Genomic DNA, 115,343 nt, shown 5'->3' with positions numbered 1-115,343 from the left:
ACATCGCATCCGCGCCGCTGAACGCGCCAAAGAGAAACGGGCCGCCGGATTTCTGCAGAAGGTCTTGCCAGATCGCCTCGATACGGCTGACATCGGCCTCGACGCCATCAGGCAATGCGATAGCGCCCTTCGGCCGGCGAATATTCATCGGGCAGGCATTGCGCAGGGCTCGGAAACCCGAAAGCATTTCCATCGAAACAGAGCGGGCGAGCGCCCGTTCGGCACGGTCGCGCGGCCAAAAGCCGGCGTCCGGATAAAGCTCGGCGGCATATTCGATGATCGCCAGCGATTCCCAGATCTTCAAACCACCATGCTGCAGGACCGGCACCCGGCCGCTCGGCGATATCGCCTTGATATTGGGATTGCCGGCCGCGTCGTCGAAGGGGATCAGGATTTCTTCGAAATCGACGCCGGCGCCCGTCAGCGCTATCCACGGCCGGAAAGACCAGGAAGAATAATTCTTGTTGGCGATGTAGAGCGTCAGTCTGTCCATAGGCCTCTCCCGTTCAGGCATCGAAATCGAAGATCAGCAGTTCGTGGAAATGGTTCATGTCCTCGAACACACAGAATGCCGGCGGCGCAAGCTCGAAAACGGGGGCCTTGCGGCGGATATCCTCGGCCACTTCGTCGAGCATTGCCTGCCATCGCGGCAAGGCTTCATCCTCCAGCCGCTCGATCACATAGGCGAAGGTGATGTGGAACTTGTAATCCATATGGTTGGGCTGGCGATAGCCGAGAAGATCGGCAAGCGCATCGCGCCAGGCCCGCATGACTTTGCGGTCCTTTTCCGTCGCTCCGTCGACGAGCAGGCCCGACGGCCGGGCTTCGACGACGGCGACCTTGAAGGGCTCGGCCATCGAAAAGCCTTCGAGCCGCGCCGCCATGAGTTCGGTCATATCCTCGATCGGCGTCTCGAGAGGGAGGTCTACAGGCCAGCAGTCCTGCCGGCGCCTCGTCTCGATGACGCCTTCGAAAAGCGTCATGTGAAGGCTCGAGATCGGCGTGAAGAGAAATTGCGGCGCCTCGGGCATCGCCAGATATGTCTCGCGCGCCTCTATCAGCACCGCCTGGGTCCTCGAACCCTTCTCGATGTGGCAGACGATGGTGTTGCCGGCTTCCGGCAGGAAACCGCCGATCTTGCCATAGCGGCTGCCGAGATGGGCGGGCGGATTTTGATTATGCGTCTTCGAATAGAGGAGAAGTTCGGGAGAAAACGTGGTCGTGGTCATGGGCGACTCGGGGGCTCTGGTTGGACTGCATTCGCCCATATGGCAGAACCAAGAATGTCAGATGACGCTCGCAGTCACCAACGACAACTTATGATCTCATTCATAGATGCACTTGATGTAATCGCCCGAACCCTGCGCACGCCTCTCGATGACGCCGGCAAGCCGGCGAAGGCCTCGTCCCGGTTTCCCGGCATTGCGGTCGATCGGGTTCGGCAGCGAAACGGCAAGCAGCGATGCCTGGCGTCGTGTCAGCTTCGAGGCCGGCACCTTGAAATGATGCTGGGCCGCCGCCTCGATGCCGTAAATGCCGGGACCCCATTCTGCGATATTGAGATAGATTTCCATCAGCCGCCGTTTCGACAGGACGAAATCCGTGGTGACGGCGAGCGGAAGCTCCATCGCCTTGCGCACGAAGGAGCGGCTGTTCCAGAGGAAGAGGTTCTTCGCCGTCTGCATCGGGATCGTGCTGCCGCCGCGCGTCGCCTGACCTTTCAGCGTATCTTCGACCAGCATGCGCATTTCGGCCCAGTCGACGCCGCCGTGGAAGCAATATTGACCGTCTTCGGACATCATCACCGATTGCACCAGGACCGGGGCGACCTCGTCCAGCGATACCCATCTGCGGTCATAGCCGCGCAGCAGCACGAGATCGCGCAGCATCAGCGTCGAAACGGGATGGATGAAGGGCAGCAGGTAAAGGAAGATCAGCACGTAGGGAAGGATCAGAACGGCCAGCAAGCCAAGAACGATACGCTTCAGCACAGGCCGATTTTCGAACCATCGCCGACGGGCCGGCATGTCGGCGATATCCTCTCTCTCCGGCGCTATATCCAATGTCCCAAGCCCATTTCGCTCCCTGTCGTTCTCATAGCGCCTGTGAGGCGCTTATGCCAGAGCACAAGGGAAATCTTGCTGCAGTCATCGACAATTCCGTTGCAAGCCCCGGTGCCCCATGCCAAACAGCGCCCATGGACGCGAACCGGGACACTTTCGAGACGAGGCTTAGGAACAACGCCCGCGAAATCGAGGCGCTGCTCGACACGCTGCTTTCACCGAGTCCTCTTTCCGATGAAATCGCCAGGCCCGAGACCTTGCGCAGCGCCATGCATTATGCCGTTCTGAACGGCGGCAAGCGGCTGCGCCCATTCCTCGTTTCCGAAAGCGCCGCCCTTCTCGGCGGCGATGAGCAGGCAGCACTTCGGGTCGGCGCCGCACTCGAATGCGTTCACTGCTATTCCCTCGTGCATGACGATCTGCCGGCCATGGACGATGACGACCTGCGCCGCGGCAAGCCGACGGTCCACGTCAAGTTCGACGAAGCCACCGCGATCCTCGCCGGCGACAGCCTGCTGACCTACGCCTTCGACATCGTCGCCGCGCCGGAGACCGCCCTTCCCGATACGAGCAAAGCAGCGCTGGTGCTGGCGCTTGCCCGCGCAGCCGGTCTCGGCGGCATGGCCGGCGGCCAGGCGCTCGATCTCGCCGCCGAAAGACAGGCCCCCGACGAGGCCGGCATCATCCGCCTGCAGGCGATGAAAACCGGCGCGCTGATCCGCTTCGCCTGCGAGGCCGGCGCCATTATCGCCGGTAGCCCGCCCGAAGATCGCCGCCGCCTGCGCGCCTTCGGCGAAAAGATCGGTCTTGCCTTCCAGCTCGCCGACGACATTCTCGACCTGACCTCGGATGCGGCGACCATGGGCAAGGCGACCGGCAAGGATGCGGCCCGTGGCAAGGGAACGCTGGTGGCGCTCCACGGCATGGAATGGGCTGAAACCGAACTGCGCCAGCACGTCCGCGATGCCGAAGATCTGCTCGCCCCCTACGGCGCCCGCGCCTCGATCCTCACGGCCGCAGCGCATTTCATTGCCGACCGGAAGAGCTGAGCCTGCGGATCAAGTCGCCAGTATTTCCTTGAGAGCGGCGACCAGCCGCGCGCATTCCTCGTCCGTCCCTATGCTGATGCGCAGGAACTCCGAAATGCGCGGCTCGGCGAAACGCCGGACGAGAACCCCACGCTCCCGCAGCCCGGCCAGAAGGGCTGCGCCCGGCCGGTTTTCATGCCTTGCGAAAACGAAATTCGCCTGCGAAGGCAGCACCTCGAAATCCAGCGCCTCAAGCTCCCGCACGAGACTTTCCCGAGTGGCGATGACTTTCCGCCGGCATGTCTCGAACCATGCCTCGTCCTTGATCGCCGCCGTTGCCGCGACCTGGGCCAAGCGGTCGAGCGGATAGGAATTGAAGCTGTCCTTGACGCGCACCAGCGCCTCGATCAGGTCCCGGTGCCCCAGCGCGAAGCCGACGCGCAGACCTGCGAACGAACGGGATTTCGACAAGGTCTGGATGACCAGAAGGTTGGGATATCGAGAAATGAGCGGCACGGCGCTTTCGCCGCCGAAATCGACATAGGCCTCGTCTATCACGACGACCGCATCCGGATGGGCAGCAACAAGCGCCTCGATCCCGGCCAGCGGCAGGCCGACACCCGTCGGCGCATTCGGATTGGGGATGATGATCGCGCCGCACGGCCTGTCGTAATCCGCAAGCCGAATCCGGAACTGATCGTCGAGCGGTATCTCGATCGCCTCGACACCATATAGCAGGCTATATGTCGGATAGAAGCTGTAGGTCACATCGGGATGGAGAAGCGGCAGATCGTGTTTCAGCAGCGCCTGGAAGGTGTGAGCGAGAACCTCGTCGGAACCGTTGCCGACGAAAACTTCTTCCGCCGTCAGGTCGAAACGAGATGCGATCGCCTCCCGCAATTCCGTGGCGGCGGGATCGGGATAGAGCCGCAGACGATCGTCCGTCACTTGCCTGATCGCCTCGATCGCCCTTGGGGACGGCCCGTAGGGATTCTCATTGGTATTGAGCTTGACCAGGCCGGGAATACGCGGCTGCTCGCCCGCGACATAAGGCCGAAGCTTGCTGACGATATCAGACCAGTACCGGCTCATTCGAACGCCCGGGCCTTCATTCCGCTGCCGTTCGCTGGCCGAAACGCTTCTCGATATAATCGATGACAAGCGCCTCGAAATCGGCGGCGATATTGGGGCCGCGCAGCGTCAGCGCTTTCTTGCCGTCGATGAAGACCGGCGCGGCCGGCGTCTCGCCGGTGCCGGGAAGCGAAATGCCGATATCGGCATGCTTGCTTTCGCCCGGCCCGTTGACGATGCAGCCCATGACGGCGACGTTCAGCGCCTCGACGCCGGGATATTTCTCGCGCCAGACCGGCATGTTCTTGCGGATGTCGTTCTGGATGTTCTGGGCCAGCTCCTGGAACACGGTCGAGGTCGTGCGCCCGCAGCCCGGACAGGCGGCGACGACGGGCACGAACTGCCGGAAGCCCATGACCTGCAGGATTTCCTGCGCCACCTGGACTTCGCGCGTGCGGTCGCCGTTCGGCTCGGGCGTCAGCGACACGCGGATCGTATCGCCGATGCCGTGCTGCAGCACGAAGCCCATCGCCGCCGACGAAGCGACGATGCCCTTGCTGCCCATGCCGGCTTCGGTGAGGCCGAGATGCAGCGCGTGATTGGAGCGCTCGGCGAGCATGGAATTGACGGCGATCAGATCCTGCACCTGGCTGACCTTGGCCGAAAGGATGATGCGGTTGCGCGGCAGGCCGATTTCCTCGGCAAGGGCTGCCGACAGCAGCGCCGACTGCACGATCGCCTCGCGCGTCACCTGTCTTGCCGAAAGCGGCGAACCGGCTTCGGCATTCTGGTCCATCAGCGCCGTCAGCAGATCCTGATCGAGCGAGCCCCAGTTGACGCCGATGCGCACCGGCTTGTCGTAGCGGATCGCCATCTCGATGATCTCGGCGAACTGCTTGTCCTTCTTGTCCTTGAAACCGACATTGCCGGGATTGATGCGGTATTTCGCCAGCGCCTCGGCGCAGGCGGGATGATCGGCAAGCAGCTTGTGGCCGATATAGTGGAAGTCGCCGATCAGCGGCACGTCCATGCCGAGCCGCAGCAGCCGCTCGCGGATCTTCGGCACGGCGGCGGCACTCTCGTCGCGATCGACGGTGATGCGCACCAGCTCCGAACCCGCCCGGTGAAGGGCGGCGACCTGCGCGACGGTCGAATCGATATCGGCCGTATCCGTATTCGTCATGGATTGCACGACGATCGGCGCGCCTCCGCCGACGATGACGCCGCCGACATCGACGGCGACGGAAGCACGGCGCGGTTTTGGATCAAAATCGGCGGCTGAAGACATGAAGAGTTCTTGCACCCCTAAAAACAGTGCCTTTCAGGTGGATCATGACCGCTTTCTTGTCAACCGCCCACTATATCACTTTTGTTTGGAGGCGGCTCAGTGGCCGCCTCCGGAGACACCATCGGCATAATGGGCCAGCTTGGAGAACAGGAGAACGAAGAGCAGCAGCACCGGCAGCGCCATGAAGACGACGGCAAAGCCGATATGCTCGGCGACGAAGCCGATGACGGACGGCGCGACCAGCATACCGGAATAACCCATGGTCGTGACGACCGAGATGCCGATGCCGGGCTTCAGGCCGGGAATATTGCCCGCCGCCGAGAAGGCGATAGGCACCATATTGGAAATGCCGATGCCGCAAAGGGCAAAGCCCAGGATGGCAATCTCCGCATCCGGCGCGAGGCTCGCCAGCAGCATGCCGGCAACGGCAAACAGCGTGCAGATGCGCAGCGTCTTGACGCCGCCGAGACGGTCGCGCACCAGGTCGCCGGCAAAGCGCATGATCGCCATGGTCGCCGAAAAGGCTGCGAAACCGAGACCGGAAAGCGCGATCGACGCATCCATTTCCTGCCGGAGATAAAGCGCGCCCCAATCCAGGACGGCACCTTCCGGCACCATGGAGAACAGCGCCATCAATCCGAGCAGCCACGGCAGCGGCACCATCGGCAGCTTCGTCTTTTCCTTCTTGGCATCGGGATGCGGCGGATCCGCAAGGATCATCGGCCATGCCACGGCAAGGAAGATTGCCGCCAGCACCGTCGCAAGCTGCGCATGGCCCGTAATGCCGAGCTTGGCGATCACGATGCCGCCAAGACCCGAGCCGATCAGGCCGCCAAGGCTCCAGAAAGCATGGCAGGAGGACATGATGGCGCGGCGCATGGATTTTTCGACGGACACCGCATTGGCGTTCATCGCCACATCCATCGCGCCGATGAAACCGCCGAACAGGAAGAGAGCGATTGCCCCGGTGATCACGTTCGGCGCGAGCGTCAATGCCAGAAGCAGCGGCAGCACGCCGACCGCCGTCGCCCGGACGACGACACGCGAGCCGTGTCTGGCGATCTGAGCGCCGGCAATCGGCATCATGACCAGCGAGCCGAGGCCGAAGACCAGGATCATCAGCCCGAGTTCGAATTTGGTCAGACCGAGACGCTCGGCAAAATCCGGGATCTTCGGCGCCCAGCAACCGACGACGAAGCCGTTCATGAGAAAGAGCAGGGAAACCGCCGCCCTGCTTCTGGTAATGAAACCGCTGCGGACTCCGGGCGGCGCATTCACATGACTGTCCATTTTCGGTCTTTCCTCGTTTTCGGGCTTGGGAGCACCCGTTTTTCTTAACTCTGCAACGGCGGCTCAGTTCGTTTTTTCGGCGATGACGGTTCTGCATCCACGCTCGCGATACCCCGCAAGAATGGCGGGATCGGCATCGTGCTCGACGACGAGGCACTCGCAATGGGCAACCGGCAGGATGCTGTGGGGAGCAGCGGTGCTGAATTTCTCCGAGGTTACGGCCGCCAGCACCTTCTTGCTTCTCGATGCCGCAAACCGCTTGAACTCCGCGTCCTCGAAGCCGAACACCGTAATGCCGGCTTCGAGATCGATGCCGCAGGCGCCGAGGATGCAGAGATCCGGCGAAATCTGCTCCATATCCCGCAAAGCCTTGGCGCCGAGCGCACCGCCGGTCTGCCGGTCCACCATGCCGCCGATCAGGATGACGTTGACGGCAGGCTTGTCGATGAGCGCTGCGGCAATCACCGGCGCATTCGTCGCGGCCGTCAGTTCGAGTTCGGCGGGCAAGGCATTGGCGATCGCCAGATTGGTGCTGCCGGCATCGAAAAACACGCACGAACCGGCAGCGATCTGCTTCGCCGCAGCCTGCGCCAAGGCCTGCTTGCGGTCGGCCGCAAACCCCATGCGCTGCGTCAGGCTTCCGTGTGCCGGCGAAACCGGCAATGCGCCGCCGTAAACTCTCTCGCAAAGGCCCGCCGCCGCCATTTCACGCAGGTCGCGCCGCACCGTATCCTCGGAGATGCCGAATTCGAGCGCAAGTTCCGCCGCCAGCACACGGCCTTTCAACCGCAGCCGCTCGGAAATCACGCCTTGACGCTCTCGCAACAGAAAATCCTGCATGTGCCTGCCGGGTTAATGTCTGAAATACTGAAAACATGCATAAAAACTTACAATCGTGCAGGCAACATGCACGTTCGCACGTTTTCTGACGCGGTGAAACAAAGCTCCACCATTTGGCGAAACTGACTATTGACCGTCCGTCCCCGTGAAAAACTCCATCAACCTGGGCATTCTGCTCACGACCGTCGCCTATATGGCGTTCACTTTCCATGACGCGATCATCAAGATCCTCGTGGTCAGCATCCCGGTCTGGCAGATCCTGTTTTTCCGCAGCCTGACGATCCTGCTCGGTTGCCTCGCCTATGGTCGCGACAAGCTCGTCCATCAGACGATGACGTCGCCGATTATCGCCCGCCGCATACTGCTTCTCTCCGCCTGGCTTTCCTATTATTCCGCCGCAAGCCGCCTGCAGCTTGCCGAAATGACCACGCTTTATTACGCCGCGCCCGTCGTCGGCACCCTGCTTGCATGGCTCATCCTGAAGGAGGAGGTCACGCTAGCGCGCTGGCTGGCAGTCGGCGTCGGTTTCGTCGGCGTGCTCATCGCCTGCAATCCGATCGGCCCTACCATTTCCTGGCCGGTCTATCTGGCGCTGCAGGCGGCCGTCCTCTGGGCCGCGGCCATGGTGCTGCTGCGCAAGACCTCGCTGCACGAGAAAACCATCGTCCAGCTGGCCGTTTCCAACGTCTTTTTCCTTGTTATGACGGGCGTTGCCGTTCTCTATACCTGGCGGACCCCTGATATGACGCAGCTGATGCTTCCCGTCGCCACCGGCGTCGTTGCCGGCGCGGCGCAGTTAGCCCTCTTCGAAGGCATGCGTCGGGCGCCCGTCTCCGTGCTTGCGCCATTCGAATATACCTCTCTCGTCTGGGCCTTCCTTCTCGGCTATCTGATCTGGGCCGATATCCCCATGCCGAATGTCATCGCAGGCGCATGCATGATCCTCGGCGCCGGGCTGATCATCATCGTCAGCGAAAGGCTGCGCCGCCGCCTCGCGGTATGATGCGCATTTTCCACGGCTTTCGGGATTGAGGCGACTGCTTGAGAAAAATATTTGCAGTTGCTGCTTTTATTCGCAGTTTTCTACGCTTCCGGCGCCCTAGTTTTCTGCAAAGTATCCCTCATCCGATCACAACCTCCCAAGGATGGATAGAACAATGAACTGGTTGAAAACCGTTGCCGCCGCTGCCCTCATTCAGGCTGCCGCCCTCCTGCCCGCCCATGCCGGCGAAAACCTCACCGCCATCAAATCGGCCGGCGTCTTCAAGATCGGCACCGAAGGCACCTATGCGCCCTTCACCTATCATGACGAAAGCGGCAAGCTCGTCGGCTTCGATGTCGAGATCGGCGAAGCCATCGCCGCCAAGCTCGGCGTCAAGGCCGAGTTCGTCGAAGGCAAGTGGGACGGACTGATCGCCGGCCTCGACGCCAAGCGTTACGACACCGTCATCAATCAGGTCGGTATCACCGAGGCCCGCAAGCAGAAATACGACTTTTCCGAGCCCTACATTGCCTCCAAGGCTGTGCTGATCGTCCGCGAAGGCGATGACAGCATCAAGACTTTCGCCGACCTCAAGGGCAAGAAATCGGCCCAGTCGCTGACCAGCAACTTCGGCAAGATCGCCACCGAATCCGGCGCCGAGCTCGTCGGCACCGATGGTTTCGATCAGTCGATCCAGCTCGTCCTGACCAAGCGCGCCGATGCGACGGTCAACGACAGCCTGTCCTTCCTCGATTTTAAGAAGCACAAGCCGGATGCGCCGGTAAAGATCGCCGCCGAGCAAGAGAATGCCGATTATTCGGGCATCATCATCCGTAAGAACGAGCCGGAGCTTCTCGCCGAAATCAACAAGGCGCTTGCCGACATCAAGGCCGACGGCACGTACAAGAAGATCGCCGACAAGTATTTCGGCCAGGACGTCTCGAAGTAAGCTCTGCTCAAGAAGTCCCCACCCCAACCTCTCCCCACAAGGGGAGGGGCTTTGGTGGCGCAGCGCCTCATCTCAAAATAAACGTCTCGACTCGCAGCTCGGTCGCTATTTCGTAAGGGCGGGAGCTAGATTAAGCCCCTCCCCCTTGTGGGGAGGGGTTGGGGAGGGGTATTCCGAGAGATATCACCACCAATCCATGAGAGGGAACATCCCTTGCCGCACTGGCTCCAATTGATGGCGGAATCGCTTCCCTCGCTTCTCTGGGCGGGGCTGATCTTCACCATCCCCCTCACGCTGCTGTCCTTCGCCTTCGGCCTGATCCTCGGCCTGGTCACCGCGATCGCCCGCCTTTTCGGCCCGGCGCCGGTCGCAGTGATCGCTCGCTTCTATGTCTGGGTCATTCGCGGCACGCCGCTGCTCGTCCAGCTCTTCGTGATCTTTTACGGCCTGCCGAGCATCGGCATCCTGCTCGACGCCTTTCCCGCCGCTCTCATCGGCTTTACCCTGAATATCGGCGCCTACAGCTCCGAAATCATTCGCGCCGTCATCTCCTCGGTGCCCAAAGGCCAATGGGAAGCCGCCTATTCGATCGGCATGAGCTGGCGCCAGGCGATGAGCCGGACGATCCTGCCGCAAGCCGCCCGCGTCGCCGTCCCGCCTCTGTCGAACACCTTCATCTCGCTGGTCAAGGATACCTCGCTCGCAGCCGCCATCACCGTGCCGGAGCTCTTCCAGGCCGCGCAGCGCATCGTCGCCACCACCTATGAGCCGCTGATCCTCTATATCGAGGCAGCGCTGATCTATCTCGTCCTGAGCTCCGTCCTGTCGCAGCTGCAGGTGCGGCTGGAGCGCCGTTTCGCGCGTTACGGCGGCATGCTGGAGGCAAATGCATGATCGAGCTTTCCAACATCGAAAAGCGCTTCGGCGATGCCGTCATCCTGAAGGACATCAGCATCCGCATTCCCGAAGGCAGCGTCACCGCCCTCGTCGGCCCCTCCGGCGGCGGCAAGAGCACGCTGCTGCGCTGCATCAACCTGCTCGAGATCCCGACGTCAGGCGCGATCCGCCTCGGAGAGGAAACGCTCTCCTTCGCGCCGGGCAAGAGAACGAGCTGGCAGGCGATCCAGAAAATCCGCCGTCAGACCGGCATGGTCTTCCAGAATTTCCAGCTCTTTCCGCATCAGACCACGATCGAAAATGTCATGGAAGGTCTGGTCACTGTGCTGAAATGGCCGAAGGAGAAAGCGCGCGAACGCGCCATGGAACTGCTGACTAAGGTCGGCATGGCGCACAAGACCGATGCCTGGCCTTCGACCTTATCGGGCGGTCAGCAGCAGCGTGTGGCGATCGCCCGGGCGCTGGCGCCTTCGCCGCGTGTGCTTCTCTGCGACGAGCCGACCTCGGCGCTCGATCCGGAACTCTCGGCGGAAGTGGTCGACGTGCTGGGTCAGCTTGCCCGCGAAGGCACGACGATGGTCATGGCGACCCACGATCTCCGGCTCGCCTCGAAAATCGCCAATGACGTCGTCTTCCTGGAAGCCGGGAGCGTGGTGGAAACGGGCAGCGCGAAAGCCATTTTCACTGCGCCCGAGCGCGAACGCACCAAGCGCTTCATCTCGACGATCAACGCCGCCCATACCTATGATATCTAATTGTCTCACGTGAATCGTGATTCACGTGAGACGCTTTGCTTCTAAGCGATCTGCCTCAGGCCGCGGTGACGACCGAGCGCGCTGCCTTCAGCGCATTGCCCCACCAGATGAGCTGGTCGAGCTGGTTCTTGGCCGCCTCGTTGAGGTGCGGGTAGTCGCTGAGGCTCTTGCCTTCCTTGAGCACGCTCAGATATTCGCTGAAGGCGATGTGGACGCCCGTTTTCACGGAAGCGGCAGCCATTTCCACGAAAATCAACCTCAGATGCTCGACGGCGCGCGCACCGCCGACGCCGCCGTAACCGACGAAGGCGACCGGCTTGTGGATGAATTCACCGAGATCGATGGCATTCTTCAGGACAGCGGTCGGTGCGTGGTTATATTCGGCGGCGGTGAGGATGTAGCCGTCGAATTCGCGCAGTTTCTTTTTCCAGCGCTCGGCCGTCTCATTCTCCGCTTCCGTCGCGCGCGCTTCGCCGAAGAACGGCAACGGATAATCGCGAAGATCCAGCACCTCGACGGCAAGCTCGGACCGCTCTCCGGCAAGGCCGGCGATCCATTGGGCGGGATGATCGGCAAAGCGGCCGATACGCGTGCTTCCGACGATGACGGCGATTTTCAACTGGCTCATGGGGTTCTTTCCTGTTGAATGGCGAGGTCGCTGGAGCGCCGCGTCCGACAGGGCACGCCATGGACGCTCCTTGAACAGCGTATAATCCTTTGGAGTTAGACGCCGGAGTTGTTTTTAGGAAAGAAGCGCCGTGCCCGGCAAGCCGGAAATACCGCGGAAAGCTTGAAAGTCCCTCATTCCGATCGGCCGATTGCACACAATCGAGTGATCGCGCCAAAAGAGGGTGAGCTGCCGGAGCGTGATTTCCGCTCCGGCAGCCAAGCTGTTTACCCGCCGTAGACGACGAGCAGATCCTTGGCGTCGATCTGGTCACCGGCTTTCACCAGCACTTCGGCAATGGTTCCGTCCTTTTCCGCATGGATCGCGGTCTCCATCTTCATCGCCTCGATGGAGACGAGCACGTCACCGGCACTGACGGCCTGGCCTGAAGAGACGAAGACACGGCTGATGACGCCGGGCATCGGCGCGCCGACATGGGCGGCATTGCCGGGTTCGGCCTTACGGCGCACGGCCGCACCCGTCGCCCCATGCGCCCGGTCCGGCACCTTGATGCGGCGCGGCTGGCCGTTGAGCTCGAAGAAGACGGTGACCATGCCTTGGCTGTCGGTAGCGCTCATCGCCTGGTTGACGATGACGAGCGTCTTGCCCTTCTCGATATCGGCGAACAGCTCCTCGCCGTCCGCCAGCCCATAGAAATAGGCGGGCGTCGGCAGCACCGAGACCGGGCCGTAAGTATCGGAGGCAAGCGCGAAGTCGGTGAAGACCTTCGGATACATCAGGTAGGAGGCGAATTCGAAGTCGCTGACCTCGCGCTCCAACTTGGTCTCGATCACCTTGCGCTCGGCATCGAGATCGGCTTCCTTCAACAGCGAGCCCGGACGCACCGTATAGGGCTTGTCGCCCTTCAGCGCCTTCTTCTGCAGCGCTTCCGGCCATCCCGACGGCGGCTGGCCGAGATCGCCCTTCAGCATCGAGACCACCGATTCCGGGAAGGAGACTTCGCGGTCCGGGCTGACCACGTCGGCGACAGTGAGATCCTGGGAGACCATCATCAGCGCCATGTCGCCGACCACCTTGGAGGACGGCGTCACCTTGACGATGTCGCCGAACATCTGGTTGGCGTCGGCATAGGCCTGCGCCACCTGATGCCAGCGGGTCTCCAAACCCAGCGAACGGGCCTGCTCCTTGAGGTTGGTGAACTGGCCACCCGGCATTTCGTGGAGATAGACTTCCGAGGCCGGACCCTTGAGGTCGCTTTCGAAGGCGGCATACTGGTTGCGCGCCGCTTCCCAATAGAAGGAGATGCGGCGGATCCATTCCGGATCGAGGCCCGGATCACGCTCGGAACCGGAGAGCGCCTCGACGATCGAGCCGAGACAGGGCTGCGAGGTATTGCCGGAGAGCGCATCCATCGCCGCATCGACGGCATCCACACCGGCTTCGACCGCGGCAAGAACGGTCGCCGCCGCAATGCCTGAAGTATCATGCGTGTGGAAATGGATCGGCAGGCCCGTCGCCTCGCGCAGCGCCTTGAACAGCACCTTCGCTGCCGCAGGCTTGAGCAGACCCGCCATGTCTTTCACAGCGATGATATGGGCACCGGCCTTTTCCAGTTCGACGGCAAGGTCGGTGTAGTATTTGAGATCGTATTTCGGGCGAGCCGAATTGAGGATATCGCCGGTATAGCAGATCGCCGCCTCGCAGAGCTTGTTCTCCTCGGCGATGGCATCCATCGACACCCGCATGTTCTCGACCCAGTTCAGGCAGTCGAAGACGCGGAAGAGATCGATGCCGCCACGGGCCGCCTGGCGGACGAAGTATTTGACGACATTATCGGGATAGTTGGTGTAGCCGACACCGTTGGCGCCGCGCAGCAGCATCTGCAGCAGCAGGTTCGGCGCGCTTTCGCGAATCAGCGCCAGCCGTTCCCACGGATCTTCCGTCAGGAAGCGCATCGAAACGTCGAAGGTGGCGCCGCCCCAGCATTCGAGCGACAAGAGGTTCGGCAGCGCATGCGCATAGGTGCCGGCGATGCGGGCGATGTCATAGGTGCGCATGCGGGTGGCGAGCAGCGACTGGTGGCCGTCGCGCATCGTCGTGTCGGTCAGGAGCACGCGCTTCTCGTTGCGCATCCACTCGCCGAACTTCTGCGGGCCGAGCGTGTCGAGCAGCTGCTTGGTGCCGTCCTTGACGCCATTGCCGTTGCTGTAGGGCACCACCGGCTTGGCGGCATTCTCCAGCGGCTTCGGCCTGTCCTTGGCCTCGGGATGGCCGTTGACGGTGACGTCGGCGAGATAGGTGAGCAGCTTCGTCGCGCGGTCCTGACGCTTGACCTGCTGGAAGAGCTCCGGCGTCGTGTCGATGAAGCGGGTCGTGTAGCTGTTGTCACGGAACTTCTGGTGGCCGATGATCGCTTCGAGGAAGGTTAGGTTGGTGGCCACACCGCGGATGCGGAATTCGCGCAGCGCCCGGTCCATACGGCTGATGGCCTCGGACGGGTTAGGCGCCCAGGCCGTCACCTTGACCAGCAGCGGATCGTAATAGCGGGTGATGATGGCGCCGGAATAGGACGTGCCGCCGTCCAGACGGATGCCGAAACCGGAAGCCGAGCGGTAGGCGGTGATGCGGCCGTAATCCGGAATGAAGTTGTGTTCCGGATCTTCGGTGGTGATACGGCACTGCAGCGCATGGCCGTTGAGGCGGATGTCGGCCTGGGCCGGAACGCCCGATTCCGGCGTGCCGATCGCATAGCCGTCGAGGATATGGATCTGCGCCTTGACGATATCGATGCCGGTGACGACTTCTGTCACCGTATGCTCGACCTGGATGCGCGGATTGACTTCGATGAAGTAGAATTTGCCGGTATCGGCATCCATCAGATATTCGACGGTGCCGGCGCCGATATAGTTCGTCGCCTGCGCGATCTTCAGCGAATAGCCGGCAAGCTCCTGGCGCTGCGCTTCCGTCAGATAAGGAGCCGGCGCGCGCTCGACGACCTTCTGGTTGCGGCGCTGGATGGAGCAGTCGCGCTCGAAGAGATGCACGACGTTGCCGTGCGTGTCGCCGAGGATCTGGCTTTCGACATGGCGGGCGCGCTCGACGAGCTTTTCCAGATAGACCTCGTCCTTGCCGAAGGCGGCCATCGCCTCGCGCTTGGCCTCGGTCACCTCACGGGCGAGATCCTTCGGGTCGCGGATGGCGCGCATGCCGCGGCCGCCGCCACCCCAGGAGGCCTTCAGCATGACGGGATAACCGATCTCTTCGGCCATCTTAGCCACCGCGGCCATATCGTCCGGCAGCGGCTCGGTCGCCGGCACCACAGGCACGCCGACCGAGATCGCCAGGTTGCGCGCGGCCACCTTGTTGCCGAGCTGGCGCATCGTATCGCCCTTCGGGCCGATGAAGATGATGCCGGCCTTGTTGCAGGCATCGACGAATTCGGGGCTTTCCGACAAGAGGCCGTAGCCCGGATGGATGGCATCGGCGCCGGAAAGCTTGGCGACGCGGATCACTTCGTCGATCGACAGATAGCTTTCGATCGGCCCGAGATCGCGCGCAAGATGCGGGCCGCGGCCGACCTGATAGCTCTCGTCCGCCTTGAAGCGGTGCAGCGCCAGCTTGTCTTCCTCCGCCCAGATCGCCACCGTTTTTATTCCAAGCTCGTTGGCCGCGCGAAACACGCGGATGGCAATTTCAGAGCGGTTGGCAACGAGTATCTTGGATATGGGCAAAACGGTTCCTCCACGTTCAGACGCGGGCATGCTGCACCCGCGAAGAAAATTCTTAACTTCTTGTCACGGGAAGTTCAATTTCTCTTGCGACTGCGAAATGCACTTTCTCGCCATGCCAATATACGCCGCATTGAGAATACATAGCAGCGTCGGTGCGACACAGACCTGGAAAGCTAGCTTATCAGGCCATGGCGGAAGGCGAGCGCCACCGCCTGCTGCCTGTTTTTCGCTTTCAGCTTATCCTGCAGGCCGTTCATGTACCAGTCGACGGTATGGTTCGAGATCTTCAGCAATTTGCTGATCTCCATCGAGGTCATGCCTTCGGCGAGATAACGCAGGATTTCCATCTCGCGTCGCGTCAGCGGCGTCTCGGCCGGCAGCATCGTTTCCAGCGCCTGCGCCTCGCCCTTCAATTCGAGCAGCCGCCAGAACGTCTTGCGCGCCACCGCCTCGAACAGCGAGAGCTCCACGGGTGACAGCTCGACCGGCTTGCCGCTGATGTTGAGGCTGCCCAAAATGCCGTTGCGCCCGTGAACCGGAAAGATATAGCCGTCCTCCAGCCCGTGGCCGAAGGCGTCGACCATCATCTGCTCCATGCGGCGCTCATGCGCATCCTTGCGAAACGCAGCCATGCTCTGCCGCCAGCGGAAGGGCCGCTGGGCATGAGTGAGGTAGCGCACCAGCGGGTCGATCAGCACATATTTTTTCGCGGCGTAGATCTGGGGCCAGTGCTCGGGCCAGGAGCCGGCGAGCGCCGCGGTCCAGGGCTCGGGCTTCTGCTGGGAATGGCGCGCCAGGCTGTAATATTCAAAGCCGCAGCCGCGGATCACCTGCTCCAGTTCACTGACGAGGGCCGCGGGATTCGAGCATTCCTCCAGGATGACAAGCAATTGAATCAACGAATTAATATTCACACAAATGCCCCTTGCGAGGCCGTCGGCGGCTTTCGGATTGTCGCGAAACGGTCTTCTTCAAAAAATGCAGTCTCTAATTTAATGCTGCGCTAAATGTTTATTAAAATGCAAGCGCAAATTGTCGCTGCATATACCGCAGCGGTAATTTTCGCGCCACAGCCATCTCGTCGCATCCTGCGATAGTACGAAAGTGTTAATCCCCTGTGGGCTGAACCCTGAATGCTCCGTTAATCGCCGGTTCAGGTAACCTTTTGTAGCATCGCACCATCCCCGTTCTTCGCAGATGCACAAGAGGTTAGACGTGTCGCTTTTCAAGGTCTATGCAAGGGCTCTGCGCTATCTTGGCGCCTATAAGTTCCGCGTATCCCTGGTCGTTCTCGCAAACATCGTTTTGGCGACCATTACGATTGCAGAGCCGATCCTGTTCGGTCGCATCATCGATGCGATTTCGGGCAAGGGTGAGGTCAAGCCCATCCTCTTCATGTGGGCAGGCTTTGCCGTGTTCAACACCATTGCCTTCGTGCTGGTGGCCCGCGAGGCCGACAGGCTCGCCCACGGGCGGCGTGCGACGCTGCTGACGGAAGCCTTCGGCCGCATTATTTCCATGCCGCTTGCCTGGCACCATCAGCGCGGCACGTCCAACGCGCTGCACACGCTGCTGCGCGCCTGCGAGACGCTGTTCGGCCTCTGGCTTGAATTCATGCGCAACCACCTCTCGACGGTCATCGCGCTTGCGCTTCTGGTGCCGACCGCGATGTCGATGGACCTGCGGCTTTCCGCCGTGCTCATGGTGCTCGGCATTGCCTACTGGCTGATCGGCCGCGTCGTCATGAGCCGCACCAAGGATGGTCAGGCATCGGTCGAGAACCACTACCATACCGTCTTTTCGCATGTCAGCGACTCGATCAGCAACGTGTCCGTCCTGCACAGCTACAACCGCATCGAGGCTGAAACCAGGGCGCTGAAATCCTTCGCCGACCGCCTGCTCGAAGCCCAGTATCCGGTGCTCGACTGGTGGGCGATCGCCAGTGCGCTGAACCGCATGGCCTCGACCATCGCCATGATGGTGGTCCTGATCATCGGCACGATGCTCGTTCAGGCCGGCCAATTGCGCGTCGGTGACGTCATTGCCTTCATCGGCTTCGCCAACCTGCTGATCGGCCGCCTCGACCTGATGCGCCAGTTCGCCACGCAGATTTTCGAAGCCCGCTCCAAGCTCGTCGATTTCTATGCGCTGGAAGACTCGGTGCGTGACCGCGAAGAGCCGGCCGGCAACGGCGAGATCAAGGACGTCAAGGGTGCGGTCGAGTTCCGCGACGTATCCTTCGGCTTCGGCAACAGCTCGCAGGGCCTGCACAACGTCTCCTTCTCGGTCAAGGCAGGCCAGACGGTCGCGATCGTCGGCCCGACCGGCGCCGGCAAGACGACGCTCGTCAACCTGCTGCAGCGCGTTTACGACCCGCAGGGCGGCCATATCTTCGTCGACGGCACCGACATCACCAAGGTGACCCGCAAGTCGTTGCGCCGCCACATCGCCACCGTCTTCCAGGATGCAGGCCTGCTGAACCGCTCGATCAGCGACAATATCCGCCTCGGCCGCGAGGGCGCCAGCGAAGAGGAAATGCGCCGTGCGGCCGAAGCCGCAGCCGCAGCCGACTTCATCGAGACCCGCGAGGACCGCTACGATACCCATGTCGGCGAACGCGGCAACAAACTCTCCGGCGGCGAGCGCCAGCGCATCGCGATCGCCCGCGCCATCCTCAAGGACGCGCCGATCCTGGTGCTCGACGAGGCGACTTCGGCGCTCGACGTCGAGACCGAAGCCCGCGTCAAGGCCGCAATCGACAACCTGCGCCAGAACCGCACCACCTTCATCATCGCCCACCGCCTGTCGACGGTCCGCGAAGCCGATATGGTGCTCTTCCTGGACAACGGCCGCGTCGCCGAACAGGGCAGCTTCGACGAACTCAGCCACAGCAACGGCCGCTTCGCCGCCCTGCTGCGCGCCAGCGGCATCCTAACGGACGAAGAGGTCCGCAAGGCCCACACGACCGAAGCCGCCTGATAAGTTCGGGTTTTACGACAAAGGCCGGAAGGAGCGATCCTTCCGGCCTTTTTGTTTGGCGACGTTCATGCGCCGTGGTTTAGGACTTTGCTTCCTCTCAAAACCGCTGCGGCCGATATTCATTGGCCATACGGCAGCTGCAAGCCATGGCTGATTGATCCGACCGCCGTTCTTCCCTAACCTCCTGCTGTGCCCAAACATAGGGGAAAAACCCATGAAGGTCCTGCGCATCATCGCCAACATCGAGGCGCCCGACATCACGCCGGCCCGGCGCTTCTATCAGGATATTCTCGGTCTCCAGGTGATGATGGATCACGGCTGGATTACGACGTTCGGCGCCGACAGGCCGATGACCGTCCAGGTGAGCGTCGCCAGTCAAGGCGGTTCCGGAACCTCGGTGCCCGACCTCTCTATCGAGGTCGATGACCTCGACGCCGCTTTCGAGGCGTTTACCGCCGCCGGCTTTCCGATCGAATACGGACCGGCCGACGAACCCTGGGGCGTCAGGCGTTTCTATGTGCGCGATCCGTTCGGCAAGCTGGTGAATATTCTCGCGCATACATAAAGAGCCGGCGGCCATCGGCCATCGGCTCGGTTTGTTGACAAGGTCTCCTTAGTCATGCTCGGCCTTGTGCCGAGCATCTGACCACTGCAATTGCTTGACAGGAAAACATTGGCACAAGGCCAAGGATGACGTCGCGGGTTTTGCGGCGGTTTGTCAGCAGCAAGGAACCAACCCGATCCCTATTTCCGATCGGTGCGGCGATAGACATTTGCCGTTCCGCCGACGCGGACGGGAACGGGTATCGTGGCCGGCTCCGTGACGAGTTTGCCTTTGACCTTGCCCTGCTGCCGCTTGTGCTCGAGATAATAGGCATAGGCGAATTGCGTGCCGATCCCTGCTACGACGAAGAGCGGGCCGACCAGCGGGTCCTTGTTGGTGATGTAGAGCACCACCTGGCCGATCATGGCGAGGATCGTGCCGGCGACGAAGATGTTCAGCGAATGGCGGCCGAGGATCGTCAGCGGATGGTCCGCGGGACGGCGCAGGATGCGCGAAAGCGCCGGAATGCTGATGACGAGATAGGTCAGCGCCAGCACGTGCAGCAGCCGCGGCAGGGACAGGAAGGTCTTGTCGAAGCCGGTGATGACAGTCGGCAGGCCGAGAGCCGCCAGCGAATTGCCGAAAACCCAGAGATGGCCCGTCACCCAGACGAAGGACAGCACGACGTAGCCGCTAGCGGCCGCAAACAGCAGCGGATGGCGTGGAATCGTGCCGCCGCGCTTGATATGCAGGATCGCGACCATGCCGATCGTGAACAGGAACTGCCAGGAGAGCGGATTGAGGAACCAGTAGCCCTCGATCAGCATGTTATGCGGCGCCACCTCATAGATGCCGGCGAGCAGCCAGACCGTGCCCGAGACGGCGAGCGCCAGCAGCGGGCTGCGCGCATTGAAGAGCAGGATGATCGGCACCATCAGCAGCAATGCGCCGTACATCGGCAGGATATTGTTGTAGCCGATCTGGTGGCCGAGCAGCAGCAGCGCCGGAATGCCGTCCTTCAGGTTCATCAGAACCGCCAGGATATTGATTTCGACGAGCAGCCCCGGCCGATGGAACAGCCAGGCGCCTGAGATGAAGAGCGCCAACGTCATGAAGGTCGTGATCATATGGGCGAGGTAGAGCGTGAAGGCGCGCCTCACCGCCTTGATCGCCATCTTGAGTCGATTGCCAGGTTCGAAGCGGGAGCCATAGGCGAGGCCGACGGCGATGCCTGAGATCAGCACGAAGGCTTCGGCGGCATCCGAGAAACCGAAATTCTTCGTCGTCACATATTCGAAAATCTGCCCGGGAACATGATTGATGAAGATCATGATCAAGGCCAGTCCGCGCAGCACATCAAGCCGTGTATCGCGCCCTGGCGCAGCGGCGGATAGGGAACTGCGCTCGGCGCCGAGAGCTTCGGTCAGCGTGCTTGCCATAAGGTCGCTCCTGTTGTCCGATTGCAAACGCGACAACGGCCAAAAGGGTTCCCTTTTGGCCGCTCGCGAATCGCCGTTTTTTTCAGCGTTGAGAAACGCTTATCCGAGCGGATATCCCTCTTCGGGATTGGCGACTTCGCTGCCGTTGATCGACAGAGTGTAGCCGCTCGCATTGGACGCTTTTGAGACCGAAATGCGGTATTTGCCGCCGCCCTGCTCAACCTCTGCCGCAAATCCGTCCCATTCCGAAGGGAGTGACGGCCTCACGTAAAGCCGGCCTCCCTTCAGGCGGATACCGAGAATGCCTTCGACGGCGGCGCGGTAGAGCCAGCCGGCAGAGCCGGTATACCAGGTCCAGCCGCCCCGCGACGTGTAGGGATCATGCCCGTAGACGTCGGCCGCCACGACATAAGGTTCGACGCGGTACTGTTCCGCCGAGGCCTTGTCGAGTGCATGGGTGATCGGGTTGAGGATCTGGAAGCAGCGGAACGCGTCGTCACCGCGCTTCAGTTCCGCCAGCGCCATCACCACCCAGGTCGCAGCATGGGTATATTGCCCGCCATTCTCACGCACGCCGGGCGGATAGGCTTTGATATAGCCGGGATCCCGCGCGGAATTGACGAAAGGCGGCGTGAACAGCCGGATGATGCGGGCTTCCTCGTCGACCAGTTGGTCGAGCACGGCGTCCATCGCCTTGACCGCGCGGGCCGGATCGCCCTCACCTGACAATACGCTCCAGGACTGCGCGATCGAGTCGATCCGGCATTCCGGGCTTTCCCTGGAACCAAGAAGCGCGCCGTCGTCGAACGTGCCGCGGCGATAGTAGCCGCCGTCCCACGCCGCAGTTTCGAGCGCCTTCTTCAATCCGGTCAGATGTTCAGACCAGCGCTCGACGCGGGCCTTGTCGCCGCGTTCTTCGGCATAGGGAATGAAGGAGCGCAGGGCGCCGGCCAGGAACCAGCCGAGCCAGACACTGGTGCCGCGCCCGCCGATGCCGACGCGGTTCATGCCGTCGTTCCAGTCACCGCCGAGGAACAGCGGCAGGCCGTTCGCACCCTTGCGGGCGATGGCGAGATCGAGTGCCAGCGCCGCGTGTTCGTAAACGCTCGCCTTGTCCTCGGAAATCTCCGGCTTGTAGAAGGAGTCATGCTGGCCTTCGAGCAGGGTGGGACCTTCCAGGAAGGCAAGCTCCTCGTCGAGCACGCTCTTGTCGCCGGTGACGCTGCAATAGTGATGGATCGCGTAGCTCAGCCAGACGACGTCGTCGGAGATCAGGGTGCGAACCCCGGCGCCGGTTCCAGGCAGCCACCAATGCTGCACGTCGCCCTCGCGGAATTGGCGCGAGGCGGCATTCAGGATCTGCCGGCGAGCGATCGAAGGCTCGTGCAGCAGGAAGGCCAGCGTGTCCTGCAGCTGGTCGCGGAAGCCGAAGGCACCGCTTGCCTGATAGAAGGCGGTGCGGGCCATGATGCGGCAGCCGAGGCTCTGATAGGGCAGCCAGGTGTTGACGAGATTGTTCATCCCGCGATCCGGCGTCGAGATCTGCAGCTTTCCGGTGAAATCCCGCCAGAAGGTGCGGTTCGCCTCGACGGCATCGTCGAACGAAGCCTTGCGAATATTGGCGATGACGCCGCGCGCTTCGTCTTCGGTCTTGGTATCGCCGAGGAAGAAGGCGAAGTCGCGCTCCTCGCCGGCGGCAAGCTCGATGTCGATCGCCAGAGCCGCAGCCGGATCGCCGTCGAGATCGGTCGAGCCGGAAAGGGCGGCGGTAGACGTGACGGCCTGCGGCGCCTGGATCGTTCCCGCCTTGCCGATGAATTCCCGCCGGCTTGCCGAGAAGCTCGAAAGCGTCTCGCTCGCCGCGAAGAAAGCGGTGCGGTTGGAATGATCGATGCTGTAGGGATTGGTGGCAAACAGCGCACCCGTTTCCTCGTCATATCTAGACAGGATGAAGGGCGCCGTGCGGCCCGGATTATTGCCGAGGATCCATTCGACATAGCCGTAAAGACGCAGCCTGCGGCCGGTCGAACCGGTGTTGCGCAGGCGCAGGCGCTGCAGCTTCACCGGCTTGTCGCGGGCGATCGTCTGCGTCAGTTCCAGCGCGATATCGTGCTGGATGCTGGAGAAGACGGAGTAACCGAGCCCGTGGCGGGCTTCGAAACGGATGTCCGGCCGGCGGGAGAGCGCCGCGAATGGCGTCATGACCGCACCGCTGTCGAGATCGGCGAGGTAGAAGGCCTCGCCCGAACGGTTGACCACCGCATCGTTCGACCAGGAGGTCAGCTGGTAGTCGCGCGAGTTGACGCTCCAGGTGAAGCCTGCGCCTTCCGCCGAAACATGGAAGCCGAAGCTGTCGTTGGAGATGACGTTGATCCAGGGCTGCGGCGTCGCATGGCCGCCGGCGAGACGAACGACATATTCACGCCCGTCGCGGGCAAAACCGCCGATACCGTTCCAGAAGTCGAGATCGCCTTCCTCTTCGATGACGACGGCGGGCACGGCAGGCGGCGGCACCGGGGCGACGCGCTTGACGGGAACCTTGTTTCGCTCGGCCCGTTCCATCTCCTGCAGTTCCTCCTTGGAGGGAGCAAACAGCGCAACGGCGCGGTTGATCTGGTCGACCACCTTACCGTTCTTCGCATGCAGGGTGACGCGGGAAGCCGCGATCAGCGCGTGGTAGGTGTTCTCCTCCATCAGGTCCTTGCGGACGGCGAAGATATGCTGGCGCAAGCCGTCGGCCTGGCCCATGCGGCGCACGTTTTCGCACATGGCGTCGAGCGCGTGCTGCATGTCCTGAGCGTAGGAGGAGGCGCGTTCGTTCATGATGACGAGATCGGCGGTGACGCCGCGCGAACGCAGATATTCCTGCGCCAACAGCGCCTCGCGGGCGATGTCGAGATCCATGTCGTCGTTGACGCGCAGCGTGAAGATCGGGAAGTCGCCGGAGATCGCCAGCGGCCAGAGGGCCGATTGCGACTGCAGGCCGGCTTCGACCGTTGCTTCATCCTTGCGCAGCTGCATGTCGGGATAGACGAGATAGCGCCCGAGATGCTGGAAGGCGGCCGCCTGCTGCGAGGTGACGCCGACATGGCGCATCTGCACCTGCGTGCGGGTCCAGGCCTGGACGAGCTCGTGGTTGAAGGCGTCGGGGTGACGATAGCGGTTGACCGCCATGTCGACCTCGTCACGGGTCGGCGCCGCGATCGTCCAGAAGAACACGCTGACCTTCTTGCCGGCCGGCACGCGCACCGTGCGGCGCAGCGACATGACGGGATCGAGCATGAAGCCGTCGCTGCCGGAAAGGCTCGCACCCGGATCGAAGGCGGCCGCGTCGGCAAGGCTGCGGCCCCGGCCGATAAACTTGCGCCGGTCGGTCTCGAATTCGGTATGGCGTGTGTCGCCGGCATTATCGACGATCAGATGCGCGATGCTGATGTTCGGCTCGTTCGGATCACGCTTGTTGCGTTCGGCGCGAATGACGTCGCCGCGCTTGCCGATCTCTGTCTTGACGAACATCCGTGCAAATGCCGGATGCGCGTTGTCGGTATCGTCGTAAGTGATGACGGGTTCGAGGTACGACGTGACCTCGATGAAGCGGTCTTCCCCACCCATGTTGAGCAGGGTAACGCGGCGGGCTTCGGCATCATGCTCGGTCGCGATGATGCACTCGACCTCGCTCGTCAGGTCGCCGACCGTCTTGGTGAACTGCGCCTTCTCGTCGGCGAATTCGACCTTGATCTTCTCGCCCTCGACGCCCTTCGGCACTGCGGTCGCCGACCACCATTCGTTGGTGGCGGTATCGCGCAGGAAGATGAAGGTGCCCCAGCGGTCTTCGGTCGGATCGGCCTTCCAGCGGGAAACGGAAAGGCCGTTCCAGCGGGAATAACCGGCGCCCGTCGCCGTCAGCATCAGCGAATAATGGCCGTTCGACAGGAAGACGAGTTCGCGGTCGCGCGAAGCCGGGTCGCTGATCTTCCGGATCTCGGGCCGCAGCAGATCGTCCTGAATGCTGGCCGGCGTATCGGATTCGTGCTTGCCGCTCATGACCGGGATGTCGCGCGGCGCCTTTTCCTGCAGCAGCAGTTCGGCCGCCTCGATCACGGGATCGGAGTGGAAGAGCTCGCGCAGGTGGCCGTTGAAGGCGACGTTGGCGACAGCTGCGATCGACATGCCGTGATGGTGGGCATAATAATTGTAGACCACCGCGCATTTCTTGCCTTCCGGCACGCGCGTCGGCGTGAAGTCGACGGCGTCGTGGAAGCCGAACTTGCCGAGCGCGCCGAGCTTGCGCAGCTTCTGCAGGTTTTCGAGCGCGCCCGGCGGGTCGTACTGGCTGGCCAGCAGCGAGGCGTAAGGCGCGATGACGGCATTGTGGCCGAGGCCGCGTTTCAGACCGAGCGTCGGAACGCCGAAATTCGTGTACTGATAGTTGAGGTTATGGTCGCGGGCATTGAAGGCTGCTTCCGAAATGCCCCACGGAATGCCGAGCTTGCGGGCATAATTCATCTGCTCGACCACGACCAGATTGTTGGTCTGGTTGAGAATGCCTCCACCGCGCTCCTGCATGACGAGCGGCGGCATCAGATATTCGAACATCGAGCCGGACCAGGAGACCAGCGCGCCGCGCGACCCCACAGGCACGACCTGGCGGCCGAGCCGGTACCAGTGTTCCGTCGGCAGATCGCCCTTGGCGATGCCGAAGAGGCTGGTCAGGCGGCATTCCGAGGCGAGAAGATCGTAGCAGGCCTGATCGAGCTCGCCGCTTTCGACGCGGTAGCCGATCGACAGCAGGCGACGCTCCGGCCGGAACAGGAAGCCGAAATCCATCGAGAAGGCGAGATCGCGCGCCTTGTCGCGCAGCGCCACCAGGCGCGGCCTCAGGTCATCGACCTTGGAAAGGTCGAAGGTGCTGTCTGATATATGCGCCTCGCAGACCTTCACGAGGGAGGCGGCCCATTGGGTGACCTCTTCGCTCTGCTTCGACTTGACCTCATGGTCGAGATTGGCCGCGAGCTTTTCGATGTCGCGCGCAAGAACGGCGAGGTTGATGATGCGGATCGAGGCGAATTCATGCTCGCGCTTGACCGCGGCAAGCGCGTTCTGGAAGCCGACGATGCGCTCCTCCAGGCGCCGGCGCAGCGGGCGCACGGTCTTGCGGTCGTCGGGCAGATCAGCCAGCACTTCGCCGAGAATGCCGGCCGTGTCGCCGACACCGTCGAGATTGCCCTGCATGTGGGCCGATGGCGCCTCGGCCCAGTTGCGGCAGGCCGACGAAATGGCGATCAGATGGCCTGCGAGATTGCCGCTGTCGACGGCGGAGACGTAGCGCGGTCCGAGCGTCTGCAGCGTATCGGTGTGATACCAGTTGAACAGATGGCCGCGGAATTTCTCCATCTTGTCGATCGTCGCGATCGTCTGCTCCAGCCGCTCGATCGTCTCCTCGAAGGAGAACCAGCCGAAGTGCCGGCCGGAAACGACGGAGAGCAGATAGACACCGATATTAGTCGGCGAGGTGCGCGCCGCGACGATGACATGCGGCGTTTCCTGGATATTGTCCGGCGGCAGATAATTCTGCTCCGGGGTCGTGAAGGTCTCGAAGTAACGCCAGGTGCGCCGAGCGATCTTGCGCAGTTCGCTCGACACGGAATCGGCGACTTCGAGCCGGTCCTCGGTCTCGGCCGACTGGCTGACATACCAGGCGACGACGGGCGAGAGTATCCACAGAAACGCGAAGGGAATGCCGACGAGGAAAGCGTTGTCGCCCGGAAGAGCCGCAAAACCGAGCGCCAGCAGCGCCAGTGCCGGCGCATGCCACATCTGCTTATAATAAGAGATCAGCGTTCCCTGGCCGCCGGCCTGAACGCTGGCGGCGGTGCGCCATTGCAGCATCAGCTTGCGGCTGACGAGCAGGCGGTAGAGCGAGCGGCCGATCGCATCCGCCATCATCGCCGCCGAATCGGCGATGAAGACGATGCGCAGCGCGACCTGCGCATTGGCCGCCGTGATATCGGACCAGACCGTATAAAGATGGGCGCGGGCGACGATATCGCTGGTGCGCGGAATGATGCCGTTGATGAGCGACAGCGTCGGCGCGACGAAGAGGCAGAAGATCAGGAGAATCTGCCAGACGAGCGCGCCGAGCGGGCCCATGAAATACCAGCCGAGAACGGAGGCGAAGAACCAGGCGATCGGCGTCAGCGAACGGCGCAGATTGTCGAACATCTTCCAGCGGCCGAGCGCGGTCACGCCGTATTTCGGATTGAACATATAGGGCAGGAGCTGCCAGTCGCCGCGTGCCCAGCGATGCTGGCGCGAGGTTTCCACCTCGTAGCGGACCGGAAAATCCTCGACCAGTTCGAGATCGGTGACGAGCGCGCAGCGCGCCATCGAACCTTCGAGAAGGTCGTGGCTAAGCACCGAGTTCTCTTCAATCCTGCCCTTCAGAGACGCTTCGAAAGCATCGACATGATAGAGGCCCTTGCCCGTGAAGGTGCCTTCGCCGGCCAGATCCTGATAGACGTCGGAGACGGTGAAGACGTAGGGGTCGAGGCCGCGGTTGATCGAAAAGACGCGCTGGAAAACCGAGGCGTCCTTGCCCGTCGTCAGCGACGGGGTGACGCGCGGCTGCAGCACGCCGTAGCCGCTTTCGACGCGGCCGGTTTTCGGGTTGATGACCGGGCGGTTGATCGGGTGGTAGAGCTTGCCGACGAGCTTGGTGACGGCATCGCGCATCAGGCGCGTGTCGGCATCGAGCGTCATGACATACTGCACGTTGGCCGGAACGGCATTGGCCCCCGGCAGATAGGTCGTGTCGCGGTCGCCGCGCAGGAGCATGTTCAGCTCATGCAGCTTGCCGCGCTTGCGCTCCCAGCCCATCCATACACCTTCGGAAGGATTGTAGAGACGGCGGCGATGCAGCAGGTAGAAGCGCGTCTTGCCGTCATAGGCGTAACGGGCGGACAGATTGGCGATCTCGCGCCGGGCATAGTCGAGAACCTCGAGATCGGCAGGCGTTTCCTCGACATCGCTGTCGGGCCAATCGCTGAGCAATGCGAAATAGATCTCCCCGCGCGGATTGGCGAGATAATGAACTTCGAGATTGCGCACCTGATCGTCGACGCTGTCGCGGTTCGAGATCAGGCAGGGCACGACGAGCAGCGTACGCGCATCCTCCGGAATACCCTCCTTGAATTCGTAACCGACGAGACGCGCCGGCGTCACGAAGAAGGAAAGCACGGTGTTGAAGAGACCTGTGGCGCCCTCCGAGGCCGGCAGCGAGAACATGATCAGCAGCACGGCGATTTCGATCGGGCCCATGCCGGCATTCGACATGAACTTTCCGACGATCGCCATGGCGATGATCGTCAGCAGCATGACCGGCACGGCGATCGCCAGCCAGTTGAACTGGCGCACGGCGCGTACGAAATGCTGGATGACCGTCGGGCGATAGTTCGCCCGCGCCTCGAGTTTCGGCCGCTGCGGACCGGACAGGAAGCCGCCGACATTTGGTTCATGCGGCTGCGGCTCGCCGGAAGCCTTGGCGGCATCGGTCATGTCGAGCGCCAGCTGGGCGATTTCCATTTCCGTCAGCGGCGAGCGCTTGGCAAGCTTCTCGATCTGCTTGCGGTATTTGTTGCGCGAGCCGGAATCGAGGATGCCATAGTCCGAATGCTCCCAGAGCAGCTTGTCGACATGGCTGACCTGCTCGACCCAGACCGACCATTCCGTGTCGTCGATCTCGCGAAGGCTGCGGATGATGTTGCCCATGGTCACGTTGCCGGAAGACAGGCGGCTGTGTTCGGCCGTCGTCGCCTCCTCGGTATTGCGCCCGAGCTCCTCCAGCCGCTCGTCGAGCCAGGTGATCGCGAGACTCGATGTCTGCGAACCGTCGCGCAGCCGGTAGAGGAACTGCGTCGAGAAGGTATTGTCCTCGGCAAGCGGCTCCAGCGTCTTCAGATAGGCGGCAGCTTTCGCCGGATCGGTCAGGCGGACCAGCTCGTCGGCCGCCTCGTTGGCGCGGCGGCGCAGACGGCGGCTGGCCTCGACACGGCTCGAAATACGGCGAAGATTTTCGACCAGCACGTATCGCACGAGCGAGGGCAGGGCCCAGAGTTCACCGATCCTCAGCGTCTCATTGGCCTGGAAACCGTCGACCAGCGCCGTCAGGCTTTCCTGCGAGATCGTGCTGTGGGTATGGGCGACATAGAGCCAGGCAAGCACGAGGGTTCGCGGTATCTCGACACCCCCGACAGAAATAGTCGGCAATTCGCGGTAGAAGCGGCGGGGAAAATCGCGCCGCACCTCCTGGATCGCCTCTTCGACGATATAGTGATTGTCCAGCAGCCATTCCGCCGCCGGCGTAATCGTCTCTCCGGCCTCGACATCCGTTGCCGTGGTTCGGTAGACGCGCAGGATTTCCTTCTCGTTTTCCTTGTGGCGCGCGAAGAAATCGAAAGGCGCGAAAGCCGGCAGCTTGTCGACGCCGTTGCGGGCGATCGCATCGCCCATCGCCTTGATGTCCTCGATGGAAAGATAGGTCGAGCGGATCGAATCATTGTGATCGATCTGCTTCATCTCGGATTCGCGTGGGAGGCTCGGAGAAAGATTGGCAATAGACATGGGTTCGGTTCTGGATCCAAACAAAGTTATGGCTGTTTTGCTCAGCCTTTTGCACTGCTTATCATGACTGCGACATGAACGGAGCCCGATTCTTCGAAGATCGATTAAACCGGGATGATTGAGGCTTGGGTTGAGTAACACAAACGGATTAAGCCCTGGTTCAGGGCGGCCGGACGGGTGATGGAAATCATTCGATATCCTCTCCGCGAAAGCCATGTCGAAACTTGGACACGATCGGGATAATTCAAGTCAGGGGTAGGAATCGCGGCATTTCAAGCTCGTTTTGGTGGCGAGATACTGACCGGAAAGCGGATATTCACAAGCAACGCCGTTCCGGCTTTGACCCGGGAACCCCCGTGGGTTACATTGTATCCCAGCGCATTACGAGGATCGTATCATGCCGAACAACGAAAAGTCGCAGATCTCGCTCAGATTGCCCACAGCAACGGTGGAAGCGTTCGATCGTATCGCGCAGGTTCTCGATCGGGATCGCACTTGGGTGATGGTGAAGGCCCTCAATCAATATCTCGCGGATGAAGGTGCTGAGCTTCTACGAGATGCCCATGGCCTCGACGAACTCGACCGCGGGGAAAGCGTCGATCTCGACGACGTGCTTGAAAAAGCCCGAATGATCGTTGAGGCTTCGGAAAGCCGCCGTCGTCGGGTTGGCTGATGCCAGCTGTCCGTCTCTCCAAAAGTGCCGAACGATGGTTTCTGACCAAGGTTGCCGAATTGGCGGAAGTCAATCCTGCAGCAGCCAAACACCTTGTTGACCGGCTTGAAAAACAGAAAGCGCTGCTGTCCTCCTTTCCGAGAATGACGGAAAGAGGCCTTCTGGAAGGGACGAGGAAGGTCAGCATGCCGCCGTTGGTTCTCACAATCCGGGAACGGAACGGCACTATAGAAATCGCAGCGATCAGAGACGCGCGGCAGAAGGATGCGTTCGCGCCGACGGAATTGCGCGATGCCACGCATAACGAAGAGACAGAGAAAAACGGCGAGGAGGATCGAGATACCGATCAACTCTATGATCACTCTTCTTGACGCACTCATAGATAGGAGAATGCCGAGACAGACGTTCCGGCTTCTGGAAGACGGAAACCGCTGCAGCCCAAGCAGCTACCGAGCTTATGATCCGCCGAATTAACCGACGAGCCCGCAAACCATGGCGACGACGAACAGGAATGCCGCCGTGAAGAGCGCTCCATGGAGCGCCGTCTGAAGCCTGTGGCGCGTCGTGAGCGGCTTCTTGTTCGGTACGGAACCATATTGGTTCACGTGAGTATGCGAAATACCCAGATCTGCCATATGTTGCCTCCGTTGTTTTCCTGCGGCCTGTTGTGCGGCTCGCGTTATAATTATTTTCTCTATCAGGTAGGTAGAGATAAATTTCCGTCCAGAGCGAACGGAAGAGAAAATTCAACCAGCCATTTTAGCAGAGCGTGCGCCATGCCCAGATCAACGAGCGCTCGACGGCATCGTCGCTCTGCGGCGGATTGGAAGAGGTTTCGATCAGCCGGCGATCCTTTTCGGCGGGAATGGACACCGAAATCTGTTCCCGGCGATCGGCTTTGACGGGAGGATCGAGGTAGCCCATGGTCATGCCACCGAGAAAGAACATGCCTCAACCTCCATCGATCACGAAAGCTAACAATCGTTAACAGGATCATGACAGAAGCGAGGCAGCTGTCAATAGTCTAGTTGGTTGGTCGTCTTTTAGGGAAACATTAGCCTTAACGGCTTCCGAGCCCTTTTCTTTTCAAGGGTTTGAAAAGACTGCCCTTCAGGCTTTGACGAAACCCTTGCTCGCGATCATCAAATTTTTCGTGTAGTCCTCCTGGACCGCGCCCCTCGCCAGGTCTTCCGAGCTCAGGCGTTCGACGACGGCGCCGTTGCGCATGACGGCAAGTCTTTCGCACATATGCGTGATGACGCCGAGATCATGGCTCACCATCACGAAGGTGAGCTTACGGTCGCGCCGGATCTGCTCGAGCAGGTTCAACACCTCGGCCTGCACCGAGGCATCGAGCGCCGATGTCGGTTCGTCGAGCAGCAGGATCGAAGGTTCGACGATCAGCGCCCGGGCGATCGCCACACGCTGCCGCTGGCCACCGGAGAGCTGGTGGGGATAGCGGAACCGGAAGCCATTGCCGAGGCCGACCTCGTCGAGCGCCCGCGCGATGCGCTTGTCGCTCTCCCCGATGCCGTGGATCGCAAGCGGTTCGAGCAAAAGCCGGTCGATCGTCTGGCGCGGATGCAGCGAACCGTAAGGGTCCTGAAAGACCATCTGCACGCGCCGGTAAAAAGCCTTGCTGCGTTTCGCGCCTCTGAGGGTCTCCCCCTCGATGCGGATCGTCCCGCCGCTGACCGGCGCAAGCCCGGCGACGGCGCGCAGCAGGGTGGATTTTCCCGAGCCGGACTCGCCGACGAGGCCGAAGGACTCGCCGCCCTCGACGGTGACGCTCACATCCTTCAGCGCGTGGAATTCGTCATAGATGACGCTGAGATCGTCGATCTCCAGTGTTGCGCTCATGCCGCCCACTCCGGCCTGCGGTCGAGCACCGGCAGCGGATGACGGCTTGCGCCGATCTCGGGCATGCAGTTCAGCAGTCCGCGCGTATAGGGATGCTGCGCATGTTTGAGATCGGCGGCCGCAAGCTCCTCGACGATCTTTCCGGCATACATGACGATGACGCGGTCGCAGAAGGAAGAGACAAGCCTCAGATCGTGGGAAACGAAAATCAGCCCCATGCCCCGCTCTGCAACCAGCCTGTCCATGATCCGGAGCACGTCGAGCTGCACCGTCACGTCGAGCGCCGAGGTAGGTTCGTCGGCGATCAGCAGTTCGGGACCGGCAATCAGCATCATGGCAATCATCGCGCGCTGCCCCATGCCGCCCGAAACCTCGTGCGGGTGCAGGTCGAAGACGCGTTGGGGATCACGGATCTGCACCGCTTCCAGCATGGCGAGCGCCCGTTCGCGCGCTTCCGCCTTGCCGACCTTCTCATGCGTGCGCAGCGTTTCGCAGATCTGCCTGCCGATCGTCATGACGGGATCGAGCGAATATTTCGGATCCTGCAGGATCATGGCGATGCGCTTGCCGCGCAGCCTGCGCCTTTCGCCGGGCGATGCCTTGAGCAGGTCGATGCCGTTGAAATCGAGCCTGTCGGCCGTGACGATACCGTGCTTCGGCGTCAGCCCCATGATCGCCCGGCCGGTTTGCGACTTGCCGGAACCGGATTCGCCGACGATGCCGAGCCTCTCCTTGCCGAGCGTGAAGGATACGCCGCGCACGGCCTCGATCACGCCGGTGCGGGTGGGATAACTGACCTTGAGATTGTCGACCGTCAGAAGTGTCGTCACTGGCCGCTCTCCTTCGGATCGAGCGCGTCGCGCAGGCCGTCGCCCAAGAGGTTGAAGCCGAGGCTGACGATGAGGATGGCGATGCCGGGCATGGCCGCGACCCACCACTGATCGAGGATGAAGCGCCGGCCCGAGGCGATCATCGCGCCCCATTCCGGCAGCGGCGGCTGTGCGCCGAGGCCGAGGAAACCGAGACCTGCCGCCGTCAGGATGATGCCCGCCATGTCGAGCGTCACGCGCACGATCAGCGAGGAAATGCAGAGCGGCATGACGTGGCGCACGATGATGCGCAGCGGTGAGGCGCCCATCAGCTTCACCGCCGAGATATAATCGGATCGCCGGACCGTCAGCGTTTCGGCGCGCGCGATGCGGGCATAGGGCGGCCAGGAGGTGATGGCGATGGCGATGACCGCATTCTGGATGCCCGGCCCGAGGGCGGCGACGAAGGCGAGCGCCAGCACCAGTTTCGGAAAGGCGAGGAAGATATCGGTGATGCGCATCAGCGTCGCATCCACCCAGCCCCCGGCATAACCCGATACCGTGCCGACGATCAGCCCGATCGGCGCGGAAATGATGGCGACGAGCACGACGACGAACAGCGTCAATCGCGACCCGTAGATCAGCCGTGAATAGATGTCGCGGCCCTGATCATCCGTGCCGAGCAGGTAGCCGGCCGTTCCCGGCGGCAGCAAGCGGGCATTGCGGAGATCGCCGACGACGGGATCGTGCGTGGCGATGAGACCGGCGAAAGCCGCGACCACAAGCAGCGCGACGATGATCATGAGGCCGACGACGGCGAGCCTGTTTGCCGTGAACTGCCGCCAGGTGACGTAGGCGCGGCCGAGGCGGGCCTGCATGCGCGACTGCGGACGGTCGGAAAGCAGCCATTCGCGGCGGCTCATCGCTGGAGATGGGCTGGCAGGAGCCGTCATCGGGTTCGCGTCCTTGGGTCGAGCGTCCGGTAGAGAAGATCGGACAGAAGGTTGATGCCGATGAAGATAGTGCCGATGACGATCGTGCCGCCGAGCACGGCATTCATATCGGCGTTCTGCAGCGAATTGGTGATGTAGAGCCCGATGCCCGGCCAGGAAAAGACGGTCTCGGTCAGCACCGATCCTTCGAGCAGGCCGGCATAGGAAAGCGCGATGACGGTGACGAGCGGCACGGCGGCATTGCGCAGCGCATGGCCCCAGATCACCCGTGTTTCCGACAGTCCTTTGGCGCGCGCGGCGACGATGTATTCCTGCGAAAGCTCGTTCAGCATGAAGCTGCGCGTCATGCGGCTGATATAGGCGAGCGAGAAATAGCCGAGCAGCGAAGCGGGCAGAATGATGTGGCGGAAAACGTCATAAAAGACATCCCATTGCCCCTGCCAGGCGCTGTCCAGAAGATAGAAGCCGGTGATCGGCGTGAACGTATATTCGAAGACGATGTCGATGCGGCCGGGAAAAGCCACCCAGCGCAGCCGCGCATAGAAGATGACGAGCGAAATCAGCGCCAGCCAGAAGATCGGCACCGAATAGCCGATGAGACCGATGACGCGCACGATCTGGTCGGCGATGCTGCCGCGCCGCACGGCGGCAAGAACGCCGAGCGGCACGCCGACGCAAGCGCCGATCAGTGTTCCCAGCGTCGCGAGCTCGATCGTCGCCGGCATGACGCGGCGGATATCGACCATGACCGGATTGGTCGTCAGCACCGAATTGCCGAAATCACCGGACAGCACCCCTTTGATATAGATGTAGAACTGCTGATAGAGCGGTAGGTTGAAGCCCATCTCCTGGCGGACCCGCTCGACGACATGGGTAGGAGCGCGGTCGCCGAGAATGGCGAGCACGGGATCGATCGGCACGACGCGGCCGATGAAGAAGGTGACGGCCAAGAGGCCGAGATAGGTGGTGACGGCGGCAAACAGGAAACGTCCTGCCGCCTTCACGAAGGCGCCGGCACGGCCCTTGCGGGGCCGCGCCTCCTGCCTGGTTTCGATGGTGCTCACGCCGCTAATCCTGCCGGATTATTCCTTGGCGATCGGGCCGACGAAGTTGGTGTCGAAGCTCGGACCCAGCTTGAAATCCTTCAGGTTCTTGCGATAGCCCGCCACCTCGGTCTGCTGGAAGATGATGACGAAGGGGCTGTTGGCGAGGAACTTTTTCTGGACGTCCTCGTACATCGCCGCGCGCTTGGCGTTGTCACGCTCGAGAAGCGCAGCCTTGGCTATCTTGTCGAGCTCAGGCGTCTCCCAGGTGTTGCGCCATGCGAGCGTCTTCACCGTACCCGCATCGGTATTGTCCGGGTTGCTGGTGAAGGTATCGGCGTTGGAATTCGGATCGAAATAATCCGAGCCCCACTGGCCGATATACATGTCATGGGTGCGGGCGCGATATTTGGTCAGCGTCTGCTTGCCGTCGCCGGGGATGATCTCCAGCTTCACCCCGGCCTGCGCCAGCGTCTGCTGCATGGATTCGGCTATGCCCGTGACAGGCTGCGTGTTGCGCACGTCCATCGTCACCGAGAAACCGTCCGGTACGCCGGCCTTGGCAAGCAGCTCCTTGGCCTTGGCGACATCGAGCTTGTAGGGATTTTCGTCGAGCGCGCCGAGCTGGCCTTCCGGCAGGAAGGTCTGGTGAATCTCGCCGATACCCTTGATCAGCGTCGCGCCGATCGCATCGTAATCGACCAGATATTTGAAAGCCTCCTGGACTTCGGGCTTCTTCAGGTTCTCGTTCTTGCTGTTCAGGCTGACATAGTAGATCGTGCCCTTCGGCGCATTTGTCGTCGCCAGATCGGCATTCTTGGAAACGGCGTCGATGTCGCCAGGCTCGAGGTTGCGGGCGATATCGATATCGCCGGCTTCGAGCGCCAGCCGCTGGGCCGCGCTTTCTTTCATGTAACGGTAGATGACGCGGTTGAGCTTCGGCTTGTCGCCGTAATAATTGTCGTTGCGCTCCAGAACGACGACTTCGTTGGCCCGCCATTCGCGCAGCTTGAAGGCGCCGGAACCGGCATAGCCGGTCTTCAACCATTCATTGCCGAAATCATTGTCGTATTTGTGCTCGGCATCCGGCGTCACCGCCTTCACATGCTCCAGCACCAGCTTCTTGTCGACGACGGAAGCGACCGTCGCCGTCAGGCAGTTGAGCACGAAGCTCGGCGCATAGGCCTTGTCGACCGTGAAGACGAAGGTGTTGGCATCAGTCGCCTTGGCCTTTTCGGTGACGTTGTCGCCGGTCAGGCCGAACTGGGTGAGGATGAAGGCCGGGCTCTTGTCGAGCTTGACGGCGCGCTCGAACGACCAGGCGACGTCTTCGGCGGTAATCGGGTTTCCGGAGGCGAATTTCAGGCCGGGCTTCAGCTTGAACGTATAGGTGAGGCCGTCATCCGAAACGTTCCAGCTTTCGGCGAGATCACCCTTCACCTTGGATGTATCGGCGAGATCGAGACGGACGAGCAGGCTGTAGCTGTTGCTGGTAATCTCCGCCGTCGAAAGCTCGAAAGCTTCGCCCGGATCCATGGTGATGATGTCGTCGATGGCAAACCCCTCGACCAGCGTGTCTTTGGGCGTTTCGGCAAAGGCGGCGGGCGCCGTCATCATCAGGAGCGAAAGGGCGGCTCCTGCGGAAAGCAGGCGGAAATTACGGCTGAGCTTGGCGATCATCATGGTCTGTTCCCCTGTTCTTGATTGATTACGAAGCGTTTTGGCGGTCATGCCCCCATAAAACTATTGTCCGTTTTCCATGCGTCCAGAGGCGCACAGCGCTTTAGGCGCGGTCCTCCCGCCAGGCTTGTGCAAGAATGCGAAGCCAATTTTCACGGGCAAGTTTCGTGAGATCGGCCTCACCATAACCAACCTCCCGGAGAGCGGCAATCAGCTTCTGATTGCCGGCCGCATCGCCGATTTCCTCAGGGATGGTGGCGCCGTCGAAGTCCGATCCGAGCGCCACGCAATCGATACCGATGCGGTTCACGAGATAGTCGACATGGCGGATCACGTCGGCGAGCGGCGTATCGCTGTCCGAGCGGCCGTCGGCGCGCAGCATGGCCGTCGCATAATTGATGCCGACGAGGCCGCGGCTTTCGCGGATCGCGTCGAGCTGCTTGTCCGTGAGGTTGCGCGCAACCGGCGTCAGCGCGTGGGCGTTGGAATGGCTGGCGACCAGCGGCTGATCCGTGGTTTTCGCCACGTCCCAGAAACCCTTCTCGGTGATATGGGCAAGATCGATCAGGATACCGAGACGGTTGCATTCTCTCACCAGCGCGAAGCCGGCATCGGTGAGACCCGGCGCGGTATCCGGCGACATCGGGAAGGCGAAGGGCACGCCGTAGCCGAAGATGTTGTGCCTGCTCCAGACCGGGCCGAGCGAGCGCAGCCCCGCGGCATGAAACACCTCGAGCGCCGAAAGATCGGCGCCGATCGCCTCGCAGCCTTCCATATGCAGGACGGCGGCGAAGATGCCGTCCGCCATGGCGCCGCGAATGTCCTTGACCGTCCGGCAGAGCCGCCAGGCGCCCGCCCGGTCGAGCCGCAGCGCGATCGCCGCCATCTCATTGGCGATGACGAGGGAAGGCAGCGGATCGAGGGGAGCGGCCATCGGCGTGATGTAGCGGCCTTCGGCATCCGGATCGGCAAAAACGAGATCGCCTGATGGAATGTAGATGGCGCAGAGGCCACCGGAAAGGCCGCCTTCCCTGGCCCGGCGCGCATCGATATGGCCGGCCGTCGTGCCGTCTGCGAATTCCGCTATCGGGTCGCTGCCGTCCTTTGCATGTGTCCAGAGCCGGAGGAGAACGTCGTTGTGACCGTCGAATACGAATTGCATCTGTCTTCCTGCGCTGCCCACTGCATAATTCCTTAAATCGGAATCGATTTAAGAATAAAATTATGCAGCATTCAAAGTGCTACAGCGTCCTTTGCGCGTCCTTTCAGACGCGCGGCGCTGTAGAGGGCGTATGACAAGGCAGAATAGAAAAGCTGGCGGGATTCGCCATCCCTTTTTTAAAAAATCTGTCGTCGTCTCCAGGAGCTTCGCCGCAAATGGAAACGGGGGCCGAAGCCCCCGCAAGTGATCGGTTCGCACTGCCTGAGATCAGTGCTTGCGCCTTTTCTTCTGCCTGTAGACGTCGACGACCACGGCCGCGACGATGATGACGCCCTTGACGATTTCCTGGTAGTAGGCGTCGATCCTGAGGAAAGTGAAGCCTGACGTCATGACGCCGAGGATGATAGTGCCGATGACTGTGCCGGTGATGCGCCCGACGCCGCCGGTGAGCGAGGTGCCGCCGATGACGGTCGCCGCGATCGCATCGAGTTCATAGCCGACGCCCATGCTGGCCTGCGCGGTTTCGGCGCGTGCCGCCGTGACGATACCGGCCAGACCGGCGAGCAATCCGGCAATCACATAGACCTTGACGAGATGCGCCTCGATGTTGATGCCCGAAACGCGGGCGGCCTGCGGGTTCGCGCCGATGGCATAGGTGAACTTGCCGTAGCGGGTGTAGCGCAGCGCAATGTGGAAGATCAGCGCGACGACCAGGAAGACGACAACAGGCCAAGCCTTGGTTCCGATGAAGTGGAACTGCTCGGTGATCCCGGAAACCGGCTGTCCCTTCGTATACCACTTCGCCACACCTCTGGCCGAAACGAACATGCCGAGCGTTGCGATGAACGGCGGGATCTTCGTATAGGCGATGAGCGCGCCGTTTATGAGGCCGGCAGCCGCCCCGATCAGCAGGCCGATCATGATCGGCACGACGGCCGGCAGGTCGGTCAGCGACGGGAAGACGGCCCGTCCCCAGGTGGAGGACTGGGCAAAGCTCGTGGCGATCATCGCCGTCATGCCGACGACCGATCCGGACGAAAGGTCGATGCCGCCCGTTATGATGACCTGCGTGACGCCGACGGCGATGATGCCGATGACGGAGACCTGCAGGATCATGATCGTCAGGCGCTGCGAGTTCATCAGGAAGCTCTGGCCGATGAACAGCCATCCGAGCACTTCATAAACCAGCGCGATGCCGACAAGCACGAGGAAGATGCTGAGTTCCGGCGGCATGCGCCGCCGTCTCGGCCGGGTTGCGAGCGGGGCGGTGCCCTCTGCTGCCTTGCTATTCATGTCAAACCTCCCTTGGGCGATCACCGGCGGCGCGTTACCGCGCAGCCAGCTCCATCACCTTGATCTGCGTTGCTTCATCGCGGTTGAGGAAACCCGTCACGCGGCCTTCATGCATGACCATGATGCGGTCGCTCATCCCGAGCACTTCGGGCATCTCGGATGAGATCATGATGATCGCCACGCCGTTTCGCGCCATTTCCGTGACCAGCCGGTGAATTTCCGCCTTGGCGCCGACATCGATGCCGCGCGTCGGCTCATCGAGGATCAGGATCTTCGGATGAGTCAGCAGCCAGCGTCCGATCAGCACCTTCTGCTGGTTGCCGCCCGAAAGATTCTCTACGCGTTCGTAAAGATTGGGCGTTTTCACGCGCAGCCTTTTCGCCATGTCTTCGCAGGTCGCCTCGAGCGCGCCCTGTTGCACGAAGCCACCCTTGACATATCTGTCCTGCAGAACGGCGATCTGCATATTTTCCAGAATATCGAGGATCAGCAGGCAGCCCGTATCCTTCCGGTCTTCCGTCAGGAACGCCATCTGGTGGCGAATGGCCTCGGTCGGCGAGGAAATCGTCACCGGCTTGCCGAAGAGTTCGACCGAGCCGGAGCTTGCCGGCGTCACGCCGAAAAGCGTTTCGGCAACGTTCGAGCGTCCCGAGCCGACGAGGCCGGCCACGCCGAGGATCTCGCCGGCCCTCACCTCGAAGGAAACGTCGCGGAAGACGCCGTTGAGACAGAGATCCTTGACGGAGAGCACGACCTCGCCGATCGGCACCTCTTCCTTGGGGAACATCTGGGTGATCTCGCGCCCGACCATCATGCGGATGATGTCGTCGCGGGTGACCTCGGTCGAGGCATGCGTGCCGATATATCGGCCATCGCGGAAGACGGAGAACTCGTCGGCGATCTCGAAGAGCTCGTTCATCTTGTGCGTGATGTAGACGATGCCGATGCCCTGGGATCTGAGATCGCGGATGATGCGGAAAAGATGCTCGACCTCGCGCTCCGTCAGCGCCGAAGTCGGCTCGTCCATGATGAGGACGTCGGAATTGTAGGAAACCGCCTTGGCGATCTCGACCATCTGCCGGTTTGCCACAGAGAGGTGGCGGACCTCGATATCGGGATCGAGCGCGATGTTGAGCCGGGCAAACAGCTCTTCGGTCATGCGATGCATGACGCCGTGATCGACGAAACCGAAACGGTTCTTCGGCTCGCGACGAATCCAGATATTTTCCGCGACCGTCATGAACGGCATCAGGTTCAGTTCCTGATGGATCATCGCGATCCCGTTCTCCAGCGCATCGAGCGGAGATTTCAGCCGGATTTCGACGCCCTTCAGGCGGATATCGCCCTTGTCGGGCGTGTAGATGCCGGCGAGGATCTTCATCAGCGTCGATTTGCCGGCGCCGTTTTCACCCATCAGCGCATGCACAGAGGCGCGCTTCAGTCGAAACTGCACGTCGTCGAGTGCGACGACGCCCGGAAATTCCTTGCGAACGCCCTCGGCGCTCAAGAGATATTCCGCATTCGGAACTGCGCCGCTTGCGCGCACGGCTGCCATGGTTGTCGGGCTGACGGCCATATCATCTCCTCCGGATACGGTCAGGCTGAAAGGATGCGGGCAGAGCCCGCATCCTACTGGCGTTCGCCTTAGTTCTTGGCGACGAAGTCCTTGACGTTTTCGGGCGTGACGAGCTGGAAGGGGATGTAGACCTTCTTCTCGACCTTTTCGCCCTTGGCGAGCTTGAGCGCGGCGTCGAGCGAGCCCTTGCCCTGGCCGGCGGCATCCTGGAAGACGGTGACGTCGAGGTCACCCGCCTGCATGGCGGCAAGCGCGTCCTGGGTGGCGTCGACGCCGCCGACGACGACCTTGGTCATATCCTTGCCGGCTGCCTTCAGCGCCTGGATGGCGCCGATCGCCATTTCGTCGTTGTTGGAGATCACGGCGTCGAATTCGATGCCGCTGGAGAGCCAGTTGGTCATCAGGTCGGCGCCCTGGGTACGATCCCAGTTGGCCGTCTGCTCTTCGACGATCTCGATGCCCTTGCACTCATCGGTCTTCACGACGTCATGAATGTCCTGGGTGCGCATGCGCGCAGCCTGGTTGGAAAGCTCGCCCATGATGACGACGGCCTTGCCCTTGCCACCGAGGATACGGCAGATTTCCTTGGTTTCCAGCGTGCCGGATTCCTGCTCGTTGGAAGCGACGAAAGCCTGCTTTTCCGGAAGCGTGTCGACGTTGACAGGCTGGCGGTTGACGTAGACCAGCGGAATGCCGGCATCGGCCGCAAGCTTCGACATTGCCGTCGTCGCATCGGTATCGACCGGGTTGACGATGATCGCATCGACCTTCGAGGCGATGAAGTTCTGGATCTGGCTCTGCTGCTTGGAAACGTCGTTCTGCGCGTCTTCGACCTGCAGCGTGACGCCGGAAAGCGTCTTTGCGTAATCCGTCATGCCGTTGCGCAGGACGGTCAGGAAGTTGTCGTCGAACTTCGCCATCGAGACGCCAACCGTTTCCGCATGGGCCGCCGTCGACATGACGAGCGCCATCGCAGTGCCCAGGATAAACTTTTTCATTTCACTTCCTCCACAAAGCGGTGCCCGGCTGCACCCTCCTCACGCCGGAGCTCCAGGCAATTTGCCCTGAAGCTGCAATCCCCTGCATGCGCCACCTCTCCCGTGGCACTCCGCAAAACGGAACAAACAAACCGTAAAATTTGTTCTGCGGAATATTCATTCCATTTTCTGGGAACGGCGTCAAGTCTCTTTAGCGGCGATGAGATATGCCGCGGCAGGCGCCCGCATTCCCTCCCCCGCATTCACTCCATTGTGAAAAACGACGGCTGCCTCCATCTATGCGGGGTCGGCGCCGGCTCCCGGCCGCAGACGCCTTCGACCTCTCGCCGCCGCCCGATCATTTGAAAATTTTGGAGACAGAACAAATGCCCATTTCGATCTATCGCCTCACCGTTCCGATGTTCCAGCGCGGGCTTTCCAGCCTGAAAACCTACCTCGACAAGGCCGAAGCCTATGCACGGGAAAAGAATATCGATCCTGCCATATTGGTTTCCGCCCGCCTCGCACCAGACATGCTGCCGCTTTCCGGCCAGTATCAGCGCGCCAGCGACAGCGCCAAATTCGCGCTCGCCCGCCTGACGGCGATCGAAGCGCCGAAGTTCGAGGACAACGAAAAGACGCTGGACGAGCTGCGCGAGCGCCTGGCGAAGACTGACGCCTATCTCGCCGGCTTCTCCCCGGAAGCGCTGGAAGGGGCAGAAAAACGCGAGGTCACCCTTCCGGGCAAAAGCGGCATCGTGCTGCCGGGCGACGAATATATTGCCATCTTCGCTCTGCCGAATTTCTATTTCCACGTCGCGACGGCGCACGCCATCCTGCGCAACCAGGGTGCGCCGATCGGCAAGCGCGACTATCTCGGCTAAATCAGTATCAGGGCCGGCGCTTGACCGGCCCCTTTTCCGTCAGTTCGGTATAGGCGAGCGTCTGGTCCAGGTGCCGCGCCCTCAGCGAAAGCAGCTTTTCGGCATATTCGAGCCGTATCGCCGCATAGGCGGGATCGGCCGCGACATTGTCGAGCTCCATCGGGTCTTCGTCGAGATTGAAGAGCAGCGGCGGCAGCGCGGTAAAATGCACATATTTGAACCGTCCGCCGCGGATCACCGCGAGATTGCATTCGTTCGACCTCAGCCCGAAATACCGCTCCGCGTCCTGCCCTGCGATGTCGCGGAAATCGAATTCCCAGAATGCCGCATCCCGCCAGCCATCCGCCCGCCCCGCCTCGACGAACGGCATGAGCGACCGCCCGTCGAGCCCATTCTGCGCTTCGATGCCGAGCCTTTCGCAAAGCGTGGGAAAAATGTCCGCAGCGCTGGTGAAATCGTCGACGATCCCGCCGGCCGCACCGCTTGCGGGATCGCGGATGACAAGCGGAATATGGTAGCTGCCGTCGAAGAAGCCGCCCTTCCCCAGCGACCAGTGGTCGCCGGCCATTTCGGCATGGTCGGAGGTGAAGACGATCAAAGTATCGTCCCAGGCGCCGGCATCCTTGAGCGCCTGCCAGATACGGCCGAGCTGTGCATCGACCTCCGAGATCATGCCGTAGTAGATTGCCCGGATCGCCGCGAAATCCTCGGCGTTCCAGCCGCTGACCGCCCCCCTCGCACCGTAGACGAAGGCGCCTCTGGGGGAGCGCGGCATGGCATAGGCGAGATAGGGATGACTGCTCTCCTCCGCTTGGCGGTTTGCCGCGCGGGCGAAAGCCGGTCCGTCACCCGGCTTGAACATCCGGTTGAACGGTTCAGGCACGGAGAAGGGCGGATGAGGCCGCAGAAAAGAGACATGCGCGAACCACGGCCTGTCCTGCTCGCCCAGCCAGCGGATGAACTCGCCGGCGAGGAAAGCCGTCTGCGTCTCCTCACGGGAATAGGCCGGCGCCGCATCGGAAATTTCTCCCGGCGCCGCACCGACGGGAATATGAATATCACGGCTGACGGCATTGGCATGGCCGCGCGACCTCAGCCATGAAAGCCACTGCCTCTCATGCTCCGGCAGCAGCTGACGGGCCGTAAAACCCGGCAGCACGCCTTCATAGGTCGTCAGATGCGGATCTCTCGCATCCAGCCCACGCGGATCGGGTGCCGTGTCGGTGTAGCCGAACAGAGTCGGGTCGTATCCGGCGCGGCGAGCCGCCAGCGCCAGATTGTCGAACCGGGCATCGAGCGGCGAACCGTTGCGGCAGACGCGATGGTTCATCTGGTAGAGGCCGGTATAAAGTGTCGCCCGCGCCGGCGAGCAGGGTGCCGCCCCGGCATAATGGCGCCGGAAGAGCGTGCCTTCCCGCGCCAGCGCATCGACGGCGGGCGTTTTCACGCAAGGATGACCGGCGGCCGAAAGGCAATCGCCGCGCCACTGGTCCGCGGTGATCAGCAGGATGTTTGGCCGGCGGCCCTTCTCGGTGCCGGCTGGCTCAATGCTGGTTGGATTTTGCATGCCAGTTCCAGGCGGAACGGATGATCTGGGAGAGATCATATTGCGGCACCCAGCCGAGCACGTCGCGCGCCTTGTCGTTGTTGGCGACCAGCGTATGCGAATCGCCCTCGCGCCGACCGATATATTCGACCGGGAAAGGCCTGTTCGACACATCCTCGATCGCGCCGAGCAATTCCTTCACCGTCGTGCCGGTGCCGGTGCCGAGGTTGAGCGCGACGGATTCTCCGCCCTTCAGGAGATATTCGACCGCGCGCACATGCGCATCGGCAAGGTCCAGCACATGGATATAGTCGCGCACGCAGGTGCCGTCGCGCGTCTCGTAGTCGCTGCCGAACACCTTGAAACCCTGCCGCCGCCCGAGCGCGGCATCGATCGCCAAGGGTATCGCATGGGTTTCCGGCTGGTGCCATTCGCCGATCCGGCCCTCGAAATCGGCGCCGGCCGCATTGAAATAGCGCAGCACCACCGAGCGCAGGCTCTTATATTGGTCGTAATCGGCCAGCGCCTGCTCGACGATATATTTCGTCCGTCCGTAGGGATTGATCGGCAGCTGCCGGTGCGTCTCGTCGAGCGGCACGCTCTGCGGCAGACCGTAGGTGGCGCAGGTGGAGGAGAAGACGAAGGCGTTGACGCCGGCCGCCTGGGCCGCCGAAAGCAGCGTCAAGGTGCCGATGACATTGTTCTCATAAAAGGAAACCGGATCCTTGACCGATTCGCCGACTTCGATCAGCGCCGCGAAATGCAGGATCGCCGCCGGCTTATGCTCGGCCAGCACCTCATCCAGCCGGGCGCGGTCGCGAATATCGCCCTCTTCCGCCGGCCCCCATTTGACGAACTCGCGATGACCGTTGGAAAAATTGTCGAAGACGACAGGCTTATAGCCCTTGTTCGCCAGGTCGAGACACGTATGCGAGCCGATATAGCCGGCGCCGCCGACCACAAGAACCGTTTCACCTGCCATGCACCACCCTTGCCATTCAATGAGAGATAGGCGGAACCTAGACGAGATACACGTCAATAAAAAGAAGGAACTGCAATCCGCGTGTATGGACAATACGTTAAATGCCGAAGCGCCGGACCGATCTGTGGCATCGATATATAGGTTCGGGCATTATTCGCGTGATTTGCATAGCCGTCTGATCTAGTGGCCAGGAATGATTCCGGCGGAGGCTATTGTATGAAAAAGGCGATCATCGTCTGGGGCGGCTGGCAGGGCCATGAGCCTGAACAATGCGCCGGCATCGTCGGCAATCTGCTGCGCGAGGATGGCTTTGCCGTCGAAGTGACCGGTGATCTCGGCATCTTCGCCTCGCCTCAGCTCGCTAAGGCCGATCTTCTCGTGCCTGTGATAACAGGCGAGGCGCTTGAAAAAGCCCATGCCGAGGCTTTGGTCGAGGCAGTGCGCGGCGGCCTCGGGCTCGCCGGCCATCACGGCGCGCTCGCCACTTCCTTCAAGGAAAGCGCCGCCTTCCGTTATGTCTCCGGCGTCACCTGGGTCGCCCATCCCGGCAACATCATCGATTTTCGCGTCGGCGTCACCCGCCAGGACGACCCTGTCATGGAAGGCATTCCCGACTTCGACTATCGCTCGGAGCAATATTATCTCCACTATGATCCAAGCGTCGAAATCCTCGCGACGACGACCTTCACCGGCGCCTACGATCCGGCGGCGCGCAATGTCGTCATGCCCGTCGTCTTCAAGCGCCACTTCGGCGCCGGCCGTATCTTCTATTCCGCCCTCGGCCATGTCGCCGCCGAATTCGATCATCCCTACATGCCGCTGATCCTGCGCCGCGGCCTGGCCTGGGCGGCCCGCCAATAGGGTTGGGCAGGCGGGCAGCGACTTGCCGGTCGCCCGTATCTTTGCTGAAATTGCTTAAAGGGCCGCTTTCCGCTGCGGCTCGTCCTCGACGTCGAGGACCGGCTCGTCATAGATCCGCATCAGCCGCCCCGCGGCCTTCAGCTTCTCGATGAGATCGTTTCCATCCGGCGAGGCCTTCGTCAGCTCCAGCTGCTCGAACTCCTTCAGCGCCTGCATCCAATGGCTTTCCCCACGCCCCTCCGGCCGGCCTTCCGATTCCCACAGCGAATAAGCGCGCTGGCTGACCCAGGCGTCCCTATTGTGACTCATTGCAAACCCCAGCCGAAAATTTGGAAGCAAATATCGATAGACAACAAGGTGCCAAAGCCGGCTTTAGGAGTCGTTACGAGGCAGCGTTATTTTTTAGATAATGGCCGTGATTCGGTGAGACTAACCGCCGATAAAGTCATACGAATTCGCGATATGGCTGCGCCCGGAATTATCCCGGCGCCTCCTCACTCGGCACCTTGGACTGACTTGAACACTGAGATACTGTCGGCCTGAAACGATAGCGACGGTCCATGGCAGCAAAGACGACTCTCAACGCAAAGAATCTGAAGACCCTCGGTGCGCAGCGTCTCGCCGAGCTGCTGATCGAGATCAGCACCGGCAGCGCCGCTCACAAACGACGGCTTCGAATGGAGCTTGCCGGCAATCACGGCAGCGCGGAGGTGGCTCGCGAGGTGCGCAAGCGTCTCGCCAGCATCGCACGAGCACGCACTGTCATCGAATGGCATAAGGTGAAGGCTGTTAACGCGGACCTCGAAACACAGCGGTCTGCGATCGTCACCGTCGTCGCCGCCGACGATCCGAGGGAAGCGTTCGATCTCATCTGGCAATTCCTTGCCGTCGCCGATTCGATATTCGGGCGATCCAACAGCAGCGACAGCGCGTTCATCGAGACGTTCCATCAGGCATGCGCCGATGCCGGCGTCATCGCAAGGTCCGCAGGTATCGGTATCGATGTGCTTGCCGACAGGGTCTTCACTGCGCTGCAGGATAACGACTACGGCCAATATGATCCGCTGATCGCCGAGATGGTTCCGGCGCTGGGCAAGGACGGCCTGGAACGTTTGAAGAGCCTCCTGGCGCAATGGTCGAACGAAGCGGAGGAGAAGCCTGCCGACGCCGACCGGGAGATTTTCGGCTGGGGCGGCAACGGGCCGATCTACAAGGACGAGATCTACGCCAACCATCGGCAACTGACGGCGCGCATCGCCCTGCAGGAAATTGCCGATGCCCAGAATGATGTCGATGCCTTCATCGCCCAGCAGCCGGAAGCGACGTTAAGAGCGCCGGCGGTCGCAGCCGAGATTGCCGGCCGTTTGCTTTTAGCTGGACGCGCCGGGGAAGCATTGGAGATTTTGGATGCCGCCGATCACAGAGGGCGGTTCGAGCTGCCTTTTGAATGGCAGCGCGCCCGCGTCGAAGCACTCGTGGCGCTCGGACGGGGAGAGGAAGCGCAGGCCTATCAATGGCAATGCTTCGAGCAGTCGCTGAATGGAGAGCACCTCCGCGCTTTCCTGCGAAGGCTCGCCGACTTCGACGATATCGAAGCCGAGGAGAAGGCATTCGCCTTCGCACACGGCTTTCCCGACGTTCATCGAGCCCTTGCCTTTTTCCTCGCATGGCCCGCGCCTGCCGAGGCAGCGAAACTCATATCCAGGCGCCAGGCCGAACTGGACGGCGACCTGTACGAACTGATGACACCCGCCGCCGAGATGCTGCAGGAGAAATACCCGCTCGCGGCAACCATCGTGCTGCGGGCAATGATCGACTTCGCCCTCGATTACGGCCGATCCAGCCGTTACAAGCATGCCGCCCGCCATCTGGCGGAATGCGCGTCGCTGGCACCTCATATCGACGATTTCGTCAGCGCCCGACCTCATGACGCCTATGTTGCCGAGCTGAAGCGCCAACACGGAAACAAGCATGGCTTCTGGAGCCTGATGCGTTAGGCCGAATACCCGGCTTCACGAGCGGCCTGGCACGGACATGCATGAGCAGCGGCAGGTTGGAGCCTGGTCCAAAAGCTGCTCAGAAGCTGACACCAGCTAATAGCGCATTACCCGGATGAATTGACCACAGCTCTCAACACATGATAGATATTAATAAGTATCTACCAAGGGAGTCTCTCACTATGAGCGCGACCGCCAAGCTATTCACGCATGGGCGCAGCCAAGCCGTGCGCCTGCCAAAAGAGTTCCGCTTCGAAGGCAAGGAGGTCCGGGTCAGCCGGATCGGCAATCGCGTGATCCTCGAACCGCTCGACGCTCACAACGCCATGCCTTGGGCGGCAATCGACACGGTAGGCGACACGCCTTTCATGCCCGAAGGTCGTGAGCAACCATCTATGCCAGCCGACCGCATCGTGTTCGACTGATGATCCACCTTGATACCAATGTCGCAATCGCGCTCTTGAACGGACGGCCACGTCAAGTTCGCGAGCGCTTCGATGAGGCGCGAAATGCAGGAACCCCGCTCGGCCTGTCAATCATCGTCTACCATGAACTGATGTATGGTGCAGCAGCCAGCGAGCGCCGACACGCTAACGAGGAGAAGATCGCCCTGTTCATCGCTTCGGGCGGGATTTCTCTGATCGATTTCAAGGAGGGCGACGCAGAAGAAGCAGCGGATATTCGCGCCCATCTCCGGAGACAGGGCACACCGATCGGGCCGTATGATGTGCTGATAGCCGCCCAAGCGCGCCGAGCCGGCACCGTGCTGGTGACAGCCAATACAGGCGAGTTCGTTCGTGTGCCTGGCCTGCAAGTGCTCGACTGGGCAGCAGCCTCGTAGCTGCCGGCACCCACGAAACACGGCATCCGAAATAGAGAGAAATAAGAAGATAGCGGGAAGGCCTTACGGCCGAAGTTGATAATGGCGGAGAGGGTGGGATTCTCTGCCGAATCGCATGCAAAGCATTGATTTGTTTGGATCGGCGGTTTTTGTCGGGTAGGCAGGTGGGTATAGCCGTTCCGGGGATTTGTCAACAGTTGGACACCCGTGATGGAACGTCCAACTTCACCGGAGGGCTCGCTTCGACCCGCTAAAATCGCAGCGTGCGAAACGAATGGCACTTGCCAAGGCCATCAATTTGCGGGGACCATTTCTGCAGACATCGGAAAAGGTTGGACACGAATGAGCCTCCCCACGAAAATCGTTGTACATAGCTTCTCGCGCCGCGCCGGCCAACAGATCGAGGTCGTCCCGGACATCGTGAAAAAGTCTGATCTGACAATCGTCCCTCGCTCGGCGATACAGTGGCTTGCGATGATGACAGGCAAGTCGCTTTTGATCGAAGAAAACGACTACGTCCTACAAGATCGTCATGGCATGGAAACTTTTCGGGGGAACCGAAGCGATGCCATCCGCGAAATGTACGAATTCGCACCCCACTTCATATCAGTGCAGGAATATGCTGCCTCAGCGCGACGGGACTTTGATCCCGAAGACGAGCAGTGCGAATTGGGCCTATCGTATCTGGACGCTAGCCGTGGTTACCGTCCGTAGGTCTCCCACCCCTTGCCTTTCGGTTCCAATGTGCCAGCCTGAGCTCCGAACTAAATGTCAGCGGACAGGAGCGTCGGATAGAACCGATAGTAGTCCTTGTAGCTCTTTAGGAAGTCTCGAATGCTGACGTCTGCGGTTGACGAAAACCCGAGCTTCTTGACGATGCGATCCGCTCTTCCACCGAGCTCCCGCTCAAGGAAAAGCCTTTCTCGCAGCGTGAGAGCCGGAACAACAAGGTGGTGGATTTTTTTCCAGTCCTTTGACGCGAAAGGCCAATTTTTCAAGTCTAGGGCTTTGACAAGCTCCCGCTCGTCCTTCCGCTGCACGATAGTTCCCGTGATCGTCAGCATCTGGAGGCCGTCTGCATATCGGGTGATAGACAACGGCTTGAATGTCGTGTTGCTCGTAGGTTGAAACGCATTGTGTACGGCGACGCCGAAAGCATGCGCCAGCAGGAGCGGAAGCCCTTCCTCCGTCATGTCGGCTGCTGAGGCAGTCGACGGCAGGTAGTCGGCGATGCGCCTTTGAAGCTTCACGAAAGTCTGCTGCTGCCTTTCGGTCCGCAGCGGTCGCGGTTGCCCTGGAACTACAGGGTCCGCGTATTCGGAAAAGTGAGCGTTGACCGTCACGCGGACGACGTCTCCGACGGCGAGCTTGTCGATCAGGGTCTCGAACTCGCGTAACTGCAGGTGGATCTTGTTGGGATCGGTATAATCCAGCCAGACGATCACGCCGGCCGCGTCGTCGATGCCGTTGTCTTTTAAGATCGCGTCGAAATCCTGCACGACCTCGCCGGAGGTCGCCTGTACGCATTTGCAGGTCGATATGGGCCGATTGAACTTCTGTCGGTTCACGATGTCTTCGTCGTAGTCGAACGCGAGCAATCGCTTCAAGCCGAGCACCCTGTGAACCATTTTGTGGTCCTCAAGCGGATAAGCACCCATGCTGATGTAGGCGTATTGGTGCAGCGGGCGCCACCGTTCGAAGCGCGTTAGGAGATCGATGAAGAGCCGACGGTCTACCGCCTTATGGGGACGTAGATGATAGGGAAGCGCAGAACCGCTCACTTTTTGGCATCCCCGAGGCTCTGGTTGAACGCAGCCTCTCCGACAGCGGCCGGCTTCGCCTTGGCATCGTCGAAGAAATGCTTGCCCAGGAATTCAACATCCTTTTTGAGAGCAACGAAGCTCACCCTCGTGCTGGTCTTTTCCTCAGGCGGCACCGGAAGCCGTGGCTCGACCTTCTTCATCTCTGGGTATTTCCGAACGGTATCCATCTCGGCCGAAGAAGCTATCGATCTCAGACCAGGGAGATCGGCGTATTCGCTGGCCTGGTAGAGCGTTGCGAGTTTCTCGGGGAACCGCTTCCACTTGTTCGTGAAGCTCGTCAGAGCCTTCGTCGAGTCGCGCATGATATCCTTGACATCGAGGTAGACGTCCGACGCTCCCTCTATTCCTCGCTTGGTAGTTGTGAGCGGAAGCTTCTTCGGGTCGTCGGCTCGAAGAAGAACGATCCCCGTGATCGCAATGAATTGCCCGTGGTAGTTCGGGACGGTGCCTTCCCCCCACCCCGTCAACTTCGTCTTGTCTTTCCATATTACGATTCGGTCGTTGCAAGCGACGGTCCAGCCCGCATCGTCGGTGCTCGCTCTCGTGTCGTCTTCCTCGTCCAGTTCGTCTTCGTTCAGGAGCGGCCGATATAGGCCGGCGTAGATCTCCACATCGACGCCGCGGATCTTGCCGTTGTAGATGAACGGTTCGATCATCTGCCCACCATGGTCAGGCTTGGCAAGGAGAAGTCGGAACGGCTCCGCTTTGATTGGCGCGAGGCCACGCGCAATCTCGTCCGGCGTACCGACGACTACCGAAAATCCCTTCTCTATGATGATGGCATAATGTCGCGCTATCGCCTTCCGAAACTCGTCTATCCACTTCGATTGAGCGAATGCCAGTGAGATGTCCGGATGAAGTTTGGTTACGAATATCTTGGTGCTACCGGCTTCAATTGAACCTTCCGGTAGTTCATAGATTGGAAGGTCGTTCCACGAGTTCTCGCCCATCCATTTGGCATTGATCTCTACGAAGAAAGATCTGTCATTGCGAGACTCGATGCGGGCATCGCTGCCGAGCTTGAAGATCGCGCGTTTCATGCCGATGCCGTACATTCCGACTTTGCCTTGCGTCCCGCCTTCTTCGACGCCCGGTGGCCGCCCCATCGCGAACGCATATTTTTGCGCGATCGCATAGGGTATGCCGCCGCAATTGTCCTCGATCGAAAAGTGATCCTTCGACAGCGTGAGCGTCGCATTGAATCCCTCGTATGGCTTCAAACCATCGGCTTTTGCCTGGCCGCTCCGCAAAATTCCATCGACACAGTTATCGAGCAGGTCGAGAAGCGCATCGGAAAGCTCGATGTCACGCGTCAGCATCCGGACGAAAAACTGCTTCGTCGGCGACGCGACTGCGGTCCCTATTTCGTTACGATCCACTGGAAATTCAGCTCCCGAAAAGATTGCAGTGTTAAAACGCGGCATAAGTCGATATTTATTTCCGGAAAGAAGTTGTCGGCGGGAAATGGTTAAAATGCAACCACGTATTGTGGATCTTTTTTGCGGCTGCGGGGGCTTTTCCTTAGGTGCCCACCAAGCCGGCCTCGCGCCAGTGGTCTCGTTCGACGTCGATCCCATTCTGACTTCCTCGGTCGCAGCCAACTTTCCAGGAGCGAAGCTCGCATTAGCCGATCTGGCGGCCGTATCCGGACGCGATATCGAGATGGCCGCCGGCGGTCAGATCGACGGAATGTTCGGCGGCCCTCCGTGCCAAGGATTCAGTTCCATCGGACATCGTCGCGAGGACGACCCGCGACGCGACTTGCTCGTCCACTACTTCCGGCTGGTAAACGAATTGAAGCCCAGCTTCTTCGTCATGGAAAACGTGCAGGGCCTAGGATACGCCGATGCATTGCCTGTCCTGAACGGGGCAATAAACCTTCTCGACGGCGCCTACGATTTGCTTGGTCCTGTGATCCTCGACGCAGCGGACTATGGGGCTGCTACTCGCCGCCCGAGGCTATTCGTCGTTGGAATTGATCGACGCCGCTGCGATGCGCTTTCGCTGGGCGACATCTTCACCTCTAGGAAACAGCCGGCCACCGTCGCCGACGCTATCTCAGACCTTTCATTAGCAAGATACCTTCAAGATGATGAAAGCGGCTTTGACATCTGGGAGCGCGCGACGGGCACAAAACTTAGCCAGTATGCCAAGCAGCTCGTAAGCAAAGACCGTTCCTTCACGGGGCATCGACGAACGGTTCATACTGACGCAGTCGTGGAGAGGTTCCGTACCGTGGCGCCAGGCAACGTCGACAAGGTCGGACGTCATCCTCGCTTGTCTTGGGACGGTCAATGCCCAACGCTACGCGCCGGCACGGGTAAAGACCGCGGTTCCTTCCAAGCCGTGAGGCCTTTGCATCCAGAAGAGCCGCGCGTTATCACGGTTAGGGAAGCTGCCCGGTTACAGGGCTTCCCAGATAACTTTAAGTTCCATCCCACGACATGGCATTCGTTCCGGATGATCGGTAACTCGGTTTCGCCGATCATCGCGCGGGTCGTGCTTGAAAAAATACACGAGCGGCTCGATATCGATGGCAAGACGAGGCAAGCTGCGGAGTAGCAGTGGCGGACCGACTGACACCTGAACATCGAAGCTGGTTGATGTCCCGAGTAGGGCAGAAGGATACCGCTCCTGAGATAAGGGTGAGAAAAGCCGCGCATGCTTTGGGCTTTCGATTTCGGCTCCATCGCAAGGATTTGCCGGGGACACCTGATGTCATCTTTCCCAAGAAGCGCGTGGCATTGTTCGTCCACGGATGTTACTGGCACCGTCATCCGGGATGTCGGAAAGCCTCGGTTCCGAAGAGTCGGGAGGAATACTGGAACGCGAAATTCGCGGCGAACGTCGAGCGTGACGCGCGCGTCCAAGTCGAGCTGGAAGCTCGCGGATGGGCGGTAGACGTCATCTGGGAATGCCAGACCAAAAATGCGGACGAACTGAAGAGTCGGCTACAAGCAATACTCTCGAACGACCATCCTCCTATCCACCCCAATAAACGTTGAGCATATCGGAGCTCCAAGCATAGCGACCGCCATCGACGGTCGGAGCGGGAATTCGCGCATGCCGTCGAGGTTCCCGAGCCAGCCGCAAGAGGCCACGGGCCGGGATCGACTGGCTCCTCGACTGCATTCAAATTGAATCCTTGACCCCTGCACGGTCTAGCACGACCATAAAAAAGGTCGCCAAATGGGCGGGAACCCAGGCGACCTACGGGAGATGTTCAATAATGGTGAACGACGACGTTCCGATTGTAAAGACCCGCAAGTCGGGTGAGTGAGCGGATGGCTGGGACATATCCCAGCCCAGACAACGGACGTCTCTACTCCTCAGCGTCAACAAATTTGCTTCGATTACTCATCGTTCAACGCTTCCACCCACATCGAAAATCTACATCCCGCTAACACCCGCGCTAACGGCCGTAGACGGGGCGTCGTCGCGTTCGCGCAGCGTCTGCCGGGTCGCGATAGGGTATGGTCGGAATGGACTGTGCCGGCTGGTGCCGATGCGACGACAGAGGCCCAGCGGCTCTTTACCCAAGCCAACCTTACCGACATCTACGTTTCCCAGGCGGCTTTCGAACGACGTCGGGCGATCGCACAGCTCACAGCGATCGGCGCTTGCTTCGCCGACCTCGACTACCATACGGGCGCATTTTCCTTCCACCATGAAAGCGCATCGAACGCACGCTGCGTCATCGGCACCTCGCGACCGGACCCGTTCTTCGTCATCTCTAAAGTGATGACGCGGCGGTTGTGAGAGACGTCGCTCCACTTCAAACCGAGGATTTCGCTACGGCGCATCCCGGTCTCAATAGCCACGATAAGCAAAGTCCTCATAAACGCGATCTTGCCACCGTCGCAGCCGTCGAGCAGGCGCTGCTCCTCGTCACCTTCCAAGCGGCGCTTACGCTCGTTCCGAATGATGGGTCGTCGAACCAACTTGACCACGTTGCGACTGAGAGGAAAGCCCCAGTCCCGCATCGCGACTTCGATGACGTGACTAAGGATTGCCATTTCGCGAACCGCGGTTGATGGCGCTACGCTACCAAGGCGCTCGTCGCGGAACGATGAGATATCTGGTTGTGAAAGCCCGACCAATGACGTCGAGGCCGTATTCCCAAGCTTGGTTCGCGGATGGCGAGCCGCACGGAAACATTTCTTCACCTACGGGCTCGAGGGCGTGCAGGCGCCGGGTTATGATTCTTCGATGGATGTGGCGTCGTTGTTCGATGTCTTTGATTATTGAGATGGCTCGTTCTAGTAGCACCTCCGGGGGAGCTATCGTTCCCGATTTTCATCAAGCCGGTCTTTGATCGCACCCAATATTTTCTTTTTTTCCGCAGGAGAAAGCGTTTTTCCCTGACCCTCCGCCTGACGGGCATCGCCTTCGTCAATGCGTCGCTGGGTCTCTCCAGACCAATATTGCCGGAGTGCATTAATTTTGTGGGAATGTATCTCTGGGATGGCTCCGAAATACTTATCCCCGTTTGTTTTTACGTAAGGGATTATAATACTGCCAGGGTTTGTGGAGAAAAATTCTTCACAAAAATCTTTTATCTCATCAAGAGATCCGGAGTTTAGCTTTAGAAGTTTGTCTTCTAATCTATCCAGACTACTGTCCTTTGCCATGTCGACCCAGAAAACCGGGTATTCTTTATCGCCCAAAACGCCCTTTAGAGATTGCCGACCATCATATCTTATCGCCAAATTCAGTTCCGGCGTTTTCGGCGGTTTTGAGCTGAGCGCGTGGACGACCATGAGCGCGAGGTCAACAGAAATTACAAACTTCCTAGCCGAGCTAAGCGCACAAAGGCGAAAACCAGCGTCAACAGAGGGGCCAATAAAATCTTTTGTTAGGTTCTTATCGCTCGGATCTTCGTGATACTTGTGTAATAAATAAAGGTTTACCCAAACTGGGTCATCGTCGTCCTTTATTGCGTCTGAGCTCAGATCTTTTGAAAAAACCACCTCGGAATTGGTAACGGGAAAGCCTGCGACCCATGCTGTGCACTTTAGGTCGAGCGATGGATACCTATCCTTAAGATGAGGACGGTATTCCTCGACGGCATTTTTCCAACAGACAATGCATGCCAGAGCCTGTCGGTGATCGGTTATTTCCTTAACATATAAAAGTTCGTCGCCAGCGCTCTTCCAAAGCTGCGGCGCAGGGCCAGGGAGCCAGTCGAGCTCTACAGCAAGTCCGGTGACATATGCCTTCCACGTCCGCGCGAAAATACGCTCAATTTCTTTATAGAATTGAGCCATCGGCAAGAACCACGGCTCTACGCCGGTGTCCGTTGCCTTCGCGTCGCTTGTAAAAGCCGTCTGATTTGCTTGCTTAAACGCGGTCGATCCAACTAGGTCGACGCTGAGGAACAGCCTAAGCACTGAGACCAAGGGTCCGTTGTAACGTTCTTGCGCTTCCACAATAACCCTACTTCAAACCAAACGTCCCTGCGCGCACACTTGCCGCTTCTATCGAAACCTCGAAGCGGTTTGCCACTAGATGCAGCGATCCCCTCAATTCTTTCCAGGCTGCGCGAAAGGCCGGCTCAGGCATGAGGAAGCCGGCTGCGAACCAGTTCGCTTCCCATTCAACGCGCCCGGTCCCGTATCGCCGCGCCATTATCGCTCCGGTTCGCTTTCCATTCTGATTTGGCCAAAGAAAATGAAGGACATAGTGTCCTAATTCGTGAGCTACAGTGAAGCGATCACGCACAACACCTGTGTGCGAAGCCAACGAAATCTTGAAGGCTCCATTCTCTTCAATTGTAATTGACCCTGAAGTCGCATCGGAGACGCTCCACAGGTCGTTAATACCGATTTCTCCACCTAACTGCCTGACGATGGGAAGCAAATCGGCACCGGGCGTATAGCCAACCTGCTTCGCGACATTGGCAGCTAGTTTGTCTACAGCCGATTTACTCAAGCCGCATTCTTTGGGTTCGCTAAATCTTGACAAATTGACCACCGAGTGAAGTTCCGGCGATTCTATTCTGATTTGCTGAAACTGCCAAGCCCAACCATAGGCGTGCCGTAGGTGTGGCTCAATGAGAAAAACGATCTATGGTGATGCGTGGACGCAATGCGTCATAAATCGGAAAGACGTTGCGACCCAAGTGATCAACTGGCGGAGAGGGTGGGATTTGAACCCACGATACCCTTGCAGGTATGCCGCATTTCGAGTGCGGTGCATTCGACCACTCTGCCACCTCTCCGCGGTCTTGGTCGGCGCTTGTTCGGCGCGGGCGTTCTCATAACGGGCAGATGACAGGTTGGCAAGCCGAAAAGTCGAAGCATTCCATCCTTTTGCCTTGACACCTTTTTGTCACTCGCGTATCTCGGCTGCGCAATAGGTTCGGGGAAATCCGTGCCTTGCTCGTCTCGCGCTCGCGCGGGGCGTTTCACCGGCAGGAAGAGTTCGAGGTTACGCCTCTGAAATCCCTGCTTAACTTCGACTGATAAAAAGACAGCCACCTGCTGAATTGGCGGGGAGCGCTGGAACGAACATGAAAGGATAAAAAATGTTCGCAGTCATCAAGACCGGCGGTAAGCAGTACCGTGTGGCGGCCAACGACGTGCTGACCATCGAGAAGCTTGAAGCATCCGCTGGCGACTCCATCGAATTCACCGAAGTCCTCGTGATCGGCGAAGGCGCCGACGCGGCGATCGGTGCGCCCTTCGTAGCCGGCGCCTCCGTCAAGGCGGAAGTCGTCGACCAGACCCGCGGCAAGAAGGTCATCGCCTTCAAGAAGCGCCGCCGTCAGAATTCGAAGCGTTCGCGCGGCCATCGCCAGCATCACACGGTCGTCCGTATCACGGACATCGTGGCTGCCAAGTAAGATCAACGGGACAAGGTTTAAAGGAGAACTCCAATGGCACACAAAAAAGCTGGCGGTTCCTCGCGCAACGGTCGCGATTCTCAATCCAAGCGCCTTGGCGTGAAGAAGTTCGGCGGCGAAGCCGTCATCGCAGGCAACATCATCGTGCGTCAGCGCGGTACTGAGTGGCATCCCGGTTCCAACGTCGGCCTCGGCAAGGATCACACGATCTTTGCACTTACCGCCGGCAATGTGGACTACCGAACGAAGGCCAACGGTCGCGTCTACGTGTCTGTCATGCCGAAAGCGGAAGCAGCGGAATAAGCCGGTAGCGCTCTAAAACAGCCGGCGTCTCATCGACCCGGCTGGCCGTACCAGGTTCAGTCCAGAAAACAGGGGAGATGGGGCGCCATCTCCCCTTTTTCTTTGTCCAAACAGGAGGACTGAACATGCAAGGCGAATTGTTGAGGGTCGACCAATCACGGTCGCCCAGGGAAGACCAGAGGTCTCCCAAGGAACGGCTGAGGCCGGAGCGGTTAAGGACCGATTGCCCTGTCTTGTTATCGGAACGGCTCGTCATGCGCGCGCCGCACGAGGAAGACATCGACGCCCTTGCCCATCTCGCCAACAACGCCAAAGTCGCCACCATGGTATCGCGTATGCCGCACCCCTATACCGCCGATGATGCCGCCGACTTTGTTTGGCGTACGCGAAATGGCGAGATTGGTAAGTGCGTCTATGCCATCACCAAAGCCGAAAACGGCGCCTTCATGGGGTGCTGCGGCGTGGAACCGCATACCGACGGCAGGACCGTCGAGATCGGTTACTGGCTGGGTGAGCCCTACTGGAACCAGGGTTATACGACCGAGGCCTGCCATGCCCTGGTCGATATGGTGTTCAGGACGCGTCAGGACGTCGATCAGATCGACGCCCGCTGCCGGGTCATGAACGTCGCCTCGCGGCGCGTCATCCAGAAGTGCGGATTCCAGTTCCAGGGATCGGGGCTCGCAGCCTCGCTGGCGCTCGGCAGCAACGTGCCTGTGGAATGGTACAGGCTCGACCGCAAGACCTGGATGTCTCTCAGAAGCTGGGGGAACATCGCATGAGCACGACGGCACTGCAGAAGCCGGACACCAGGCCGATGATGCCAGGCCCCGCGCCTGTTATCTCGACCGCCCGGCTGACGCTCCGCCCCCACAGGCTGAGCGATGCCCCCGCCATCGCGGAATCGCTTTCCGATTTCGCGGTGACGCGCATGCTTTCCCGCGTACCCGCGCCCTTCGACCGGCAAGATGCGCTGGATTGGCTGATTCCGGTCACGTCAGGCACCCTGCCGGACTGGACGCTCGCCATCACCGGCAGGGACGATGTCCATATCGGCAACGTCTCGATCGAACTGCGCCACGGCCGCTGGCACTTGGGCTACTGGCTGAACCGCTACTACTGGCGGCGCGGCTATATGAGCGAGGCGGTGGCGGCGATCATCGAGCGCTTCTCGCGCCGCATGCCGGAGACGCCTGTTCATTCCGGTGTCTTCGCAGACAACCCGGCTTCGCTGCGATTGCAGGAGAAGCTCGGGTTTCGCATGACCGGTTGCGGCGAAATCTATTGTTTCGCCCGCAACACCATGGTGTCGCACATCGAAACCGTGCTGCAGCCGGGCATGCTGCAGCCGCGGAAAGTTGCATAATCGAAAAGGAGGCGCCGCCGGCTCGGCGGCGTCTTCGTCAATCGCCGATCTCGACCCAGACAGGGAAATGATCGGAGCCGACGGATTGCGTATCGATCCGGGCGGATTTCAACCGGCTCTCGAGGCCGCAACTGACGAAACAGTAATCGAGATGCATGCGTTTGCCGTGGTCTTCGGGATCCATCCAGCTGTAGCTCTCCGGCCCGTAAGCCCCGAGTGCCGCAAAGGCGTCGATCGGCGTGCCGATCTTGGCCACGCGGCCGTAATATCCGCCGCCGGCGCCGGCAAGCGCGCAATATTCCGGCGATTCCGGCTCCATGTTGAAATCGCCCATGATGACGTAATCCTCCGGCAGCGGCGGCTCCGGCAGATCGAGCTCGCCACCGCCCGTCAGCGACCCGCCGTCCTGGATGAACGCGTTGATATGGGCGTTCAGAAATTGCAGCTGGCGGATGCGCTCGTCGGCAGAGACATGGTCGAGATGGACGGAATAGACGCGGACCGCCCCGCCGGGAGCGGCGATCAACGCTTCGGTCGCGCCGCGCTGCAGGTTGATCTTGCCGATCGTCCGGCTGCGCGGCAGAAGCAGCGTCCGGGTCGAGATGACAGGCCAGCGGGACAGCACCATGTTGCCGAACTGGAAGCGGGTGCCGCGCACCGGCGGAAGCCCACCTTGAGCAGCCTCGACATGCATGTCGCAGGCCGGCCCATACACCCAGAAATAGTCGGGAAAGAAAGCGGCAACATCGGCCGCCATGTCGGCAAAACCGTTGCGGGAGAAGCCGCGGGTGACCTCCTGCAAGGCGATGACATCGGCGCCTTCGAGACTGCGGGCAATTCGTTCCAGATCGTATCTGCCGTCGAGACCGAAGCCGTACTGTATGTTATAGCTCGCGAAATTCACGATAATCTTTGACCTCCGTCGGAACCGCCTATATCGAATGGGCCGAGACGGGCCGTCCAACTGCCACCGGATACTGGAAGTAAAATGAAATTTCTCGACGAAGCAAAGGTCTATATCCGATCCGGAGACGGCGGCGGCGGCAGCGTTTCCTTCCGGCGCGAGAAATTCATCGAGTTCGGCGGACCCGACGGCGGTGACGGCGGACGCGGCGGCGACGTCTGGGTCGAGGCCGTCAACGGCCTCAACACGCTGATCGATTTCCGCTACCAGCAGCATTTCAAGGCGACGATCGGCACCCACGGCATGGGCCGAAACCGCACCGGTGCCAACGGCAGCGACGTGACGCTGAAGGTCCCCGTCGGTACCCAGATCTTCGAGGAAGACCGGGAAACGATGATCTGCGACCTGACCGAGGAAGGTCAGCGTTTCTGTCTCGCTCATGGCGGCAATGGCGGCTTCGGCAACGCCCATTTCAAAACCTCGACCAACCAGGCGCCGGATTGGGCCAATCCCGGTCTGCCCGGCGAGGAAAAGACCATCTGGCTGCGGCTGAAACTGATTGCCGATGCCGGCCTCGTGGGCCTGCCCAATGCCGGCAAGTCGACCTTCCTGGCATCGGTCACTCGCGCCCGGCCCAAGATCGCCAACTATCCCTTCACCACGCTGCATCCCAATCTCGGCGTTGCCACCATCGACGAGCGGGAATTCATCCTGGCCGATATTCCGGGCCTGATCGAAGGCGCCCATGAGGGTGTCGGTATCGGCGACCGTTTCCTCGGCCATGTCGAGCGCACCCGCGTGCTGCTTCATCTCATCTCCGCCCAGGAGGAAAAGGTCGGCAAGGCATACAAGACGGTCAAGCACGAGCTTGAAGCCTATGGCAACGAGCTGACCGATAAGCCCGAGATCGTGGCGCTGTCGCAGATCGACGTGCTCGACGAGGCCGAACTGAAGAAGAAGACCAAGGAATTGGCGAAAGCCTGCGGCAAGACGCCGTTCCAGATTTCGGCCGTCACCGGCAAGGGCATGACCGAGGTCCTGCGCGCGCTGCGCGATATCATCGTCGAGGAAAATGCCGAGGAGAAGCCCGCCAAGGTGCCGAAGCTCCGGCATCGCGACATGATCGTCAGCGAGGAGGACAAGGGCGAGAATGCTGGCGAGGATGGGGCCGATGACCAGCCGTAAGCCGCTTGGCCGCTACCGCCGCATCGTCATCAAGATCGGCTCCGCTCTTCTGGTCGATCGCAAGGCCGGTCTGAAGAAGGCCTGGCTCGACGCCATGTGCGCCGACATCGCGGGCCTGAAGGCCAAGGGCATCGACGTGCTCGTCGTCTCCTCGGGCGCAATCGCGCTCGGCCGCTCGGTGCTCGACCTGCCCTCGGGCGCGCTGAAACTGGAGGAAAGCCAGGCGGCGGCGGCCGTCGGCCAGATCGCGCTGGCGCGCGCCTGGTCGGAGAGCCTGTCGCGCGACGAGATCGTCGCCGGCCAGATCCTGCTGACGCTCGGCGATACGGAAGAGCGCCGCCGCTATCTCAATGCACGCGCCACGATAAATCAGCTGCTGAAGATCGGCGCGGTCCCCATCATCAACGAGAACGATACGGTTGCGACCAGCGAAATCCGCTATGGCGATAACGACCGCCTGGCCGCCCGTGTCGCGACGATGACCGGCGCGGACCTGCTCATCCTTCTCTCCGATATCGACGGCCTCTATACCGCGCCGCCGCATCTCGATCCGAATGCGGCCTTCCTGGAGACGATTGCCGAAATCACCCCCGAAATCGAGGCGATGGCCGGAGGGGCCGCTTCCGAGCTTTCGCGCGGCGGCATGCGCACCAAGATCGATGCCGGCAAGATCGCCACCACCTCGGGCTGCGCTATGATCATCGCCTCGGGCAAGACCGAAAGCCCCCTGTCGGCGATCGAAAACGGCGCGCGCTCCTCCTGGTTCGCCCCCTCGGGCACACCGGTAACCGCCCGCAAGACCTGGATCGCCGGTCAGTTGCAGCCGGCCGGCGAATTGCATGTCGATGACGGCGCCGTCACGGCACTCGGATCCGGCAAGAGCCTGCTTCCCGCCGGCGTGCGCAGCGTTTCCGGCCTCTTCAGCCGCGGCGATACGGTTGCGATCATCGGCCCCGCCGGCCGCGAGATCGCCCGCGGCCTGGTAAGCTATGATGCCGACGACGCCCGCCGCATCGCCGGCCGCAAATCGGCGGAGATCGAGGCGATCCTCGGTTATGCCGGGCGTGCCGCCATGGTCCATCGCGACGATATGGTGATGACCGCGCAGATCCGGTCGAAATCGGAAAGGCAGAAGAAGGACGCGAGCTATGCTTGATACCGTTGCGCAAGGCCCTGACATTGACGCGCTGATGAACGACATCGGCCGCAAGGCAAAGGCATCAGCGCGACCGTTGAGCTTTGCGTCCACCGAGGCGAAGAACAAGGCCCTGAATTCCATGGCCGATGCGATCCTGGCGAACAAGGCGCATATTCTTGCCGAAAATGCCAAGGACCTGAAGGACATCGAAGGCACCGAAACGCTTGCCTCCTTCGTCGACCGGCTGACGCTGAACGACAAGCGCATTGCCGAGATGGCCGAGGGAATCCGCGCCATCGCCGCCCTTGCCGATCCAGTCGGCGAAGTCATCGCCGCCTGGGACCGGCCGAACGGCCTGAAGATCGAACGCGTCCGCACGCCGCTCGGCGTCATCGGCGTGATCTTCGAAAGCCGGCCGAACGTCACCGCGGATGCCGGCGCGCTTTGCCTCAAGGCGGGCAATGCGGTCATCCTGCGCTGCGGCTCGGATTCGCGCCGTTCATCGCAGGCTATCCATGCCTGCATGGTCGAGGGCCTGAAGGCGGCGGGCCTTCCGGAGCATGCGATCCAGCTCGTTCCGGTGACGGATCGCGCTGCTGTCGGCGCCATGCTGCGCGGCCTCGACGGAGCGATCGACGTCATCGTGCCGCGCGGCGGCAAGAGCCTGGTTGCCCGGGTGCAGAGCGAGGCCCGGGTGCCGGTTTTCGCCCATCTCGAAGGCCTCTGCCATATCTATGTCGATGCGTCAGCCGATGTCGAGATGGCGAAGAGGATCGTCGTCAATGCCAAGATGCGTCGCACCGGCATCTGCGGCGCGGCCGAAACGCTGCTCGTCGACGGCTCCGCGATCGGCACACATCTGACACCGCTGCTCGAGGTTTTGACTGAGGCCGGCTGCGAGATCCGCGCGTCTGCGACGGTGCTGAAGGTCGCACCGGGCATGAAGCCCGCGACCGAGGAGGACTGGTCGACCGAATATCTCGACGCGATCATCTCGGTCGCCGTCGTCGACGGCATATCGGGCGCGATCGCCCATATCCAGAAATATTCCTCGAACCACACCGAGGCTGTCATCGCCGAAGACCCCGGCGTCGTCGAGCGTTTCTTCACCGAAGTCGATTCGGCAATCCTGCTGCACAACGCCTCGACGCAATTTGCCGATGGCGGCGAGTTCGGCATGGGGGCGGAAATCGGCATCGCCACCGGCAAGATGCATGCCCGGGGCCCCGTCGGCGTCGAGCAGCTCACCTCCTTCAAATACCGGGTGCGCGGTGCCGGACAGACACGACCTTGACGTGACGACGGAAAAGCTGGACCGGCGCTATCTCCGCATGCCGCACAGCGAGCGCGGCATGATCGTCGGCCTGTTCGGCGGCTCGTTCAATCCGCCGCATCAGGGCCACGCGCTCGTCGCCGAGATCGCCCTCAAGCGGCTCGGCCTCGACCAGCTCTGGTGGATGGTGACGCCAGGCAACCCGCTGAAAAGCCGCAATCTTCTCGCTCCGCTTGCCGAGCGCATCGCCGAGAGCGAACGGATCGCGGCCGATCCGCGCATCAAGGTCACCGCGTTCGAACAGACGCTCGGCGTCAGCTACACCGCCAATACGCTTGCCCGCGTCAAGGCCCGCAATCCGCATGTGCATTTCATCTGGATCATGGGCGCCGACAGCCTGCAGACCTTTCACAAATGGCAGAAATGGCAGGAGATCGCCCGCACCTTCCCGATCGCCGTGATCGACCGGCCGGGCGCGACGCTCTCCTATCTCTCTTCGAAAATGACGCGGACCTTCGATTTCGCCCGCATCGACGAGGATGACGCGCGCGTTCTCTGGAAGAAGCCAGCCCCGGCCTGGACCTTCATTCACGGGCCGCGCTCCGGCCTGAGCTCGACGGCAATCCGCAACGGCTCACTGCCAGGCAGCGCCGAATAGGCTGATTTTAGGGACATCCAGAAACGAGAAAGCCCGACGGGGGAGGAGATCCGTCGGGCTTATAAACTCGATCGACAACTGGGAGGAGGAGTGTTGCCGATCCTGTCGAACGGCTATGGGAGGAGGAGAAAGCCGTTTCGATGAGTGTGTTGTACCATATTCCGCAGGAAGGTGAATATCGATTTGTGCAACGCAGCAATGCGGACGATGCAATACGGCGGGTAATCAACCCGGAACGCTGCCGTTTTAATCGGCAAGATGCGTGAAATAACCGTTGCCACCACGGGTCCTTCGGCTTGCCGGCCGGCATCCGGGCTCATTGCGCATTTCATGGATATCGTCTTCCCGGAAAGCCATGCACCTCATGAATAGGTAGGGCCGATCGGCCGCCGATACGGTTATATTTTCGTGGATATATCCCTAGCCAAACCGTGAGTGTCGTTATATTCGTCGAAATATTTCGAACCCTGGGGAGTGAAAGCATGCAAAACCGCCGCCAATGGATGAAACTCGCAACCGCCGCGATCGCGGCTTTCTGGCTTGGCGCGGCAGCGCTGCCGGCGCCGGCCGCTGCCGCCGAAAAGCTGACGGTCTTTGCCGCGGCAAGCCTCAAGAACGCACTCGACGCCGCCAATGCCGCCTGGGCTGGGGAAAGCGGCAAGGAAGCCGTCGCCTCCTATGCGGCAAGCGGTGCTCTCGCCAAGCAGATCGAAAATGCAGCGCCTGCCGATATCTTCATCTCGGCCGACCTCGACTGGATGGATTACGTCGCCAAGAAAAACCTGATCAAGACAGACAGCCGGTCGAACCTGCTTGGAAACCGGATCGTGCTCGTGGCCGAAAAGGACAAGGCAAAGCCTGTCGAAATCAAGCAGGGCTTCGATCTTGCCGCTTTGCTGGGTGACGGCAAGCTTGCCATGGGTGAGCCGAAATCGGTTCCCGCCGGCAAATACGGCATGGCCGCGCTCGAAAAGCTCGGCGCCTGGAAATCGGTCGAAAGCAAGGTCGCCGGCGCCGAAAGTGTGCGCGCCGCCCTCGCTCTCGTCTCCCGCGGCGAAGCACCCTATGGCATCGTCTACCAGACGGATGCGGCTGCCGATAAGGGTGTCGCCATCGTCGGCACCTTCCCGGCCGATTCCCATCCGCCGATCATCTATCCGATTGCAATCCTTGCCGAGAGCAAGAACCCGGATGCCGCAGCCTATCTCGACTTCTTGAAATCGGACAAGGCAGCCGCCTTCTTCACGGCACAGGGCTTCACCATTCTGAAGTGATTGGGAAGTTGAGATGATTGCGGAATCGACGGCGGCGGCTTAGCGTCAAGGCCACCGATAAGTCGATCTACTACTCTTTCGTCATGCTCGGGCTTGTCCCGAGCATCTGCTTCCGGTCGATAGGGCAGCAGATCCTCGGCAAAAGGCCGAGGATGACGCCGAGTAAGGAAGGAGGTTTGTCGTCAATCTGAAGCTCGCCTCGGCGTAGCTCGGATTTCCTGGGGGGACGGTTGCATTTGAATATATTCGGCCTGAGCGATGAGGAATGGACGGCGATACTGCTCAGCCTGCGCGTCTCGATCGTCGCCATGCTGGCAAGCCTGCCCCTCGGCATTCTCGTTGCCCTGCTGCTCGCCCGCGGCCGCTTCTGGGGCAAGTCGGTGCTGAACGGCATCGTTCACCTGCCGCTGATCCTGCCGCCCGTCGTCACCGGCTTCCTTCTCCTCATCCTCTTCGGCCGCCGCGGCCCGATCGGCAGCCTGCTCGAGCAATATTTCGGCATTGTCTTCTCCTTCCGCTGGACGGGCGCTGCGCTTGCCTGCGCGGTCATGGCTTTTCCGCTGATGGTGCGCAGCATCCGCCTGTCGATCGAAGCGGTCGACCGCAAGCTGGAAGAGGCGGCCGGAACGCTCGGCGCCGGTCCCGCCTGGGTCTTCCTGACGATCACCCTGCCGCTGACGCTCCCCGGCATCATCGCCGGCATGATCCTGTCCTTCGCCAAGGCCATGGGCGAATTCGGCGCGACGATCACCTTCGTCTCCAACATTCCGGGCGAGACCCAGACGCTGCCGGCCGCGATCTACACCTTCACCCAGGTGCCGGGCGGCGATGCCGGCGCACTGCGCCTGACCTTGGTCGCCATCGTCATATCAATGGCCGCTCTACTTGCCTCCGAGTTCCTTGCCCGCCTCGCCGGCCGGAGGATCGATCCGGAATGACCCTGATCGTCGAGGCAAAACAGAGGCTCGGCGCCTTTTCGCTCGATGCCGCCTTCACTTCCGAGCGCGGCGTCACCGCGCTGTTCGGCCGCTCCGGCTCCGGCAAGACGTCGATGATCCGCATCATCGCCGGCCTTGCCCGGCCCGACGAAGGCCGTGTCATGCTCGACGGCGAAGCCCTGACGGAGACCGCCCGGGGCATCTTCGTTCCGAAACACCGCCGCCGTTTCGGCTACGTCTTCCAGGAGGCCCGGCTGTTCCCGCATCTGAGCGTCCGCGCCAATCTTTCCTACGGCCGCTGGTTCGCGCCGGGAGCAGCACGCGGCGAGAACTTCGACCGCATCGTCGACCTGCTCGGCATCGAGGCACTGCTCGATCGCAGTCCCTCGACGCTTTCCGGCGGCGAGAAACAGCGCGTCGCGATCGGCCGCGCCCTTCTCTCCTCGCCCCGCCTGCTGCTGATGGACGAGCCGCTCGCCGCCCTGGACGAAGCGCGCAAGGCCGAGATCCTGCCCTATCTCGAGCGCTTGCGCGATGAGACCCAAATCCCGATCGTCTATGTCAGCCATGCGATCGCCGAGGTGGCGCGGCTGGCAAACCAGGTCGTCGTCATGCACGACGGCAAGGTGGAAGCGACCGGCCCCGCCATCGACATACTTAGCCGCCCCTCTGCGGCCTCCGACCGGAAAGAGGCGGGCGCGCTGCTGGAAGGCACCGTCGAGAGCTTCGACGCGCGCCACCGCCTGTCGATCGTCGCCCTGAAATCCAGCCGGCTGCATGTTCCCGGTGCCGCTCTTTTATCAGGCAGACAGGTCCGTATCCGCATCCCGTCCCGCGACGTCATGCTGGCAACCGCAAGGCCGGAGGGCCTCAGCGCGCTCAACATTCTTGAGGGCAGGATCGAAGACATGTCGCCGGACGAAGACGGAACGGTCGAAATCCGGCTCGATTGCGGCGGCGATACCATTCTCTCGCGCATCACCGCGCTCTCCTGCGAGCGCCTCGATCTCCGGCCTGGCAAACCCGTCTTCGCCATCATCAAGACGGTTGCCCTGGAAGGCTGATCAGCTCCGCTGGCCCGGCTGCAGGTTGCGCTTGCCTTCGAGCCAGGCGAGATCCTCGGCAAGGCTCTCCCGGACCGTCTTTTCCATCCGGCGGAAGCGCCCGAGCAATTCCTCGCCGAACGGCGTCAGCGCCGCGCCGCCGCCCTTCTGCCCGCCGCGCTGCGATTCCACCACCTGTTCCGAGAACATCCGGTTCATCTCGCTGACGAGCAGCCATGCGCGCCGATAGGACATGTCCATCGCCCGCCCCGCTGCCGAAATCGACCCGGTCTCGCGGATATGCTCCAGGAGTTCCATCTTGCCGTGACCGAGACGATCCTCATCCGGAAAGCTGATTCGCAGGACGGGAACGATTAGTTTTGCAGCCGAGTCGGTCATCGAAGCCAAAGATCGTGGAATTTGCCGCACTTTACGCTGTGGCATGGAAACTGTACACCGCCCGGAAAAAGCAGCTCTGGCGGCAATATTCTTTAATTCTAACGTAAGATCGGGTTTTCCGCCGTTCCGTACGTTAGCGCGTCTTGAAACATTAATGGTTTGATGCCTATCTTAACCATGATCCGGTCGTAATCGGATCTCGTGTTGTGCATAGTTTGTCATTCCAGGAAAGGGAAAGCACTGACAACAGTACACGCCAAGGGAAAAACGCTCGCCGTTGTCCCGAAGAGTGCGGAACGTGGCGCCGATGCCGCCGCCCGCGCCTTAGAAGCCGTCCTCACCAGCCTCGAGGACTCCAAAGCTGAAGATATCGTCACCATAGACATTGCCGGAAAATCGGCGCTTGGAGACTATATGGTCGTGGTCTCCGGCCGCTCGAACAGGCATGTCATGGCGATCTCGGATCATCTGCTCACCGACCTCAAGGACGACGGCTTCGGACCGGCCCGCGTCGAAGGTCAGGAAGGCGGAGATTGGATCCTGATCGACACCGGTGACATCATCGTGCATGTGTTCCGCCCTGAAACCCGCGAGTTCTACAACATCGAAAAGATGTGGGCAGCTCCGGATATGGACGAAGAAACACGGCACTGACAGGCGGACCGGCCTTTCGTCCGGCGCTTGAGACATGGCATTGATCGGCCGGGACATCTAAACCGGCCCGAGGCGCATTGCGCGTCCAAATGCCGACATGAGCGGGAGCGGGGCGAATGCGAATTGGTCTTTTTGCGGTGGGACGGCTGAAGTCCGGCCCCGAAAAGGATCTTGTGGCCCGTTACCTCGACCGTTTCGCCAAGGCCGGCGCCGCTGTCGGCCTCGAATTCAGTCGTGTCGCCGAAGTTGCCGAAAGCCGCGCCTCCAATGCGGACACCCGCAAGCGTGAGGAGGCGGCGATGCTTTTGAAATCGCTCGCCGAGGGCAGCATCCTCATTCTTCTCGACGAACGCGGCAAGGCGCTCGACAGCGAAGCCTTCGCCAACCTGCTCGGCAACTATCGCGACCAGGGCAAACGCGATCTGACGATTGCGATCGGCGGCGCCGACGGTCTTGATCCGGCGCTGTACGACCGCGCCGACGCCACGCTTTGCCTGGGCAAGATGACCTGGCCGCACCAGATCGTCCGCACGCTGATCGCCGAACAGCTCTATCGCGCCGTGACCATCCTGTCCGGCCACCCCTATCACCGCGTCTGAGATCACGCCGGCCGCGCCATGGGGCCGATGCGTCGGATTGTCACGCAGGCTTGTTTTGCCTGGCCGTTCGTTCTCCGTCAAACTTCCTGGCAATGCGCGTCAAATCAGCTTAGTCTCCGCGCGATTTGAAAGAGTGCCCAGACCCGCATGACGAGAACATCAACCAGGCGACACCGCATGATCCTGCCGGCTATTGCGGCCGGTTTTGGTGCAGCGCTGGTCGTCATCTCGGGAAATCCCTTTTCCGTTCAGGCGCAGGATGCCGCATCTGAAGCGGTCCAATCCCCTGCCCCGCCGGCAGCCGCGCCGCCCGATCCGGCCGCCGAACTCGCCGCCAAACGCGACCAGACCCGCGCCGAGCTCGAAACCCTGTCGAAATCCATCAGCCTTTCCTCTGATAAGGTGAGTGAGCTTCAGCAAAGCATCGCCAATCTGGAAAAGAGCACGCAAAGCATCCGCCAGGCGCTGATCGATTCCGCCGCCCGCCGCAAGGGGCTCGAAAAACAGATCCTCGAAAGCGAAAAGAAGCTTGCCGATCTCGGCGTCAAGGAGGATGGCATCCGCCGCTCCCTGCATGAGCGTCGCGGCCTTCTGGCCGAGGTGCTGGCAGCACTCCAGCGCATGGGCCGCAACCCGCCGCCAGCCTTGCTCGTCACCCCCGACGACGCGCTTGCTTCGGTGCGCAGCGCCATCTTGCTCGGCGCCGTCGTGCCAGGCATCCGCAAGGAAACCGACAAGCTTGCCGCCGACCTTGCAAGCCTCGCCGCATTGCAGAGCGCAAGTACAGCCGAAAAGGCCGCCCTGACCTCGACGATGACGGACGGTATCGAGGAAGAGCGGCGCATGGATCTGCTGCTGGCCGAAAACGACAAGCTCAGCCGCAGCAACGCTGCCCAACTCGAGGCTGAAAGGAAGCGTTCGGAGGAGCTGGCGGGCAAGGCGACCAGTCTCGAAGGCCTTGTCGCCTCGATGGAATCCGAGATCGCCTCGGTGCGCGATGCGGCCGCCGCCGCACGCCAGGCGGAGGAGAACCGCAGGCTCTTGACGGACGAGCAGCGCGCCCAGGCGAAGGCGCTGGCCGACAGCGGTGTGCCCGATAAAAACCGCATTGCGCCCGCATATCCCTTCGGAGAATTGAAGGCGAAATTGGAACTGCCCGTAGCCGGCGATATCCTGCGCCAGTTCGGCGACGCCGACGGCACCGGGCACGAGGCCATGGGGATGACCGTCGCCACCAATGCGGAGACGGTGGTAACCGCCCCTGCGGATGGCCTGGTGGTTTTCGCCGGCGCTTTCCGCAGTTATGGCCAGATGATCATCCTCGACACGGGCGACGGATATCACCTGGTTCTCTCGGGAATGGATACGATCAACACCCGTCAGGGAAAATTCGTTTTCTCCGGCGAGCCGCTCGCCGTGATGGGAGCGAAAAGAGTGGCAAGCGCAACTGCATTGGCGCTGGAAACGGACCGGCCAACGCTTTACATTGAATTTCGAAAAGACGGTAAACCGGTCGATTCCCGACCCTGGTGGACCGCCAAAGACACTGGAAAGGCACGCAATGATTCGTAGGGCTTCTCTTGTTCTGGTCGGCGCATTGATGGGTGCGACCGCAATGAGCGTCATTTACTCGGCAGGTGTGCCGGCAGAAGCGGCCGGATCCTCCACATACAAGGAACTCTCGATTTTCGGCGACGTCTTCGAGCGTGTGCGTGCCCAGTACGTGACGCCGCCGGCCGAGGACAAGCTGATCGAGAACGCCATCAACGGCATGCTCTCCTCGCTCGACCCGCATTCCAGCTACATGAATGCGAAGGACGCCGAGGATATGCGCACCCAGACCAAGGGTGAGTTCGGCGGCCTCGGCATCGAAGTCACGATGGAAGACGAACTCGTCAAGGTCATCACCCCGATCGACGATACGCCCGCCGCCAAGGCCGGTGTTCTCGCCGGCGACTACATCTCCGAGATCGACGGCCAGTCCGTGCGCGGCCTGAAGCTGGAAGACGCGGTCGAGAAGATGCGCGGCGCCGTCAATACGCCGATCAAGCTGACGCTGATCCGCAAGGGCGCCGACAAGCCGATCGAGCTGACGATCGTCCGTGACGTCGTCGCCGTCCAGGCCGTCAAGTCGCGCGTCGAGGACGATGTCGGTTATCTCCGCATCATCTCCTTCACCGAAAAGACCTATCCGGACATGGAAAAGGCGATCAAGAAGATCAAGGACACCGTTCCGGCCGGCAAGCTGAAGGGTTATGTCCTCGACCTGCGCCTCAATCCGGGCGGCCTGCTCGACCAGGCGATCAATGTCTCCGATGCCCTGCTGCAGCGTGGCGAGGTCGTTTCGACCCGCGGCCGCAATCCTGACGAAACCCGCCGCTTCAATGCCGGCCCGGGCGACCTGACGGATGGCAAGCCGGTTATCGTGCTGATCAACGGCGGCTCGGCTTCCGCATCGGAAATCGTCGCCGGCGCCCTTCAGGATCTGCGCCGCGCCACCATTCTCGGCACGCGCTCCTTCGGCAAGGGTTCGGTCCAGACGATCATCCCGCTCGGCGAAAACGGCGCGTTGCGCCTGACCACGGCGCTCTATTACACGCCGTCCGGCCGCTCGATCCAGGGCACGGGCATCACGCCCGACATCAAAGTCGAAGAGCCGCTGCCGCAGGAACTGCAGGGCAAGATGGTGACCGAGGGCGAATCCAGCCTGCGCGGCCACATCAAGGGCCAGAGCGAGACCGACGAAGGTTCGGGCTCCGTCGCCTATGTGCCGCCGGACCCGAAGGATGACGTTCAGCTGAACTACGCGCTTGATCTCCTGCGCGGCAAGAAGACCGATCCGGCCTTCCCGCCGAACCCTGACAAGGCCGTCGTCGCCAAGTAATTCATCGCGCCAAGGCCGGGCACCTCGTCCGGCCTTGGACCTTTCTGCTGTTTCCCGGTTTTGGAGCGGGCGAAAAAATTGGGAACGGACCTGCATGCGCCTCTCGGCCGCAACCGCAAAACCGGCAATCGGCGCCCGGGCATCTTGCGCCTGGGCCGTATCGCCGCCAGTCTTTGCCTTTTCGCGATAGGCGGCTTTTCCCTCTATACGGCGTTTCTTGGCGACGGGCTCGAGCGCACGCCGCCGCCGGCCGAACAAGCGGCAACGCCGCCTTCCCAAACGTCCCAACCGCCATCTGAGGCCCCGGCCGGCCAGGCCGCGAACGGCATGCCCCGCGCCGAGCCGCGTTCGGGCGCCAATGTCGAGCAGATGGTCACCGGCGATGGCTCGGTCGTCACCAAATACAGTCCCCGTCCGCGCGACGGCAGCGGACCGGTCCTGGTCGACGCCATGCAGATCGGCCAGGATCCGCACATGGCGGCCCAGCCCAACGAAGCGCTGCTTGAAGAGACACCCTTTGGCAGGCTGCCGATCGTCGGTCCCGATGGCCGGCGGCCGATGGACCAATATGCCCGTCCCTCATCCGGCGCGCGCGGTGTTCGCATCGCCATCGTCGTCAGCGGCCTCGGGCTGAGCCAGACCGGAACGCAGCGCGCCATCGCCGAACTGCCCGAGGAGATCACGCTCGCCTTTGCCGCAAGCGGCAACAGCCTGCAGCGCTGGATGCAGGAGGCGCGGCGCGGCGGCCACGAAATTCTTCTGCAGGTGCCGCTCGAACCTTTTGATTACCCGGCCAATGATCCCGGTCCGGAAACGCTGCTGACGTCGAAGCCGGTGGCGCGAAACATCGAAAACCTGCACAAGGCGATGGGCGAAATCACCAACTATACCGGCGTCATGAACTATCAGGGCGGCCGTTTCCTGTCCAATCCCACTGCCATGGAACCCGTGATGCGCGATATCGGCAAACGCGGCCTGCTGTTCCTCGACGACGGCACCTCGGCGCAGTCGAAGACGGCTGATGTCGCCAAGGGAACCGAGCTGCCCTATGCCTTTGCCGACCTGCAGCTCGACGGCCAGCTCGATATCAACGCCGTGCTGCAGAAGCTCGACGAACTCGAACGCATCGCCCGCAAGAACGGCCAGGCGATCGGCGTCGCCTCGGCTTTCGATGAAAGCGTCGACGCCATTGCCAAATGGACCCAGGAGGCGGCGATGCGCGGCATCGAGATCGTCGGTGTCGCCGCCCTCACCAGTGATCCCCGAAATCCTTGAACCCAGAATCCGTGAACGGAGAAGACAATGAGCCAGGCGACCGTCAAAGCAGAAGATCTGCCCTACCGCCCCTGCGTCGGCGTGATGATCCTGAACCGTGACGGCCTGGTCTGGGCCGGACGGCGCATCCCCGACGGCAATTCGGAATTCGACGGCTCGCCGCAGCTCTGGCAGATGCCTCAGGGCGGCATCGACAAGGGTGAAGACCCGCTGGATGCCGCTTACCGCGAGCTTTACGAAGAGACCGGCATCAGGACGGTGACGCTGCTTGCCGAAGCGAGCGACTGGATCAACTACGATCTGCCGCCGCAGCTGATCGGCATCGGATTGAAGGGAAAATTCCGTGGCCAGACGCAGCGCTGGTTCGCCTTCCGCTTTGACGGGAACGAAAGCGAGATTGCCATCAATCCGCCGCCTGGCGGCCACGAGCCGGAATTCGATGCCTGGGAGTGGAAGCCGATGCGGGAATTGCCGGGACTGATCGTTCCCTTCAAGCGCGCCGTCTACGACCAGGTGATCGCCGAATTCCAGCACCTGGCAACGCTTCAATCGGAAGACTGATTACGGCAAACCAGACCGCGTCCGGCGATGTCAGATAGGCAATACCGTCCGTTCGGGACGGCCGGTATCTTCTAGAGCATGTCGCGCAAAAGTGTGCGGCGGTTTTGCGATAACGACATGCTTAAAAACAAAGATCTAAAGCGCAAGGAGCGAATCTGAAAGATCGCGACGCGCTTTAGCAATTTATTCGGCTTCGTTGGCGGAATCGGCGTTGAGCTGGCCGTATTTGCTTTCGCCGATTTTCTCGAGCAGATCGAGCTGGGTCTCGAGGAAGTCGATATGGCCTTCCTCATCCATCAGCAGCTCTTCGAAAAGCTTCATGGAAACGTAATCGCCGGCCTCATGACAGATATCGCGCGACTTCTTGTAGGCCGTGCGGGCGTCGTATTCGCCGGCCAGATCGGCTTCCAGAACTTCCTTGACGTTCTGGCCGATGCGCAGCGGTGCGAGGGTCTGCAGATTGGGATGGCCTTCGAGGAAGATGATGCGTGCAACAAGCCGGTCGGCATGGTGCATCTCTTCGATGGATTCGGCGCGTTCCTTCTTAGCGAGCTTGGTGTAGCCCCAGTCCTCAAGAAGACGGTAGTGAACCCAATATTGGTTGACCGCACCGAGTTCGAGGAACAATGCCTCGTTAAGCCGCTCGATGACCTTTTTGTCGCCTTTCAATGTCCGCTCTCCTGTTTTCCTCATGGAATTGTTTCAAGCGTGACATGAAATCAAATATTTCGGCTTCCGTCGAGTGGCGACGGGCGTGATATTCCTCGGTCGTCTGGATAATGATGTCGACCACATTGGGGAAACAGCCGCAGCAACGGCCGCGTTTTTCCATGGCGTGATAGACCTTCGCAGGCACGATAAGCTGCCAACAATCCTGATCGAGAAGGTCGGTGATGACCTCCCGGATTTCCTTGTCGGTTATATAATTGCAGCTGCAGACAAGCACGTCTTCATTCCAAACATGACACTGACTATCGTGTTTTCTGCTAAAGAAGATGGTGGCTGTCAAGAAAAAATTCGAGTCCGGCACCATCGAGAAGCAGCGATAGGCCGGGCTTGTTGCAGATTCTCTAAAATTGACGGCGGATTCCCGGGCGGAGACGCCAGCACATGAGGAAGGCGCGCCCACACGGTTCCGATCTGCATGCCCTCAATGAAAATTCCGCCCGCGCGGCATGACTTCGGCGGTTTCCGCCACGCCCGTTTGGCGGCCTGCGGCAATCATTCGTTTTTCCAATGCCGCTCCTTTGCGCGCATCCACGACCTGCCGCTGGTCGTCGCCTGGTCTCAACACCTCGTCCGACCATTCGCAGGCGCCGAAACGGCGGGCCTCGCGTTGCAGGATGCCGAGCGCCGGCGTCATGTCCTCGATATGCTCGACGACGGTATGGATCACGCCGCTATGGCTTTGCAGCCTGCCGCGGATTTTCACGAGCCGGGCGCCCATGACGACCGCCCGGTACTTGTCGAATATCTTGCTCCAGACGATGGCATTGGCGACCCCCGTCTCGTCCTCCAGCGTCATGAAGATCACACCCTTGGCCGATCCCGGCCGCTGGCGCACCAAGACAAGCCCCGCGATCGTCACCCTCTTTCCGTTCGGCACTCTGAGAAGATCGACATTGCGCGTGATGCCGATCTTGCGGAATTCCTCTCTGAGGAAGGAGACCGGATGCGCTTTCAGCGACAATGAGAGATAGCGATAGTCCTCGATCACCTGCTCGCCCGCCAGCATGTCAGGAAGACGGGCCTTCGGTTCGACCTGAAGGTCGATATGGTTCACCTGATCGAACAGCGGCAATGTCTCGGGCGCATATTTCGCATCCAGCGCCCTTGCGGCCCAGAGCGCCTCGCGCCTCGACAGGCCGATCGAACCGAAGGCATCGGCATCCGCCAGCCGCTCGATATCGGCCCTGTCGAGACCGGATCGCAGCCAGAGATCACGAACCGAGCCATAGCCATTGCCCCTGTTGGCGAGAAGGCCTTCCAGCGCTTTCTCCGACAGGCCCTTGACCTGCCGGAAACCGAGGCGGACGGCTCGCTTCGTCTTGATGATGCCGCGCATATCGGCATGCCGGCTGTCGACGGCATTCCTGTCGAACACCGCCTCTTCGAGATGGCAATCCCAATCGGATCTGTTGATGTCGACCGGCAGGATCTCGACCCCATGCTCCCTGGCGTCGCGGACAAGCTGGGCCGGCGCATAAAAACCCATCGGCTGCGAATTGAGCATGGCAGCGCAGAAGACGTCGGGATAATAGGCCTTGATCCAGGACGAGGCATAGACCAGGAGGGCGAAGGAAGCCGCATGGCTTTCCGGAAAGCCGTATTCGCCGAAGCCTTCGATCTGGCTGAAGCAGCGTTCGGCGAACTCCTTCGGATAACCTCTCCCGGTCATGCCGTTGATCAGATCGTCCTTGAACTCGTTCACCTTTCCCAACCGCTTGAAGGTCGCCATCGAGCGGCGCAGACGGTCGGCCTTGGCAGGTGAGAATCCTGCCGCGGTGATCGCGATCTGCATGGCCTGTTCCTGAAAGAGCGGGACGCCGAGCGTCCGCTTGAGGATCGGGATCATCTCGTCTTTCGGATATTCGATCTTGAAATCGGGCGAATGCGACTGCTCCCGGCGAGTGAGATAGGGATGAACCATGTTGCCCTGGATAGGGCCGGGACGGACGATCGCCACCTCGATCACGAGATCGTAGAAGCGCCTCGGCTTCAGTCGGGGCAGCATGCTCATCTGCGCCCTGCTTTCGATCTGAAAGACGCCCAGCGTATCGGCCCGGCACATCATGTCGTAAACCGGCACGCCCTCGTCCCCATGTTCCCTGTTGCCGAGATCGGCAAGGGTTTTCTTCACCTCGTAATGCAGTTCGAGCAGTGAAAAAGCCTTCCTCAAGCAGGTCAGCATTCCGAGCGCCAGCACATCGACCTTGAGGATCTTGACATTGTCGAGGTCGTCCTTGTCCCACTCGATCATGTAGCGATCCGGCATCGCCGTCTTCATGATCGGCACGACCTCGTCGAGCCGGTCCCGCGTGATGACGAAACCGCCGACATGCTGGGTGAGATGACGCGGGAAGCCGAGAAGCTCGGAGGCATAGCGCAGAACGTTCAGGGTCACCGGGTCTGCAATATCGAGCCCGGCCGCTTTGGCATCGCGCTCCGACAGATTATCCTCCGACCAGCCCCAGACCAGGCTGCTGATCGCCGACTGGACATCCTCCGAGAGCCCGAAAGCCTTGGAGACTTCGCGGCCGGCCGAACGGGTGCGATAGGTGGTGACGCCAGCCGTCAGCCCGGCATGCTCCCTGCCATATCTCCCGTAAATGTGCTGGATGACCTCTTCGCGCCGGTCATGCTCGAAATCCACATCGATGTCAGGCGGCTCGTCCCGGTCCATCGAGATGAACCGGTCGAAGAGCAATGTGCTTTTGGTCGGATCGACTTCCGTGATCTCAAGGCAGTAGCAGATGACCGAATTGGCCGCAGAACCGCGGCCCTGGCACAGGATCTTCAATTCATAACGCGCATGCTGAATGAGCTTGTGGACCGTCAGGAAATACGGCTCGTATTGCTTCTCCCGGATGAGGTTGAGTTCATAGTCGATCTGAGCCTGGATCTCGGAGGAGACGCCATCCGGATAACGCTTCGCAGCCCCTGTCCTCGTCAATCGCTCGAGGGTTTCATAGGGCGTTTCGCCGGGGTCGTTTTCCGGCGGATAATTGTGTTTGAGTTCATCGAGCGAAAACGAAAGCCTGCCGAAAAACACCTGGGTATTGGCGATCGCCTCCGGATAATCCCGGAAGACGCGGGCCATTTCACGTGAATCCTTCAGATAGCGCTCGGCATTCGAGGCAAGAAGAAAACCTGCCTCGGCAATCGGCACATGCTCCCGGATCGAGATGACGATATCGGAAAGGGGGCGCCGGTCGGTATGGTGATAGAGCGGCTGGTTGGTCGCGACGACAGGAATAGCGTTGCGGGCGGCGATCATGAAAAGTGCTGCGAAAACCTGACGGTCTCGGCCGTCATAGGCAGGCGCCAGCGCCATATGAAATGCCTCCCCGAAGCGTTCCCGGAACCGTTCGAGACAGGCCGCCAATTCCTGCTCACCGGCAATTTTGCCGGCAACCGACGGATCGGGGACGAGGGCGAGCATCATCTCGTCTCCCCATTCCATGATATCCGCCTCGTAAAGCAGGCAGGAGCCTTTTTCCGCCCGCAGGTTTCCCGCGCTCAGCAAACGGCAGAGATGCGCCCATCCCCGCCTGTTCCGGGGATAGGCAAGGATTTCGGGGGTCCCGTCCGAAAAGACGAGCCGGGCGCCCGGTTGAATCCGGATCGGATCGAGAATTTTCTCCTCTTTCCCATCGAGGTTCTTTTCATGCCTTCGCTTGAATTTCTCTTCGATCTCCTGCGCCTGCGCATACGCCCTGACGACGCCGGCAACCGAGTTTCGGTCCGCAATCCCAAGACCGGAAAGTTTCAGCATGGCAGCCTGCATCACCATTTCCTCAGGCTTCGAAGCACCTTCCAGAAAGGAGAAATTGGTGCGTGCACCGATCTCGAAGAATGCAGGCGCCCTGTTCATGCGAAAACCCCGTGCATGAACCAGCGCGGCGGCGGCTCCTCGCCATAAAAGCCTTCTCGATAGATCCAGAAGCGATGACCGGCATTGTCCTCGACCCGGAAATAGTCACGGGTCCTGGCATCGGCGCCATCGATCCACCACTCCATGGCAAGGCGTTCCGGACCTTCGCTGCGCAAGACCTGATGCTGCATGCGCCTCCAACGGAAGCTTTGCGGCGGCCCTTCCGGAACTTCGGCAAGCGAAGCCTCCACCGGTTCCGGCCTGGCGAAAAGCCGCAAGGGCCGCTCGCTGCGGGAGGGGGAGAGACGGCTTTCTCCGCTTTTGCGATGCGTGGGGAAACCCTCCATCAAGGGACTTGCGACGACCGCGCGTTCCGGCACATGGCTCTCGCGAAGCTGAAAACCCTGCAGACAGTCCGCGCCGAGGCGGGCCGAGACACGGTCGACGAAGGCTGCAAGCGAAATTTCCCTTTGCCGGCCGCCGTCGAAATCTCCCTGCGTCGCTTCGAAGGGCTCATGACGCACGACATTCAGCCGCAGGATCTCGAAACCGTAGCCGGCATCGAGATCGTCATGAATAGCCTGCAGACGCTGGGAAAAGAGATCCGCGATCCGCTTCGGCTCCCTGAGCGGCCGCGAAGCGCCGACGGCAATCCGGAAAACCCTGCCGTCGACCCGAAAGAGCACGAGTTCGAAGGCGCGGCCGCCGGCGCCGCGCGCTTCCAGGGATGGTTTCAACGACATGGCGACCTGGCCGGCAAGGGCGAGAATATCCTCCTCCGTGCCGATCGGTTCGGCCAGGCGCCGCTCGGCCGACAGGCTGGCAACAGGCAGCCGCGGCGAAACCGGTTCCTCGTCATGTCCAAGCGCCTGGTCGAGCCGCAGAAGCAGGCTTGCCCCGAAACGACGGGTCAACGGCGCCCGCGGCGCGTTCATGACATCGCCGATATATTTCAGCCCGAGCTTCTTCAGCGATGCCACGATCTCTTCGTTCAACCGAAGTGCGGCAACCGGCAACGGCGCCAGCACATCCTCCATCTCCTCGTCTTCGACGACGCCGCCATTGCCGAAGCGGGAGACGGCCGAGGAAAGACCGGGGGAAGAGGAGATCGAACCGCGCACATCCAGCCCCATATGGAAAAGCCGCATGAGAATATCCCTCAGCAGCGCTCTCTCGCCGCCGAAGAGATGGGTGCAGCCGCTGATGTCGAGGAAGAGCCCGTCCCGTCCGTCGATCGCCACCAAAGGCGTATAGCGGTCGCACCAGTCGGCGATGGCTTCGAGCAGCCGCGCGTCGGCGGCCGGATCTTCCTCGACGATATCGAGCTTCGGATGCATGGCGCGGGCTTCCGCGACACCCTGGCCCTTCTTCAGGCCGAAGGCTTCCGCGGCCTCATCAAGCGCCGTCAGCCGCATGGCATTCTCGTGCTTTCCGGCACAGACGATCGGCGCGGCTTCAGGACGCCCTTTCGAACGCCAGGAAAGTCCCCATTTTTTGCGGGCGATCCTGTCTGTCGGTAGATGCGGGAAACTGAGCGCCAGGATACGCTGACCGCTCGTCTGGAGTAAGAGCGTGCCTTGGTTCGCCGATGGGGAAAAACTGACGTTCATGGGGGTTCCACTCCAGAAGAAGGGAGAGCGGAGCCGGGTTGTGGCTCTTCTCCAGGCTGAGACGAAAAACCGGATTGCCGATGCTGCCGGCAAGCCGCGATCCATTCGGCAGGGACCGCATGCCGGATGGCGCGGGTTCGGCCAGCAGGCGGAAGACGGCGCTGCTTGCCTCCTCCTCCCCCGCCTGCCGAAGCAGGAAGAGCGGGCGGCCGACCGCCTTGGCGCGCAGACCGAGCCGCCGGCTCTCGGTCAGGCCGAAATGCGCAGGATTGCCCCTGATCTCCAGGATGACGACCGAAAAGGCGCCACTTTCCACCGCGCTTTCCGCAAGCCAGAGCGCCTCTTCGAGCTTGCGCGGCAAAGCAAACAGGAAACAGTCCGGCCGCAGGCCGAAATCCTGCAGGCCCACCGCATAGGGAAGACCGGCCTCCATGGTCGAGATCGTATCGCCGATCCAGAGTATCGGCGAACGATGGCCGTCATTCTCCTCCAGCCGCTGCAACAGAGCCGCAGCGGCGAGCGCGAAGCCGCAGGCAGCCCCGGCATTCCGAAGAAGGCTGGAACGGATTTCCGTAATCGCATCGAGCGGCAGGCCACCTTCCATCGCTTCGTCGAGTAAGGTCACGCCGAACGGCAGCCGAAGTCCGCGGCCATTGCACTGCGCAGCCTGCCTCGTCTCCTTGCCCGATGCCAAGGCTTCCCGCTCCGCTGCCGCAAGCGCCGGCGCGGGTTTTCCTTCCAGTTTGGCGATGGTTTCGCGGAGCGCAAAAAGCCGCTCGCGCGCCAGGGCGTTCTGCGCCATGGCGTTACTCCGATCCGTCTTGTTCCTGTTATGTTCTTATGGATTCCAGAGAGCCGGAGAAGAGTCAACAACCATTTTATATGAATTTATTCCTGCCTTTGATTCCACACTCGAAAAACGGCGATAAAGGTTCTATATGGGCCCGCAAAGGAAGGAATATTCATGGCCCGCATAGACCAGAGCGATGATTGGCGAGACCGCCATGCGCCGACGATCAGCACTTTCGAGTCGCTGGCCATGGAGGCTTACAGCCATTTGCCGGATGAATTCCGCCGGCTGACGACCAACCTCACGATCGAGATCGAGGATTTTCCCGATGACGACGTTTTCGAGGACATGGCGCTGGAAACGCCTTTCGATCTGCTCGGTCTTTTCGAGGGCAGGGGCATTTCCGAACGCTTCACGGTGGAAACCGGCGAGATGCCGAACCGCATCCGCCTCTATCGCCGTCCCATCCTCGACTACTGGGCCGAAAACGACGAGACGCTCGGCGATATCATCACCCATGTCCTGATCCATGAGATCGGCCACCATTTCGGGCTGAGCGACGAGGACATGGAGCGGATCGAGGCAAGCGCCGAGGAAGCCACCGAGCGCTAAAGCGCGTCGCGATCTTTTAGATTCGCTCCTTGCGCTTTAGCTCTTTGTTTTTACGCATGTCGTTGCCGCAAAACCGCTGCACACTTTTGCGCGACATGCTTTAAACCGCGCGTTCGGCAGAAGGTGCTATTGCTCGGAAAGCTTCATCTCAGGATCGTAATCCTTGCCTTCGACAGTCTTGACGACCGCCTGGCCGCATTGCATCGCGCCGGTTGCGGCATTGAAGGCATAGGTCGGCGAACCTTCCAGCGACCAGCCCTTGTTGAGGGCGGCGGTGACCTTGTGACAGAAGGAAGCGTCGTCGGGACCAGTCAGGAAGCGGTAGAGTTTCATCAGGCGGGCTTTCTTGCGGAAATCAGGCGCAATTTATGAACCAGAGCTTCGGCCTGGACAAGATGCAGCCGCTCGATCATCCGCCCGTTCGCATTGATGACGTTGAGGCCTTGGGCAGCCGGATCGGCAAAGGCTGATATGATTTCTTCGGCTTCCGCGATCTCCTCCGCGCTCGGCCCGAAACGCCGGTTGGCGGCTTCAATCTGCGAGGGGTGGATCAGCATCTTGCCGGCAAAACCCATGGCGCGGCCCTGTCCGCATTCGGCATCGAAGCCTTCGCCATCGCGGAAATCGTTGAAGACGCTGTCGAGTGCATCGAGCCCGTAGGCCTTGACCGCCAGGATGACCTGCATCAGCCAGGGCACGAGATAGGTCCGCCCCGGCTGCGGCAAGACGCCCGTTTCCTTGCGTAGGTCGTTGAGGCCGACGACGAGGCAATCGAGCCGCGATCCCGGCGTGCGGCCGGCTTCGGCGATTGCCCCGACATTCAGCACGCCGCGCGGCGTCTCGATCATCGCCCAGATACGCAATTCCTCCGGAGCGTCCGCTTCCGCCAGTAGATCGCCAATCGCCCTGACATCCTGCGGCTCGTCCACTTTCGGCAGCAGAACGGCATCGGGCGAAACGTCCTTGACCAGATCGAGATCCGCCGGCCCGAATTCGGATGACAAAGAATTGATGCGGATGATCCTTTCCTTGCCCTCCGGAGGCGGCCCGGCAAAAAAACGTCTCAAATTTTCTCGCGCTTCTTCCTTCTTTTCGGGCGCGACGGAATCCTCCAGATCGAAAATAACGGCATCGCAATCAAGGGAATGGCTCTTTTCGAGCGCCCGCGCGTTGATGGCGGGCACGCTCAACACCGAGCGGCGTAGACGCAGGGAACGGAGAGGTATGGTTCGGCTCATCAGCAATTAGTGCCAAGCTTCGCAAAATCCGGCAAGACAACAAAAAGCCATGCTTGCCTTGCAGAGAAGAAAAAGAAGGACCACATTCCTTTCCGAAGAAAGGTCTAAAACCAATGCAGAACATTCGCTCCATCTTCATCATGCTTGCCGGCGCCACCTTTTTCGTGGCCATGCTGCTTCTCACCTTCTCGGTGACGCTCGCCGTCGGCGGTATTCTGACCGTGCTCATGGTCGGCCGCGCGCTTTCGATGAAGATGAAGCCCGCCCCGGTGCGCGCCAAGGCAAACAACGGTAAGCCGGAGATGCGCATCTGGAACGACGGCCGCGGCACGATTATCGATCTCTAAGCCGCTTAAAAAACTGACCGACACTGTCGGATCATGCTTCCATGATACGTCTTTGAAGCAGCCAGGCATTCAGCCGGCGCTCAAAAACGATGGAGGATGAGCATGGATACGGAAAGCAATCCGGTCAAAATGCCGCCGGTCAAGAATGGCCTGCTGCCCTACCTGACGGTCGACGGCGCGGTAAAAGCCGCGGAATTCTACAAGAAAGCCTTCGGCGCCGAAGAAGCGCATAGGGTGCCGGTCGACGAGAGCGGCCGCACGATGCATGTGCACCTCTATATCAACGGCAGCTCCCTCATGCTGGCGGATGCCTATCCCGAATACGGCCATCCCTTCAAAGGCCATGAAGGCTTCGCCATCCAGCTTGTCATCGACGATATCGATTTCTGGTGGGAGCGGGCCGTGGCTGCCGGCGCCGAAGTCATCATGCCTATCGAGCTGATGTTCTGGGGCGACCGCTACGGCCAGCTTCGTGATCCCTTCGGCGTCCTCTGGGGCCTCAACGCACCCACCAAGTAATGGACACAAGCGATGGGCGGGCCGCGCGAAACGTCGCGTGGCCGCCATTTTAGAAAGATTCTCCTTCATTTCAGCGAAAAACTGGACTAGATGCACATTCAGGAAAGTACGTTTTGCTGAAATGGAGCATGGGTCATGGATAAATTCGTGAAGCTCACGGGCGTTGCAGCGCCTCTGCCGGTCGTCAACATCGACACCGACATGATCATTCCGAAGGACTATCTGAAGACCATCAAGCGCACCGGTCTCGGCAAGGGCCTTTTCGCCGAAGCCCGTTACAACGAAGACGGCTCCGAAAACGCCGATTTCGTGCTGAACAAAGCCGCCTACCGCGATGCCAAGATCCTGGTCGCCGGCGACAATTTCGGCTGCGGCTCCTCGCGTGAGCATGCTCCGTGGGCGCTGCTCGATTTCGGCATCCGCTGCGTGATCTCCACCAGCTTCGCCGACATTTTCTACAACAACTGCTTCAAGAACGGCATCCTGCCGATCAAGGTCAGCCAGGAAGATCTCGATAAGCTGATGGACGACGCCTCGCGCGGCTCCAACGCTATTCTGACGGTCGACCTCGAAAACCTCGAAATCACCGGTCCCGATGGCGGCTCGATCAAGTTCGATCTCGACGAGTTCAAGCGCCACTGCCTGCTGAACGGCCTCGACGATATCGGCCTGACCATGGAAAAGGGCAAGGCGATCGACGAGTTCGAGAAGAAGAACGCCGCTTCGCATCCCTGGGCCGCCTGAGCCACCCAATGGATTATCGATCAAGCCGGGCTTTCGCCCGGCTTTTTCTTTACAGCGCCCTTCCGGATCAGAGAAACTTCTCTTTCCAAAGCCTCAGCTTTTCGAGCGACACGCCGATGCCGCCGCAGACTTCGATCAGCGGATTGTCGAAGCGCTGAAGCAGGCCGGCATGCACATCGGCAACGGCAAGGGCCGCACCGCAGGCCGGCTCGACCAGGATGCGATGCGCATCGGCAAATTTCAGGCAGGCGGCCACGGCATCGGCGTCACTGACGACAACGCTTTCGATCGGATGCCGTTTCGGCAGCTCGAAGACATGCTGGGCCACCTGCCGCGCGCCGAGCGAATTGGCAATCGAGGTGATGGCGGGAAGGGTGACGCGCTCATTCGCCCGGAGACTGGCATTCAGCGAAGCCGCCCCCTCGGTTTCGACGGCGATGACGGGCACATCGGTAAGCCCGTTCCGTTTCAGCCCCTCGACGATACCGGCAAGCAATCCGCCGCCGCCGACGCTGGTGACGACGCAATCGAATGCCGCACCCTTCACCACCACCTCGTCGATCAGCGTGGCATGGCCGTCCCACAGAAGCGGATGATCGAAGGGGTGCACATAACTCGCCTTGCGGCTCCTCGCGAGTTCGACCGCATGGGCATTGGCTTCATCGAAAACCGATCCATGGACCAGGACATTCGCGCCCGTTGCGGCGATCGTCTGCCGGACATCGGCCGCCGTTGTCTCCGGCACGACGATCGTGACCGGCACACCCAGCGCGCGGCCGGCATAAGCCGCGGCAATGCCGGCATTGCCGCCGGAAGCGCAGAAGATCTCGCGCGCGCCATGTTCCACTTCGTACTGACAAAGCCGGCCGACGCCGCGCAGCTTGAAGCTGCCGGAAGGCTGCAGTGCATCGAGCTTCAGCCAGAGCGGCTTGCCGCTGGCGCTGTAGCCGGGGGATGTCCGAAGCAAAGGCGTGTCGAGATGGAGAGGCGCTGAGGACATGAGAAAGATCCGGAAAATAAAGCTACAATAGCAGTTCTATTCCCTTTGCGGGTACAGGAGCAACCATCGCGACCGGGAATGAAGCGTACCGATTCACCGCTTCTCTCGCTTGAAATGCCCATTTCCGGGGTCTAAGAAACCGCAACTTGTTTTTCCCAGGAGGGTTTCATGACAGCGCGCAATCTTTTCCTGCTGCCGGGTGACGGCATCGGTCCCGAGGCCATGGGCGAGGTCCGCAAGATCATCGCCTATATGAACGAGACGATGGATGCCGGTTTCGTCACTGACGAGGGCCTTGTCGGCGGTTCTGCCTACGATGCCCATGGCGCGGCGATCTCGGAAGGCGACATGCAGAAAGCGCTTGCCGCCGATGCCGTTCTCTTCGGCGCCGTCGGCGGCCCGAAATGGGATAGCGTGCCTTACGACGTGCGCCCGGAAGCCGGCCTGCTGCGCCTGCGCAAGGATCTGCAGCTTTTCGCGAACCTGCGCCCGGCCATCTGCTATCCGGCGCTTGCCTCAGCCTCCTCGCTGAAGCCCGAACTGGTCGAAGGCCTTGATATCCTGATCATCCGCGAGCTGACGGGCGGCGTCTATTTCGGCGAGCCGAAGGAGATCATCGACCTCGGCAACGGCCAGAAGCGCGGTATCGACACGCAGGTCTACGATACCTACGAGATCGAGCGCATCGCCGGCGTCGCCTTCGAAATGGCCCGGACGCGCCAGAACCGCGTCTGCTCCATGGAAAAGCGCAACGTCATGAAGTCGGGCGTGCTCTGGAACCAGGTGGTGACCGAAACGCACAAGGCGAAATATTCCGACGTGCAGCTGGAACATATGCTGGCCGATGCCGGCGGCATGCAGCTGGTGCGCCAACCCAAGCAGTTCGACGTCATCGTCACCGACAATCTGTTCGGCGACATGCTCTCCGACGTCGCCGCCATGCTGACCGGCTCGCTCGGCATGCTGCCGTCAGCCTCGCTCGGCGCGCCCGACGGCAAGACCGGCAAGCGCAAGGCGCTCTATGAGCCCGTCCATGGCTCGGCCCCCGACATCGCCGGCAAGGGCATTGCCAACCCGATCGCCATGATCGCCTCCTTCGCGATGTGCCTGCGCTACTCCTTCAATCTGGTGAAGGAAGCCGACGACCTGGAAAAGGCGATCGCCAACGTGCTCGACAAGGGCATCCGCACCGGCGATATCATGGCCGATGGCTGCAAGCAGGTCGGCACCGTCGAGATGGGTGATGCGATCCTCGCCGAGTTCAAGGCGCTGTCCGCCTGATATATTTCACGTGAAACAGCATCCGGCCCTTCGCATCACGCATGCGGAGGGCTTTTTCGTGAAAGGCCGAGACGCCTGAACGGGATCGGCCGAATTCTCAGAAACGGACTATTCTCAGCCACAATCTCGTGTATTTTTGCGCCGAATTCTAACCCGGCAAATTCGAACGGACGACGGAATGCGGGCATTTTGGGCTTCCCTGGACAGGCGCTGGCGCCGGAGCGGTGTCGGCATGCCACCTTTGCGCTGGCAGGCCTGCCTCTTCATCACGCTCAATGCCGTCATCCTTTCCATGCTGCTCTTCGATGCGCCGATCGGCGCCAGTAAGCCTCCCGCGCCGGTGAAGCAGCTCGGCGAAATGCTGACCGGTTTCGGCGATTCCGCCTGGCTGATCTACACCAGTATCCTGCTCTTCTTTCAGGGCAGGGCAGGCTACAGACTGTTGAAGACGGCGCGCTCCAAGGCGCAGGCGCTCTATGTCAGCTGGATCGGCGCTTACCTCTTCACCACGGTGGTCTTCTCCGGGCTTCTCGCCAATCTGCTGAAGCGGGCGATCGGCAGGGCGCGCCCCGACCACTTCCACGATTACGGCATCTTTTCCTTCACACCCTTTTCGGGCCACGCCGCTTTCGAAAGCTTTCCGTCCGGCCATTCCACCACGGTCGGCGCTTTCTTCGCCGCCTTTGCGCTTCTCTTCCCGCGCTACCGCGTTGCCTTCATCGCCTCTGCCATCTGGCTCGGCATGACGCGTGTCATGGTCGGCGCCCACTATCCGAGCGATGTCATCGCCGGCCTTGCCTTCGGCGCCTGGTTCTCGCTGCTGACGGCGATCGTCTATGCCCGCTGCGGCCTGCTCTTCAAACTGGCGCCGGACGGCTGGCCGCTCGCCAAGCGCCTGTTTCCGGACACGGAAAAGCCCGGCGCCTTGTGAGCGCCGGGCCTTTTTCTCAAGCTTCTCACGTTCGACCGCGTGTAATCAATCCATTGCGTGGATATCTCTGTTCTTCGTTTCCGGCAGGAAGATCAGGCCGATCACCAGCGTGATCGCTGCAAAGACGATCGGATACCAGAGACCGTAATAGATATCGCCCGCGGCGGCGCTCATTGCGAAGGCCGTTGCCGGCAGCAGGCCGCCGAACCAGCCGTTACCGATGTGATAGGGCAGCGACATGCCGGTATAGCGGATGCGGGTCGGGAAGAGCTCGACCAGAAGGGCGGCGATCGGACCGTAGACCATCGTCACATAGAGGACGAGGACGAACAGGATGGCGATCGTGCCGACCCAGTTGACGCGGGCGGGATCGGCGACCATGGCGAAGCTGCCGCCATTGGCGATGTTGTAGACAGTCATGTCGGTGACGCCATTGGCCTCATCCGCCGTCAGCAGTTTGCCTTCGACCAGCTTGGCGGCCGGCACAGTTTCCTTCTCGCCGGCACGCACGGATTCGGCATTGAGCGCCAGTTCCGGATTGGCGGCGATGAAGGCATCGAGCTTGGAATCCGGCACCTTGGCGGCGCCGCGCTTCAGCGGATAGCCGGCATCATGGAGAGCGATGTTGACGCCCTTTTCGAAGGCGGCGGTCATGCCCTTCGCCTTGTCGCCGGCGGCAACGACGTCGAAGCTCGCAATCGTCTCATTGCCGACCTTCACCGTTGCCGGCTGTCCGGCCGGACCGGGCACGACATCGTAAGGCACCGAGTTCTTCGTCAGGAACGCCGTCGCCACGTCGCAGGAGCTGGTGAACTTGGACGTGCCCGTCGGGTTGAACTGGAATTTGCAATCCGAGGGATCGGCCGTAACTGTCGCGCGGATCGAGGCCTGTGCTTCGGCAAGCGCCGGGTTTGCCGTCCAGGTCATCGCCTTGAACAGCGGATTATAGGTCACCGCCGCGATGAGAAGACCCGCCATGATGATCGGCTTGCGGCCGATCTTGTCGGAAAGACCACCGAAGATGACGAAGAACGGCGTGCCGAGGAAGAGCGCGATGGCGACCATCACATTGGCCGAGAAAAGATCGACCTTCAGCACGTTCTGCAGGAAGAACAGCGCATAGAACTGACCGCCGTACCAGACGACTGCCTGGCCCATGGTGGCTCCGAGAAGCGCGATGAGCGCGATCTTGGCGTTCTTCCATTGCCCAAAGGCTTCGGTCAGCGGCGCCTTGGAGCCCTTGCCTTCAGCCTTCATGCGCTGGAACGCAGGTGATTCGTTCATCTTCAGGCGAATCCAGACGGAAATTCCGAGCAGGACGACCGAGACCAGGAACGGAATGCGCCAGCCCCAGGCGGCGAATTGAACCGGACCCATCAGCGACTGCACCAGGATGATGACGATCAGCGACAGGAACAGGCCGAGCGTCGCCGTCGTCTGGATCCATGAGGTGAAATAGCCGCGGCGCCCGTTCGGCGCATGTTCGGCGACATAGGTTGCCGCACCGCCATATTCACCGCCGAGCGCAAGGCCCTGGAGCAGGCGAAGACCGATCAGGATGATCGGTGCCGCGATGCCGATGGTGGCCGCCCCCGGCAGGATACCGACGAGGAAGGTCGAAAAACCCATGATCAGGATCGTTATCAGGAAGGTGTATTTGCGGCCGACGAGATCGCCGAGACGGCCGAACACCAAGGCGCCGAAGGGACGCACCAGGAAGCCGGCGGCGAAGGCGAGCAGCGTGAAGATGTTGCGCGTTGCCTCAGGATATTGGGTGAAGTAGGTCGCACCGATATAGGTGGCGAGCGAACCGTAAAGATAGAAATCGTACCATTCGAAAACGGTGCCGAGCGAAGAAGCGAAGATGACCTTCTTCTCCTCGCCCGTCATCGGACCGGCCTTCGCGCCGTCCATGCTTGCGACATTTGCCATTGTCTGTCCTCCACAGAATGATGAGCAACGCGCGCGACCTACTCTCCTCAAAGCAAATCCCCGGCCGCGACACGCCTAACGGGAGTGTGCCAGAAAACATGGCCCGCAAAGAGAGAGGCTTTGGGATTATGACTTTAGTCTAATGACGATTCGCTTGGTTATCCAAGGCATAGCTCCCGCGGCTACGCTCTCAGCGCCTGGGCCGGCGATTGCCGATAGGCCAGCACGGCCGGCAGCGCGGCGAGAATCGCGGCAAAGCCAAGCAGCACCCCTGCAAGCCCGAGATCTTCACGAGCAAAGCCGACAGGCATGGCGATGCCGCTCGTCTGCGAGAACAGGCCCGACAAGGTCAGCGCTGCGGAAAACCCGATTGCGAATCCGACCCCGACGCCGACCACCACCAGCAGGAAGAATTCCAGCCAGACGATACCGAAGATCGCCCCGCGCGGGGCACCGAAGGCCCTCAGCGCCCCGATCTGGCGGCGGCGCTGGCCGATATGAATGACCGTGACCAGGACAAGCGAGGCCGCGACGAGAGCCTGCGAGCCGGAAGCGACCGCAACGAGGATCTGCTTGGCGTCGCCGAGCGTGGCGTAGAGATTGGTCAGCACCTCGCCGGGAAAGACGGCGACGGTATTGCCGCTGCGATAGTCCTGCCTCAGCTTATAGGCGTCGGCGATCGTCTTCGGCTTGACCAGGATGGCCGGAAGGCCGGGCGCATCCGCGCTCCAAACCTCGTTGAGCGCGGCATCGGGGTCGATTTCGCCGTGATGCTCATGCGCATCGTGATCGGCGCCCGCCGGCTCATGATCGTGCCCGGCCTCCTCGGCGCCTTCCGCATGCTCCTCTCCCAGGCCATGGATATGCCAGACGGCCTGAATCGGAACGAGGATGGCCCGGTCCCAGGCGGTGCCCGTCGGCCGCAGACGGCCCGCGACATGATAGACGAGTTCGGTATGGGTCTCGCCACCTTCTTCCGCCGAACCATGCATCGGCTTGATCTCGCCGCCGAGCGAAAGCTTCACGGCAGAGCCGATCACCGCCTCTCCCTCGCGCGCGAAAACCTTGCCCTCGGCCAAGCCGCCGGAAAGCTTGTCGGCCAGCACCACCGTCGTACCGATGATCGGATAGCCGGAGAAGGAATCGCCGAAGCCGATCGGAGCGGCCCAATCGACGCGTGGATCGGCGGCAAGCCTGGCCAGAACCTCGCCCGGCATCAGCGGCAAAGGCGACGGCTGCAGGAACACGGAGGACAGCACGAGCTGCGTTTCGCTGCCGCCGGCGCCGATGACGAGATCGAACTTGTCGGCGGCACGCGCACTGCCGAGACGAAGCGCCCGCTCCTGCAGCACGACGGAAACGCCGAGCGCGGTCGCAAGCGCCACCAGCAGCACGACAACGAGCGACCCCGCCCAGAGGCGGCGAAGATCGGTGAGGATGAAGCGGATCATGCAGCCTCCCCTGCCGCTACAGCGGAATCTCCGCTGATCCGGCCGGAGCCGAAGGTGATGCGCCGGTCGAGGCGGCTAGTCAGGCGCTGGTCGTGCGACACCACGATCAGCGTGCTGCCTTCGGCAATGGCGAGATCGAGGATGAGATCTCCGACGGCTTCGCCGCTTTCGGCATCGAGGCTCGCGGTCGGCTCGTCGGCAATGATGACGCCGGGCTTGCGCAGCAGTGCGCGGGCGATCGCCACGCGCTGCATCTCGCCGCGCGACATGGTCTCGATCTTCTGGCCGGAGCGGGAAAGGCCGACCGTGCTCAAGAGCGCATGCGCCCGCTCAACGATATCGGCCGTGGCAGCGCCGGCAAGACGCGCGGGCAGAAGGACGTTTTCCACCGCCGACAGGCCGGGGAAGAGATGGAACTCCTGCATGACCAGGCCGATATTGGCAGCGCGGAACCGATCGCGCCGGCTTTCGGAAAAACCGGCAATATCCTCGCCATTCCAGCGGATGCGGCCCTGCCGTGTCCGCTCCAGCCCGGTGACGATATTGACGAAGGTGCTCTTGCCGGAGCCGGACGCACCTGTGATGGCAACCCTGCTGCCGGCCTCGATCGACAGGCGGCCGATCGCCAGCGCCGGTGAAGACAGGCCTGGAAAGGTGACGGTCAGATTTTCGATATCGAGAGCCAGCATATCGGTTCAGGCCGCGAAATATTCGGCCTGGCGGATGCGCAGCAGGCTGACGAAGCCGGTTTCCGGATCGGTCCAAGAACCATATTCGAGCGTGCCGCGCACTTCGATCGTCTGGCGCGGCTGCACGAACGTCTGCTTTTCCGATAGGTAAACGACAACGATATTGTCAGGCCAGTCAGCATCCGAAGAACAGAAGGGGCAGAGCGACATCGGCACTTCGGTCAGCACGAAAAATTGGGCCTCGGCCTTCAGCGGCGGCGCCATGAAGCCCTTCATGCTGATGTCCTGGCCGGCAAGACGCTTCACCTTGTCGGAAAATTCGAGGCCGAGCACGCCGAACTTGCCGTAGAGCTCGTTGAAAGAAAGCGATGGGTCGGCGGCGCGAACAGCAGACACCGTAAAGGGGAGCGCAATGGCGGCGCCAATCAACCGGCGGCGGCTGAGATGCAGCGAAGAGAATATATCCATGGCGATCTCCAGGAAACAAATCCCGGCCGTTGAACGGCCGGGATCATGATCGATGAAAGAGACAAGGCCGGCAAGCGGCCTTGCGGGATCTTCAATCAGTTCGTCTGCTTGGCGCCGAGGGCGAAAGTGTCGGCGAGGACGTGGTAGACGTCGCTCTGTTCCATGTAGCCGTGGAAGCCTTCGGCACCGGGACCGGCCGACTGCAGGACGACGTCGTCGACGGCGTGAACGCCGCTTTCGCTGCTCTTCGGAAGATTGCCCTGGACGAAGACGGCGCCTGGAACATCCTTATACTGCTCGTTGGCGACATATTCCTTCTTCTCGTTCTGGACGGCCGGAACGAACGGGCCGTCGAGCTTCGGACGGAAGGTCTCGTAGTGATCGGGGCCGTTATTGGCGCTCAGGAACAGGCGGCGGCTGACGTCGATTTTGTCCGGATAGCCGTCGCCGTTTTCGTCCTTGTAGTTCGGGAAGCCGGCCTCGGCATAGGTCCCGACCTTTTCGCGCATTTCCGTGCCGGGCTTCTCGTCATCGACCGTGCCGATGATGGAAACGCCGTGCGTATGGTCGCCGGTGACGACGATCAGCGTATCGGGATGAGCCTTCTGGAATTCGCGGGCGACGCCGATAGCCTTGTCGAATTCGATGGTATCGACGACGGCGCGATCCCAGTCCAGCGGATGGGACATCTTGTCGATCGAGGAACCTTCGACCATCAGGAAGAAACCTTCCGGATTCTTGGAAAGGCGATCGAGCGCGACCTTGGTCATCTCGACGAGACCCGGCTGGTTCGGGAACTTGTCGACCGTGCCCTTCTTCAGGAATTCCCGGTCGAGCGTCACGTCCATGTTGCCGGTGTGGAAGAGGCCGAGGAGATTGCCTTCAGCCGATGCATTGGCTGCAAGCTCGTTCTTGTCGGTCGCAAGCTTGTAGCCGGCGTCCTGGAACAGCTTAATGTAATCCTGGTTGTCCTTGCGCTTGGAACCGGCGACCTCCTTGCCCAGGAAATAGGCCGAACCGCCGCCGAGGAGGACTTCCGGCTTGACGTCGAGCAGCATGCCGACGACATCGGCCTTGTCGTTGCGGTTGCGGGTATGGGAAACGACGGCAGCCGGCGTAGCATCCTCGACTTCAGCCGTCGCAACGATGCCGATCGACTTCTTGGTCATGCGGCGAACGGCTTCCGCGATGGTTTCGACTCGCGGGTCATCGAGCGAGGACGGCGTGCGGTCGGCATAAACGCCGAGCGCGTTGACGGCCGTCTTGTGGCCCGTCATGTAGGCCGACATGGTGTTGGCCGAATCCGTGGCGACGGCATTCGTCGAAGACGTGCCGATGAAGGCCATATGGTCGAGATCGTCCATATTAAGGCGGCCATTCGCCTTGCCCTCGGTCATGCCCTTGGACATGATGCGGGCGGCGGTGCGATGCGCGACGGAAAGGCCGTCGCCGAGCAGAAAGATGATGTTCTTGGCCTTCGGCTGGGCCGCGGTTTCGTAAACGTTCCAGGTGACGGACTTGGTTTCGTCGCCGGCGGCGACCTCGACCTTGTAGGCGCCGGGAGCGGAAATCTTCAGGCCGCGCAGCAGGAGAGCGGAGCCGAGAGCCTTGTCTTCCTTGCCCTTTTCCAGCTCGACGAACTGCGCCTCGCTTCCGAGAACGGTCTTGTAATCCTGGCCGTTGACGGTGATCTTCACGTCCTCAGGCTTGACCTGCTTGTTGAGCTCGACCTTGAAATCGAACGGCGAACCGACGAGAATCGTCGCGCGGTCAAGCGGATAGACCGTCGTCGCCTGAGCGGCGCCTGCGAGGATGGTGGTGGCCGCAAAGGCGGCGAGAAGCGTACGCATGGAAAACCCCCGTTTTCGGTGCAGAGAATTGACAACCTGGCCGGGATACCCGCCGGGGATGACAATGGCATGACAAAAGGTCGCAGGATCGGCACCGCCCCTCCTGGCCGCAGGCGCCCTCAGCAAAAACCTTGACTCCTGTGGAAAACCTTCTAAGAGCAACAGCGGAAAAGGAAATCTCCATGGTTCGCGACGAACACGCCATTGCTGAATGCAATGACCGGGCACGGGTTGCCGGGGTGGATATTGCCGTTCCGGTTTCTGCCAAAACCAAGGCCAAAACGACGACGAAAACCGTCTGACGTCTCTGGCCTGCCGCTCTCTCCCCGGCTCGGCTGGGGACAGGAAGACGCGATTATTCGCGCCTTTCCCCTCACCGGACAGAGGAGAGAAGAGAAAGAGAGCTTGAGAAATGGGTTTCAAAGTAGCAGTTGCGGGAGCGACCGGAAATGTCGGCCGGGAGATGCTCAACATCCTCTCCGAACGAGGCTTCCCCGCCGATGAGGTCGTGGCGCTCGCCTCCGCCCGTTCGCAGGGCACCGAAGTTTCCTACGGGGACCGGACGCTGAAGGTTTCCAACCTGGAGAATTACGATTTCTCCGATACCGACATCTGCCTGATGTCGGCCGGCGGCGAGGTCTCCAAGAAGTTTTCGCCGAAGATCGGCCAGCAGGGCTGCGTCGTCATCGACAATTCCTCGGCCTGGCGTTACGACGCCGACGTGCCGCTGATCGTGCCGGAAGTAAACCCCGACGCGATCACGCAGTTCACCAAGCGCAACATCATCGCCAATCCGAATTGCTCGACCGCCCAGTTGGTGGTGGCACTGAAGCCGCTGCACGACTTCGCCAAGATCAAGCGCGTCGTCGTCTCGACCTACCAGTCGGTCTCCGGCGCCGGCAAGGACGGCATGGACGAGCTCTTCAACCAGACGCGCGCCGTCTTCGTTGCCGATCCGATCGAGAACAAGAAGTTCACCAAGCGCATCGCCTTCAACGTCATTCCGCACATCGATAGCTTCATGGAAGACGGCTACACCAAGGAAGAGTGGAAGGTGCTGGCCGAAACGAAGAAGATGCTCGACCCGAAGATCAAGGTGACCTGCACGGCCGTGCGCGTCCCCGTCTTCATCGGCCATTCGGAATCGGTCAACATCGAGTTCGAAAACGAGATCACCGCTGACCAGGCCCGCGACATCCTGCGCGACGCGCCCGGCTGCCTCGTCATCGACAAGCGCGAAAACGGCGGCTACATCACGCCGTATGAATCCGCCGGCGAGGACGCGACCTACATCTCGCGTATCCGCGAGGACGCGACTGTTGAAAACGGTCTCAACATGTGGGTGGTCTCAGACAACTTGCGCAAGGGCGCGGCGCTGAACGCGATCCAGATCGCCGAACTGCTCGTCAATCGCGGCCTCGTCAAGCCGCGCAAGCAGGCCGCCTGATACCATTTGTAAACCATAACCTGCTAAAGCCCTGCTCGATGAGCGGGGCTTTTCGGGCAGACACAGCCATGTAAGCGCTCGCTGAAAGGTGATCGTGACAAAATCGCTGGTGGCTGGCATTCTCTGTCCGGCCAAAAGCTATGCAGATCGAGAGCGGGGTTCTCAATGCGCATGACAAAATTCTTTCTGGCGGCCGCCACGGCAATGGGCGTCCTCCATTCGGTACCGGCGTTCGCGCAAGGCGCACAATGCGGCAATACCAGCGCCGGCTTCGACGCCTGGGTTAGCGACTTCAAGCAAACGGCGGCGGCCAACGGCGTCAGCCAGTCGGTCCTCAGCCGCGCCTTTGCCAATGTCAGCTACAACAAGCCGACGATCGCCGCCGACCGCGGCCAGAAAAGCTTCAAACTGTCCTTCGACGCGTTCATGAAGAAGCGCGGAGGGGCTGCCGTCATCTCCCGCGGCCGCAGCATGAAGGCCGCCAACCAGGCGCTTTTTGCCTCGATCGAGCGCCGTTTCGGCGTTCCGGCCGGCCCGCTGATCGCGATCTGGGGCATGGAGACCGGTTTTGGCAGCTATATGGGCAATCAGCATACGCTGTCGGCCGTTTCGACCCTTGCTTACGACTGCCGCCGTTCGGAATATTTCACCGACCAGCTCTATGCCGCCCTTCAGCTCGTCTCCGAGGGTTATCTGAGCCCGCAGGCCAAGGGCGCGGCTCATGGTGAGATCGGCCAGACGCAGTTTCTGCCGCGCAATGTCGTCCGCTTCGGCGCCGACGGCGACGGCGACGGCCGCGTCGACATGGTCGGCTCCCGCGCCGATGCGCTGGCCTCGACAGCGAACTTCCTCAAGGGCCATGGCTGGCGCCCCGGCGCCGGCTATCAGCCGGGAGAACCGAATTTCGCCGCCATCCAGGGCTGGAACGCAGCCAGTGTCTACCAGCAGGCGATCGCCTATATCGGCGAGCAGATCGACGCCGGCAGATAAGCTTTCATCGGTAACGATACCGGAAACGCCGCTGCAATGCGGCGTTTTTCATATGCGGGAATCAAAGCCGCCGGACGCCGCCTTGCGCCGCTCTTCCGGCGCCGGCACGGTCGGTCCCGAAACGACGCAGTTGCGGCCGGAAGCCTTGGCGGCGTAGAGCGCCAGATCGGCGCGTTTGACCAGATCCTCGAAGTTCCTGTTGAAGGCCTCATTTGCCCGGCCGACGCACCCGAAACTTGCCGTGACCTTGAGGAGTTCGCCGCTCGCCAGCGGGATTTCCGCCGCCTCGATCGCCAGCCGCACGCGCTCGGCAACCTTTGCAGCGTCATCAGGCGTCGAATCCGGCAGCAGCGCCAGGAATTCCTCGCCGCCATGGCGCACCAGCAGATCAAAGGAACGGAAATTCTCCCGCGCCACACGCGCGACATGCCGCAATACGGCATCGCCTGCGTCATGGCCGTTGATATCGTTGATCTTCTTGAAATGATCGAGATCGAAGAGCACGACCGAGATCCAGCGCGATCCGTGTTCGGCCTGGGTGAGAAGCGCCGATGCGGCAACCTCGAAACCGCGCCTGTTATAGAGTCCGGTCAGAAGGTCGGTCTGGGCAGCGTTGCGCAACTCTCCGACCAGCGTCTCGCGGTCACGCGTCAGCCGGTCGATCAGCCGCAGGCCCCGTGCTGCCAATAGCATCACCAGCGTGGCGAGAATGAGCAGGCCCGCACAGAGCGACAGGATCAGCGTCAGGTGAATGTGGGCGCGCGTCGAAAGGCCCTCACCGGTGTCGTGGATATCATTGGCGGCATCGACGAGCTTCTGCTGCAGGAAGGCCATGCGCTCGTTCTGCGCGGCAGCCCAGATGTCGCGCACTGCGTTCGTCGGCCGCGATCCGGCGAGGATGGAATCGGTGATCGCGTTCGCTTTCACCTGACTGCTGCGGCCGAGATAGGCGACGATGTCGCGCACGGTTGAGTCCGAGGAATGAAAGACCATATGGTCCATCCCTTCGTTGAGCATGACCTTGCCCTGCACGAACAGTTCCACCGGAAAGCGGGCGGAGGAGCCCTGGTCGAGATAACGGGTGCCGACGATGGTGATCAGCCTTTCGCCGTAATAGGTCAGCAGAATGCCCATCAGCTGATTGGATTTCTGCAGCAGTACCGGATCGCTGATCAGCGGCGAAAGCGCATCGACGACGGCAAGCTGCTTCTGGGCCGCATACCAATAGATATAGCCGGGGTCGCTGCGGGCATAACGGCCCTGGTCGACGGCGCTTCGTGCGGCCACGATGCGGCTGTAAGCAAGGTTGAGAGCCGATAATTCATCCACGAGCCCCTCATCCAGCACATCGCGGGAGGGCAGGCTGGCATAGAAGGCGCGACGTTCTTGATCGAGCATCGCCCGGCTCCGCTGCATTTCGGCGGCAGCCGGCTCGCTGGGCTGGGCGATGTAGCGGCGGGTGGCGCTGATTTCAGTCAGAATCTCGGTGGCGGCGATGGACCCGCCGCGGGCAAGCACATCGGCAAATTGCCGGTCCTTCTCAAGATCCCTGTATTCCTTGACCGAAGAACGTAAGAGGATGACGCCTTCAATGACCATGAAGACGAAAGGCAGCATGATTGCGGCCAGGATAACCTTTTTGATGGTTTCGAACTTCATCGCCAATCGCCACGGTGATCCAAATGTCGGTCGTGCGCGACCAATCAAGGACCAGCTTATCAATAATTCTTAAAGAACTGATAAAGCGGCACGTCCCTAGATTTCAGGACGAATGAAGTCACGCGTTTCGGCATCCATGACCCAGAGTTCACCGGTGGAGATATCGAACCAGGCGCCGTGAAGATGCATCTTTCCCGCTTCCTCGAGCGCCTTGATATCGGGGAAGGTTCTGAGATTGTCGATCGAATTGCGGATGGAGACGCGCTCCAGCGCCGTCTGGCGCTCCGCAGCCGTCATGACGTCGTTGCTCTGGATCTGCTCGGCGGCGGGTTTGACCAGCGACATCCAGCGGCCGATGAAATCACCGGGCGACAGCGGCTCGGCATTCGGATCGAGAGCCGCGCGGATACCGCCGCAGCGCCCATGACCCATCACGACGATATCAGACACCTTCAGCGCCTGAACGGCAAATTCGAGCGCGGCCGACGTCGAATGGAAATGGCCGTCCGGCTCGTAGGGCGGCACCATGTTGGCGACGTTGCGGATGACGAAGAGTTCGCCCGGGCCGGCATCGAAGATCAGCTCCGGCGCCGCTCGCGAGTCCGAACAGGCAATGACCAAGGTGCTCGGACTCTGGCCGTTTTCAGCAAGCTGCCGATACCTGTCGCGGGCGTCGGCATAACGCCCGTTCATGAAGTTGCGGTAGCCGTCCAGAAGAGGTGTTGGAAAACGCTGCATGCCTTCTGGATTAGCGCGCGCCGAAGACAAGATCAACTGCTGCACCGCAAAATGAATGAATCGGCAAATGCGTCATTTTTTCCGCCGCTGCGCGGGATGCATGAGCCGACGCATCTGCACCATCGCCATTGGCGTCGAAAGGCTGGAGGCATCGCTAGCCAGCATCAGCTCGTTGCTGCCGCGCTTGACGGCGCGCGCAAGCACCTCGAAGACGCTCGCGGTGGCAAGCTGCAGCGCCTTTTCGTCTTCGAGACCGGACAGGAGACGCGAGAGAAAGACGGCGGCAAGCAGGTCACCGAGACCGTTCGGCGGATTGTCGACGACGCGATGCTCGGCGAGAAGCGCGTGGCGGCCGGACAGATAGAGATTGCCGGTGCCCCCTGACATCATCGGCACGGCCGACGTGACGAGCATGCGCGACGGCCCGAGCGCCAGCGCCGCCTCCATGATGGCGGTGTTATCTTCCAGCGCCGCCCCCGAAAGCCATGCGAGTTCGTAGCGGTTCGGCGTGGCGAGCGAGGCAAGCGGAATCAGATGATCGCGAATGGCCTCTGCGGTCGCCTGCGGCACATAAAGGCCGCCGAGATCGCCCATGACGGGATCACAGACATAGATGAGCTCGGGATTGTCTTGCCTCAGCGCGCCGATGAGGCGAGCGACAGAGCGTGCCTGGGCGGCATTGCCGAAATAGCCTGAAAGCACCGCCTTCACTTCACCGATCCAGGGCGCGCGGATCAGGTCGTCGATCGCCGCATCGAAATCGGCTTCCGCAAATGTCAGCCGCGTCGAGCGGCCGTGACCGGGATGCCAGGGCAGAACGACGGTCGGCAGCGCCCAGACCGGATGACCGAGCGTCTCCAGCGCAAAGACGGCCGCACGGTTTCCCACCGAGCCGCGCACCGCATGACTGGAGATGACGATGACTGCGCCCGCTGCATTTTCCGACATGATACAAGGTCCGAATGATGATGGCGTTTGATGATCTTTTTGAAGCCGCGCTGTCAACCATTCTTCACGTGAGCGTGGAAATGTGCGGCGGAACGAAAAACCGGAAGAGAGGTCTTTCCGTTCGTTTTGGCCACGAAAGCGGAAAAATCTCTAACAAATTCCCATTTTCAGCATCAAAAAAGCATCAAAGCGGTTCCTCAAGCCTCTATTTTAGAGATTTTTTCGGGGAATCTTCTGCTAGCTTGCAGAAAATCAGTCTATTGCGGGAGGCGATTCATGGCTGCCAGAAACAATCCGAAACGAGAAAAGCAGATCGAAAGCGCGCAGAAGATCGCCAAGGCGACAGGCGAGCCGCATCTCGATCCGGAGATTCTCTTCGGCCGGGCCAGCAATGACGATCTCGAACTCTATACGCCTGAGATGCTGGCGCTCTCCGCCGTGCATTCAGCCAGGGAACTCGCCGCCTGGAACGGCAAGGCGCCGCGCGTCAGCATCGACACCATTGCCGATGTCACGCCTGGCGGCACCGCCGTTTCGGTGCTCTCGGTCACCGACCGGAACATGCCTTTCCTCTATGAATCGGTCATGGGCGAGGTGACGAGCACCCACCGCGATCTCTTCATGGCCGTGCATCCCATCCTGGTGATCGAAAAGGGCAAGGCGCCCACGCTTTATTCCGCCGACCATCCGAGCGATCCCGCCGCGCGTGTCAGCCATATCCAGCTTCATATTGCGCCACTCAATTCCAGCCAGGCCGCCGATCTCGTCAAACGCATCCAGACCGTGCTCGAACAGGTCCGGCTGTCGGTTTCCGACTGGAAGCCGATGCTTGCCAAGCTCGACGGCGTGATCGCCGAGCTTGCGGCAAATGGCGCTGGCCGCAGGAAAGCCGAGCACGCCGAGGCGGTCGCCTTTCTGACCTGGCTGCGCGACGAGAATTTCACTTTCCTCGGCATGCGGGAATATGTCTATTCCGGCAAGGGCGCCGACGCCAAGGTCGAGCGCGACAAGGGGGCCGGCCTCGGCATTCTCTCCAATCCGGATGTTCTCGTGCTGCGCACCGGCAAGGATGCCGTGACGACGACGCCCGAGATCCTTGCCTTCCTCGACGGTCCCGACTACCTGATCGTCACCAAGGCGAATGTGAAATCGATCGTCCATCGCCGGGCCTATATGGATTATGTCGGCGTCAAACGCTTCGACGCGCAAGGCAACGTCACAGGGGAACTCCGCATCGTCGGTCTCTTCACCTCGACGGCCTACACCTCGCTCGCCTCCGAGATCCCGCTGCTGCGTTCCAAGATCGAGAAAGTGAAGGAGCATTTCGGCTTCGACCCGATGAGCCATTCCGGCCGCATGCTCGACAACACGCTGGAATCCTATCCGCGCGACGATCTTTTCCAGATCGATACGACGCTGCTTGCAAGCTTTGCCGAGCAGATCAACGATCTCGCCGACCGGCCGCGCGTGCGCGCCCTGCCGCGCATCGACCATTTCGACCGTTTCGTCTCGGTGATCGTCTACGTGCCGCGCGAGGAGTATGACTCGATCGTGCGCGAGCGGATCGGCACCTATCTGAAAACCGTCTACGACGGCCGTGTCTCGGCCTATTACCCGGCCTTCCCGGAAGGCGGCGTCGCCCGCGTGCATTTCATCATCGGCCGCTCCGGCGGCAAGACGCCGCGCATCCCGCAGGCGAAGCTGGAGCAGACGATCCGCGAGATCACCGCCCGTTGGGACGATCGTTTCGAAGCGCTCGCCGGACCCAAGGCGCCGAAGCTATCGGTGGACCAGGCCTTCCAGGATTCATTCACCCCCGAGGAAACCGTTGCCGACCTCGCCGATATCGGCGCCTGCGCTGCCGGCGAACCGCTCCGTATCCAGTTTTATCATCGCCAGGAAGAACAGGGCCGCGTCCTGTCGCTGAAGATCTTCCATTCCGGCGGTCAGCTGGCGCTGTCGCGCCGCGTGCCGCTTCTGGAAAATCTCGGCTTCAATGTCGTCAGCGAACGCACCTTCGACATCGGCGTGCAGTCCGCCGACGGACAAACGAAACTTGTGGTGCTGCACGACATGGAGCTCGAGACCCGCACCGGCAGCGAAATCGATCTGCACCGTTACGGCGCTGCCCTCGAGGAAGCTTTCGTCGCTGCCTTCGCCGGCACGATCGACAATGACAGCTTCAACCGGCTGATCCTGTCGGCCGGGCTTTCGGCGCGTGAAGCCAACGTGCTGCGTGCCTATGCGCGTTATCTCCGCCAGGCCGGCATCGCCTATTCGCAGGATTATATCGCAACGACGCTCGACAAATATCCAAGGATTGCCGGCGCCATCTTCCGCCTCTTCCACGACACGCTCGACACCAGGCTTTCGGAAAAGGCCCGCGTGAAGAAGCTTGCCGAGCTGCACCAGGCGATCGAGGCCGAACTCGCCGACGTCCCGAGCCTGGACGACGACCGTATCCTGCGCCGCTACGTCAATATCGTCGATGCGACGCTGCGAACCAATTATTTCCAGAAGAACCAGGACGGTTCGCCGAAGGCGATGCTGGCCTTCAAGCTCGATCCGCATCTGGTCGACGGGCTGCCGGAGCCGAAACCCTTCCGCGAGATGTTCGTTTACGGCGTCGAGGTCGAAGGCGTGCACCTGCGCTTCGGCAAGGTGGCGCGCGGCGGCCTGCGCTGGTCTGATCGCGCCGAAGACTACCGCACCGAAGTGCTCGGCCTCGTCAAGGCGCAGCAGGTGAAGAACGCGGTCATCGTGCCTGTCGGCGCCAAGGGCGGCTTCTATCCGAAGAAGCTTCCGGTCGGCGGCAGCCGCGACGAAATCTTCAATGCAGGCCGCGAGGCTTACAAGACCTATATCCGCACGCTGCTGTCGATCACCGACAACATCTCCGGCGCCGAGATCGTGCCGCCGAAGGATACGGTGAGATTGGATGGCGACGATCCCTATTTCGTCGTCGCCGCCGACAAGGGCACGGCAACCTTCTCCGACACCGCCAATGCGCTGGCGCAGGAAGCCGGCTTCTGGCTGGACGACGCCTTCGCCTCCGGCGGCTCGGCCGGATATGACCATAAGAAGATGGGCATTACCGCCCGCGGCGCCTGGGAAACCGTGAAACGCCATTTCCGCGAAATGGATATCGACATCCAGACGACGCCCTTCACCGTCGCCGGCGTCGGCGACATGTCGGGCGACGTCTTCGGCAACGGCATGCTGCTCTCACCCAAGATCAGGCTCATTGCCGCCTTCGATCACCGCGACATCGTCATCGATCCCGATCCAGATATGGAAAAGACGCTGGCCGAGCGCCAGCGGCTCTTCAACCTGCCGCGTTCGAGCTGGCAGGATTTCGACAAAAGCGTGCTTTCAAAAGGCGCGATGATCATTTCCCGCGCAGCGAAATCGGTCACGCTGACGCCGGAAGCGGTTGCCGCGATCGGCATCGACAAGGCGGTGGCCACCCCCTTCGAGATCATGACGGCGATCCTGAAAAGCCCAGTCGACCTGCTCTGGTTCGGCGGCATCGGCACCTATGTGAAGGCTCCGTCCGAAACCGACACCGAAGTCGGCGACCGCGCTAACGACCCGATCCGCGTCACCGCGACCGAAGTGCGCGCCAAGGTGATCGGCGAGGGCGCAAACCTCGGCGTCACACAGAAGGGCCGCATCGCCTACGGCCTCAAGGGCGGGCGCTGCAACTCCGACGCCATCGACAACTCGGCCGGCGTCAACACCTCGGACGTCGAGGTCAATATCAAGATCGCGCTGGCGGCCGCCATGCATGACGGGCGCCTGACGCGCGCGAAACGCGACCAGCTTCTGTCGTCGATGACCGACGAGGTGGCGGTACTCGTGCTGCGCAACAACTATCTGCAGTCGCTGGCGATCTCGCTGACGGAGCGCAAGGGCACGGCCAACGGCCTGGAACTTGCGCGTTTCATGACGGTTCTCGAAGGCGCCAAGCAGCTGAACCGCAAGGTCGAGACATTACCGGACGAAGCGACGCTGGCTGAGCGCTACGCCGCCGGCAAGCCGCTGACCCGGCCGGAAATCGGCGTGCTGGTGTCCTATGCCAAGATCGTGCTCTTCGATGCGCTTGCTGCCAGCGACCTGCCCGACGATCCCTATTTCACCGCAACACTTTCCAATTACTTCCCCGTGAAGATGCAGAAGTCGAACGCCGGCGATATCGCTGGCCACCGGCTGAAGCGCGAAATCGTCGCGACGGTGCTTGCCAACGAGGCGATCAACCGCGGCGGGCCGAGCTTCACCGTTGCCATGATGGATGCGACGGCGGCTTCGGCGCCGGAAGTCGTGCGCGCCGCAATCGTCGCCCGCGACGGTTTCGACCTGAACCGGCTCTGGGCCGAAACGGACGCTCTCGACGGCAGCGTTTCCGGCGAGATGCAGAACCGCATCTACGAGGAGATCAGCCACAGCTTCATCGTGCTGACGCGCCTGCTCCTGAAGACCGGTATGGCCAAGGCCGACATGGCCGAAGTGATTAGCCGGCTGCAGGCAGCATTGAAGAAGCTGAAACCTGCCTTCGCCGAACAGTCGGCCGCCGATGTCGCGACGCGACAGGCGGAATATGCGCAGGCCGGCGTGCCCGAAAAACTCGCCGCCGAGATCGCCAATCTCCACAGCTTCGCGCTGGTGCCCGAGATCATGCAGATCGCCGAGCGTACCGGTGAGCCGCTGGTGCGCGCCGCAGAGAATTACTTCGCGGTGTCGCAGACCTTCCGCATCGCCCGGCTGCTGGCGGCCGGCGGACGCATCCTTACCTCCGATCATTACGAGAACCTGGCGCTTGCCCGCAGCATCGACCAGATCGCCAGCGCAAGGCGCGACATCGTCATCTCCGCCCTTTCCGACCACGGCAAGGAGAAGCTGCCCGTTCAAGCCTGGCATGCGCAGGATCGCATCCGGATCAACCGTATCGTCGAGGAGCTTTCGAGCCTCAGCGACGGCGGCGATCCCAATCTTGCGCGTATTACCGTTGCTGCAGGTATCCTGACCGATCTTGCGCGCGACCGGGTGAGGTGAGACAGTCCGCTGCAAAAAGGAGCGGATGGTGAATCGCATCGACTGGACAGGAACGCAGCCCCCTAAGGCCACGGAGAAGGGCATCTGGGGGTGGATGTTCTTCGATTGGGCGGCCCAGCCCTTCTTCACGGTGGTCACCACCTTCATCTTCGGGCCTTATTTCGTCTCGCGACTGACCGATGATCCTTTATCCGCCCAGGCGATGTGGAGCAACACGGCGACGATCTCCTCGGTGATCATCGCCGTGCTCTCGCCGGTGCTCGGCTCGATCGCCGACCAGTCGGGCGCACGCAAGCCCTGGATCGGCTTCTTCGCGACCATCAAGATCGCGAGCCTTTTCGGCCTGTGGTTCGCCGCCCCCGGCTCGCCGATCCTCTATCCCGTGATCTTCATGATCCTCGCCTCGATCTCGGCCGAGTTTTCGATCGTCTTCAACGACTCGATGATGCCGCGCCTCGTCGGCAAGGACGAGGTCGGAAAGCTCTCCAATACCGCCTGGGGGCTCGGCTATCTCGGCGGCATGATCGTGCTCATCGCCGTCGTCACGCTGCTCGCGGCAAGCCCGGAGAGCGGCAAGACCATCCTCGGCCTCGACCCGCTGTTCGGCCTCGATCCGAAGACCGGCGAGGACGCGCGCATCACCGGGCCGATCTCGGCCGTCTGGTATCTGATTTTCATCCTGCCGATGTTCTTCTTCACGCCTGATGTTCGCAGAGGGCTTCCTTTCGGCACCGCTGTCCGCTTCGGCCTGCGGGAACTCAGAAACACGCTCGGCGAGCTCAAGGAGCGCCGCGGTATCCTGAAATTCCTCGTCGCCCGGATGATCTACCAGGACGGCGTCAATGGCCTGCTGATCTTGGGTGGCGTTTTTGCGGCCGGCATGTTCGGCTGGGCGACGATCGAGATCGGCATCTACGGCATTATCCTGAATGTCGTCGCGATCTTCGGCTGCCTGCTCGCCAGCCGTATCGACAAGGGCGTAGGCTCGAAGACGACCGTCGTCATCAGCCTCACCATGCTGCTTCTCGCCACCTTCGGCATCATTTCGACAGGGCCGGGTTACACGCTCTTCGGCCTGATGCCGCTGCCGACGACGGATTCCGGCGGCCTCTTCGGCACGGCGGCGGAAAAGGCTTATATTCTCTACGGCCTGCTGATCGGGCTCGCCTTCGGGCCGGTGCAGGCTTCGTCGCGCTCCTACCTTGCCCGCAGCGTCAGCCTGGAGGAAGCCGGCCGCTATTTCGGCATCTACGCGCTTTCCGGGCGCGCCACGAGTTTCATGGCGACGCTGCTCTTCTCGCTGGTGACCTATATGAGCGGGTCGCCGCGGTTCGGAATGGCGACGCTGATCCTGTTCCTGGCGGGCGGCCTGGTGCTCCTGATCCGCACGCCTTATCCGGCCGACCGCGCGTAGGAAATATTACGCACGGCCGGACCTGATGGAAGCAGGACGGCAGTTCCGAGTCAGTGGCGGAAATGGCGCATGCCGGTGAAGACCATGGCGACGCCGTGCTCGTTTGCGGCATCGATGACCTCCTGATCGCGCATCGAGCCGCCCGGCTGGATGACGGCAGTCGCCCCTGCGGCGATCATCGACAGAAGACCATCGGCAAAGGGCAGGAAGGCTTCGGAAGCGACCGCCGAGCCCTTTGTCATCGGAACCGCAAGACCGAGCGCCTTGGCGGCCTCCTCGGCCTTCAGCGCGGCAATGCGGGCGGAATCGACCCGGCTCATCTGGCCGGCGCCGATGCCGGCCGTCTGGCCGTCCTTGGCATAGACCACGGCGTTGGATTTCACATGCTTGCCGACCTTGAAGGCGAACTTCATGTCCTCAAGCTCTTGCGCCGTCGGCGCGCGCTTGGTGACGACCTTGAGCTCGAGATCCTCGACCATGCCATTGTCGCGGCTCTGGACCAGCAGGCCGCCGGAAACGGTCTTCGCCGTCAGGCCCGCGGCGCGCGGATCGGGCAAGCCGCCGGCAGACAGAAGCCGCAGGTTCGGCTTGCGGGCGACGATAGCTTTCGCCTCTTCGGTGACATCGGGCGCGATGATGACTTCAGTGAAGAGCTTGACGATCTCTTCGGCCGTTTCGGCATCCAAAATCTGATTCAGCGCGATGATGCCGCCGAAGGCCGACACGGAATCGCAGGCGAGTGCCCGCCGATAGGCCTCGACCAGGCTCGATCCGGTGGCGACGCCGCAGGGATTGGCATGCTTGATGATGGCGCAGGCCGGCGCCTTCTCCGGCAGGAACTCGGCAACGAGTTCGTAGGCGGCATCGGTATCGTTGATATTGTTGTAGGAGAGCTGCTTGCCCTGGAGAAGGAGAGCCGTCGAAACGCCCGGACGCTTCTCGCCCGTCACGTAGAAGGCGGCTTTCTGATGCGGGTTTTCCCCGTAGCGCATCCCTTCCTTCAGCGCGCCGCCGATGACGCGGTGGCGCGGCGTGTCGATCGACAACGCTTCGGCGAACCAGTTCGAAATCATCGTGTCATAGGCCGCAGTGCGGGCATAGGCCTTGGCAGCCATGCGCTGCCGGAAGGCATAGGCGGTCTTGCCGCCATCTGCAGAGAGCTGCTCCAAGAATTCGGCATAGTCGGCCGGATCGGTCAGGGTCGTCACATAGGCATGGTTCTTGGCCGATGCGCGGATCATCGCCGGACCGCCGATATCGATATTCTCGACGGTCGTCGGATAATCGCCGCCGGCCGCGCGCACTTCCTCGAAGGGGTAGAGGTTGATGACGGCAAGATCGATGCCTTCGATGCCGTGTTTCTTCATCGCCTCCTGGTGTTCACCATCGTCGCGGATCGCCAGCAGGCCGCCATGCACCGTCGGATGCAGCGTCTTGACGCGCCCGTCCATGATCTCGGGAAAGCCGGTGATTTCGGAGACATCGGTGACGGCAAGGCCGGCAGCCGCGATCGCCTTGTAGGTGCCGCCGGTCGACAGCAGCCGCACGCCTCGCTCCGACAATGAGCGGGCAAGCTCCACGACTCCCGTCTTATCGAAGACGGAGAGGAGGGCGGTCTTGATTTCGACCTTGTCGGGGGCGGGGATCTTTTTGGAAATGACGGCCATGAAACCTTCTCCGTTCGGGCTTCGGGAGACATCCACGGGGGACGCCTGCATGCTGGCGTCGCGTTAGCACAGCTTTGCCGCCGCGCAAACAGGCGTTAGCGCATGATCTAGCCCTTACGGGACAGGAACCAGCGGATTTCGGTTTTCCCCGCAAGATCAAAGTCGATCTCGATCTGGTCCGAACCGCAAATGCCGGAGCTATCGGCAAAGAAGATGTCCTCGGAGATCAGCACTTCATTGCCGGGCGCGGAAAACAGCCAGCTTTCGCCATCCGGCGCCGTCAGCAGCACGGATTCGCCGTCGCTCTGCTCCAGGACGATCGAGGGGTGAATGTGAAAGCGGGCAACCGCTTTCAGCGGCTCGTCATTCTCATATCCTTCACGAACGAAGAGCCGGTCACGGCCCGTCACCATCGAACCGGCGGCATTGAGCGTCAGTTCGCGCTCGTGCATCACGCCGAAAGCTCTCACATAACCGTCATGGCTGAGCTTGATTCCATCGCGTCCATCTTCCGTTTCGGCCCGCTCGACGACGACAGTTTTGACCGGTTCGATGATCGCGTGACTGAGAAAGGGAGAATGTGAAAATCGGCTGGAAGAGGTATCGTTGAGGATGACGGTCGAATGCGCCGCCGTCGTGCGCGCCATCTGGACATAGCGATGCCCGGCAAATTTCGGTGAGCCGGAATTGACGATGAAACGATGGCGGCCGGACGACATCTCGAAGGAGAGGCTGCCGGCATGTGCGCTCCGCAGTGCGCCTCCCGAGGGCGGCACGCCGGTATCGGCAATGATGACAGTCTTTCCCGCGGAAAGCCGCTGATAGCGCGACTGCGGCAAAGCCTTGAACGGCTGGCCTGCCGTCTCGTCATATCGGAGCACGGACATCAGCTCGTTTGCCAGCGTCGAGGTGGCGCCGTTGAAGAGCGCCAGGTCCCCGTCCTGATGGCGGAAGAAACGCAGCGCCGGATACATACGGTCGATGCCCGAGATCAGCTTCTGCGGCAGGTCGTGGCCGAGATTGACATAGGTCTGCCGCAGCGGCAGCAGATCGAGCAGCAGTTCCAGGCCGGCGCGCGGGTTGCGCGACACATGGCCGCCATCGGGCAGAATCTGGCTATCGAATTCGCGGTCGAGCGCCTGCGCGGCTCTTTTCAGCGTGGACGCGCGGGTCGGCATGGCGACGGAGGCCATGGCAAGCGCAATACGCAGCCGGAATAGCTCCAGTCCGCCGAGCGTGAACGGCGCCATGCGGTGCAGGAACCTTACCTGGAACGCCAGCGACTTCATGAAGCGGCGATAGAAGCCGCGATCGGCATTCTGCAACACGACGGGCGAGTGCGACAGCCAGGCAATGACGCGCTGAGCGGTGACGTCGATCTCCCAGGCAATTCCCTCCATGCGGCCGGCATGGATCGAAAGCCAGCTGTCGACGATTGCGCGGGCAGCAGCCGCGTTGCGCTCCGTCTTGTTCGCCCGCATGTGCCGCAGCCAGCCGAAGCTGTGCAGGCGGATTGCGAAAGGGCGCGAAGGCAGGGTGAAGGTAAAGGGCGATTTTCCGCTGGTTTCCAGCATGCGCCCGGCCAGCAGGAAGCGTCCGTTCAGGATCTCGTCCGCCACATGCGGATCGATTCCGCGAAGGTCGGTCGGGGCGACGATGAGGCGCTCGGGCGGCTTGATCGAATGGCGGATGAGCTTCAGGCGCAGCAACGCGACGCGGCGCAAGGCGCGCCGCCAAGCCTCCCGAACATACATGCTCGCAAAACGCCGACCGGACTGCATATTCTATTGTCTATTGACCCTCGTGGTTAAGAATAGGTGAAAAGCGGCCGATTTCATCGCCCGCAATGAATTAATTCGTGACAAAGTTCGAATATACTCAAATTAAAGCGGACCGCCGGAAATTATGCGGCGGTTCTGCAAGCCGTGATTAGGCTGTTCGTCGCAGCACGGCCGCATAGAAGCCGTCGAGGCCGGAGGCAAAACCGTCCGGCATTTTCAGCAGGGTGGGAAGCGTGCGGAATTCGCCGAGCGGGGTGATCGCCGCTTCGAGGCCGGGCCAATCGGCGGCGCCGATCGCAACACGCTCGACTGCATCCGTATCGGAAAGAACACGGGCGACCACCTCCTCGCCCTCGGCTGGATCGAGCGAGCAATTGGAGAAAACCAGGGTTCCATTAGGCTTCAGCAATGTCAGCGCGTGACGCAGCAGCCGCTCCTGCAACGCCGCCAGCCTGGCAATATCCTCTGGTCCCTTGGTCCACAGCACGTCGGGGTGGCGGCGGGTCGTGCCGGTCGAGGAGCAGGGGGCATCGAGTAGGATCGCATCGAAACGCTCCGCCGGCTCGAATTTCGTCAGGTCCGTCGCGATTGTCTCAGCCTTGAGGCCAAGCCGGTCGAGATTCGAGCGCAACCGTCTTAGCCGGCTTTCCGATTGATCGAGGGCAGTGACCTTGGCCCCGGCAAGGATGAGCTGCGCCGTCTTGCCGCCGGGCGCCGCGCAGAGATCGGCGGCTCTCTTGCTGGAGAGATCGCCGAAAAGCTTGGCCGGAATGCTCGCGGCCGCATCCTGCACCCACCATGCGCCTTCGTCGAAGCCCTCGAGCGAGGGAATGCCGCCCTCGAAGGCCGCAAGCCTTACACCGCCGGTCGGGAGGACAGCGCCGTTCAGCCGCTTTGCCCAATCTTCGGGATTCGATTTGACGGTCAGATCGATCGCCGCCGGCTCAAGCTGGGATTGCGAAATCGCCAGCGCCGCCTCCCGGCCATAGGCCTTTTCCAGCCTCGCGATGAACCAGGCCGGCATCGGCGCGACCTTGCCGATTTCCTCCAGCACCGCATCCTTCTCACGGCCGAGCCGGCGGAGGATGGCATTGACCAGCTTGGCGAAACGGCGATTGCGCGGATCTTGATTGGCCTGTTCGACGGCAAGATCGACGGCCGAATGATCGGGCACGTCGAGATAGAGGATCTGCGCCGCGCCGATGGCAAGAACGTGATGCAGCGCCCGTGCGCCCTCGGGCAGCGGCGAATCCAGAAGTGCTGCAATTGCCGCATCGATGCGCGGCAGATGGCGCAGCGTCGTGTTCAGAATGGCCCGAACAAGCGCCCGGTCGCCTTCGCCGAGCGCCTTATAGGCCGGATTGCCGTGTTCGTGGTCGAGCGCGCCATCGAGCGGCAGTTTGCGATCGACGACGGCGGCGAGAATCTTCGCCGCCGCGGCCCGGGCCTGCAAGCCGGGCTTGGCGGGCGCCGACCGGGGGGCGGAGGACTTCTGTTTGCGGAATGGTTTCTTCGTGCCGTCTGAATTCAAGACCACGGACCTTTTGGCGGTTGGGAACCACCGCGACCCGTATTCGGAACAGAGCGCGATTTGCGCGAGGGATTAGCAGCACGCACCGGTCCCGTCGAGACATTCATGCCGCCCTGCGCCATCTCCTGCAGCGCGGCAATGCGGTTTTCCGTATTCGGATGGGTCGAAAACAGATTGTCCATGCGCTCGCCGGAGAGCGGATTGATGATGAACATATGGGCCGTCGCCGGATTGCGCTCGGCGTCCTCATTCGGAACATGGGCCGCACCGCGCGCGATCTTGCCGAGGGCGGAGGCGAGCCAGAGCGGATTGCCGCAGATCTCGGCGCCGCGGCGGTCGGCCGAATATTCGCGCGTGCGGCTGATCGCCATCTGCACCAGCATGGCGGCGAGCGGCGCCACGATCATCGCCACGAGGACACCGATGAAACCGAGCGGATTGTTGTTCTCGCGGTTGCCGCCGAAGAAGAAGGCGAAATTGCCGAGCATCGAGATCGCGCCGGCAAGCGTTGCCGTGATCGTCATGGTCAGCGTGTCGCGGTTCTGGATATGGGCGAGCTCATGCGCCATCACGCCTGCGACTTCTTCGGGAGACAAGGCGGCAAGCAGGCCCGTCGAGGCGGCGACGGCGGCATTTTCAGGATTGCGGCCGGTCGCGAAGGCGTTCGGCTGCGGATTGTCATAGAGATAGACCTTCGGCATCGGCAGGCCGGCATTGCGGGCGAGATCGCGCACGATCCGGAAGAACTCCGGCGCGTTGCGTTCATCGACTTCCTGGGCACGATAGGCCGAAAGCACCAGCCGGTCGGAGTTCCAGTAGGAGAAGAAATTCATGCCGGCCGCAATGAGGAATGCGATCATCATGCCGGCCCGACCGCCGATCAGGAAGCCGACAAACATGAAAAGCGCCGTCATGAAGGCAAGCAACATGGCAGTGCGGACGAGGTTCATTGCGGATCTCCATCTCCGATTTCGGCGCCGCAAGCTTTCAATCGCTCCGCCGGCGCATTATGATTTGGTTATTCGCCGGTCATTTTCAATGTTTTCCGGCAGGAGAAGCCAATGCAGGAAGCCGATAACGACAATAGCGAAATCCCGGCAGCCGAGGGATCGGAGCCGCCGCGAAAGGTACTGTCTCCGGCTGCCAGGCGCGCGCTTGCCGAAGCCGAGGAACGCCGGAAGAACCAGAAACCTCTGGAATTGCCGCCGGAAACCGGCGGACGCGGCGGAGCTGAGCCTGCGCGCTTCGGGGACTATGAGATCAACGGCCGGGCGATCGATTTTTGATTCGGCTCCGGGAGCCAAAGCGTCGCTTAAAAATCGGCGGCATTTCCCGCGTAGAAAAATAAGACCGCTCCAACAAAGGAGCGGCTTCAGGCTGCTGACAAACCCCTGCAAAACCCGCGACGTTAACCTCGGCCTTGTGCCGAGGATTTACGCACGTCCAATTAAGTATCTGAAAATAAATGCTTTCCTGTCAAACAATTGCAATGGCCAGATGCTCGGCACAAGGCCGAGCATGACGGAGGAGACTTTGTCAACAAACTGAGGCCGCTCCAACAAGGAAGAGCGGCCTTGTCGTTTTTAAGCAGTCACCTTGTTCTGCCGGTTGGCGATCAGATCGTCGACGACGGCTGGATCGGCGAGCGTCGAAGTGTCGCCGAGGGCGCCGAAATCGTCTTCGGCGATCTTGCGCAGGATGCGGCGCATGATCTTGCCGGAGCGGGTCTTCGGCAGGCCGGGCGCGAACTGGATCTTGTCGGGCGCGGCGATCGGGCCGATTTCGGCGCGGACATGTTTCACCAGTTCCTGGCGAAGCGTATCGGTGCCTTCGTGGCCGGCCATCAAAGTCACATAGCAATAGATGCCCTGGCCCTTGATCGAATGCGGATAACCGACGACCGCCGCTTCCGAGACCAGATTGTGCGAGACGAGCGCCGATTCCACTTCCGCAGTACCGAGCCGGTGACCCGAGACGTTGAGCACGTCGTCGACGCGGCCGGTGATCCAGTAATAGCCGTCCGCATCGCGCCGGCAGCCGTCGCCGGTGAAATATTTCCCCTTGTAGGTGGAGAAATAGGTCTGGATGAAGCGCTCGTGGTCGCCATAAACAGTGCGCATCTGCCCCGGCCAGCTGTCGGTGATGCAGAGATTGCCGTCTGCAGCGCCTTCCAGCACCTTGCCCTCATTGTCGACCAGCTGCGGCTTGACGCCGAAGAACGGCGTCGTCGCCGAACCCGGCTTCAGATCGGTGGCCCCCGGCAGCGGCGTGATCATGTGGCCGCCGGTTTCCGTCTGCCACCAGGTATCGATGACGGGGCAGCGCTTGTCGCCGACGACATTGTAATACCATTCCCAGGCTTCGGGATTGATCGGTTCGCCCACAGTACCGAGCAGGCGCAGCGAAGAGCGCGAAGTGCGCGTAACGAAATCGTCGCCGGCGCCCATCAGCGAGCGGATCGCCGTCGGCGCCGTGTAGAAGATGTTGACCTTGTGCTTGTCGATGACTTCCCAGAAACGGCCCTGGTCCGGGAAGTTCGGCACGCCCTCGAACATCAGCGTCGTCGCGCAGTTGGCGAGCGGCCCGTAGACGATATAGGAGTGGCCGGTGACCCAGCCGACATCGGCCGTGCACCAGTAGACGTCGCCATGATGGTAGTCGAAGACATATTCATGTGTCATCGACGCATAGACGAGGTAGCCGCCCGTCGTGTGCAGCACGCCCTTCGGCTTGCCTGTCGAGCCCGACGTATAAAGGATGAAGAGCGGATCTTCCGCCTTCATCTTCACCGGCGGGCACTCCGCCTTCACCGTGGCGACTTCCTGATGGTACCAGAGGTCGCGGCCGGGCGCCCAGCCGGTCTTGCCGCCGGTGCGGCGCACGACCAGAACCTTGTCCACGATCACGTGCTGGCGGGCGGCGATGTGGATCGCCGTATCGGTATTGTCCTTCAGCGGCACCGGCTTGCCGCCGCGCACGCCCTCGTCGCAGGTGATGACGAAGGTGGATTCGCAGTCGACGATGCGGCCTGCCAAGGCCTCCGGCGAGAAGCCGCCGAAGACCACCGAATGCACCGCGCCGATGCGGGCGCAGGCGAGCATCGCGTAAGCCGCCTCGGGGATCATCGGCATGTAGATGGTGACGCGATCGCCCTTCTTGACGCCGTGCTTCTTGAGCACGTTCGCCATCCGGCAGACATGCTCGTAAAGCTCGTTATAGGTGATCTTCTTGTCGACGTAGGGATTGTCGCCTTCCCAGATGATCGCCACCTGGTCGCCATTCGTCTTCAGATGGCGGTCGATGCAATTATAGGAGACGTTGGTCTGTCCGTCCTCGAACCACTTGATCGAGACCTTGCCGGTAAAGGACGTGTTCTTGACTTTGGTATAGGGCTTGTACCAGTCGATGCGCTTGCCGTGCTTGCCCCAGAACTTGTCCGGGTCCTCGACGCTTTCCTCGTACCATTTCAGGTACTTCTCCTTATCGATCAGGGCACGCGCCTTCACCGGCTTCGGCACCGGATGGATCTTCTCCGACATGGAACTCCTCCTCATGGGACATGCGACGGGCCAAGCGATTTATGAGCCCGGACTTCAAATCAGGGCAATTCATAGCAGGTCGCATCGCCACGGCAATTAGACAAAGGTCATTTGATTTCGGAAGAATTGCAATTCTGCGACAGTACGGTTATATAGCGGCATATTTCCCGGACATTGTGGTGACAATCCACGGACCGCGACCGGCGCGGACGATAGAAGGACTATATCCATGGCTCAAACATTGCTCATGCCGAAGGCGACTGCCATCTGGCTTGTCGACAACACGGCGCTGTCTTTCGATCAGATCGCCCAGTTCTGCAAACTGCATCCGCTGGAAGTCAAGGCGATCGCCGACGGCGAAGCGGCGCAGGGCATCAAGGGCCTTGATCCGATCTCGACGGGACAGCTCTCCCGCGACGAGATTGCTCGCGCCGAAGCCAATCCGAACCACAAGCTGAAACTTTCCGAGCCGAAGGTTCGCGTGCCGGAATCCAAGCGCCGCGGCCCGCGTTATACCCCGGTTTCCAAGCGCCAGGACCGCCCGAACGCCATTCTCTGGCTCGTTCGCAACCATCCGGAGCTGAAGGACGCGCAGATTTCCCGCCTCGTCGGCACGACGAAATCGACCATCGAGCAAATCCGCGAGCGCACCCACTGGAACTCCGCCAACCTGGCGCCGATGGACCCGGTGACACTCGGCCTCTGCAGCCAGATCGACCTCGACATGGAAGTGGAAAAGGCCTCCAAGGGCCGTCCGCTGCCGACCGCCGCCGAGCTTGGCGCAACGCTGCAATCGGCTCAGGAGACCGAACGCCTGACCCCGAGCTACGAGCGTGAAGAGGAAAAGGAAATCGACGCCGACGCCGTCTTCCGCAAGCTGAGCTCGCTGCGCTCGGCCCCGAAGGACGAAGACGACGAAGATCAGTACTGAGATCTATCTCTCTCATCAAAAACCCCGCCGAGTCTGAACTGACCCCGTAAAGTTGGACGGTTTATTGGCTGGGATTATTTAAGGGCTGAGTCCTGTATTGAACAGGGCTCAGCCCTTTGAGTTTTAGCCTGATGCGATCGTTGTTGTAATACCGAATATAGTCCTCGACGCCATCACGGAGGCTTTCGATGCTGTCGAAGTGGTTAGGATGGAAGAACTCGGATTTGAG

Annotated in this window: 100 protein-coding genes, 1 tRNA gene and 2 pseudogenes (1 of these 103 running past the window's edge); 47 read left to right on the top strand and 56 right to left on the bottom strand. The window is 61.3% G+C overall.

Translation table 11 applies throughout. The features are described 5' to 3' along the window. The 3 genes from QD408_RS11890 to mtgA form a co-directional block, all read right to left on the bottom strand. On the bottom strand, positions 1 to 493 hold the 5' portion of the coding sequence (locus tag QD408_RS11890; RefSeq protein WP_414139442.1) for a glutathione S-transferase family protein. The gene continues 155 nt to the left of window position 1, outside the view; 493 of the gene's 648 nt are visible here — the first part of the coding sequence; it begins with the start codon at positions 491 to 493; its stop codon lies beyond the left edge, outside the window. 13 nt (positions 494 to 506) lie between these two features. Further along, positions 507 to 1,229: a DUF1868 domain-containing protein gene (locus tag QD408_RS11885; protein WP_414139441.1), complete on the bottom strand. Its 723-nt coding sequence runs from the start codon at positions 1,227 to 1,229 to the stop codon at positions 507 to 509. Between the two features lie 96 nt (positions 1,230 to 1,325). Beyond that, complete coding sequence (gene mtgA / locus QD408_RS11880; RefSeq protein ID WP_414139440.1) at positions 1,326 to 2,063, bottom strand: monofunctional biosynthetic peptidoglycan transglycosylase; 738 nt, start codon at positions 2,061 to 2,063, stop codon at positions 1,326 to 1,328. Positions 2,064 to 2,197: 134 nt separating this feature from the next. Here mtgA and QD408_RS11875 point away from each other — a divergent pair, with 134 nt between their 5' ends. Further along, positions 2,198 to 3,112, top strand: a complete 915-nt coding sequence (locus QD408_RS11875; protein WP_414139439.1) for a polyprenyl synthetase family protein — start codon at positions 2,198 to 2,200, stop codon at positions 3,110 to 3,112. Between the two features lie 9 nt (positions 3,113 to 3,121). Here QD408_RS11875 and hisC read toward each other — a convergent pair whose 3' ends face one another. From hisC to QD408_RS11855, 4 genes are all read right to left on the bottom strand, one after another. Beyond that, positions 3,122 to 4,183 carry a histidinol-phosphate transaminase gene (gene hisC, locus QD408_RS11870; RefSeq protein ID WP_414139438.1) on the bottom strand — a complete coding sequence of 354 codons (1,062 nt, stop codon included), beginning with the start codon at positions 4,181 to 4,183 and terminating at the stop codon, positions 3,122 to 3,124. 16 nt (positions 4,184 to 4,199) lie between these two features. After that, the gene (gene ispG / locus QD408_RS11865; protein ID WP_088682949.1) at positions 4,200 to 5,450 is read right to left on the bottom strand and encodes a flavodoxin-dependent (E)-4-hydroxy-3-methylbut-2-enyl-diphosphate synthase; all 1,251 of its coding nucleotides are present in this window, start codon (positions 5,448 to 5,450) and stop codon (positions 4,200 to 4,202) included. Between the two features lie 96 nt (positions 5,451 to 5,546). After that, a complete protein-coding gene (locus QD408_RS11860; RefSeq protein ID WP_414139437.1) occupies positions 5,547 to 6,740 on the bottom strand; it encodes an MFS transporter in 1,194 nt (397 codons plus the stop codon). Between the two features lie 63 nt (positions 6,741 to 6,803). After that, entirely contained in the window at positions 6,804 to 7,580 is a 777-nt protein-coding gene (locus tag QD408_RS11855; RefSeq protein ID WP_088682951.1) for a DeoR/GlpR family DNA-binding transcription regulator, read from the bottom strand. A 145-nt stretch (positions 7,581 to 7,725) separates the two neighbouring features. Here QD408_RS11855 and QD408_RS11850 point away from each other — a divergent pair, with 145 nt between their 5' ends. The 4 genes from QD408_RS11850 (at position 7,726) to QD408_RS11835 (ending at position 11,163) form a co-directional block, all read left to right on the top strand. Continuing rightward, positions 7,726 to 8,583, top strand: coding sequence for a DMT family transporter (locus QD408_RS11850; protein ID WP_414139436.1), 858 nt, complete (start codon positions 7,726 to 7,728; stop codon positions 8,581 to 8,583). Positions 8,584 to 8,737: 154 nt separating this feature from the next. Beyond that, on the top strand, positions 8,738 to 9,511 hold the full coding sequence (locus QD408_RS11845) for an amino acid ABC transporter substrate-binding protein (protein ID WP_414139435.1): 774 nt from the start codon (positions 8,738 to 8,740) through the stop codon (positions 9,509 to 9,511). 213 nt (positions 9,512 to 9,724) lie between these two features. Further along, positions 9,725 to 10,405: an amino acid ABC transporter permease gene (locus tag QD408_RS11840; protein WP_414139434.1), complete on the top strand. Its 681-nt coding sequence runs from the start codon at positions 9,725 to 9,727 to the stop codon at positions 10,403 to 10,405. Continuing rightward, entirely contained in the window at positions 10,402 to 11,163 is a 762-nt protein-coding gene (locus QD408_RS11835) for an amino acid ABC transporter ATP-binding protein (RefSeq protein ID WP_414139433.1), read from the top strand. The genes QD408_RS11840 and QD408_RS11835 overlap by 4 nt, the downstream gene beginning before the upstream one ends. Positions 11,164 to 11,218: 55 nt before the next feature. Here the strand turns inward: QD408_RS11835 and QD408_RS11830 are convergent, their stop codons facing one another. From QD408_RS11830 to QD408_RS11820, 3 genes are all read right to left on the bottom strand, one after another. Further along, positions 11,219 to 11,791, bottom strand: a complete 573-nt coding sequence (locus QD408_RS11830) for an NADPH-dependent FMN reductase (RefSeq protein ID WP_088682956.1) — start codon at positions 11,789 to 11,791, stop codon at positions 11,219 to 11,221. A 266-nt stretch (positions 11,792 to 12,057) separates the two neighbouring features. Then, positions 12,058 to 15,522: a pyruvate carboxylase gene (pyc, locus tag QD408_RS11825; RefSeq protein ID WP_088682957.1), complete on the bottom strand. Its 3,465-nt coding sequence runs from the start codon at positions 15,520 to 15,522 to the stop codon at positions 12,058 to 12,060. Between the two features lie 173 nt (positions 15,523 to 15,695). Next, positions 15,696 to 16,436 carry a helix-turn-helix transcriptional regulator gene (locus QD408_RS11820; protein ID WP_088682958.1) on the bottom strand — a complete coding sequence of 247 codons (741 nt, stop codon included), beginning with the start codon at positions 16,434 to 16,436 and terminating at the stop codon, positions 15,696 to 15,698. A gap of 301 nt (positions 16,437 to 16,737) precedes the next feature. On the opposite strand from QD408_RS11820, the gene QD408_RS11815 reads away from it, so the two are divergent. Together QD408_RS11815 and QD408_RS11810 are read left to right on the top strand one after the other, a co-directional pair. Next, on the top strand, positions 16,738 to 18,501 hold the full coding sequence (locus QD408_RS11815; RefSeq protein ID WP_414139432.1) for a glucan ABC transporter ATP-binding protein/ permease: 1,764 nt from the start codon (positions 16,738 to 16,740) through the stop codon (positions 18,499 to 18,501). 214 nt (positions 18,502 to 18,715) lie between these two features. Further along, entirely contained in the window at positions 18,716 to 19,066 is a 351-nt protein-coding gene (locus QD408_RS11810; protein WP_414139431.1) for a VOC family protein, read from the top strand. A 179-nt stretch (positions 19,067 to 19,245) separates the two neighbouring features. Here the strand turns inward: QD408_RS11810 and QD408_RS11805 are convergent, their stop codons facing one another. Both QD408_RS11805 and QD408_RS11800 read right to left on the bottom strand, forming a co-directional pair. After that, complete coding sequence (locus QD408_RS11805) at positions 19,246 to 20,484, bottom strand: OpgC family protein (RefSeq protein ID WP_414139430.1); 1,239 nt, start codon at positions 20,482 to 20,484, stop codon at positions 19,246 to 19,248. 99 nt (positions 20,485 to 20,583) lie between these two features. Further along, positions 20,584 to 29,103 (bottom strand): GH36-type glycosyl hydrolase domain-containing protein, encoded by an 8,520-nt coding sequence (locus QD408_RS11800; protein WP_414139429.1) that lies wholly within the window; start codon positions 29,101 to 29,103, stop codon positions 20,584 to 20,586. Positions 29,104 to 29,500: 397 nt separating this feature from the next. On the opposite strand from QD408_RS11800, the gene QD408_RS11795 reads away from it, so the two are divergent. Both QD408_RS11795 and QD408_RS11790 read left to right on the top strand, forming a co-directional pair. Beyond that, positions 29,501 to 29,776: a CopG family ribbon-helix-helix protein gene (locus QD408_RS11795; RefSeq protein WP_414139428.1), complete on the top strand. Its 276-nt coding sequence runs from the start codon at positions 29,501 to 29,503 to the stop codon at positions 29,774 to 29,776. Continuing rightward, positions 29,776 to 30,147 carry a type II toxin-antitoxin system RelE/ParE family toxin gene (locus QD408_RS11790; protein ID WP_414139427.1) on the top strand — a complete coding sequence of 124 codons (372 nt, stop codon included), beginning with the start codon at positions 29,776 to 29,778 and terminating at the stop codon, positions 30,145 to 30,147. The genes QD408_RS11795 and QD408_RS11790 overlap by 1 nt, the downstream gene beginning before the upstream one ends. A 99-nt stretch (positions 30,148 to 30,246) precedes the next feature. Here the strand turns inward: QD408_RS11790 and QD408_RS11785 are convergent, their stop codons facing one another. The 11 genes from QD408_RS11785 to QD408_RS11735 form a co-directional block, all read right to left on the bottom strand. Then, positions 30,247 to 30,411 (bottom strand): hypothetical protein, encoded by a 165-nt coding sequence (locus tag QD408_RS11785; protein ID WP_190237461.1) that lies wholly within the window; start codon positions 30,409 to 30,411, stop codon positions 30,247 to 30,249. 124 nt (positions 30,412 to 30,535) lie between these two features. Beyond that, positions 30,536 to 30,724 carry a hypothetical protein gene (locus tag QD408_RS11780; protein ID WP_088682963.1) on the bottom strand — a complete coding sequence of 63 codons (189 nt, stop codon included), beginning with the start codon at positions 30,722 to 30,724 and terminating at the stop codon, positions 30,536 to 30,538. 162 nt (positions 30,725 to 30,886) lie between these two features. After that, complete coding sequence (locus QD408_RS11775; RefSeq protein WP_414139426.1) at positions 30,887 to 31,636, bottom strand: ABC transporter ATP-binding protein; 750 nt, start codon at positions 31,634 to 31,636, stop codon at positions 30,887 to 30,889. Next, entirely contained in the window at positions 31,633 to 32,466 is an 834-nt protein-coding gene (locus QD408_RS11770; protein ID WP_414139425.1) for an ABC transporter ATP-binding protein, read from the bottom strand. Before QD408_RS11770 ends, QD408_RS11775 begins: the two co-directional genes overlap by 4 nt. After that, the gene (locus tag QD408_RS11765; RefSeq protein ID WP_088682966.1) at positions 32,463 to 33,398 is read right to left on the bottom strand and encodes an ABC transporter permease; all 936 of its coding nucleotides are present in this window, start codon (positions 33,396 to 33,398) and stop codon (positions 32,463 to 32,465) included. Before QD408_RS11765 ends, QD408_RS11770 begins: the two co-directional genes overlap by 4 nt. Next, positions 33,395 to 34,462, bottom strand: coding sequence for an ABC transporter permease (locus QD408_RS11760; protein ID WP_414139424.1), 1,068 nt, complete (start codon positions 34,460 to 34,462; stop codon positions 33,395 to 33,397). The genes QD408_RS11765 and QD408_RS11760 overlap by 4 nt, the downstream gene beginning before the upstream one ends. Positions 34,463 to 34,480: 18 nt before the next feature. Next, on the bottom strand, positions 34,481 to 36,124 hold the full coding sequence (locus QD408_RS11755; RefSeq protein WP_414139423.1) for an ABC transporter substrate-binding protein: 1,644 nt from the start codon (positions 36,122 to 36,124) through the stop codon (positions 34,481 to 34,483). Between the two features lie 100 nt (positions 36,125 to 36,224). Next, positions 36,225 to 37,283 carry a dipeptidase gene (locus QD408_RS11750; protein ID WP_414139422.1) on the bottom strand — a complete coding sequence of 353 codons (1,059 nt, stop codon included), beginning with the start codon at positions 37,281 to 37,283 and terminating at the stop codon, positions 36,225 to 36,227. A 267-nt stretch (positions 37,284 to 37,550) separates the two neighbouring features. Then, positions 37,551 to 38,576 (bottom strand): ABC transporter permease, encoded by a 1,026-nt coding sequence (locus QD408_RS11745; protein ID WP_088677432.1) that lies wholly within the window; start codon positions 38,574 to 38,576, stop codon positions 37,551 to 37,553. A gap of 34 nt (positions 38,577 to 38,610) precedes the next feature. Further along, on the bottom strand, positions 38,611 to 40,152 hold the full coding sequence (locus QD408_RS11740; protein ID WP_088682970.1) for a sugar ABC transporter ATP-binding protein: 1,542 nt from the start codon (positions 40,150 to 40,152) through the stop codon (positions 38,611 to 38,613). A gap of 68 nt (positions 40,153 to 40,220) precedes the next feature. Beyond that, on the bottom strand, positions 40,221 to 41,150 hold the full coding sequence (locus QD408_RS11735) for a sugar ABC transporter substrate-binding protein (RefSeq protein WP_088682971.1): 930 nt from the start codon (positions 41,148 to 41,150) through the stop codon (positions 40,221 to 40,223). 365 nt (positions 41,151 to 41,515) lie between these two features. Here QD408_RS11735 and QD408_RS11730 point away from each other — a divergent pair, with 365 nt between their 5' ends. Beyond that, complete coding sequence (locus tag QD408_RS11730) at positions 41,516 to 42,013, top strand: DUF1993 domain-containing protein (protein ID WP_414139421.1); 498 nt, start codon at positions 41,516 to 41,518, stop codon at positions 42,011 to 42,013. A 7-nt stretch (positions 42,014 to 42,020) separates the two neighbouring features. On the opposite strand, the gene QD408_RS11725 is transcribed toward QD408_RS11730, so the two are convergent. Together QD408_RS11725 and galE are read right to left on the bottom strand one after the other, a co-directional pair. Beyond that, positions 42,021 to 43,580, bottom strand: coding sequence for an alkaline phosphatase family protein (locus QD408_RS11725; protein WP_414139420.1), 1,560 nt, complete (start codon positions 43,578 to 43,580; stop codon positions 42,021 to 42,023). Continuing rightward, the gene (gene galE, locus QD408_RS11720; RefSeq protein WP_088682973.1) at positions 43,558 to 44,541 is read right to left on the bottom strand and encodes a UDP-glucose 4-epimerase GalE; all 984 of its coding nucleotides are present in this window, start codon (positions 44,539 to 44,541) and stop codon (positions 43,558 to 43,560) included. The genes QD408_RS11725 and galE overlap by 23 nt, the downstream gene beginning before the upstream one ends. 216 nt (positions 44,542 to 44,757) lie before the next feature. Between galE and QD408_RS11715 the strand changes: the two genes are divergently transcribed. Then, positions 44,758 to 45,402, top strand: a complete 645-nt coding sequence (locus QD408_RS11715; RefSeq protein WP_088682974.1) for a ThuA domain-containing protein — start codon at positions 44,758 to 44,760, stop codon at positions 45,400 to 45,402. A gap of 54 nt (positions 45,403 to 45,456) precedes the next feature. Here the strand turns inward: QD408_RS11715 and QD408_RS11710 are convergent, their stop codons facing one another. Next, entirely contained in the window at positions 45,457 to 45,711 is a 255-nt protein-coding gene (locus tag QD408_RS11710) for a DUF2934 domain-containing protein (protein WP_088682975.1), read from the bottom strand. A gap of 251 nt (positions 45,712 to 45,962) precedes the next feature. Between QD408_RS11710 and QD408_RS11705 the strand changes: the two genes are divergently transcribed. The 4 genes from QD408_RS11705 to QD408_RS11690 all read left to right on the top strand — a co-directional run bounded on the left by QD408_RS11705 (position 45,963) and on the right by QD408_RS11690 (position 48,954). Further along, positions 45,963 to 47,399 (top strand): DUF6880 family protein, encoded by a 1,437-nt coding sequence (locus QD408_RS11705; RefSeq protein ID WP_414139419.1) that lies wholly within the window; start codon positions 45,963 to 45,965, stop codon positions 47,397 to 47,399. A 182-nt stretch (positions 47,400 to 47,581) separates the two neighbouring features. Next, positions 47,582 to 47,824 carry an antitoxin gene (locus tag QD408_RS11700; RefSeq protein ID WP_088682977.1) on the top strand — a complete coding sequence of 81 codons (243 nt, stop codon included), beginning with the start codon at positions 47,582 to 47,584 and terminating at the stop codon, positions 47,822 to 47,824. Then, positions 47,824 to 48,240 carry a type II toxin-antitoxin system VapC family toxin gene (locus QD408_RS11695; protein ID WP_088682978.1) on the top strand — a complete coding sequence of 139 codons (417 nt, stop codon included), beginning with the start codon at positions 47,824 to 47,826 and terminating at the stop codon, positions 48,238 to 48,240. The genes QD408_RS11700 and QD408_RS11695 overlap by 1 nt, the downstream gene beginning before the upstream one ends. Before the next feature lie 342 nt (positions 48,241 to 48,582). Continuing rightward, positions 48,583 to 48,954: a hypothetical protein gene (locus tag QD408_RS11690; protein ID WP_414139418.1), complete on the top strand. Its 372-nt coding sequence runs from the start codon at positions 48,583 to 48,585 to the stop codon at positions 48,952 to 48,954. A 50-nt stretch (positions 48,955 to 49,004) separates the two neighbouring features. Here QD408_RS11690 and QD408_RS11685 read toward each other — a convergent pair whose 3' ends face one another. Next, positions 49,005 to 50,021 carry an O-methyltransferase gene (locus QD408_RS11685; RefSeq protein WP_414139417.1) on the bottom strand — a complete coding sequence of 339 codons (1,017 nt, stop codon included), beginning with the start codon at positions 50,019 to 50,021 and terminating at the stop codon, positions 49,005 to 49,007. Beyond that, positions 50,018 to 51,382: a hypothetical protein gene (locus tag QD408_RS11680; RefSeq protein ID WP_414139416.1), complete on the bottom strand. Its 1,365-nt coding sequence runs from the start codon at positions 51,380 to 51,382 to the stop codon at positions 50,018 to 50,020. The genes QD408_RS11685 and QD408_RS11680 overlap by 4 nt, the downstream gene beginning before the upstream one ends. Between QD408_RS11680 and QD408_RS11675 the strand changes: the two genes are divergently transcribed. Both QD408_RS11675 and QD408_RS11670 read left to right on the top strand, forming a co-directional pair. Next, the gene (locus tag QD408_RS11675) at positions 51,366 to 52,625 is read left to right on the top strand and encodes a DNA cytosine methyltransferase (protein ID WP_414139415.1); all 1,260 of its coding nucleotides are present in this window, start codon (positions 51,366 to 51,368) and stop codon (positions 52,623 to 52,625) included. The genes QD408_RS11680 and QD408_RS11675 overlap by 17 nt on opposite strands. A 2-nt stretch (positions 52,626 to 52,627) precedes the next feature. Next, on the top strand, positions 52,628 to 53,068 hold the full coding sequence (locus tag QD408_RS11670; protein WP_414139414.1) for a very short patch repair endonuclease: 441 nt from the start codon (positions 52,628 to 52,630) through the stop codon (positions 53,066 to 53,068). 639 nt (positions 53,069 to 53,707) lie between these two features. Here QD408_RS11670 and QD408_RS11665 read toward each other — a convergent pair. The 4 genes and pseudogenes from QD408_RS11665 to QD408_RS11650 form a co-directional block, all read right to left on the bottom strand. Further along, positions 53,708 to 54,166: pseudogene (locus tag QD408_RS11665) on the bottom strand (tyrosine-type recombinase/integrase); the annotation flags it as partial. 177 nt (positions 54,167 to 54,343) lie between these two features. Next, entirely contained in the window at positions 54,344 to 55,492 is a 1,149-nt protein-coding gene (locus tag QD408_RS11660) for a hypothetical protein (protein WP_414139413.1), read from the bottom strand. Between the two features lie 7 nt (positions 55,493 to 55,499). Further along, positions 55,500 to 55,994, bottom strand: coding sequence for an ImmA/IrrE family metallo-endopeptidase (locus QD408_RS11655; RefSeq protein WP_414139412.1), 495 nt, complete (start codon positions 55,992 to 55,994; stop codon positions 55,500 to 55,502). A gap of 199 nt (positions 55,995 to 56,193) precedes the next feature. Further along, positions 56,194 to 56,283 (bottom strand) — tRNA-Ser (locus tag QD408_RS11650). 306 nt (positions 56,284 to 56,589) lie between these two features. Here QD408_RS11650 and rplU point away from each other — a divergent pair. The 4 genes from rplU (at position 56,590) to QD408_RS11630 (ending at position 58,576) form a co-directional block, all read left to right on the top strand. Then, positions 56,590 to 56,907 carry a 50S ribosomal protein L21 gene (gene rplU, locus QD408_RS11645; protein WP_007824851.1) on the top strand — a complete coding sequence of 106 codons (318 nt, stop codon included), beginning with the start codon at positions 56,590 to 56,592 and terminating at the stop codon, positions 56,905 to 56,907. A 33-nt stretch (positions 56,908 to 56,940) separates the two neighbouring features. Continuing rightward, positions 56,941 to 57,210: a 50S ribosomal protein L27 gene (rpmA, locus tag QD408_RS11640; RefSeq protein WP_008528580.1), complete on the top strand. Its 270-nt coding sequence runs from the start codon at positions 56,941 to 56,943 to the stop codon at positions 57,208 to 57,210. Between the two features lie 125 nt (positions 57,211 to 57,335). Further along, entirely contained in the window at positions 57,336 to 57,992 is a 657-nt protein-coding gene (locus tag QD408_RS11635) for a GNAT family N-acetyltransferase (RefSeq protein ID WP_414139411.1), read from the top strand. Continuing rightward, positions 57,989 to 58,576 carry a GNAT family N-acetyltransferase gene (locus tag QD408_RS11630; RefSeq protein WP_414139410.1) on the top strand — a complete coding sequence of 196 codons (588 nt, stop codon included), beginning with the start codon at positions 57,989 to 57,991 and terminating at the stop codon, positions 58,574 to 58,576. Before QD408_RS11635 ends, QD408_RS11630 begins: the two co-directional genes overlap by 4 nt. A gap of 37 nt (positions 58,577 to 58,613) precedes the next feature. On the opposite strand, the gene QD408_RS11625 is transcribed toward QD408_RS11630, so the two are convergent. Next, positions 58,614 to 59,480 (bottom strand): endonuclease/exonuclease/phosphatase family protein, encoded by an 867-nt coding sequence (locus QD408_RS11625; protein ID WP_414139409.1) that lies wholly within the window; start codon positions 59,478 to 59,480, stop codon positions 58,614 to 58,616. 84 nt (positions 59,481 to 59,564) lie between these two features. Here QD408_RS11625 and obgE point away from each other — a divergent pair, with 84 nt between their 5' ends. The 7 genes from obgE (at position 59,565) to modC (ending at position 67,010) form a co-directional block, all read left to right on the top strand. Continuing rightward, a complete protein-coding gene (gene obgE, locus QD408_RS11620; RefSeq protein WP_414139408.1) occupies positions 59,565 to 60,665 on the top strand; it encodes a GTPase ObgE in 1,101 nt (366 codons plus the stop codon). Next, positions 60,652 to 61,821: a glutamate 5-kinase gene (gene proB / locus QD408_RS11615; RefSeq protein WP_088683000.1), complete on the top strand. Its 1,170-nt coding sequence runs from the start codon at positions 60,652 to 60,654 to the stop codon at positions 61,819 to 61,821. The genes obgE and proB overlap by 14 nt, the downstream gene beginning before the upstream one ends. Further along, positions 61,814 to 63,097, top strand: coding sequence for a glutamate-5-semialdehyde dehydrogenase (locus QD408_RS11610; RefSeq protein ID WP_088682983.1), 1,284 nt, complete (start codon positions 61,814 to 61,816; stop codon positions 63,095 to 63,097). Before proB ends, QD408_RS11610 begins: the two co-directional genes overlap by 8 nt. Positions 63,098 to 63,134: 37 nt before the next feature. Further along, entirely contained in the window at positions 63,135 to 63,734 is a 600-nt protein-coding gene (locus QD408_RS11605) for a nicotinate-nucleotide adenylyltransferase (protein WP_414139483.1), read from the top strand. A 482-nt stretch (positions 63,735 to 64,216) separates the two neighbouring features. Further along, entirely contained in the window at positions 64,217 to 65,008 is a 792-nt protein-coding gene (gene modA, locus QD408_RS11600) for a molybdate ABC transporter substrate-binding protein (protein ID WP_414139407.1), read from the top strand. A 236-nt stretch (positions 65,009 to 65,244) separates the two neighbouring features. Beyond that, positions 65,245 to 65,946 (top strand): molybdate ABC transporter permease subunit, encoded by a 702-nt coding sequence (gene modB / locus QD408_RS11595; protein ID WP_088682986.1) that lies wholly within the window; start codon positions 65,245 to 65,247, stop codon positions 65,944 to 65,946. Next, positions 65,943 to 67,010, top strand: a complete 1,068-nt coding sequence (modC, locus tag QD408_RS11590; RefSeq protein WP_414139406.1) for a molybdenum ABC transporter ATP-binding protein — start codon at positions 65,943 to 65,945, stop codon at positions 67,008 to 67,010. The genes modB and modC overlap by 4 nt, the downstream gene beginning before the upstream one ends. On the opposite strand, the gene QD408_RS11585 is transcribed toward modC, so the two are convergent. Beyond that, a complete protein-coding gene (locus QD408_RS11585; RefSeq protein WP_414139405.1) occupies positions 67,011 to 67,388 on the bottom strand; it encodes a winged helix-turn-helix domain-containing protein in 378 nt (125 codons plus the stop codon). It abuts the gene before it with no gap. Positions 67,389 to 67,598: 210 nt separating this feature from the next. On the opposite strand from QD408_RS11585, the gene rsfS reads away from it, so the two are divergent. The 6 genes from rsfS (at position 67,599) to QD408_RS11555 (ending at position 73,361) form a co-directional block, all read left to right on the top strand. Beyond that, positions 67,599 to 68,042, top strand: a complete 444-nt coding sequence (rsfS, locus tag QD408_RS11580) for a ribosome silencing factor (protein ID WP_088683001.1) — start codon at positions 67,599 to 67,601, stop codon at positions 68,040 to 68,042. Positions 68,043 to 68,158: 116 nt separating this feature from the next. Beyond that, positions 68,159 to 68,641, top strand: a complete 483-nt coding sequence (gene rlmH / locus QD408_RS11575; RefSeq protein ID WP_414139404.1) for a 23S rRNA (pseudouridine(1915)-N(3))-methyltransferase RlmH — start codon at positions 68,159 to 68,161, stop codon at positions 68,639 to 68,641. A gap of 177 nt (positions 68,642 to 68,818) precedes the next feature. After that, positions 68,819 to 70,213: a murein hydrolase activator EnvC family protein gene (locus tag QD408_RS11570; protein ID WP_414139403.1), complete on the top strand. Its 1,395-nt coding sequence runs from the start codon at positions 68,819 to 68,821 to the stop codon at positions 70,211 to 70,213. Continuing rightward, positions 70,203 to 71,525, top strand: a complete 1,323-nt coding sequence (locus QD408_RS11565; RefSeq protein WP_414139402.1) for a S41 family peptidase — start codon at positions 70,203 to 70,205, stop codon at positions 71,523 to 71,525. Before QD408_RS11570 ends, QD408_RS11565 begins: the two co-directional genes overlap by 11 nt. Positions 71,526 to 71,603: 78 nt before the next feature. Then, the gene (locus QD408_RS11560; protein WP_414139401.1) at positions 71,604 to 72,800 is read left to right on the top strand and encodes a divergent polysaccharide deacetylase family protein; all 1,197 of its coding nucleotides are present in this window, start codon (positions 71,604 to 71,606) and stop codon (positions 72,798 to 72,800) included. 27 nt (positions 72,801 to 72,827) lie between these two features. Continuing rightward, positions 72,828 to 73,361 (top strand): RNA pyrophosphohydrolase, encoded by a 534-nt coding sequence (locus tag QD408_RS11555; protein WP_088682993.1) that lies wholly within the window; start codon positions 72,828 to 72,830, stop codon positions 73,359 to 73,361. Positions 73,362 to 73,544: 183 nt separating this feature from the next. Here the strand turns inward: QD408_RS11555 and bfr are convergent, their stop codons facing one another. From bfr to QD408_RS11530, 5 genes are all read right to left on the bottom strand, one after another. Beyond that, positions 73,545 to 74,030, bottom strand: coding sequence for a bacterioferritin (gene bfr, locus QD408_RS11550; RefSeq protein ID WP_064696427.1), 486 nt, complete (start codon positions 74,028 to 74,030; stop codon positions 73,545 to 73,547). Continuing rightward, on the bottom strand, positions 73,996 to 74,394 hold the full coding sequence (locus QD408_RS11545; protein WP_088682994.1) for a (2Fe-2S)-binding protein: 399 nt from the start codon (positions 74,392 to 74,394) through the stop codon (positions 73,996 to 73,998). Before QD408_RS11545 ends, bfr begins: the two co-directional genes overlap by 35 nt. Positions 74,395 to 74,511: 117 nt before the next feature. Beyond that, a complete protein-coding gene (locus QD408_RS11540) occupies positions 74,512 to 77,955 on the bottom strand; it encodes an error-prone DNA polymerase (protein WP_414139400.1) in 3,444 nt (1,147 codons plus the stop codon). Next, a complete protein-coding gene (locus tag QD408_RS11535; protein ID WP_414139399.1) occupies positions 77,952 to 79,370 on the bottom strand; it encodes a Y-family DNA polymerase in 1,419 nt (472 codons plus the stop codon). The genes QD408_RS11540 and QD408_RS11535 overlap by 4 nt, the downstream gene beginning before the upstream one ends. A gap of 40 nt (positions 79,371 to 79,410) precedes the next feature. Then, a complete protein-coding gene (locus QD408_RS11530) occupies positions 79,411 to 80,367 on the bottom strand; it encodes an ImuA family protein (RefSeq protein WP_414139398.1) in 957 nt (318 codons plus the stop codon). Between the two features lie 162 nt (positions 80,368 to 80,529). Between QD408_RS11530 and QD408_RS11525 the strand changes: the two genes are divergently transcribed. Then, positions 80,530 to 80,967, top strand: a complete 438-nt coding sequence (locus tag QD408_RS11525) for a metallopeptidase family protein (protein WP_088682997.1) — start codon at positions 80,530 to 80,532, stop codon at positions 80,965 to 80,967. 126 nt (positions 80,968 to 81,093) lie between these two features. Here QD408_RS11525 and QD408_RS11520 read toward each other — a convergent pair whose 3' ends face one another. Continuing rightward, positions 81,094 to 81,300, bottom strand: a complete 207-nt coding sequence (locus QD408_RS11520) for a DUF1737 domain-containing protein (RefSeq protein ID WP_009996762.1) — start codon at positions 81,298 to 81,300, stop codon at positions 81,094 to 81,096. Then, positions 81,300 to 82,205 (bottom strand): HpcH/HpaI aldolase/citrate lyase family protein, encoded by a 906-nt coding sequence (locus tag QD408_RS11515; RefSeq protein WP_414139397.1) that lies wholly within the window; start codon positions 82,203 to 82,205, stop codon positions 81,300 to 81,302. The genes QD408_RS11520 and QD408_RS11515 overlap by 1 nt, the downstream gene beginning before the upstream one ends. Positions 82,206 to 82,318: 113 nt before the next feature. Here QD408_RS11515 and QD408_RS11510 point away from each other — a divergent pair, with 113 nt between their 5' ends. The 3 genes from QD408_RS11510 (at position 82,319) to leuD (ending at position 83,815) form a co-directional block, all read left to right on the top strand. Next, the gene (locus QD408_RS11510; protein ID WP_064696422.1) at positions 82,319 to 82,552 is read left to right on the top strand and encodes a hypothetical protein; all 234 of its coding nucleotides are present in this window, start codon (positions 82,319 to 82,321) and stop codon (positions 82,550 to 82,552) included. A gap of 96 nt (positions 82,553 to 82,648) precedes the next feature. Continuing rightward, on the top strand, positions 82,649 to 83,071 hold the full coding sequence (locus QD408_RS11505; protein WP_414139396.1) for a VOC family protein: 423 nt from the start codon (positions 82,649 to 82,651) through the stop codon (positions 83,069 to 83,071). A 135-nt stretch (positions 83,072 to 83,206) separates the two neighbouring features. Next, complete coding sequence (gene leuD / locus QD408_RS11500) at positions 83,207 to 83,815, top strand: 3-isopropylmalate dehydratase small subunit (protein WP_088683843.1); 609 nt, start codon at positions 83,207 to 83,209, stop codon at positions 83,813 to 83,815. Between the two features lie 67 nt (positions 83,816 to 83,882). On the opposite strand, the gene QD408_RS11495 is transcribed toward leuD, so the two are convergent. Continuing rightward, entirely contained in the window at positions 83,883 to 84,815 is a 933-nt protein-coding gene (locus QD408_RS11495) for a pyridoxal-phosphate dependent enzyme (protein ID WP_414139395.1), read from the bottom strand. A gap of 168 nt (positions 84,816 to 84,983) precedes the next feature. On the opposite strand from QD408_RS11495, the gene leuB reads away from it, so the two are divergent. Then, positions 84,984 to 86,096, top strand: a complete 1,113-nt coding sequence (gene leuB / locus QD408_RS11490; RefSeq protein ID WP_414139394.1) for a 3-isopropylmalate dehydrogenase — start codon at positions 84,984 to 84,986, stop codon at positions 86,094 to 86,096. Between the two features lie 178 nt (positions 86,097 to 86,274). Then, entirely contained in the window at positions 86,275 to 87,027 is a 753-nt protein-coding gene (lpxE, locus tag QD408_RS11485) for a lipid A 1-phosphatase LpxE (RefSeq protein WP_414139393.1), read from the top strand. Positions 87,028 to 87,072: 45 nt separating this feature from the next. Here the strand turns inward: lpxE and QD408_RS11480 are convergent, their stop codons facing one another. The 5 genes from QD408_RS11480 to QD408_RS11460 all read right to left on the bottom strand — a co-directional run bounded on the left by QD408_RS11480 (position 87,073) and on the right by QD408_RS11460 (position 93,417). Beyond that, positions 87,073 to 88,959 (bottom strand): MFS transporter, encoded by a 1,887-nt coding sequence (locus QD408_RS11480; RefSeq protein WP_414139392.1) that lies wholly within the window; start codon positions 88,957 to 88,959, stop codon positions 87,073 to 87,075. A 182-nt stretch (positions 88,960 to 89,141) separates the two neighbouring features. Next, entirely contained in the window at positions 89,142 to 90,410 is a 1,269-nt protein-coding gene (locus QD408_RS11475) for an FtsX-like permease family protein (RefSeq protein WP_088683848.1), read from the bottom strand. Beyond that, the gene (locus QD408_RS11470) at positions 90,407 to 91,099 is read right to left on the bottom strand and encodes an ABC transporter ATP-binding protein (RefSeq protein WP_088683849.1); all 693 of its coding nucleotides are present in this window, start codon (positions 91,097 to 91,099) and stop codon (positions 90,407 to 90,409) included. The genes QD408_RS11475 and QD408_RS11470 overlap by 4 nt, the downstream gene beginning before the upstream one ends. A 6-nt stretch (positions 91,100 to 91,105) precedes the next feature. Further along, positions 91,106 to 91,567 (bottom strand): hypothetical protein, encoded by a 462-nt coding sequence (locus QD408_RS11465; RefSeq protein WP_088683850.1) that lies wholly within the window; start codon positions 91,565 to 91,567, stop codon positions 91,106 to 91,108. Positions 91,568 to 91,662: 95 nt separating this feature from the next. Next, complete coding sequence (locus QD408_RS11460) at positions 91,663 to 93,417, bottom strand: alkaline phosphatase (protein ID WP_088683851.1); 1,755 nt, start codon at positions 93,415 to 93,417, stop codon at positions 91,663 to 91,665. A 103-nt stretch (positions 93,418 to 93,520) separates the two neighbouring features. Between QD408_RS11460 and QD408_RS11455 the strand changes: the two are divergent. The 3 genes and pseudogenes from QD408_RS11455 (at position 93,521) to QD408_RS11445 (ending at position 95,854) form a co-directional block, all read left to right on the top strand. Next, a pseudogene (locus QD408_RS11455) lies at positions 93,521 to 93,719 on the top strand (hypothetical protein). Between the two features lie 110 nt (positions 93,720 to 93,829). After that, positions 93,830 to 94,864 (top strand): aspartate-semialdehyde dehydrogenase, encoded by a 1,035-nt coding sequence (locus QD408_RS11450; RefSeq protein ID WP_008528643.1) that lies wholly within the window; start codon positions 93,830 to 93,832, stop codon positions 94,862 to 94,864. Positions 94,865 to 95,029: 165 nt separating this feature from the next. Further along, complete coding sequence (locus tag QD408_RS11445; protein WP_088683852.1) at positions 95,030 to 95,854, top strand: lytic transglycosylase domain-containing protein; 825 nt, start codon at positions 95,030 to 95,032, stop codon at positions 95,852 to 95,854. A gap of 48 nt (positions 95,855 to 95,902) precedes the next feature. Here QD408_RS11445 and QD408_RS11440 read toward each other — a convergent pair whose 3' ends face one another. The 3 genes from QD408_RS11440 to pdxY all read right to left on the bottom strand — a co-directional run bounded on the left by QD408_RS11440 (position 95,903) and on the right by pdxY (position 99,199). Beyond that, positions 95,903 to 97,513 (bottom strand): GGDEF domain-containing protein, encoded by a 1,611-nt coding sequence (locus tag QD408_RS11440; protein WP_088683853.1) that lies wholly within the window; start codon positions 97,511 to 97,513, stop codon positions 95,903 to 95,905. A 96-nt stretch (positions 97,514 to 97,609) separates the two neighbouring features. Continuing rightward, entirely contained in the window at positions 97,610 to 98,251 is a 642-nt protein-coding gene (locus QD408_RS11435; RefSeq protein WP_088683854.1) for a carbonic anhydrase, read from the bottom strand. Positions 98,252 to 98,323: 72 nt separating this feature from the next. Next, positions 98,324 to 99,199, bottom strand: a complete 876-nt coding sequence (pdxY, locus tag QD408_RS11430; RefSeq protein WP_414139391.1) for a pyridoxal kinase PdxY — start codon at positions 99,197 to 99,199, stop codon at positions 98,324 to 98,326. Between the two features lie 276 nt (positions 99,200 to 99,475). Between pdxY and QD408_RS11425 the strand changes: the two genes are divergently transcribed. Both QD408_RS11425 and QD408_RS11420 read left to right on the top strand, forming a co-directional pair. After that, on the top strand, positions 99,476 to 104,251 hold the full coding sequence (locus QD408_RS11425; protein ID WP_414139390.1) for an NAD-glutamate dehydrogenase: 4,776 nt from the start codon (positions 99,476 to 99,478) through the stop codon (positions 104,249 to 104,251). Between the two features lie 25 nt (positions 104,252 to 104,276). Then, complete coding sequence (locus QD408_RS11420; RefSeq protein WP_414139389.1) at positions 104,277 to 105,665, top strand: MFS transporter; 1,389 nt, start codon at positions 104,277 to 104,279, stop codon at positions 105,663 to 105,665. A 50-nt stretch (positions 105,666 to 105,715) separates the two neighbouring features. On the opposite strand, the gene purH is transcribed toward QD408_RS11420, so the two are convergent. From purH to htpX, 4 genes are all read right to left on the bottom strand, one after another. After that, positions 105,716 to 107,332 (bottom strand): bifunctional phosphoribosylaminoimidazolecarboxamide formyltransferase/IMP cyclohydrolase, encoded by a 1,617-nt coding sequence (purH, locus tag QD408_RS11415; RefSeq protein WP_414139388.1) that lies wholly within the window; start codon positions 107,330 to 107,332, stop codon positions 105,716 to 105,718. Positions 107,333 to 107,439: 107 nt separating this feature from the next. Beyond that, a complete protein-coding gene (locus QD408_RS11410) occupies positions 107,440 to 109,113 on the bottom strand; it encodes a heparinase II/III family protein (RefSeq protein ID WP_414139387.1) in 1,674 nt (557 codons plus the stop codon). A 148-nt stretch (positions 109,114 to 109,261) separates the two neighbouring features. Then, a complete protein-coding gene (locus QD408_RS11405; protein WP_414139386.1) occupies positions 109,262 to 110,650 on the bottom strand; it encodes an RsmB/NOP family class I SAM-dependent RNA methyltransferase in 1,389 nt (462 codons plus the stop codon). Beyond that, the gene (gene htpX / locus QD408_RS11400) at positions 110,641 to 111,594 is read right to left on the bottom strand and encodes a zinc metalloprotease HtpX (protein WP_414139385.1); all 954 of its coding nucleotides are present in this window, start codon (positions 111,592 to 111,594) and stop codon (positions 110,641 to 110,643) included. Before htpX ends, QD408_RS11405 begins: the two co-directional genes overlap by 10 nt. A 111-nt stretch (positions 111,595 to 111,705) precedes the next feature. On the opposite strand from htpX, the gene QD408_RS11395 reads away from it, so the two are divergent. Then, entirely contained in the window at positions 111,706 to 111,930 is a 225-nt protein-coding gene (locus tag QD408_RS11395; RefSeq protein WP_414139384.1) for a DUF1674 domain-containing protein, read from the top strand. Between the two features lie 297 nt (positions 111,931 to 112,227). On the opposite strand, the gene acs is transcribed toward QD408_RS11395, so the two are convergent. After that, a complete protein-coding gene (acs, locus tag QD408_RS11390; protein WP_414139383.1) occupies positions 112,228 to 114,183 on the bottom strand; it encodes an acetate--CoA ligase in 1,956 nt (651 codons plus the stop codon). 229 nt (positions 114,184 to 114,412) lie between these two features. On the opposite strand from acs, the gene QD408_RS11385 reads away from it, so the two are divergent. After that, entirely contained in the window at positions 114,413 to 115,114 is a 702-nt protein-coding gene (locus QD408_RS11385) for a DUF1013 domain-containing protein (RefSeq protein WP_088675408.1), read from the top strand. Positions 115,115 to 115,175: 61 nt separating this feature from the next. Here the strand turns inward: QD408_RS11385 and QD408_RS11380 are convergent. Further along, positions 115,176 to 115,343, bottom strand: a 168-nt coding sequence (locus tag QD408_RS11380) for an IS3 family transposase (protein ID WP_414139482.1), incomplete at its 5' end; no start/stop codon positions are given.

It is taken from the genome of Rhizobium sp. BR 249 (assembly GCF_047445895.1).
Taxonomy (GTDB): Bacteria; Pseudomonadota; Alphaproteobacteria; order Rhizobiales; family Rhizobiaceae; genus Rhizobium.
The sequence above is the reverse complement of the archived record's forward strand: the minus strand, read 5'-3'. Positions and strand labels throughout refer to the sequence as shown.

What these genes read in the sequence shown, in the direction of transcription:
- QD408_RS11730 (WP_414139421.1), top strand. Translation starts at nt 41,516, where the DNA reads ATGCCCATTTCGATCTATCGCCTCACCGTTCCGATGTTCCAGCGCGGG.
- QD408_RS11835 (WP_414139433.1), top strand. Translation starts at nt 10,402, where the DNA reads ATGATCGAGCTTTCCAACATCGAAAAGCGCTTCGGCGATGCCGTCATC.
- QD408_RS11510 (WP_064696422.1), top strand. Translation starts at nt 82,319, where the DNA reads ATGCAGAACATTCGCTCCATCTTCATCATGCTTGCCGGCGCCACCTTT.
- rplU (WP_007824851.1), top strand. Translation starts at nt 56,590, where the DNA reads ATGTTCGCAGTCATCAAGACCGGCGGTAAGCAGTACCGTGTGGCGGCC.
- htpX (WP_414139385.1), bottom strand. Translation starts at nt 111,594, where the DNA reads ATGAACCTCGTCCGCACTGCCATGTTGCTTGCCTTCATGACGGCGCTT.
- QD408_RS11875 (WP_414139439.1), top strand. Translation starts at nt 2,198, where the DNA reads ATGGACGCGAACCGGGACACTTTCGAGACGAGGCTTAGGAACAACGCC.
- QD408_RS11755 (WP_414139423.1), bottom strand. Translation starts at nt 36,124, where the DNA reads ATGATGATCGCCAAGCTCAGCCGTAATTTCCGCCTGCTTTCCGCAGGA.
- QD408_RS11830 (WP_088682956.1), bottom strand. Translation starts at nt 11,791, where the DNA reads ATGAGCCAGTTGAAAATCGCCGTCATCGTCGGAAGCACGCGTATCGGC.
- QD408_RS11495 (WP_414139395.1), bottom strand. Translation starts at nt 84,815, where the DNA reads ATGTCCTCAGCGCCTCTCCATCTCGACACGCCTTTGCTTCGGACATCC.
- rlmH (WP_414139404.1), top strand. Translation starts at nt 68,159, where the DNA reads ATGCGAATTGGTCTTTTTGCGGTGGGACGGCTGAAGTCCGGCCCCGAA.
- proB (WP_088683000.1), top strand. Translation starts at nt 60,652, where the DNA reads ATGACCAGCCGTAAGCCGCTTGGCCGCTACCGCCGCATCGTCATCAAG.
- QD408_RS11765 (WP_088682966.1), bottom strand. Translation starts at nt 33,398, where the DNA reads ATGACGGCTCCTGCCAGCCCATCTCCAGCGATGAGCCGCCGCGAATGG.
- QD408_RS11710 (WP_088682975.1), bottom strand. Translation starts at nt 45,711, where the DNA reads ATGAGTCACAATAGGGACGCCTGGGTCAGCCAGCGCGCTTATTCGCTG.
- obgE (WP_414139408.1), top strand. Translation starts at nt 59,565, where the DNA reads ATGAAATTTCTCGACGAAGCAAAGGTCTATATCCGATCCGGAGACGGC.
- QD408_RS11780 (WP_088682963.1), bottom strand. Translation starts at nt 30,724, where the DNA reads ATGTTCTTTCTCGGTGGCATGACCATGGGCTACCTCGATCCTCCCGTC.
- QD408_RS11610 (WP_088682983.1), top strand. Translation starts at nt 61,814, where the DNA reads ATGCTTGATACCGTTGCGCAAGGCCCTGACATTGACGCGCTGATGAAC.
- QD408_RS11675 (WP_414139415.1), top strand. Translation starts at nt 51,366, where the DNA reads ATGTCACGCGTCAGCATCCGGACGAAAAACTGCTTCGTCGGCGACGCG.
- QD408_RS11810 (WP_414139431.1), top strand. Translation starts at nt 18,716, where the DNA reads ATGAAGGTCCTGCGCATCATCGCCAACATCGAGGCGCCCGACATCACG.
- QD408_RS11410 (WP_414139387.1), bottom strand. Translation starts at nt 109,113, where the DNA reads ATGCAGTCCGGTCGGCGTTTTGCGAGCATGTATGTTCGGGAGGCTTGG.
- QD408_RS11860 (WP_414139437.1), bottom strand. Translation starts at nt 6,740, where the DNA reads ATGGACAGTCATGTGAATGCGCCGCCCGGAGTCCGCAGCGGTTTCATT.
- QD408_RS11585 (WP_414139405.1), bottom strand. Translation starts at nt 67,388, where the DNA reads ATGACCGACTCGGCTGCAAAACTAATCGTTCCCGTCCTGCGAATCAGC.
- QD408_RS11525 (WP_088682997.1), top strand. Translation starts at nt 80,530, where the DNA reads ATGGCCCGCATAGACCAGAGCGATGATTGGCGAGACCGCCATGCGCCG.
- QD408_RS11630 (WP_414139410.1), top strand. Translation starts at nt 57,989, where the DNA reads ATGAGCACGACGGCACTGCAGAAGCCGGACACCAGGCCGATGATGCCA.
- QD408_RS11735 (WP_088682971.1), bottom strand. Translation starts at nt 41,150, where the DNA reads ATGAAAAAGTTTATCCTGGGCACTGCGATGGCGCTCGTCATGTCGACG.
- leuD (WP_088683843.1), top strand. Translation starts at nt 83,207, where the DNA reads ATGGATAAATTCGTGAAGCTCACGGGCGTTGCAGCGCCTCTGCCGGTC.
- QD408_RS11445 (WP_088683852.1), top strand. Translation starts at nt 95,030, where the DNA reads ATGCGCATGACAAAATTCTTTCTGGCGGCCGCCACGGCAATGGGCGTC.
- QD408_RS11530 (WP_414139398.1), bottom strand. Translation starts at nt 80,367, where the DNA reads ATGGCGCAGAACGCCCTGGCGCGCGAGCGGCTTTTTGCGCTCCGCGAA.
- modA (WP_414139407.1), top strand. Translation starts at nt 64,217, where the DNA reads ATGCAAAACCGCCGCCAATGGATGAAACTCGCAACCGCCGCGATCGCG.
- QD408_RS11505 (WP_414139396.1), top strand. Translation starts at nt 82,649, where the DNA reads ATGAGCATGGATACGGAAAGCAATCCGGTCAAAATGCCGCCGGTCAAG.
- leuB (WP_414139394.1), top strand. Translation starts at nt 84,984, where the DNA reads ATGACAGCGCGCAATCTTTTCCTGCTGCCGGGTGACGGCATCGGTCCC.
- QD408_RS11700 (WP_088682977.1), top strand. Translation starts at nt 47,582, where the DNA reads ATGAGCGCGACCGCCAAGCTATTCACGCATGGGCGCAGCCAAGCCGTG.
- hisC (WP_414139438.1), bottom strand. Translation starts at nt 4,183, where the DNA reads ATGAGCCGGTACTGGTCTGATATCGTCAGCAAGCTTCGGCCTTATGTC.
- modC (WP_414139406.1), top strand. Translation starts at nt 65,943, where the DNA reads ATGACCCTGATCGTCGAGGCAAAACAGAGGCTCGGCGCCTTTTCGCTC.
- QD408_RS11680 (WP_414139416.1), bottom strand. Translation starts at nt 51,382, where the DNA reads ATGCTGACGCGTGACATCGAGCTTTCCGATGCGCTTCTCGACCTGCTC.
- QD408_RS11545 (WP_088682994.1), bottom strand. Translation starts at nt 74,394, where the DNA reads ATGGTGCCGGACTCGAATTTTTTCTTGACAGCCACCATCTTCTTTAGC.
- QD408_RS11555 (WP_088682993.1), top strand. Translation starts at nt 72,828, where the DNA reads ATGAGCCAGGCGACCGTCAAAGCAGAAGATCTGCCCTACCGCCCCTGC.
- QD408_RS11725 (WP_414139420.1), bottom strand. Translation starts at nt 43,580, where the DNA reads ATGCAAAATCCAACCAGCATTGAGCCAGCCGGCACCGAGAAGGGCCGC.
- QD408_RS11750 (WP_414139422.1), bottom strand. Translation starts at nt 37,283, where the DNA reads ATGCAATTCGTATTCGACGGTCACAACGACGTTCTCCTCCGGCTCTGG.
- QD408_RS11690 (WP_414139418.1), top strand. Translation starts at nt 48,583, where the DNA reads ATGAGCCTCCCCACGAAAATCGTTGTACATAGCTTCTCGCGCCGCGCC.
- QD408_RS11775 (WP_414139426.1), bottom strand. Translation starts at nt 31,636, where the DNA reads ATGAGCGCAACACTGGAGATCGACGATCTCAGCGTCATCTATGACGAA.
- QD408_RS11800 (WP_414139429.1), bottom strand. Translation starts at nt 29,103, where the DNA reads ATGTCTATTGCCAATCTTTCTCCGAGCCTCCCACGCGAATCCGAGATG.
- purH (WP_414139388.1), bottom strand. Translation starts at nt 107,332, where the DNA reads ATGGCCGTCATTTCCAAAAAGATCCCCGCCCCCGACAAGGTCGAAATC.
- QD408_RS11535 (WP_414139399.1), bottom strand. Translation starts at nt 79,370, where the DNA reads ATGCGGCTGACGGCGCTTGATGAGGCCGCGGAAGCCTTCGGCCTGAAG.
- QD408_RS11805 (WP_414139430.1), bottom strand. Translation starts at nt 20,484, where the DNA reads ATGGCAAGCACGCTGACCGAAGCTCTCGGCGCCGAGCGCAGTTCCCTA.
- QD408_RS11450 (WP_008528643.1), top strand. Translation starts at nt 93,830, where the DNA reads ATGGGTTTCAAAGTAGCAGTTGCGGGAGCGACCGGAAATGTCGGCCGG.
- QD408_RS11695 (WP_088682978.1), top strand. Translation starts at nt 47,824, where the DNA reads ATGATCCACCTTGATACCAATGTCGCAATCGCGCTCTTGAACGGACGG.
- QD408_RS11605 (WP_414139483.1), top strand. Translation starts at nt 63,135, where the DNA reads ATGCCGCACAGCGAGCGCGGCATGATCGTCGGCCTGTTCGGCGGCTCG.
- QD408_RS11845 (WP_414139435.1), top strand. Translation starts at nt 8,738, where the DNA reads ATGAACTGGTTGAAAACCGTTGCCGCCGCTGCCCTCATTCAGGCTGCC.
- rpmA (WP_008528580.1), top strand. Translation starts at nt 56,941, where the DNA reads ATGGCACACAAAAAAGCTGGCGGTTCCTCGCGCAACGGTCGCGATTCT.
- QD408_RS11520 (WP_009996762.1), bottom strand. Translation starts at nt 81,300, where the DNA reads ATGAAACTCTACCGCTTCCTGACTGGTCCCGACGACGCTTCCTTCTGT.
- QD408_RS11460 (WP_088683851.1), bottom strand. Translation starts at nt 93,417, where the DNA reads ATGCGTACGCTTCTCGCCGCCTTTGCGGCCACCACCATCCTCGCAGGC.
- QD408_RS11885 (WP_414139441.1), bottom strand. Translation starts at nt 1,229, where the DNA reads ATGACCACGACCACGTTTTCTCCCGAACTTCTCCTCTATTCGAAGACG.
- QD408_RS11785 (WP_190237461.1), bottom strand. Translation starts at nt 30,411, where the DNA reads ATGGCAGATCTGGGTATTTCGCATACTCACGTGAACCAATATGGTTCC.
- QD408_RS11480 (WP_414139392.1), bottom strand. Translation starts at nt 88,959, where the DNA reads ATGGCAAATGTCGCAAGCATGGACGGCGCGAAGGCCGGTCCGATGACG.
- QD408_RS11565 (WP_414139402.1), top strand. Translation starts at nt 70,203, where the DNA reads ATGATTCGTAGGGCTTCTCTTGTTCTGGTCGGCGCATTGATGGGTGCG.
- QD408_RS11515 (WP_414139397.1), bottom strand. Translation starts at nt 82,205, where the DNA reads ATGAGCCGAACCATACCTCTCCGTTCCCTGCGTCTACGCCGCTCGGTG.
- QD408_RS11790 (WP_414139427.1), top strand. Translation starts at nt 29,776, where the DNA reads ATGCCAGCTGTCCGTCTCTCCAAAAGTGCCGAACGATGGTTTCTGACC.
- QD408_RS11435 (WP_088683854.1), bottom strand. Translation starts at nt 98,251, where the DNA reads ATGCAGCGTTTTCCAACACCTCTTCTGGACGGCTACCGCAACTTCATG.
- QD408_RS11570 (WP_414139403.1), top strand. Translation starts at nt 68,819, where the DNA reads ATGATCCTGCCGGCTATTGCGGCCGGTTTTGGTGCAGCGCTGGTCGTC.
- QD408_RS11635 (WP_414139411.1), top strand. Translation starts at nt 57,336, where the DNA reads ATGCAAGGCGAATTGTTGAGGGTCGACCAATCACGGTCGCCCAGGGAA.
- QD408_RS11855 (WP_088682951.1), bottom strand. Translation starts at nt 7,580, where the DNA reads ATGCAGGATTTTCTGTTGCGAGAGCGTCAAGGCGTGATTTCCGAGCGG.
- QD408_RS11440 (WP_088683853.1), bottom strand. Translation starts at nt 97,513, where the DNA reads ATGAAGTTCGAAACCATCAAAAAGGTTATCCTGGCCGCAATCATGCTG.
- QD408_RS11795 (WP_414139428.1), top strand. Translation starts at nt 29,501, where the DNA reads ATGCCGAACAACGAAAAGTCGCAGATCTCGCTCAGATTGCCCACAGCA.
- pdxY (WP_414139391.1), bottom strand. Translation starts at nt 99,199, where the DNA reads ATGTCGGAAAATGCAGCGGGCGCAGTCATCGTCATCTCCAGTCATGCG.
- QD408_RS11395 (WP_414139384.1), top strand. Translation starts at nt 111,706, where the DNA reads ATGCAGGAAGCCGATAACGACAATAGCGAAATCCCGGCAGCCGAGGGA.
- QD408_RS11475 (WP_088683848.1), bottom strand. Translation starts at nt 90,410, where the DNA reads ATGATCCGCTTCATCCTCACCGATCTTCGCCGCCTCTGGGCGGGGTCG.
- QD408_RS11465 (WP_088683850.1), bottom strand. Translation starts at nt 91,567, where the DNA reads ATGGATATATTCTCTTCGCTGCATCTCAGCCGCCGCCGGTTGATTGGC.
- QD408_RS11745 (WP_088677432.1), bottom strand. Translation starts at nt 38,576, where the DNA reads ATGAATAGCAAGGCAGCAGAGGGCACCGCCCCGCTCGCAACCCGGCCG.
- lpxE (WP_414139393.1), top strand. Translation starts at nt 86,275, where the DNA reads ATGCGGGCATTTTGGGCTTCCCTGGACAGGCGCTGGCGCCGGAGCGGT.
- galE (WP_088682973.1), bottom strand. Translation starts at nt 44,541, where the DNA reads ATGGCAGGTGAAACGGTTCTTGTGGTCGGCGGCGCCGGCTATATCGGC.
- acs (WP_414139383.1), bottom strand. Translation starts at nt 114,183, where the DNA reads ATGTCGGAGAAGATCCATCCGGTGCCGAAGCCGGTGAAGGCGCGTGCC.
- QD408_RS11385 (WP_088675408.1), top strand. Translation starts at nt 114,413, where the DNA reads ATGGCTCAAACATTGCTCATGCCGAAGGCGACTGCCATCTGGCTTGTC.
- QD408_RS11740 (WP_088682970.1), bottom strand. Translation starts at nt 40,152, where the DNA reads ATGGCCGTCAGCCCGACAACCATGGCAGCCGTGCGCGCAAGCGGCGCA.
- ispG (WP_088682949.1), bottom strand. Translation starts at nt 5,450, where the DNA reads ATGTCTTCAGCCGCCGATTTTGATCCAAAACCGCGCCGTGCTTCCGTC.
- QD408_RS11425 (WP_414139390.1), top strand. Translation starts at nt 99,476, where the DNA reads ATGGCTGCCAGAAACAATCCGAAACGAGAAAAGCAGATCGAAAGCGCG.
- QD408_RS11420 (WP_414139389.1), top strand. Translation starts at nt 104,277, where the DNA reads ATGGTGAATCGCATCGACTGGACAGGAACGCAGCCCCCTAAGGCCACG.
- QD408_RS11470 (WP_088683849.1), bottom strand. Translation starts at nt 91,099, where the DNA reads ATGCTGGCTCTCGATATCGAAAATCTGACCGTCACCTTTCCAGGCCTG.
- QD408_RS11705 (WP_414139419.1), top strand. Translation starts at nt 45,963, where the DNA reads ATGGCAGCAAAGACGACTCTCAACGCAAAGAATCTGAAGACCCTCGGT.
- QD408_RS11715 (WP_088682974.1), top strand. Translation starts at nt 44,758, where the DNA reads ATGAAAAAGGCGATCATCGTCTGGGGCGGCTGGCAGGGCCATGAGCCT.
- QD408_RS11540 (WP_414139400.1), bottom strand. Translation starts at nt 77,955, where the DNA reads ATGAACAGGGCGCCTGCATTCTTCGAGATCGGTGCACGCACCAATTTC.